At 57.3% G+C, this 115,343-nt stretch carries 94 protein-coding genes, 2 tRNA genes and 1 pseudogene (1 of these 97 running past the window's edge); 65 read left to right on the forward strand and 32 right to left on the reverse strand.

All coding sequences use genetic code 11. The annotated features are described in order from the left end of the window. Positions 1 to 7 precede the first annotated feature (7 nt). Positions 8 to 83: transfer RNA gene (locus tag ACQUTD_RS19795), tRNA-Trp, on the forward strand. Positions 84 to 191: 108 nt separating this feature from the next. Here ACQUTD_RS19795 and hdfR read toward each other — a convergent pair. After that, positions 192 to 1,025: an HTH-type transcriptional regulator HdfR gene (hdfR, locus tag ACQUTD_RS19800; protein WP_318364601.1), complete on the reverse strand. Its 834-nt coding sequence runs from the start codon at positions 1,023 to 1,025 to the stop codon at positions 192 to 194. 106 nt (positions 1,026 to 1,131) lie between these two features. Between hdfR and ACQUTD_RS19805 the strand changes: the two genes are divergently transcribed. Then, complete coding sequence (locus tag ACQUTD_RS19805) at positions 1,132 to 1,470, forward strand: MaoP family protein (RefSeq protein WP_072571423.1); 339 nt, start codon at positions 1,132 to 1,134, stop codon at positions 1,468 to 1,470. A 37-nt stretch (positions 1,471 to 1,507) separates the two neighbouring features. Here ACQUTD_RS19805 and ACQUTD_RS19810 read toward each other — a convergent pair whose 3' ends face one another. Further along, positions 1,508 to 3,028 carry a YifB family Mg chelatase-like AAA ATPase gene (locus ACQUTD_RS19810; RefSeq protein ID WP_473277273.1) on the reverse strand — a complete coding sequence of 507 codons (1,521 nt, stop codon included), beginning with the start codon at positions 3,026 to 3,028 and terminating at the stop codon, positions 1,508 to 1,510. Between the two features lie 341 nt (positions 3,029 to 3,369). On the opposite strand from ACQUTD_RS19810, the gene ilvL reads away from it, so the two are divergent. From ilvL to ilvA, 7 genes are all read left to right on the forward strand, one after another. Then, the gene (ilvL, locus tag ACQUTD_RS19815) at positions 3,370 to 3,468 is read left to right on the forward strand and encodes an ilv operon leader peptide (RefSeq protein WP_001311244.1); all 99 of its coding nucleotides are present in this window, start codon (positions 3,370 to 3,372) and stop codon (positions 3,466 to 3,468) included. Between the two features lie 87 nt (positions 3,469 to 3,555). Continuing rightward, on the forward strand, positions 3,556 to 3,606 hold the full coding sequence (gene ilvX / locus ACQUTD_RS19820) for a peptide IlvX (RefSeq protein WP_207630130.1): 51 nt from the start codon (positions 3,556 to 3,558) through the stop codon (positions 3,604 to 3,606). Between the two features lie 2 nt (positions 3,607 to 3,608). Beyond that, the gene (gene ilvG, locus ACQUTD_RS19825; protein WP_473277272.1) at positions 3,609 to 5,255 is read left to right on the forward strand and encodes an acetolactate synthase 2 catalytic subunit; all 1,647 of its coding nucleotides are present in this window, start codon (positions 3,609 to 3,611) and stop codon (positions 5,253 to 5,255) included. Then, the gene (gene ilvM, locus ACQUTD_RS19830; protein ID WP_318364598.1) at positions 5,252 to 5,515 is read left to right on the forward strand and encodes an acetolactate synthase 2 small subunit; all 264 of its coding nucleotides are present in this window, start codon (positions 5,252 to 5,254) and stop codon (positions 5,513 to 5,515) included. The genes ilvG and ilvM overlap by 4 nt, the downstream gene beginning before the upstream one ends. A gap of 17 nt (positions 5,516 to 5,532) precedes the next feature. Next, complete coding sequence (locus tag ACQUTD_RS19835; RefSeq protein ID WP_072571427.1) at positions 5,533 to 6,462, forward strand: branched-chain amino acid transaminase; 930 nt, start codon at positions 5,533 to 5,535, stop codon at positions 6,460 to 6,462. Positions 6,463 to 6,522: 60 nt separating this feature from the next. Further along, a complete protein-coding gene (gene ilvD / locus ACQUTD_RS19840) occupies positions 6,523 to 8,373 on the forward strand; it encodes a dihydroxy-acid dehydratase (RefSeq protein ID WP_321988369.1) in 1,851 nt (616 codons plus the stop codon). A 2-nt stretch (positions 8,374 to 8,375) separates the two neighbouring features. Continuing rightward, the gene (ilvA, locus tag ACQUTD_RS19845; RefSeq protein WP_072571429.1) at positions 8,376 to 9,920 is read left to right on the forward strand and encodes a threonine ammonia-lyase, biosynthetic; all 1,545 of its coding nucleotides are present in this window, start codon (positions 8,376 to 8,378) and stop codon (positions 9,918 to 9,920) included. A 173-nt stretch (positions 9,921 to 10,093) separates the two neighbouring features. Here ilvA and ilvY read toward each other — a convergent pair whose 3' ends face one another. Further along, positions 10,094 to 10,984 carry an HTH-type transcriptional activator IlvY gene (gene ilvY / locus ACQUTD_RS19850; RefSeq protein ID WP_473277271.1) on the reverse strand — a complete coding sequence of 297 codons (891 nt, stop codon included), beginning with the start codon at positions 10,982 to 10,984 and terminating at the stop codon, positions 10,094 to 10,096. A 153-nt stretch (positions 10,985 to 11,137) separates the two neighbouring features. Between ilvY and ilvC the strand changes: the two genes are divergently transcribed. Beyond that, positions 11,138 to 12,613, forward strand: a complete 1,476-nt coding sequence (ilvC, locus tag ACQUTD_RS19855) for a ketol-acid reductoisomerase (RefSeq protein WP_072571431.1) — start codon at positions 11,138 to 11,140, stop codon at positions 12,611 to 12,613. A 105-nt stretch (positions 12,614 to 12,718) separates the two neighbouring features. Here ilvC and ppiC read toward each other — a convergent pair whose 3' ends face one another. Continuing rightward, positions 12,719 to 13,000: a peptidylprolyl isomerase PpiC gene (gene ppiC, locus ACQUTD_RS19860; RefSeq protein ID WP_473277270.1), complete on the reverse strand. Its 282-nt coding sequence runs from the start codon at positions 12,998 to 13,000 to the stop codon at positions 12,719 to 12,721. A gap of 85 nt (positions 13,001 to 13,085) precedes the next feature. Here ppiC and rep point away from each other — a divergent pair, with 85 nt between their 5' ends. Then, positions 13,086 to 15,107, forward strand: a complete 2,022-nt coding sequence (rep, locus tag ACQUTD_RS19865; RefSeq protein ID WP_473277269.1) for a DNA helicase Rep — start codon at positions 13,086 to 13,088, stop codon at positions 15,105 to 15,107. A gap of 34 nt (positions 15,108 to 15,141) precedes the next feature. On the opposite strand, the gene ACQUTD_RS19870 is transcribed toward rep, so the two are convergent. Further along, positions 15,142 to 17,172, reverse strand: coding sequence for an alpha-amylase (locus ACQUTD_RS19870; protein WP_473277268.1), 2,031 nt, complete (start codon positions 17,170 to 17,172; stop codon positions 15,142 to 15,144). A gap of 315 nt (positions 17,173 to 17,487) precedes the next feature. Here ACQUTD_RS19870 and ACQUTD_RS19875 point away from each other — a divergent pair, with 315 nt between their 5' ends. Beyond that, the gene (locus ACQUTD_RS19875; protein WP_072571434.1) at positions 17,488 to 18,315 is read left to right on the forward strand and encodes a protein bax; all 828 of its coding nucleotides are present in this window, start codon (positions 17,488 to 17,490) and stop codon (positions 18,313 to 18,315) included. Between the two features lie 50 nt (positions 18,316 to 18,365). Here the strand turns inward: ACQUTD_RS19875 and xylR are convergent, their stop codons facing one another. The 4 genes from xylR to xylF form a co-directional block, all read right to left on the reverse strand. Further along, positions 18,366 to 19,544 (reverse strand): D-xylose utilization transcriptional activator XylR, encoded by a 1,179-nt coding sequence (xylR, locus tag ACQUTD_RS19880; RefSeq protein WP_072571435.1) that lies wholly within the window; start codon positions 19,542 to 19,544, stop codon positions 18,366 to 18,368. Between the two features lie 103 nt (positions 19,545 to 19,647). After that, positions 19,648 to 20,829, reverse strand: a complete 1,182-nt coding sequence (xylH, locus tag ACQUTD_RS19885; RefSeq protein ID WP_473277267.1) for a xylose ABC transporter permease XylH — start codon at positions 20,827 to 20,829, stop codon at positions 19,648 to 19,650. Beyond that, positions 20,807 to 22,348 (reverse strand): xylose ABC transporter ATP-binding protein, encoded by a 1,542-nt coding sequence (locus ACQUTD_RS19890; protein ID WP_318375003.1) that lies wholly within the window; start codon positions 22,346 to 22,348, stop codon positions 20,807 to 20,809. Before ACQUTD_RS19890 ends, xylH begins: the two co-directional genes overlap by 23 nt. Positions 22,349 to 22,423: 75 nt before the next feature. Then, positions 22,424 to 23,416: a D-xylose ABC transporter substrate-binding protein gene (xylF, locus tag ACQUTD_RS19895; RefSeq protein ID WP_318364591.1), complete on the reverse strand. Its 993-nt coding sequence runs from the start codon at positions 23,414 to 23,416 to the stop codon at positions 22,424 to 22,426. A gap of 369 nt (positions 23,417 to 23,785) precedes the next feature. Between xylF and xylA the strand changes: the two genes are divergently transcribed. From xylA to ACQUTD_RS19915, 4 genes and pseudogenes are all read left to right on the forward strand, one after another. After that, on the forward strand, positions 23,786 to 25,105 hold the full coding sequence (gene xylA, locus ACQUTD_RS19900) for a xylose isomerase (protein WP_099458832.1): 1,320 nt from the start codon (positions 23,786 to 23,788) through the stop codon (positions 25,103 to 25,105). A 62-nt stretch (positions 25,106 to 25,167) separates the two neighbouring features. Further along, complete coding sequence (gene xylB, locus ACQUTD_RS19905; RefSeq protein ID WP_473277266.1) at positions 25,168 to 26,622, forward strand: xylulokinase; 1,455 nt, start codon at positions 25,168 to 25,170, stop codon at positions 26,620 to 26,622. A 216-nt stretch (positions 26,623 to 26,838) separates the two neighbouring features. Beyond that, a pseudogene (locus ACQUTD_RS19910) lies at positions 26,839 to 27,018 on the forward strand (hydrolase); the annotation flags it as partial. Then, the gene (locus ACQUTD_RS19915) at positions 27,015 to 27,935 is read left to right on the forward strand and encodes a helix-turn-helix domain-containing protein (RefSeq protein ID WP_473277265.1); all 921 of its coding nucleotides are present in this window, start codon (positions 27,015 to 27,017) and stop codon (positions 27,933 to 27,935) included. The pseudogene ACQUTD_RS19910 and the gene ACQUTD_RS19915, both read left to right, overlap by 4 nt. Here the strand turns inward: ACQUTD_RS19915 and ACQUTD_RS19920 are convergent. Next, complete coding sequence (locus ACQUTD_RS19920; RefSeq protein WP_473277264.1) at positions 27,928 to 28,923, reverse strand: acyltransferase family protein; 996 nt, start codon at positions 28,921 to 28,923, stop codon at positions 27,928 to 27,930. The genes ACQUTD_RS19915 and ACQUTD_RS19920 overlap by 8 nt on opposite strands. Positions 28,924 to 29,109: 186 nt before the next feature. On the opposite strand from ACQUTD_RS19920, the gene ACQUTD_RS19925 reads away from it, so the two are divergent. The 3 genes from ACQUTD_RS19925 (at position 29,110) to glyS (ending at position 32,517) form a co-directional block, all read left to right on the forward strand. Beyond that, positions 29,110 to 29,412, forward strand: a complete 303-nt coding sequence (locus ACQUTD_RS19925; RefSeq protein WP_318364587.1) for a YsaB family lipoprotein — start codon at positions 29,110 to 29,112, stop codon at positions 29,410 to 29,412. A gap of 114 nt (positions 29,413 to 29,526) precedes the next feature. Beyond that, positions 29,527 to 30,438, forward strand: coding sequence for a glycine--tRNA ligase subunit alpha (gene glyQ, locus ACQUTD_RS19930; protein ID WP_072571444.1), 912 nt, complete (start codon positions 29,527 to 29,529; stop codon positions 30,436 to 30,438). A gap of 9 nt (positions 30,439 to 30,447) precedes the next feature. Further along, positions 30,448 to 32,517 (forward strand): glycine--tRNA ligase subunit beta, encoded by a 2,070-nt coding sequence (gene glyS / locus ACQUTD_RS19935; RefSeq protein WP_318375604.1) that lies wholly within the window; start codon positions 30,448 to 30,450, stop codon positions 32,515 to 32,517. 66 nt (positions 32,518 to 32,583) lie between these two features. Here glyS and ACQUTD_RS19940 read toward each other — a convergent pair whose 3' ends face one another. Both ACQUTD_RS19940 and ACQUTD_RS19945 read right to left on the reverse strand, forming a co-directional pair. After that, the gene (locus ACQUTD_RS19940; RefSeq protein ID WP_473277263.1) at positions 32,584 to 33,459 is read right to left on the reverse strand and encodes an alpha/beta fold hydrolase; all 876 of its coding nucleotides are present in this window, start codon (positions 33,457 to 33,459) and stop codon (positions 32,584 to 32,586) included. 124 nt (positions 33,460 to 33,583) lie between these two features. Beyond that, positions 33,584 to 33,880, reverse strand: a complete 297-nt coding sequence (locus ACQUTD_RS19945; protein ID WP_072571446.1) for an HTH-type transcriptional regulator — start codon at positions 33,878 to 33,880, stop codon at positions 33,584 to 33,586. Between the two features lie 403 nt (positions 33,881 to 34,283). Here ACQUTD_RS19945 and ACQUTD_RS19950 point away from each other — a divergent pair, with 403 nt between their 5' ends. Both ACQUTD_RS19950 and cspE read left to right on the forward strand, forming a co-directional pair. Beyond that, positions 34,284 to 34,994 carry a DUF3053 domain-containing protein gene (locus tag ACQUTD_RS19950; RefSeq protein WP_072571447.1) on the forward strand — a complete coding sequence of 237 codons (711 nt, stop codon included), beginning with the start codon at positions 34,284 to 34,286 and terminating at the stop codon, positions 34,992 to 34,994. A gap of 267 nt (positions 34,995 to 35,261) precedes the next feature. Further along, complete coding sequence (cspE, locus tag ACQUTD_RS19955; RefSeq protein ID WP_072571448.1) at positions 35,262 to 35,474, forward strand: transcription antiterminator/RNA stability regulator CspE; 213 nt, start codon at positions 35,262 to 35,264, stop codon at positions 35,472 to 35,474. A 71-nt stretch (positions 35,475 to 35,545) separates the two neighbouring features. On the opposite strand, the gene ghrB is transcribed toward cspE, so the two are convergent. The 6 genes from ghrB to ACQUTD_RS19985 form a co-directional block, all read right to left on the reverse strand. Further along, positions 35,546 to 36,520, reverse strand: a complete 975-nt coding sequence (gene ghrB, locus ACQUTD_RS19960; RefSeq protein WP_473277262.1) for a glyoxylate/hydroxypyruvate reductase GhrB — start codon at positions 36,518 to 36,520, stop codon at positions 35,546 to 35,548. Between the two features lie 40 nt (positions 36,521 to 36,560). Continuing rightward, on the reverse strand, positions 36,561 to 37,841 hold the full coding sequence (locus tag ACQUTD_RS19965; RefSeq protein WP_318375601.1) for an MFS transporter: 1,281 nt from the start codon (positions 37,839 to 37,841) through the stop codon (positions 36,561 to 36,563). A 57-nt stretch (positions 37,842 to 37,898) separates the two neighbouring features. Further along, positions 37,899 to 38,840: a PfkB family carbohydrate kinase gene (locus ACQUTD_RS19970; RefSeq protein ID WP_473277261.1), complete on the reverse strand. Its 942-nt coding sequence runs from the start codon at positions 38,838 to 38,840 to the stop codon at positions 37,899 to 37,901. A gap of 4 nt (positions 38,841 to 38,844) precedes the next feature. Further along, entirely contained in the window at positions 38,845 to 39,594 is a 750-nt protein-coding gene (locus ACQUTD_RS19975) for a sugar phosphate isomerase/epimerase family protein (RefSeq protein ID WP_318375600.1), read from the reverse strand. Positions 39,595 to 39,702: 108 nt separating this feature from the next. Then, on the reverse strand, positions 39,703 to 40,722 hold the full coding sequence (locus ACQUTD_RS19980) for a LacI family DNA-binding transcriptional regulator (protein ID WP_318364580.1): 1,020 nt from the start codon (positions 40,720 to 40,722) through the stop codon (positions 39,703 to 39,705). 86 nt (positions 40,723 to 40,808) lie between these two features. Next, positions 40,809 to 41,471: an OmpA family lipoprotein gene (locus ACQUTD_RS19985; RefSeq protein WP_072571454.1), complete on the reverse strand. Its 663-nt coding sequence runs from the start codon at positions 41,469 to 41,471 to the stop codon at positions 40,809 to 40,811. 119 nt (positions 41,472 to 41,590) lie between these two features. Between ACQUTD_RS19985 and ACQUTD_RS19990 the strand changes: the two genes are divergently transcribed. After that, a complete protein-coding gene (locus ACQUTD_RS19990) occupies positions 41,591 to 43,966 on the forward strand; it encodes a molybdopterin guanine dinucleotide-containing S/N-oxide reductase (RefSeq protein ID WP_473277260.1) in 2,376 nt (791 codons plus the stop codon). On the opposite strand, the gene ACQUTD_RS19995 is transcribed toward ACQUTD_RS19990, so the two are convergent. Both ACQUTD_RS19995 and tag read right to left on the reverse strand, forming a co-directional pair. Further along, positions 43,929 to 44,375 (reverse strand): N-acetyltransferase, encoded by a 447-nt coding sequence (locus tag ACQUTD_RS19995; protein ID WP_473277259.1) that lies wholly within the window; start codon positions 44,373 to 44,375, stop codon positions 43,929 to 43,931. The genes ACQUTD_RS19990 and ACQUTD_RS19995 overlap by 38 nt on opposite strands. Continuing rightward, positions 44,356 to 44,934: a DNA-3-methyladenine glycosylase I gene (tag, locus tag ACQUTD_RS20000; protein ID WP_318364577.1), complete on the reverse strand. Its 579-nt coding sequence runs from the start codon at positions 44,932 to 44,934 to the stop codon at positions 44,356 to 44,358. Before tag ends, ACQUTD_RS19995 begins: the two co-directional genes overlap by 20 nt. Positions 44,935 to 45,088: 154 nt before the next feature. On the opposite strand from tag, the gene ACQUTD_RS20005 reads away from it, so the two are divergent. The 16 genes from ACQUTD_RS20005 (at position 45,089) to ACQUTD_RS20080 (ending at position 67,580) form a co-directional block, all read left to right on the forward strand. Next, positions 45,089 to 45,781 (forward strand): autotransporter domain-containing protein, encoded by a 693-nt coding sequence (locus ACQUTD_RS20005; protein WP_072571458.1) that lies wholly within the window; start codon positions 45,089 to 45,091, stop codon positions 45,779 to 45,781. 243 nt (positions 45,782 to 46,024) lie between these two features. Beyond that, a complete protein-coding gene (locus ACQUTD_RS20010) occupies positions 46,025 to 47,239 on the forward strand; it encodes an L-lactate MFS transporter (protein WP_473277258.1) in 1,215 nt (404 codons plus the stop codon). Between the two features lie 276 nt (positions 47,240 to 47,515). Then, the gene (gene eptB, locus ACQUTD_RS20015) at positions 47,516 to 49,207 is read left to right on the forward strand and encodes a kdo(2)-lipid A phosphoethanolamine 7''-transferase (RefSeq protein ID WP_473277257.1); all 1,692 of its coding nucleotides are present in this window, start codon (positions 47,516 to 47,518) and stop codon (positions 49,205 to 49,207) included. A 91-nt stretch (positions 49,208 to 49,298) separates the two neighbouring features. Continuing rightward, positions 49,299 to 49,375, forward strand: a tRNA-Pro gene (locus ACQUTD_RS20020). A 772-nt stretch (positions 49,376 to 50,147) separates the two neighbouring features. Next, on the forward strand, positions 50,148 to 51,755 hold the full coding sequence (gene dppA, locus ACQUTD_RS20025) for a dipeptide ABC transporter periplasmic-binding protein DppA (RefSeq protein ID WP_072571461.1): 1,608 nt from the start codon (positions 50,148 to 50,150) through the stop codon (positions 51,753 to 51,755). 187 nt (positions 51,756 to 51,942) lie between these two features. Further along, positions 51,943 to 52,962, forward strand: coding sequence for a dipeptide ABC transporter permease DppB (dppB, locus tag ACQUTD_RS20030; RefSeq protein ID WP_072571462.1), 1,020 nt, complete (start codon positions 51,943 to 51,945; stop codon positions 52,960 to 52,962). Positions 52,963 to 52,971: 9 nt separating this feature from the next. Continuing rightward, entirely contained in the window at positions 52,972 to 53,874 is a 903-nt protein-coding gene (dppC, locus tag ACQUTD_RS20035; protein ID WP_473277256.1) for a dipeptide ABC transporter permease DppC, read from the forward strand. An 11-nt stretch (positions 53,875 to 53,885) separates the two neighbouring features. Further along, positions 53,886 to 54,878, forward strand: coding sequence for a dipeptide ABC transporter ATP-binding protein (dppD, locus tag ACQUTD_RS20040; RefSeq protein WP_072571464.1), 993 nt, complete (start codon positions 53,886 to 53,888; stop codon positions 54,876 to 54,878). Beyond that, positions 54,865 to 55,884: a dipeptide ABC transporter ATP-binding subunit DppF gene (dppF, locus tag ACQUTD_RS20045; RefSeq protein ID WP_473277255.1), complete on the forward strand. Its 1,020-nt coding sequence runs from the start codon at positions 54,865 to 54,867 to the stop codon at positions 55,882 to 55,884. The genes dppD and dppF overlap by 14 nt, the downstream gene beginning before the upstream one ends. Positions 55,885 to 56,335: 451 nt before the next feature. Continuing rightward, complete coding sequence (bcsO, locus tag ACQUTD_RS20050) at positions 56,336 to 56,887, forward strand: cellulose biosynthesis protein BcsO (protein ID WP_473277254.1); 552 nt, start codon at positions 56,336 to 56,338, stop codon at positions 56,885 to 56,887. Continuing rightward, positions 56,878 to 57,681 carry a cellulose biosynthesis protein BcsQ gene (gene bcsQ / locus ACQUTD_RS20055; RefSeq protein WP_072571467.1) on the forward strand — a complete coding sequence of 268 codons (804 nt, stop codon included), beginning with the start codon at positions 56,878 to 56,880 and terminating at the stop codon, positions 57,679 to 57,681. Before bcsO ends, bcsQ (ACQUTD_RS20055) begins: the two co-directional genes overlap by 10 nt. Positions 57,682 to 57,699: 18 nt before the next feature. Then, on the forward strand, positions 57,700 to 59,811 hold the full coding sequence (gene bcsA / locus ACQUTD_RS20060; protein WP_473277253.1) for a UDP-forming cellulose synthase catalytic subunit: 2,112 nt from the start codon (positions 57,700 to 57,702) through the stop codon (positions 59,809 to 59,811). After that, entirely contained in the window at positions 59,808 to 62,102 is a 2,295-nt protein-coding gene (bcsB, locus tag ACQUTD_RS20065) for a cellulose biosynthesis cyclic di-GMP-binding regulatory protein BcsB (RefSeq protein WP_473277252.1), read from the forward strand. The genes bcsA (ACQUTD_RS20060) and bcsB (ACQUTD_RS20065) overlap by 4 nt, the downstream gene beginning before the upstream one ends. Before the next feature lie 5 nt (positions 62,103 to 62,107). Next, complete coding sequence (locus ACQUTD_RS20070; RefSeq protein WP_473277251.1) at positions 62,108 to 66,094, forward strand: cellulose synthase subunit BcsC-related outer membrane protein; 3,987 nt, start codon at positions 62,108 to 62,110, stop codon at positions 66,092 to 66,094. 2 nt (positions 66,095 to 66,096) lie between these two features. Next, positions 66,097 to 66,576 carry a cellulose biosynthesis protein BcsD gene (gene bcsD, locus ACQUTD_RS20075; protein WP_072571470.1) on the forward strand — a complete coding sequence of 160 codons (480 nt, stop codon included), beginning with the start codon at positions 66,097 to 66,099 and terminating at the stop codon, positions 66,574 to 66,576. Positions 66,577 to 66,584: 8 nt separating this feature from the next. Next, positions 66,585 to 67,580, forward strand: a complete 996-nt coding sequence (locus tag ACQUTD_RS20080) for a glycosyl hydrolase family 8 (protein ID WP_473277250.1) — start codon at positions 66,585 to 66,587, stop codon at positions 67,578 to 67,580. 54 nt (positions 67,581 to 67,634) lie between these two features. Here ACQUTD_RS20080 and bcsG read toward each other — a convergent pair whose 3' ends face one another. Genes bcsG through bcsE form a run of 3 tightly spaced genes read right to left on the reverse strand, consistent with a single transcriptional unit; the run spans position 67,635 to position 71,060 of the window. Next, complete coding sequence (gene bcsG, locus ACQUTD_RS20085; protein WP_072571472.1) at positions 67,635 to 69,314, reverse strand: cellulose biosynthesis protein BcsG; 1,680 nt, start codon at positions 69,312 to 69,314, stop codon at positions 67,635 to 67,637. Further along, positions 69,307 to 69,504 carry a cellulose biosynthesis protein BcsF gene (bcsF, locus tag ACQUTD_RS20090; protein ID WP_072571473.1) on the reverse strand — a complete coding sequence of 66 codons (198 nt, stop codon included), beginning with the start codon at positions 69,502 to 69,504 and terminating at the stop codon, positions 69,307 to 69,309. Before bcsF ends, bcsG begins: the two co-directional genes overlap by 8 nt. Further along, entirely contained in the window at positions 69,501 to 71,060 is a 1,560-nt protein-coding gene (bcsE, locus tag ACQUTD_RS20095; RefSeq protein ID WP_473277249.1) for a cellulose biosynthesis c-di-GMP-binding protein BcsE, read from the reverse strand. Before bcsE ends, bcsF begins: the two co-directional genes overlap by 4 nt. A gap of 174 nt (positions 71,061 to 71,234) precedes the next feature. Here bcsE and bcsR point away from each other — a divergent pair, with 174 nt between their 5' ends. The 8 genes from bcsR to ACQUTD_RS20135 all read left to right on the forward strand — a co-directional run bounded on the left by bcsR (position 71,235) and on the right by ACQUTD_RS20135 (position 85,519). Then, the gene (gene bcsR / locus ACQUTD_RS20100; RefSeq protein WP_072571475.1) at positions 71,235 to 71,423 is read left to right on the forward strand and encodes a cellulose biosynthesis protein BcsR; all 189 of its coding nucleotides are present in this window, start codon (positions 71,235 to 71,237) and stop codon (positions 71,421 to 71,423) included. 10 nt (positions 71,424 to 71,433) lie between these two features. Then, entirely contained in the window at positions 71,434 to 72,180 is a 747-nt protein-coding gene (gene bcsQ, locus ACQUTD_RS20105) for a cellulose biosynthesis protein BcsQ (protein WP_473277248.1), read from the forward strand. Next, complete coding sequence (bcsA, locus tag ACQUTD_RS20110) at positions 72,177 to 74,780, forward strand: UDP-forming cellulose synthase catalytic subunit (RefSeq protein WP_318364753.1); 2,604 nt, start codon at positions 72,177 to 72,179, stop codon at positions 74,778 to 74,780. Before bcsQ (ACQUTD_RS20105) ends, bcsA (ACQUTD_RS20110) begins: the two co-directional genes overlap by 4 nt. A 25-nt stretch (positions 74,781 to 74,805) precedes the next feature. After that, positions 74,806 to 77,214 (forward strand): cellulose biosynthesis cyclic di-GMP-binding regulatory protein BcsB, encoded by a 2,409-nt coding sequence (gene bcsB / locus ACQUTD_RS20115; protein WP_473277247.1) that lies wholly within the window; start codon positions 74,806 to 74,808, stop codon positions 77,212 to 77,214. A gap of 21 nt (positions 77,215 to 77,235) precedes the next feature. After that, positions 77,236 to 80,760, forward strand: a complete 3,525-nt coding sequence (gene bcsC, locus ACQUTD_RS20120; RefSeq protein WP_473277246.1) for a cellulose synthase complex outer membrane protein BcsC — start codon at positions 77,236 to 77,238, stop codon at positions 80,758 to 80,760. 126 nt (positions 80,761 to 80,886) lie between these two features. After that, a complete protein-coding gene (locus ACQUTD_RS20125; RefSeq protein ID WP_083580995.1) occupies positions 80,887 to 82,395 on the forward strand; it encodes an EAL domain-containing protein in 1,509 nt (502 codons plus the stop codon). 157 nt (positions 82,396 to 82,552) lie between these two features. Beyond that, entirely contained in the window at positions 82,553 to 83,839 is a 1,287-nt protein-coding gene (locus tag ACQUTD_RS20130; RefSeq protein ID WP_473277245.1) for a C4-dicarboxylate transporter DctA, read from the forward strand. A gap of 186 nt (positions 83,840 to 84,025) precedes the next feature. Next, positions 84,026 to 85,519 (forward strand): insulinase family protein, encoded by a 1,494-nt coding sequence (locus tag ACQUTD_RS20135; RefSeq protein WP_473277244.1) that lies wholly within the window; start codon positions 84,026 to 84,028, stop codon positions 85,517 to 85,519. A gap of 36 nt (positions 85,520 to 85,555) precedes the next feature. Here the strand turns inward: ACQUTD_RS20135 and kdgK are convergent, their stop codons facing one another. Further along, positions 85,556 to 86,485, reverse strand: coding sequence for a 2-dehydro-3-deoxygluconokinase (kdgK, locus tag ACQUTD_RS20140; RefSeq protein WP_318373365.1), 930 nt, complete (start codon positions 86,483 to 86,485; stop codon positions 85,556 to 85,558). A 235-nt stretch (positions 86,486 to 86,720) separates the two neighbouring features. On the opposite strand from kdgK, the gene pdeH reads away from it, so the two are divergent. Both pdeH and ACQUTD_RS20150 read left to right on the forward strand, forming a co-directional pair. After that, on the forward strand, positions 86,721 to 87,491 hold the full coding sequence (gene pdeH / locus ACQUTD_RS20145) for a cyclic-guanylate-specific phosphodiesterase (protein ID WP_072571483.1): 771 nt from the start codon (positions 86,721 to 86,723) through the stop codon (positions 87,489 to 87,491). Positions 87,492 to 87,591: 100 nt separating this feature from the next. Further along, a complete protein-coding gene (locus ACQUTD_RS20150) occupies positions 87,592 to 89,652 on the forward strand; it encodes an AsmA family protein (RefSeq protein ID WP_473277243.1) in 2,061 nt (686 codons plus the stop codon). Positions 89,653 to 89,682: 30 nt separating this feature from the next. Here the strand turns inward: ACQUTD_RS20150 and ACQUTD_RS20155 are convergent, their stop codons facing one another. Continuing rightward, positions 89,683 to 90,441: a DeoR/GlpR family DNA-binding transcription regulator gene (locus ACQUTD_RS20155; protein ID WP_318364760.1), complete on the reverse strand. Its 759-nt coding sequence runs from the start codon at positions 90,439 to 90,441 to the stop codon at positions 89,683 to 89,685. 134 nt (positions 90,442 to 90,575) lie between these two features. On the opposite strand from ACQUTD_RS20155, the gene ACQUTD_RS20160 reads away from it, so the two are divergent. Genes ACQUTD_RS20160 through ACQUTD_RS20185 form a run of 6 tightly spaced genes read left to right on the forward strand, consistent with a single transcriptional unit; the run spans position 90,576 to position 96,339 of the window. Continuing rightward, positions 90,576 to 91,553 carry an ABC transporter substrate-binding protein gene (locus tag ACQUTD_RS20160; RefSeq protein WP_318364761.1) on the forward strand — a complete coding sequence of 326 codons (978 nt, stop codon included), beginning with the start codon at positions 90,576 to 90,578 and terminating at the stop codon, positions 91,551 to 91,553. Positions 91,554 to 91,565: 12 nt separating this feature from the next. Beyond that, complete coding sequence (locus ACQUTD_RS20165) at positions 91,566 to 93,269, forward strand: ABC transporter permease (RefSeq protein WP_072571515.1); 1,704 nt, start codon at positions 91,566 to 91,568, stop codon at positions 93,267 to 93,269. Further along, positions 93,257 to 94,285, forward strand: coding sequence for an ATP-binding cassette domain-containing protein (locus tag ACQUTD_RS20170; RefSeq protein WP_473277242.1), 1,029 nt, complete (start codon positions 93,257 to 93,259; stop codon positions 94,283 to 94,285). The genes ACQUTD_RS20165 and ACQUTD_RS20170 overlap by 13 nt, the downstream gene beginning before the upstream one ends. After that, entirely contained in the window at positions 94,282 to 95,346 is a 1,065-nt protein-coding gene (locus ACQUTD_RS20175; protein ID WP_473277241.1) for an MBL fold metallo-hydrolase, read from the forward strand. The genes ACQUTD_RS20170 and ACQUTD_RS20175 overlap by 4 nt, the downstream gene beginning before the upstream one ends. Further along, positions 95,337 to 95,894: a histidine phosphatase family protein gene (locus ACQUTD_RS20180; protein ID WP_473277240.1), complete on the forward strand. Its 558-nt coding sequence runs from the start codon at positions 95,337 to 95,339 to the stop codon at positions 95,892 to 95,894. The genes ACQUTD_RS20175 and ACQUTD_RS20180 overlap by 10 nt, the downstream gene beginning before the upstream one ends. Continuing rightward, entirely contained in the window at positions 95,884 to 96,339 is a 456-nt protein-coding gene (locus ACQUTD_RS20185; RefSeq protein WP_072571490.1) for a phosphatase domain-containing protein, read from the forward strand. Before ACQUTD_RS20180 ends, ACQUTD_RS20185 begins: the two co-directional genes overlap by 11 nt. Positions 96,340 to 96,342: 3 nt before the next feature. On the opposite strand, the gene ACQUTD_RS20190 is transcribed toward ACQUTD_RS20185, so the two are convergent. The 4 genes from ACQUTD_RS20190 to ACQUTD_RS20205 form a co-directional block, all read right to left on the reverse strand. Beyond that, positions 96,343 to 97,176 (reverse strand): PRD domain-containing protein, encoded by an 834-nt coding sequence (locus tag ACQUTD_RS20190; RefSeq protein ID WP_072571491.1) that lies wholly within the window; start codon positions 97,174 to 97,176, stop codon positions 96,343 to 96,345. Between the two features lie 26 nt (positions 97,177 to 97,202). Next, positions 97,203 to 98,666 carry a family 1 glycosylhydrolase gene (locus ACQUTD_RS20195; RefSeq protein ID WP_473277239.1) on the reverse strand — a complete coding sequence of 488 codons (1,464 nt, stop codon included), beginning with the start codon at positions 98,664 to 98,666 and terminating at the stop codon, positions 97,203 to 97,205. Beyond that, a complete protein-coding gene (locus ACQUTD_RS20200) occupies positions 98,666 to 100,480 on the reverse strand; it encodes a beta-glucoside-specific PTS transporter subunit IIABC (RefSeq protein ID WP_318364768.1) in 1,815 nt (604 codons plus the stop codon). Before ACQUTD_RS20200 ends, ACQUTD_RS20195 begins: the two co-directional genes overlap by 1 nt. Positions 100,481 to 100,703: 223 nt before the next feature. After that, complete coding sequence (locus ACQUTD_RS20205; protein ID WP_072571494.1) at positions 100,704 to 101,516, reverse strand: dienelactone hydrolase family protein; 813 nt, start codon at positions 101,514 to 101,516, stop codon at positions 100,704 to 100,706. A gap of 268 nt (positions 101,517 to 101,784) precedes the next feature. On the opposite strand from ACQUTD_RS20205, the gene udp reads away from it, so the two are divergent. From udp to tatD, 9 genes are all read left to right on the forward strand, one after another. Beyond that, positions 101,785 to 102,546: a uridine phosphorylase gene (udp, locus tag ACQUTD_RS20210; protein WP_072571495.1), complete on the forward strand. Its 762-nt coding sequence runs from the start codon at positions 101,785 to 101,787 to the stop codon at positions 102,544 to 102,546. A gap of 145 nt (positions 102,547 to 102,691) precedes the next feature. Beyond that, a complete protein-coding gene (gene rmuC, locus ACQUTD_RS20215; RefSeq protein WP_072571496.1) occupies positions 102,692 to 104,152 on the forward strand; it encodes a DNA recombination protein RmuC in 1,461 nt (486 codons plus the stop codon). Positions 104,153 to 104,218: 66 nt separating this feature from the next. Further along, positions 104,219 to 104,986, forward strand: coding sequence for a bifunctional demethylmenaquinone methyltransferase/2-methoxy-6-polyprenyl-1,4-benzoquinol methylase UbiE (gene ubiE, locus ACQUTD_RS20220; protein WP_072571497.1), 768 nt, complete (start codon positions 104,219 to 104,221; stop codon positions 104,984 to 104,986). A gap of 12 nt (positions 104,987 to 104,998) precedes the next feature. Beyond that, positions 104,999 to 105,604 carry a ubiquinone biosynthesis protein UbiJ gene (gene ubiJ / locus ACQUTD_RS20225; RefSeq protein ID WP_072571498.1) on the forward strand — a complete coding sequence of 202 codons (606 nt, stop codon included), beginning with the start codon at positions 104,999 to 105,001 and terminating at the stop codon, positions 105,602 to 105,604. Then, the gene (gene ubiB / locus ACQUTD_RS20230; protein ID WP_321988408.1) at positions 105,601 to 107,247 is read left to right on the forward strand and encodes a ubiquinone biosynthesis regulatory protein kinase UbiB; all 1,647 of its coding nucleotides are present in this window, start codon (positions 105,601 to 105,603) and stop codon (positions 107,245 to 107,247) included. Before ubiJ ends, ubiB begins: the two co-directional genes overlap by 4 nt. Before the next feature lie 70 nt (positions 107,248 to 107,317). Next, positions 107,318 to 107,569 (forward strand): Sec-independent protein translocase subunit TatA, encoded by a 252-nt coding sequence (gene tatA, locus ACQUTD_RS20235; RefSeq protein WP_318364770.1) that lies wholly within the window; start codon positions 107,318 to 107,320, stop codon positions 107,567 to 107,569. Positions 107,570 to 107,572: 3 nt separating this feature from the next. Then, entirely contained in the window at positions 107,573 to 108,112 is a 540-nt protein-coding gene (gene tatB / locus ACQUTD_RS20240) for a Sec-independent protein translocase protein TatB (protein WP_072571501.1), read from the forward strand. A 2-nt stretch (positions 108,113 to 108,114) separates the two neighbouring features. Continuing rightward, positions 108,115 to 108,888: a Sec-independent protein translocase subunit TatC gene (tatC, locus tag ACQUTD_RS20245; protein WP_072571502.1), complete on the forward strand. Its 774-nt coding sequence runs from the start codon at positions 108,115 to 108,117 to the stop codon at positions 108,886 to 108,888. A 42-nt stretch (positions 108,889 to 108,930) separates the two neighbouring features. After that, the gene (gene tatD / locus ACQUTD_RS20250) at positions 108,931 to 109,713 is read left to right on the forward strand and encodes a 3'-5' ssDNA/RNA exonuclease TatD (protein ID WP_473277238.1); all 783 of its coding nucleotides are present in this window, start codon (positions 108,931 to 108,933) and stop codon (positions 109,711 to 109,713) included. Here the strand turns inward: tatD and rfaH are convergent. Then, positions 109,710 to 110,207: a transcription/translation regulatory transformer protein RfaH gene (gene rfaH / locus ACQUTD_RS20255; RefSeq protein ID WP_072571516.1), complete on the reverse strand. Its 498-nt coding sequence runs from the start codon at positions 110,205 to 110,207 to the stop codon at positions 109,710 to 109,712. The two genes, tatD and rfaH, sit on opposite strands and share 4 nt — an antisense overlap. A gap of 171 nt (positions 110,208 to 110,378) precedes the next feature. Between rfaH and ubiD the strand changes: the two genes are divergently transcribed. Beyond that, positions 110,379 to 111,878 (forward strand): 4-hydroxy-3-polyprenylbenzoate decarboxylase, encoded by a 1,500-nt coding sequence (gene ubiD, locus ACQUTD_RS20260; protein ID WP_473277237.1) that lies wholly within the window; start codon positions 110,379 to 110,381, stop codon positions 111,876 to 111,878. Next, the gene (gene fre, locus ACQUTD_RS20265; RefSeq protein WP_072571505.1) at positions 111,875 to 112,576 is read left to right on the forward strand and encodes an NAD(P)H-flavin reductase; all 702 of its coding nucleotides are present in this window, start codon (positions 111,875 to 111,877) and stop codon (positions 112,574 to 112,576) included. Before ubiD ends, fre begins: the two co-directional genes overlap by 4 nt. A gap of 119 nt (positions 112,577 to 112,695) precedes the next feature. Here the strand turns inward: fre and fadA are convergent, their stop codons facing one another. Both fadA and fadB read right to left on the reverse strand, forming a co-directional pair. Then, on the reverse strand, positions 112,696 to 113,859 hold the full coding sequence (fadA, locus tag ACQUTD_RS20270; protein ID WP_072571506.1) for an acetyl-CoA C-acyltransferase FadA: 1,164 nt from the start codon (positions 113,857 to 113,859) through the stop codon (positions 112,696 to 112,698). Between the two features lie 9 nt (positions 113,860 to 113,868). Further along, positions 113,869 to 115,343 carry the 3' portion of a fatty acid oxidation complex subunit alpha FadB gene (gene fadB / locus ACQUTD_RS20275; RefSeq protein ID WP_473277236.1) on the reverse strand. Its footprint extends 715 nt past the window's final position, so the window shows 1,475 of its 2,190 coding nt (coding positions 716–2,190); its start codon lies beyond the right edge, outside the window; it ends in the stop codon at positions 113,869 to 113,871.

Below are 115,343 nucleotides of genomic sequence, written 5' to 3' on the forward strand. Positions count from 1 at the left end.
CCTAATTAGGGGCGTAGTTCAATTGGTAGAGCACCGGTCTCCAAAACCGGGTGTTGGGAGTTCGAGTCTCTCCGCCCCTGCCAGAAAATTATCCTTTGCTTCGGCAAAGGATTTTTTTTGTCTGCAATTTATCCCATCTTTGATTTTTTCCCTGCTGACGATAAAAACATGGCGTCCCTGCGCATGTTTTCTTACTCCAGTACGTTGATTTTAAGCAGATCCTTGATATGACTCTGCTTATCACTGTTCTGTAGCCAGATGGCATACAGCGGTCGTGAAAGCGTCAGACTATCAGTGACGGTATGCAGATCCGCCTGGTTATTGGCCCACGACACCGGCAGCCAGGTGTATCCCTCAAGCGCGGCCAGTTGCTGACGGGCGATCTCAGCGGAGCTGGTCGTTAACAGCGGAATATCATCGCTGTTAATAAGCCCTGCCTCATGCTGCTGAAAATCAGGCCCCCATTCCAGGCGCAGATAATTCAGACTGGATTTCGTCTTACCCGCCGCTGCACAGTAGAGCGCAAGCGTGAAGTGTCCCAGCAACTGACTGCTGAATTCATCCATCTTGGGCGCTTCTGTGGTGATGAGCAGATCCAGTTGTCTTTCGTGTAACTGTTTCACCAGCGACTGCCGTTGCGCGATCCGCGCTTCAAACTGCAAATTCTTCTGTGACTGATACAGACGGCTTAACCAGCCGTTGAGCATACACTCCCATAACGACGCACTGGCGCCGATGGAAAGCTCATTGTGACGTGAGGTATGCGCTACCTCCTTGCGTGCCGCCTGCCACGTACTCATTAACGTTTCTGCATAAGGCAACAGCTTTTCCCCGGCTGGCGTCAGCCGTATGTTGTTGCGATGACGGGTGAAAAGATTCACACCGAGCTGGTTCTCTAACTGACGGATCCGAAAACTGACCGCCGATTGCGTCAAGTACAGCGCTTCCGCAGCGCGACCAAAGTGGCGAGTCCTGCTGACTTCCAGGAAAGTTTTTAACAATTCCGTATCCACAGCTTTCTCCACAAATTTATTTGTCGTTATGATTTAAATGTTTTGTTTTACACTCTGTCAAGCGTAACTAATACTCCGCGCCATAAATAGCTCGGCCAAAGAATTAGGAGCGTGCAGGATGGCGGAAAGCTTTACGACGACGAATCGTTTTTTCGACAATAAATACTATCCACGTGGGTTCTCGCGTCATGGTGACTTCACCATCAAAGAAGCCCAGTTGCTGGAGCGCCACGGATACGCCTTCAATGAACTGGATCTCGGCAAGCGTGAGCCTGCAACTGAAGAAGAAGTTCAGTTTGTTGCCGTATGCCGCGGTCAGCGTGAGCCGGTAACGGAAGCAGAACGTGTCTGGAGTAAATACATGACACGTATTAAGCGTCCCAAGCGTTTCCATACGCTCTCCGGCGGTAAACCGCAGGTTGAAGGCACAGAAGACTACACTGAGTCTGAAGATTAAAGAAAAGGGGCGTAAAGCCCCTTTTTTATTGCCATCGCTAACCCAGCATCTTCTGTAAATGGATAAGTAACCGATCAACGGCGCGATAGCTTAGCGCTTCCTGTAAATGCCGCCGCTGAATACTTTTCTGCTCCTCAAGATCCGCGAGCGTACGCGCTACCTTTAACAGGCGCTGCCATGCCCGTACCGACAGCCCCAGCAGTGTAAGCGTCTCTTCCAGCCAGTGCGCATCCCCGGCGCTCAACTGGCAGTATTCCCGCATTTCACCGCTTTCCAGGCGACTGTTCAGCTTTTGCTGGCGAGCGTACTGACGTTCACGCGCGCTCACCACTCTGGCACGCACGCTTTCGCTGCGTTCGCCCTGACCGCTTGCCTGGCTCAGCACACCGGGCGGCGGTAGCGGGATCTCCAGCGACAGGTCAAAACGATCAAGAAAAGGCCCCGACAGCTTGCCCAAATAGCGCAGCGTCTGCTCCGGCGTTGAGCGGTTATGGTTCCCCTGATAATGGCCCGTCGGGCTGGGATTCATCGCAGCTATGAGTTGAAAGCTGGCGGGATAGGTCACTTTGGCCCGCGTGCGCGAAATATGAATCTGACCGGATTCAACCGGCTCCCGCAGTGCATCCAGTACCCGCCGCTCAAACTCCGGTAATTCATCGAGAAATAAAATACCGTTATGAGCAAGTGAGATCTCACCAGGAGCAGGGATCGTCCCGCCGCCCACCATCGCCGTTAATGACGCGCTGTGATGGGGGGAGCGGAAAGGCCTGCGCCGCCAGTGTTTTTTAAGGACCGCAGCATTGACCAGGCTCAGAATAGCCGCGCTTTCCAGCGCTTCATGATTATTGAGCGCCGGCAGGATCCCGGTAAGGCGGCTGGCGAGCATGGTTTTTCCTGTACCAGGCGGGCCAATCAGCAGCAAATTATGACCGCCCGCAGCTGTCACTTCCAGCGCACGCTTCCCCTGATCCTGACCGATGACGTCGCTGAGATCGCTCTCTGTCGGGAACTCGTCATTAATGGTCTGTTCAGGATGGCGGAGAGTAGTTTTCCCTTCCAGAAAAGCACAAACCTCCAGTAAATGTCCGGCAACCAGGCAATCTGATGAGCCGAGTAAGCTCACTTCAGCTTCGTTATCAGCAGCGACAATAATCTTCCTGCCCGCTTTGATAGCCTCCATCGCGGCGGAAATTGCGCCGGGAACGCCACGCAGCGCGCCTGTAAGCGCCACTTCTCCTACAAACTCATACTGGCTCAGCTTAGTGGTCGTAAGCTGCTCAGAAGCCGCCAGAAGCGCGACAGCGATAGGTAAATCATATCGCCCGCCTTCCTTGGGCAGATCGGCGGGCGCGAGGTTAATAGTGATCTTCCGTGCGGGGAACTGATAACCACTGTTAATGATTGCGCTGCGTACCCGATCGCGCGCCTCCTCCACCGTGGTTTCCGGCAGCCCTACCATCGTCAGGCCGGGAAGCCCATTGCTGAGATGCACTTCCACCGTAATCAGCGGTGCCGTCACCCCTAATGCTGCGCGTGTGTAGATAACTGACAATGACATGATCCCTCCTTGAAAGGTGATTATGTCCGGAGCAATTTGTTGCGGCACCTGGCAAAACCATATCCTGCGCGGCGCATTCAGCACGTTTTTATTCGTTACCGTTTTTGCACTTTCACGCTGGAACGCGCCTCGCATATATCGCTATGCGAGCCAGAAGGGAAGATGATGACGCGACAAATTGAATTATTCTCACATGATGATTTCGCTATATAAAACAATGGCTTTTTTTAAAATCTTCGGCAGGCTGAAAAATTAGCATATAAATAAATCTTGTCTTTTACGCGCTGTCTGTGATAACTCTTTAGGTATTCCTTCGAACAAGAAGCCAGAAAGTATATAAAATGACAGCCCTTCTACGAGTGATTAGCCTGGTCGTGATTAGCGTGGTGGTGATTATTATCCCACCGTGCGGGGCTGCACTTGGACGAGGAAAGGCTTAGAAATCAAGCCTTAACGAACTAAGACCCCCGCACCGAAAGGTCCGGGGGTTTTTTTTATGACTTTAAAACATCCACGAGGAGCAAAGAATGAGTAGTAGCATAAAATTCTGTTTCTCACGATTTACGACGGGGAAGTAACTATGAATGGAGCACAGTGGGTAGTACATGCTTTGCGGGCACAAGGAGTTGAAACCGTATTCGGTTATCCGGGTGGCGCAATTATGCCGGTTTACGATGCATTGTATGACGGCGGCGTGGAACACCTGTTGTGCCGTCACGAGCAGGGCGCGGCGATGGCGGCCATCGGTTATGCGCGCGCCACCGGTAAAACCGGCGTCTGTATCGCCACCTCCGGCCCTGGCGCGACTAACCTGATCACCGGCCTCGCCGATGCCTTACTCGATTCCGTTCCCGTTGTCGCCATCACCGGCCAGGTTGCTGCCCCGTTTATTGGTACCGATGCGTTTCAGGAAGTGGATGTGATTGGCTTATCGCTGGCCTGCACCAAACACAGCTTTCTGGTGCAGTCGCTGGATGAGCTGCCGCGCGTAATGGCAGAAGCTTTCCAGGTTGCCAGTTCGGGTCGTCCCGGCCCGGTATTGATCGACATCCCTAAAGACATCCAGCTGGCTTCTGGTCATCTTGAGCCGCATTTCTCTACCGTTGAAGCAGAAGAAACCTTCCCGCAGGACGACGTGGAGCAGGCGCGGCAGATGCTGGCGCAGGCAAAAAAACCAATGCTCTACGTCGGTGGTGGCGTGGGTATGGCGCAGGCGGTTCCTGCGCTGCGTGACTTTGCTACGGCTACGCAAATTCCGGTTGCCTGCACGCTGAAAGGCCTGGGCGCGGTTGAGGCGGATTATCCGTGGTATCTCGGCATGCTGGGAATGCACGGCACCAAAGCGGCGAACCTGGCGGTGCAGGAGTGCGATCTGCTGATCGCCGTGGGCGCGCGCTTTGATGATCGCGTGACCGGCAAGCTGAACACCTTTGCCCCACACGCCAGCGTCATTCATATAGACATCGATCCGGCGGAAATGAACAAGCTGCGTCAGGCGCATGTTGCCCTGCAGGGGGATTTAACCGCCTTGCTGAACGCCTTACAGCAGCCTCTGAATATCACCGAATGGCGTGAGTACACCGCTGATCTGCGCCGCGAACACGCCTGGCGTTACGACCATCCTGGCGAGGCGATTTACGCGCCGCTGCTGTTAAAGCAGTTGTCCGATCGTAAGCCAAAAGAGAGCGTGGTGACCACGGATGTGGGCCAGCACCAGATGTGGTCGGCGCAACATATGACCTACAGCCGCCCGGAGAACTTTATTACCTCCAGCGGGCTGGGAACCATGGGCTTTGGCCTGCCGGCGGCGGTCGGGGCGCAAATCGCCCGTCCGGATGATACGGTGATCTGTATCTCCGGTGACGGCTCCTTCATGATGAATGTTCAGGAGCTGGGCACCGTAAAACGCAAACAGTTGCCGCTGAAAATTGTCTTACTCGATAACCAGCGCTTAGGCATGGTTCGCCAGTGGCAGCAGCTGTTTTTCCAGGAGCGTTACAGCGAAACGACCCTGACCGATAACCCCGATTTCCTCATGCTGGCCCGCGCCTTTGGCATCCCCGGCCAGCACATCACCTGTAAAGACCAGGTTGAAGCGGCAATCGACACCCTGCTCGCAAGCGAAGGGCCTTATCTGCTTCATGTCTCAATCGACGAACTGGAAAACGTCTGGCCTCTGGTGCCGCCCGGCGCCAGTAACTCACAAATGCTGGAGAAATTATCATGATGCAACATCAACTCGCCGTGCAGGCTCGCTTTAATCCGGAAACATTAGAGCGCGTGTTACGCGTAGTACGTCATCGTGGCTTCCAGATTTGTGCGATGAACATGGAAACCGCCGCCGATCCGCAGAACATAAATATTGAATTGACCGTTGCCAGCCCGAGGTCTGTCGAATTACTGTTTAGCCAGCTAAGCAAACTGGTGGACGTAGCTCGCGTCGAGATCCAGCAACGTACAACGACATCACAACAAATAAGCGCCTGAGCGCAATAGGAAAGAAAATGACGACAAAAAAAGCTGATTACATTTGGTCCAATGGCGAGATGATTCGTTGGGAGGACGCGAAAGTTCACGTCATGTCCCACGCGTTGCACTACGGTACTTCCGTCTTCGAAGGCATCCGTTGCTACGACTCGCACAAAGGGCCAGTGGTGTTCCGCCATCGCGAACACATGCAGCGTCTGCGTGATTCAGCCAAAATTTATCGTTTCCCGGTCTCTCAAAGCGTTGATGAACTGATGGAAGCTTGCCGCGCAGTGATCCGCAAAAACAACCTGACCAGCGCCTATATCCGTCCGCTGGTCTTTGTTGGCGATGTCGGCATGGGCGTTAACCCGCCGGAAGGTTACAGCACCGATGTGATCATCGCGGCCTTCCCGTGGGGCGCATACCTTGGCGCAGAAGCGCTGGAGCAGGGCATTGACGCGATGGTCTCTTCCTGGAACCGCGTAGCGCCGAACACCATCCCGACTGCCGCAAAAGCGGGTGGTAACTATCTTTCTTCCCTGCTGGTGGGCAGCGAAGCCCGTCGTCACGGTTATCAGGAAGGGATCGCGCTGGATGTGAACGGCTATATCTCCGAAGGCGCTGGCGAAAACCTGTTTGAAGTGAAGGATGGCATTCTGTTTACCCCGCCATTCACCTCTTCCGCGCTGCCGGGCATTACCCGCGATGCGATCATCAAACTGGCGCTGGATCTGGGTATCGAAGTGCGCGAGCAGGTGCTGTCCCGCGAATCCCTCTACCTGGCTGACGAAGTGTTTATGTCCGGCACCGCCGCCGAGATCACGCCAGTACGCAGCGTCGACAAAATCCAGGTGGGCGAAGGCCGTCGCGGTCCGGTCACCACCCGTATTCAGCAAGCATTCTTTGGCCTCTTTACCGGTGAAACCGAAGATAAATGGGGCTGGCTGGATCAAGTTAATTCATAAGCATAATGACAGGGCGGCACGTACCGCCCTGAATACCTGACAGACGGGAGTAAATAAAGCATGCCTAAGTACCGTTCCGCCACCACCACCCATGGCCGTAATATGGCCGGCGCCCGCGCATTATGGCGCGCGACCGGCATGACCGATGACGATTTCGGTAAGCCGATTATTGCCGTGGTCAACTCGTTTACGCAGTTCGTGCCGGGCCACGTTCATCTGCGCGACCTGGGTAAACTGGTTGCAGAGCAGATTGAGGCCTCAGGCGGCGTCGCCAAAGAGTTCAATACCATCGCGGTAGATGATGGTATCGCCATGGGCCACGGGGGCATGCTTTATTCACTGCCATCACGTGAACTGATCGCCGACTCCGTGGAATATATGGTCAACGCCCACTGCGCTGACGCCATGGTCTGTATTTCCAACTGCGACAAAATCACCCCCGGCATGCTGATGGCGGCATTACGTCTGAACATTCCGGTGATTTTTGTTTCCGGCGGCCCGATGGAAGCCGGTAAAACCAAACTCTCCAATCAGATCATCAAACTGGATCTGGTGGATGCCATGATCCAGGGCGCAGACCCGAAAGTTTCCGACGAGCAGAGCGAGCAGGTCGAGCGCTCCGCCTGTCCGACCTGCGGCTCCTGTTCCGGCATGTTTACCGCCAACTCCATGAACTGCCTGACCGAAGCGCTCGGTCTGTCGCAGCCGGGTAACGGTTCCCTGCTGGCGACCCATGCCGATCGCGAACAGCTGTTCCTCAACGCCGGTAAACGCATTGTTGAACTGACCAAACGCTATTATGAGCAGGACGATGAAACCGCGCTGCCGCGCAATATCGCCAGCAAAGCCGCGTTCGAAAACGCCATGACGCTGGATATCGCTATGGGCGGCTCTACCAATACCGTTCTGCACCTGCTGGCGGCGGCGCAGGAAGCGGAAATTGACTTCACCATGACCGACATCGACAAACTGTCGCGTCATGTACCGCAACTGTGCAAGGTTGCCCCCAGCACGCAGAAATACCATATGGAAGACGTGCACCGCGCGGGCGGCGTGATCGGTATTCTGGGCGAACTGGATCGCGCCGGGCTGATGCAGCGCGACGTGAAAAACGTCCTCGGTCTGACGCTGTCGCAAACCATTGAGCAGTACGACGTGATGGTCACCCAGGATGACTCGGTGAAAGAGATGTTCCGCGCCGGTCCGGCAGGCATCCGCACCACCAAAGCCTTCTCGCAGAATTGCCGCTGGGACACCCTGGACAACGATCGCGCCAACGGCTGTATTCGTTCTATTGAACACGCCTACAGCCTGGAAGGTGGCCTGGCGGTGCTGTACGGCAACTTCGCGGAAAACGGCTGTATCGTGAAAACCGCCGGGGTGGACGACAGCAACCTGACCTTTACCGGCCCGGCCAAAGTCTACGAAAGCCAGGACGATGCGGTAGAAGCTATTCTTGGCGGTAAAGTGGTGGCGGGTGATGTGGTCGTGATCCGCTACGAAGGGCCGAAAGGCGGGCCGGGTATGCAGGAAATGCTCTATCCGACCAGCTTCCTGAAATCCATGGGTCTGGGCAAAGCCTGCGCGCTGCTCACCGATGGCCGTTTCTCCGGCGGCACCTCCGGTCTTTCCATCGGCCACGTCTCCCCGGAAGCGGCCAGCGGCGGCAATATTGCGCTGATCGAAGATGGCGACATCATCGCCATTGATATTCCGAACCGTGGTATCCAGTTGCAGGTGAGCGATCAGGAACTGGCGGCCCGTCGTGAAGCACAAGAAGCGCGCGGTGCTGCTGCCTGGACGCCAAAAGCCCGTGAGCGTCAGGTTTCTTTCGCGCTGCGTGCCTACGCCAGCCTCGCGACCAGTGCAGATAAAGGCGCAGTGCGCGATAAATCGAAACTGGGAGGCTGATAATGGCCGAAGCCCAACCGCTGTCTGCCGCCCCTGACGGGGCGGAGTATCTCCGTGCGGTGCTGCGCGCACCTGTCTATGAAGCGGCGCAGGTCACGCCGCTGCAAAAAATGGAAAAGCTCTCTTCGCGGCTGGATAACGTCATTCTGGTGAAGCGCGAAGATCGCCAGCCGGTGCACAGCTTCAAGCTGCGCGGCGCATACGCCATGATGGCGGGCCTGACGGAAGCACAAAAAGCGCAGGGCGTGATCACGGCGTCTGCGGGCAATCACGCCCAGGGCGTGGCCTTTTCGTCTTCGCGCCTCGGCGTGAAAGCGCTGATTGTCATGCCCGTTGCGACGGCCGATATCAAAGTCGACGCAGTACGGGCGTTCGGCGGCGAAGTGTTGCTGCACGGCGCGAATTTTGACGAGGCGAAAGCCCGGGCTATCGAACTGTCACAGCAGCAGGGCTTTACCTGGGTGCCGCCGTTTGATCACCCCATGGTCATCGCCGGTCAGGGCACGCTGGCGCTGGAGCTGCTACAGCAGGACGCGCATATCGACCGCGTCTTTGTGCCGGTCGGCGGCGGTGGACTGGCTGCTGGTGTGGCGGTGCTGATCAAGCAACTGATGCCGCAAATCAAGGTGATTGCCGTTGAAGCGGAAGATTCCGCCTGTCTGAAGGCCGCGCTGGACGCCGGGCATCCGGTTGATTTACCGCGCGTCGGGCTGTTCGCCGAAGGCGTCGCGGTCAAACGTATCGGCGATGAAACTTTCCGGCTGTGCCAGGAATATCTGGACGACATCATCACCGTCGACAGCGATGCCATTTGCGCGGCGATGAAAGATCTGTTCGAAGATGTACGTGCGGTGGCTGAGCCATCCGGCGCGCTGGCGCTGGCGGGCATGAAAAAATACATCGCGCAGCACCATATTCGCGGTGAACGTCTGGCGCATGTGTTGTCCGGCGCGAACGTTAATTTCCACGGTCTGCGTTACGTTTCCGAACGTTGCGAATTAGGTGAACAGCGTGAAGCCCTGCTGGCGGTGACCATCCCGGAAACCAAGGGCAGCTTCCTGAAATTCTGCCAGCTGCTGGGCGGACGTGCGGTAACGGAGTTCAACTACCGTTTTGCCGATGCCAAAGACGCCTGCATTTTTGTCGGTGTGCGCTTAAGCCGTGGCCTGGAGGAGCGCAAAGAAATTCTCGCGCTGCTGAATGACGGCGGTTACAGCGTGGTGGATCTGTCTGACGATGAGATGGCGAAACTGCACGTGCGCTATATGGTCGGCGGTCGCCCGTCGAAACCGCTTAAGGAACGGCTTTACAGCTTTGAGTTCCCGGAATCCCCCGGCGCGCTGCTGAAATTCCTGCACACGCTGGGGACGTACTGGAACATCTCGCTGTTCCACTACCGCAGCCACGGCACCGACTATGGCCGCGTGCTGGCGGCCTTTGAGCTGGGCGAGCATGAACCCGATTTCGAAACGCGCCTGAACGAACTGGGTTACGAGTGTCACGACGAAACCCACAACCCGGCGTTTCGGTTTTTCCTCGCGGGCTAATGTGTCGAGGTGCCTGATGGCGCTGCGCTTATCAGGCCTACAGGGGTGTAAAACGGTAAATCGCAGAACACGTAGGCCGGATAAGGCGCTTGCGCCGCCATCCGGCGAAACCCACGCGCCAGACAGTAAAACATAGGCCGGATAAGGCGCTTGCGCCGCCATCCGGCATAAATTTATGCGCCCGGCAAAATAGACCAGAACGCATTCACCAGCGGCTCATGCAGCCGCTTTTTTTGTGCGCACACGCCCAGCTCGAACGGCGTTTTCTCATCGCTGCGCTCCAGGATCATCACGCGGTTACGCACCGGCTCCGGGCTGTTTTCCAGCACCACCTCCGGGATCAGCGCCACGCCGCAGCCCAGCGCCACCATCGATACCATCGCCTCATGCCCGCCCACCGTGGCGTAAATCGACGGATTACTGATTCTCTGCCGGCGGAACCACAGCTCAATACGGCGACGCACCGGTCCCTGATCGGGCATGATAAAGGGCACCGTCGACCAGTCCGGCTCGGCAACGGACACCTGATTGCGCACCGGGCAGGGCAGCGCCGGGGCGATCAGCACCACCGCCAGATTTTCCAGCATCGAAAAGGCCACCGCGCCGGGCAGCGTTTCAGGTTTGCCCGCAATCGCCAGATCCGCCTCGCCGGTGACCACTTTATCCATCGCGTCAGCGGCATCGCCGGTGGTCAGCTTAATTTCCACGGACGGGTGTTCGGCGCGAAAACGGTCGAGGATCGGCGGCAGATGGCTGTAGGCCGCCGTCACCGAACAAAACAGCTTAAGCTCGCCGGACAGCGACGGCCCTTGCTGATCGATGGTGTGGCGCAACTGCTGATACTGCAACAGCGTCTGCTGCGCGAAGGTACGCAGCTCTTCCCCCGCTTCGGTCAGCGTCACGGTGCGGTTATCGCGTACAAACAGCGGCTGCCCCAGGTCTTCCTCCAGACGCTGGATCTGCCGGGAAAGGGTGGAAGGGCTGACATGCATGGCGCGCGCGCTACGGCCAAAATGGCGGCTTTCCGCCAGGTGCAGGAAGATTTTCAGATCGCGTAAATCCATCGGGTCAGCTCCAGATTTTTACGTTGCGAATTATGCAACGTGACGTTGTTAATATATCAATTTCAGCAACGCATTTCCTGTCATATAGTGGGTTCATTCTCGCAATAACGCGAACCGAATAATAAGTACGACACAACATCACGAGGATCGACCATGGCTAACTACTTCAATACACTGAACCTGCGCCAGCAGCTGGCGCAACTGGGCAAATGTCGCTTTATGGGCCGCGATGAATTCGCTGACGGCGCAAGCTTCCTCCAGGGTAAAAAAGTGGTCATCGTCGGTTGTGGCGCGCAGGGTCTGAACCAGGGCCTGAACATGCGTGACTCCGGTCTGGATATCTCCTACGCGCTGCGTGCCGAAGCCATTGCTGAAAAACGCGCCTCGTGGCGTAAAGCGACCGAAAACGGCTTTAAAGTCGGTACTTACGAAGAGCTGATACCGCAGGCGGATCTGGTGGTTAACCTGACGCCGGACAAACAGCACTCCGACGTGGTGCGTTCCGTACAGCCGCTGATGAAAGACGGCGCTGCGCTGGGCTATTCCCACGGCTTCAACATCGTGGAAGTGGGCGAGCAGATCCGTAAAGACATCACCGTGGTGATGGTGGCGCCAAAATGTCCGGGTACGGAAGTGCGCGAAGAGTACAAACGTGGTTTCGGCGTACCGACGCTGATCGCCGTGCACCCGGAAAACGATCCGAAAGGCGAAGGTATGGCAATTGCCAAAGCCTGGGCCGCAGCAACCGGCGGCCACCGTGCGGGCGTGCTGGAATCCTCTTTCGTGGCGGAAGTGAAATCTGACCTGATGGGCGAGCAGACCATTCTGTGCGGTATGTTGCAGGCCGGCTCTCTGCTGTGCTTCGACAAGCTGGTGGAAGAAGGCACCGACCCGGCGTATGCGGAAAAACTGATCCAGTTCGGCTGGGAAACCATCACCGAAGCGCTGAAGCAGGGCGGTATCACCCTGATGATGGATCGCCTGTCCAACCCGGCGAAAGTGCGTGCGTATGCGCTGTCTGAACAGCTGAAAACCATTATGGCGCCGCTGTTCAAAAAACATATGGATGACATCATTTCCGGCGAATTCTCCTCCGGCATGATGGCTGACTGGGCCGAAGACGATAAGAAACTGCTGACCTGGCGCGAAGAGACCGGTAAAACCGCCTTTGAAACCGCGCCGCAGTTTGAAGGCAAAATCGCCGAGCAAGAATACTTCGACAAAGGCGTACTGATGATCGCGATGGTGAAAGCGGGCGTTGAGCTGGCGTTCGAAACCATGGTGGATTCCGGCATCATCGAAGAATCCGCGTACTACGAATCGCTGCACGAGTTGCCGCTGATCGCTAACACCATCGCCCGTAAGCGTCTGTATGAAATGAACGTGGTGATCTCCGATACCGCCGAGTACGGTAACTACCTGTTCTCTTATGCCTGCGTGCCGCTGCTGAAAGAGTTTATGACCACGCTGCAACCGGGCGATCTGGGCAAAGCGATTGAAGGTACTGCGGTGGATAACGCCCAGTTACGCGATGTGAACGAAGCGATCCGCAGCCACGCTATCGAGGCGGTCGGTAAGAAACTGCGCGGTTATATGACGGATATGAAGCGTATTGCCGTCGCCGGTTAATAACACCCTGTAGCGTTACTGTAGGCCCGGTAAGCGCCAGCGCCACCGGGCTTTTTTGAGCACTAAATGTAGGCCCGGTAAGCGTCAGCGCCACCGGGCTTTTTATCAGTTGCGGTACAGCACTTTAATGATGTGGTAGCCGAACTGGGTGTGCAGCGGGCCGGTTGGCTCCAGCACCGGGCAGGAGAACACCACTTTATCGAAGGCCGGAACCATCTGGCCCTGACGGAATTCACCCAAATGACCGCCTTTTTTACCTGACGGGCAGGTAGAGTGTTTTTTCGCCAGCTTCTCGAAATCGCCGCCGTTTTTGATCTGTTCCAGAAGATCTAACGCCAGTTTATCTTCTTTAACAAGGATATGCATTGCTGCCGCTGTTTTTGCCATGATCGTGCCTTGAGTCAGATAGTTTACGCTCGCTATACTACCACGCGTTTTTATCCCCTCCCGCCTTTCATTGAGTGATTTTCTTATGCGTTTGAACCCCGGACAACAACAAGCCGTCGAATTTGTCACCGGACCCTGTCTGGTGCTGGCGGGGGCCGGCTCCGGCAAAACCCGTGTGATCACCAATAAGATCGCGCACCTGATACGTGGCTGCGGTTATCAGGCGCGACACATCGCGGCGGTAACCTTTACCAATAAAGCCGCGCGGGAAATGAAAGAGCGTGTCGGGCAGACGCTGGGACGTAAAGAGGCGCGCGGCCTGATGATCTCCACCTTCCATACGCTGGGGCTGGACATCATCAAGCGGGAATTCGCGGCGCTCGGCATGAAGTCCAACTTTTCCCTGTTTGACGACACCGACCAGGTGGCGCTGCTCAAAGATCTGACCGAGGGGCTGATCGATGACGACAAAGTGGTGCTGCAACAGCTGATCTCGACGATCTCTAACTGGAAAAACGATCTTTGCACGCCCGCGCAGGCAGCGGCGCAGGCGAAAGGCGAGCGGGATCGCATCTTCGCCCACTGCTACGGCCTGTACGACGCGCACATGAAAGCCTGTAACGTGCTCGATTTTGACGATCTGATCCTGCTGCCGACGCTGCTGCTGCAGCGCAATGAAGAGGTTCGCGAGCGCTGGCAGAACAAGATCCGCTATCTGCTGGTGGATGAATATCAGGACACCAACACCAGCCAGTACGAGCTGGTAAAACTACTGGTAGGCAGCCGCGCGCGCTTTACCGTGGTGGGGGATGATGACCAGTCGATCTACTCCTGGCGCGGGGCGCGGCCGCAAAACCTGGTGCTGTTAAGCCAGGATTTCCCCGCTTTACAGGTGATCAAGCTGGAGCAGAATTACCGCTCATCCGGACGCATTCTGAAAGCGGCGAACATCCTTATCGCCAATAACCCGCACGTGTTTGAAAAGCGGCTGTTCTCCGAACTGGGCTACGGCACCGAGCTGAAAGTGCTGACGGCCAATAATGAAGATCACGAAGCGGAGCGCGTCACCGGCGAGCTGATTGCACATCACTTCATCCAGAAAACGCAGTACAAAGATTACGCCATTCTCTATCGCGGTAATCATCAGTCCCGCGTGTTCGAAAAATTCCTTATGCAGAACCGCATTCCGTACCGCATCTCCGGCGGCACGTCGTTTTTCTCACGTCCGGAAATCAAAGATCTGCTCGCTTATCTGCGCGTGCTGACTAATACCGACGACGACAGCGCTTTCCTGCGCATTGTGAACACGCCGAAGCGGGAAATTGGCTCTGCTACCCTCCAGAAGCTTGGCGAGTGGGCCAATACGCGTAACAAAAGCCTGTTTGCCGCCAGTTTTGATATGGGGCTGACCCAGACGCTGACCGGGCGCGGGTATGAATCGCTGACCCGCTTTACTCACTGGCTGGGTGAAGTGCAGCGCCTGTCCGAGCGCGATCCCATCGCGGCGGTGCGCGATCTGATCCACGGCATCAACTATGAATCCTGGCTGTATGAAACCTCACCCAGCCCGAAAGCCGCTGAAATGCGCATGAAAAACGTCAACACGCTGTTCAGCTGGATGACGGAAATGCTCGAAGGCAACGACATCGATGAGCCGATGACCCTGACGCAGGTGGTCACGCGCTTTACCCTGCGCGACATGATGGAGCGTGGCGAAAGCGATGAAGAGTCCGACCAGGTGCAGCTGATGACGCTGCACGCCTCGAAAGGGCTGGAGTTTCCGTACGTGTTTATGGTCGGGATGGAGGAAGGCTTCCTGCCGCACCAGAGCAGCATTGATGAAGACAATATCGAAGAAGAGCGCCGCCTGGCCTATGTTGGCATCACCCGCGCGCAAAAAGAGCTGACCTTCACGCTGTGCAAAGAGCGCCGTCAGTATGGTGAGCTGGTGCGCCCGGAGCCCAGCCGTTTTCTGCTCGAACTGCCGCAGGACGATGTGATCTGGGAGCAGGAGCGCAAAGTGGTCAGCGCTGAAGAGCGGATGCATAAAGGCCAGGCGAACGTAGCGAATATCAAAGCGATGCTGGCGAAGGCGAAAGCAAAATAATCCCTCTGCCTGCGCAGAGGGAGCAATCACGCGGTTATTGCTGCCCCGCCCACACCACCATCACTTTATCGTCGCCCGCTTCACGGGTAAAACCATAGCCCTGCGGCATGGAAAGCGTGGTTTGCTTACCCATGCCGATGGCCGGATGGCGGGCGCGGAACTGCCCCAGCCGCTGCCAGTGGGCGACACGCGGCGCAGCGCTGCCGGTCACATCCTGCCAGTTCATATCCGAACGCGTGCCCTGGAGCGGATCCGAGCCGGTGGGTCCGAACGGTCGTCCGGACTCGTCGCCGTAAAAAATCTGCACCGCGCCGGGCGTCAGCAACAGCAGTTCAGCCGCCCGCTGCTCCGCTTCGCGGAACAGCCGCGTATCGTGGGATGACAAATAACTCAGCACGTTAAAACGCTGTAGCTTGTCGGCCATCTGCTGCCACGTCAGATCGATGCTGGCGAAGCAATCCGCCGCTTTCGCCGCCTGCTCCTGATAATCAAAATTGATCATCGCATCGAATCCATGACGGTAATAGCTGCTCTCCATGACGCCGTGGCCCCAGGCTTCGCCGGTCATCCAGAAGGGCGCGTCATCGCGTTTTTTCTGCGGGTTGGCCTGTTTCCACTCTGCCAGCGCTTGAGTTGCCTGGGTTTTCAATTGCTGTAAGGTCGCCATATCCACATGCTTGGCGGTATCGACGCGGAAACCGTCAATGCCATACTCCCGCACCCAGTCGCTCAGCCAGTGGGTGAGGTAATCACGCGGCGTGAAGCCGTCGATGGCTTTCGCTCTGGTATCCGGTTTGTGCTGATAAAACACCGGCAGGCCGGAGGGGGTGGTCGACTCGGTTTTCAGATCCGGTAAAAACGCCAGCGACATGGTGAGATCGTCGAAGCCGGGATTATCGTAATCGCCAATATCGGTGCGCACCCAGGCTTTGCCCCACCAGTTTTGCCAGGCGTTTTTATCGCTGAAGTTGATGTAATCATTAAAGCTGTGCCAGTTCTGCCCGGCGGCAGGCTTCCAGTCCGTCCAGCGCTCGCCGAGCACTTTTTTACGCTCCTTGCCCTGCACATAGAGCGCGCCGAACTGATACTGCTGCATATCCGCCAGGGTCGCGTAACCGGTATGGTTTACCACCACGTCAAACAGGATGCGGATGCCGCGCTGGTGCGCTTCATCCACCAGCGTGCGCAGATCCGCTTCGCTGCCCATGTTGGCATCAAGCATCGTCCAGTCCTGGATGTAATAGCCGTGATAGGCGTAATGCGGGAAATCGCCTTTGGTGCCGCCGCCCACCCAGCCGTGGATCTGCTCGAAGGGCGCGCTGATCCACAGCGCATTGACGCCGAGCTGCGAGAGGTAATCCAGCTTTTGCGTCAGCCCTTTCAGATCGCCGCCATGAAAAGTGCCGATCTCTTCCATGCCGTCTTTGTGGCGGCCATAGCTGTTGTCATTAGCCGGATCGCCGTTTACGAAACGATCGGTCAGCACAAAATAGACGGTGGCGTTATGCCAGTCGAAGGGCGCGGCGGCAGAGGTTTCCGCGCGCTCAAGCAGCAGCAGGCCGTCACTGTTCGCATCGGGCAGCAGGGTGATTTTTCCCTGTTTGACCGTGGCGGTTTGCTGACTGTAGAAATCGCGCACCACGCTGCCTTCGGCAAAGGTTTTACTGACGTCCAGGGTAAGGGGTTTGCCGTCCCATTTCGGACACTGGCGCGTTACCGCTGCGGCGCTGGTCTGCGGCGCGCTTTTCACCGTGAGCATTAATGTTGGCGTGCCGGAACGGGTATCCAGTTGCAGCTGATAATCGCCATCGCGGAACACGCGCCACTGCGGCGGCGTACCGGAACAGGGCTGCAAAGAGAGCATCTGGTTGAGTCTTGGCGTGTCGGTCGGTTGCCAGCACTGTTGATCAAGCTTCAGGGTTAAAGGATAAGCGCCTTTTTTCAGCGGCGCGTCGCTGCGATAAATGCCCGATCCGGCATCGCTAAAGGCGGGGAAACCGGGGGATGTCCAGTCTGACCAGGCCACCGTGGGCAGCAGCAATAATAGGAGGGCTGAACGTTTCATTCGGGGTTCCTGTCGGATGATTTTTGCCCAGTGTGCCAGCAGAGGCTGGCGGGTAACTCATCCCGATGAGCGCTTACGCAGGGGTGAGGCGAAAGGGTGAGTGATCTGCTTCAAAAAACGGCAACAATTTGCGATAGACGCTCCATTTCGTGCATAATTTATACGCTGAAACGGATTAGCTGATGACACGCATTCGGAAATCGCTTATTCATTGTGTGTCAATAAAAGGGTATTTTTGATATGATTTGAGATTCCGCTCTCAAAATTGTGAATCAAATAAGGTGTTGGAATGCAACAATCCGACCTGGAGACCTGATGATAACGACTCCCATACGACGATATGGGGTAACGATTCTAATGTTTCTCACCCTGGTATTTTCCGGTGAGGTGCTTGCCAAGACGCACGAAAAAACAGCGAGTCATAAAACCCCGATAACCAAACAGATAAGTAAGAAGCAGGCTAGCAGTAAACAAGAGTATTCTCGCAATAGTGCAAAGAGTAGTTCACTTCCTGATTTGCGAAAATACCCTTCCGGGACACCAAGAAAAAAAGCGTTTCTCCGGACGGTCATGCCTTATATTACGAGTCAAAACGCAACGATCGCTGCTGAGCGTAACTGGTTGATGTCCAAACAGTACGAAAGCCAGTGGTCGTCGGCCGAGCGCGCGCGCCTGAAGGATATTGCCAAACGCTACAAAGTGAACTGGTCGGGCAATACCCGCCGTATTCCGTGGAATACGCTGCTGGATCGCGTCGACATCATTCCGGACAGCATGGTGGCGACCATGGCCGCAGCAGAAAGCGGCTGGGGAACCTCTAAGCTGGCGCGTAGCAACAATAACCTGTTCGGCATGAAGTGCATGAAAGGTCACTGTACGAACGCGCCCGGCAAGGTGAAAGGCTACTCCCAGTTTGCTTCGGTGAAAGAGTCAGTGAACGCCTACGTGGTTAACCTGAATACGCACCCGGCGTATAAGTCGTTCCGTAAGTCCCGCGCGCAGCTGCGCAAAGCGGACCAGGAAGTGACGGCGAGCAATATGATCCATAAGCTCAAAGGCTATTCCACGCAGGGCAAGCGCTACAACAACTATCTGTTTGCCATGTATCAGGACAATCAGCGACTGATTGCCGCCCACATGTAAACGAAAACGCCTTCCAGCCGGAAGGCGTTTTTTTCGTCAGGCAATAACGGCTACATCATCACTTCACTGTACCGGTCACGGTAATCCTTCGGCGTGGTGTCGTACTCCTTCCTGAATACCGAATAGAAATACTGCAACGACGGATAACCGCACATCTGCGAGATCTCGTTAATGGACAGCGAGGTGGAAATCAGCAGGCTGCGGGCTTTCTCCAGTTTTTCAGCGTGGATCACCGCGTGAATGGTTTCGCCCACTTCCTCCTTAAAGCGCTTTTCCAGGTTCGATCGCGAAATGCCTACCGCATCCAGCACCTGATCCACCTTGATCCCTTTGCAGGCGTGATTGCGGATATAGTGCATGGCCTGGATCACCGCGGGATCGCTCAGCGATCGGTAATCCGTCGAACGCCGCTCCACCACGCGCACCGGCGGCACCAGCAATCGCTGTAACGGCAATGGCTCATTATCCAGCAGACGGTGCAGTAGTTTCGCTGCCTGATAGCCCATTTGCCGTGTTCCCTGCGCCACTGACGAGAGTGCCACGCGCGACAGATAACGCGTCAGCTCTTCGTTATCAATACCGATCACGCACAGTTTTTCCGGCACAGGAATATGCAGATGCTCGCACACCTGCAGGACATGGCGGGCGCGGGCATCGGTGACGGCGATAATACCGGTCTGCGGCGGCAGGGTTTGCAGCCAGTCGGCCAGTCGGTTTTGCGCGTGCTGCCAGTTCTCCGGCGCGGTTTCCAGCCCCTGATACACCACGCCGCGATATTTCTCCTGCGCCACCAGCTGGCAGAACGCATACTCCCGCTCCACCGCCCAGCGCTTGCCGCTGGAAGCGGGCAGGCCGTAAAAGGCGAAACGCTGTACGCCTTTCTCTTTTAAATGCAAAAAGGCGCTTTCAACCAGCGCATGATTATCGGTCGCGATGTAATGCACCGGCGGATAGTTATCCGCGCGATGGTACGAACCGCCCACGCCGACGATGGGCACATTAACCCCGGCCAGCAACCTCTGGATCTCGTCGTCATCGTAGTCAGCGATAACGCCATCCCCCAGCCATTCGCGGATATTGTCGATACGGGTGCGAAAATCTTCCTCAATAAAAATATCCCACTCGGACTGCGACGCCTGCAAATATTCACCCACGCCTTCGACAACCTGGCGGTCATAGGCTTTATTGGCATTGAATAACAACGTAATGCGGTGGCGCTTTTCAAACATGTTGGTCTCTTATTCAGTAGAACACTACGTCTGCTTACCACATTCAGCACACTGCCGGAAAAATTTCCTCCGGCAGTGTGATCATCCCTGAGATTTCATTACCTTATGCGCGACGTTTGGTGGCCGAATCCATCCATACCGCCAGCAACAAAATGGCTCCTTTGACGATGTATTGCCAGAACGTCGGCACGTCCATCATGCTCATACCATTATCCAGTGACGCCATAATGAATGCCCCCATTACCGCGCCCGCCACGCTGCCTATGCCCCCGGCGAGGCTGGTGCCGCCAATTACGCAGGCGGCGATGGCATCAAGCTCTGCGATGTTCCCCGCGGAAGGTGAACCGGCGCCCAGTCGTGAGCTGAGGATCAAACCGGCGATAGCCACCATCAGGCCGTTGATGGCGAAGACCGCCAGCTTAGTGCGCTCCACGTTAATACCGGAAAGGCGCGCCGCCTCGATGTTGCCGCCGATGGCATAGATGCGACGGCCAAAGGCGGTGCGCGTCGCCATAAACATCCCGGCGAGCAACAGGAAGGTGAGGATCAGCACCGGCGTCGGCACGCCACGGTAATCGTTCAGCAGCCAGATGGCCCCCAGCACGATCACTGCAATCAGCGCCTGGCGGCCCACGACTGAAGACGACGCGCCAGCGCTAAGTCCCAGCGCCTGGCGGCGCATCCGCCCGCGCCACTGCCACAACGTGAAAGCAATCAGCCCCAGCGCGCCGACGCCAAAGCCGACGACGTCCGGCAGATAGCTTTGACCAATCTGCGACATGGCAGCGCTGGTGGGCGACACGGTGGTACCGTTGGTGATGCCGATCAGCACGCCGCGAAAGGCGAGCATCCCGGCGAGCGTGACGATAAACGACGGCACTTTACGGTACGCCACCCACCAGCCGTTCCAGGTGCCGAGCAGCAGGCCCAGCACCAGCGTTACCACGATGGTCAGCGGCAGCGGCCAGCCCAGCCAGACGTCGAAAATCGCCGCCACGCCGCCCAGCAGCCCCATCATCGAGCCGACCGAGAGATCGATCTCTGCGGAAATAATCACAAACACCATGCCCACCGCCAGAATGCCGGTGATCGCCGTCTGGCGCAGCAGGTTGGAGACATTACGCGCGCTCAGGTACGAGCCGTCAGTCATCCAGGTGAAAAACAGCATGATCACCACTATCGCGGCAATCATCACGAATACCTGCAAATTCAGTGATTTCAGTCCGCCAAAGGTAACAGGCTGCGGCGCGGACACCTTGAGTTCAGATGGGTTGGTTTTCGACATGATGTTCGCTCCTCAGCGCCGCTTCCATAACCTGTTCCTGGGTCAGATGATTATTGATGAGATTGGCCTTAAGCCTGCCTTCGTGCATGACCAGCACCCGATCGCTGAGGCCCAGCACTTCCGGAAGCTCCGATGAAATGACAATGACGGCGATGCCCTGTTGCACAAGCTGATTGATAAGTTTGTAGATCTCGTATTTCGCGCCAATATCAATGCCGCGCGTGGGTTCATCGAGGATCAAAATGCGCGGGTTGAGCAGCAGACAGCGCGCCAGAATCGCCTTCTGCTGATTGCCGCCGCTCAGGCGGCCAATCGCCAGCTCCGGCGAGGAGGTTTTCACCTTCAGCCGCGCCAGCGACTGCAAAATACATTGCTGCTCGGCGGCATCGTCGAGGCTGGTGAGCGGGCCGGAAAACTGATCCAGCGCGGCGAGGGTGATATTTTTACCCACCGCCATCACCGGCACGATGCCGTCTTTTTTGCGGTCTTCCGGCACCATCGCAATGCCGTGGCGGATGGCTTCCTGACAGTTACGGATCTGTACCGGCTGGCCATCAATAAATACCCGTCCTTCATGACGCCCCGGCCAGACGCCAAACAGGCACTGGACCGCTTCGGTACGCCCGGCGCCGACCAGCCCGGCGATGCCTAAAATCTCGCCGCGCTTAAGGGAAAAGGAGACGTCGTTGACGCGCTTAATATGCCGGTTGACCGGATGCCAGGCGGTCAGATGCTCCACGCGCAGGATCTCGTCGCCGGTAGTATGGGGTTCATTCGGGTAAAGGGCGGTCAGTTCGCGGCCGACCATCATGGTGATAATGTCATCCTCACTCATTCCGGCGGCCTCGCGGGTGCCGATATGCTGTCCGTCGCGGATCACGCAGATAACGTCTGAAATGGCTTTCACTTCATTCAGCTTGTGCGAGATATAGATGCAGGCGATGCCGTGGTGTTGCAGATCGCGAATAATATCCAGCAGCACCGCGGTTTCCTGTTCCGTCAGCGAGGCAGTAGGCTCATCGAGGATCAACAGGCGCACCTGCTTGTTCAGCGCCTTGGCGATCTCCACCAGTTGCTGCTGCCCGAGACCCAGGTCGCCCACACGGGTATCGGGAGAAATGGCGAGGCTGACCTGCGCCAGTAATTTCTGGCAGCGCAGCGTCATAGTGTCGTAATCCATCACCCCGTGATGGGTGATTTCGGCACCGAGGAAGATATTTTCCAGCACGGTGAGGTGTTTCACCAGCGCCAGTTCCTGATGAATAATGGCGATGCCTTTGCGCTCTGTGTCGCGAATATGGCTGGCCTCGATCGTTTCGCCCGCAAAAACGATGTCGCCGTCATAGCTGCCAAAGGGATAAATCCCGCACAGCACTTTCATCAGGGTGGATTTACCGGAACCATTCTCGCCGCACAGGGACAATACTTCTCCGGCGTTCAGTTGCAGGCTGACATTATCCACGGCTTTGACTGCGCCAAAGGCCTTGGTAATGTTTTTCATCTCAAGTAAATAAGGCATACCCGCTCCGCATAAGGCCAGGGAATAACAGTATTTGAAACGCTTCCCCGTACCGGACGGGGAAGCGCACAAAGATTACAGCTGGCTCTTTTGATGGAATCCGTCTTTGATGACGGTGGCGTCGATATTGTCTTTATTCACTTCGATTGGCGTCAGCAGGCGGGCGGGCACATCTTTCAGTCCGTTGTTCAGCGTGGCATCGGACTTAGGCTCTTTACCGTTACCCAGTTCGACAGCGATCTCCGCAGCGGTGTTCGCCAGTTGGGTGATCGGCTTATAGACGGTCATCGTCTGGCTGCCGTTGATAATGCGTTTGACCCCGGCGAGGTCCGCATCCTGGCCTGAAATCGCCACTTTACCCGCCAGACCCTGCGCACTCAGCGCCTGGATCGCGCCGCCCGCCGTGGCGTCGTTCGAGGCGACTACCGCATCAATTTTGTTATTGTTGGCGGTCAGCGCGTTTTCCATGATTTTCAGCGCGTTTTCCGGCAGCCAGCCGTCAGCCCACTGATCGCCGACAATTTTAATTTTTCCGCTGTCGATATAGGGTTTTAATACTTTCATCTGACCGGCGCGGAAGAGCTTGGCGTTATTATCCACCGGTGAGCCGCCCATCAGGAAATAATTGCCCTGGGGCACTTTTTCTACCAGACTTTGCGCCTGAAGTTCGCCCACTTTTTCATTATCAAAGGAAATATAGAAATCGATGTCAGCATTATTAATCATGCGATCGTAGGCTAATACTTTTATGCCTTCCTGCTTCGCTTCTTTTACGACATTACTTAATACCTGACCGTTGTAAGGAATAATAACCAGCACATCAACGCCGCGGTTGATCATATTTTCAATCTGCGACATCTGGGTTTCTTCGTTGCCATTCGCAGACTGCACAAATACTTCGGCACCTAAGGATTCGGCTTTTTTAACAAAAATATCGCGATCTTTCTGCCAGCGCTCCAGACGCAGGTCATCAATGGCCATACCGATTTTGATCTCTTTCGCCTGCCCGGCAAAGGTGGCGAGCAGCAGGGAAGCGCAGACTGTAAGGCAAAGGTTCTTTATCTTCATAATAGTAATACCTTTTTGTAGGGTTATAGGGCCTGAGATAAAAGAAACATGCAGGATCCAGACGCAGCAAATTCTTAACGCGGAATCAAAACCTGGCAATTACTGATTTTTATCCTGGCGTTACGATATTTGGTTTATTTGCTAATTTATGACCGCGATCTGATTTTAATCTTCCCGGGTATTAGATTTTGCAGAAAATTGGAAGGCGCGCCGCAAGGTAACCTGTAGACATTTATTTTGGGAGCCAGCGCACGTTTGTGCATTATCTCAATAGCAGTGTGAAATAACGTAATTGAGCCAGGCGCTGAGAGGATCCAGTATTAACGCAGCAACGAACACTCGCCGCATACATTGATTATGGAGCTGATTATGCAAGCCTATTTCGACCAACTTGAACGTGTACGCTACGAAGGTACCCAATCCACCAATCCGTTAGCCTTCCGCCACTACAATCCGGACGAGCTGGTTCTGGGCAAGCGCATGGAAGATCATCTGCGTTTCGCCGCCTGTTACTGGCACACCTTCTGCTGGAACGGCTCCGATATGTTTGGCGTGGGGGCCTTTGAACGCCCATGGCAGCAGGCGGGCGATGCGCTTGAGCTGGCAAAACGTAAAGCCGATGTGGCCTTTGAGTTTTTCCACAAACTGAACGTGCCTTACTACTGCTTCCATGATGTCGACGTCTCGCCGGAAGGCGCATCGCTGAAAGAGTATCTGAACAATTTTGCGAAAATGACCGACGTGCTGGCGCAAAAACAGCAGGAGAGCGGCGTGAAGCTGCTGTGGGGCACGGCAAACTGCTTTACTAATCCTCGTTACGGCGCGGGCGCGGCCACCAACCCGGATCCGGAAGTGTTCAGCTGGGCGGCCACGCAGGTGGTGACGGCAATGAACGCCACCCATCAACTGGGCGGTGAAAACTATGTGCTGTGGGGTGGTCGCGAAGGCTACGAAACCCTGCTGAATACCGATCTGCGTCAGGAGCGCGAGCAAATTGGCCGCTTCATGCAGATGGTGGTGGAGCACAAACACAAAATCGGCTTCCAGGGCACTCTGCTGATCGAGCCAAAACCGCAGGAGCCAACCAAGCACCAGTACGATTACGACGTCGCCACGGTCTACGGTTTCCTCAAGCAGTTCGGTCTGGAAAAAGAGATCAAAGTGAATATCGAAGCCAACCACGCGACCCTGGCGGGGCACACCTTCCACCACGAGATCGCCTCCGCCATCGCGCTGGGCATCTTTGGCTCTGTGGATGCTAACCGTGGCGATCCACAGCTGGGCTGGGATACCGACCAGTTCCCGAACAGCGTTGAAGAGAACGCGCTGGTGATGTATGAAATCGTCAAAGCGGGCGGTTTTACCACCGGTGGTCTGAACTTTGACGCCAAAATCCGCCGCCAGAGCACCGACAAATACGATCTGTTCTACGGTCATATTGGCGCGATGGACACCATGGCGCTGGCGCTGAAAGTGGCGGCGCGCATGATTGAAAGCGGCGAACTGGATAAGCGCGTGGCGAAGCGTTACGCAGGCTGGAACGGTGAGCTGGGTCAACAGATCCTGAAAGGACAGCTGTCGCTGGCGGAACTGGCGAAGCACGCTGAGCAACAAAACCTGGCGCCGCAGCACCAGAGCGGCCATCAGGAACTGCTGGAAAATCTCGTTAACCGTTATCTGTTTGGTTAGAAAACCCTGAGCGCCACGTTCGTCGTGGCGCTCCGATCACAGCCTGTACAGGAGCAGTCATTATGTACATCGGTATCGACCTCGGCACCTCGGGCGTAAAAGCGATCCTGCTGGGCGAGCAGGGTAACGTGCTTGCCTCTTACACCGAGTCGCTGACGGTTTCACGCCCGCATCCACTCTGGTCCGAGCAGGATCCCGAACAGTGGTGGCTGGCGACGGATCGCGCAATCAAAGGCCTCGGCGCACAGCATCCGCTGGCCCAGGTAAAAGCCGTGGGGATCGCCGGGCAGATGCACGGCGCCACCCTGCTTGATAAACAGGACGTTATCCTGCGTCCGGCGATTTTATGGAACGATGGCCGCTGCGGTGAAGAGTGCGCGCTGCTTGAAGCCCAGGTGCCGGACTCGCGCGCCATTACCGGCAATCTGATGATGCCCGGTTTTACCGCGCCAAAACTGCTGTGGGTGAAGCGTCACGAACCGGACGTGTTCGCCCGCGTGGCGAAAGTATTACTGCCTAAAGATTACCTGCGTCTGCGCATGACCGGCGAGTACGCCAGCGATATGTCCGATGCGGCAGGCACCCTGTGGCTGGACGTCGCGAAGCGTGACTGGAGCGATACCCTGCTGGCAGCCTGCGGACTGACCCGCGACCAGATGCCCGCGCTGTTTGAAGGCAGCGCCATTACCGGCAGTCTGTTGCCTGAGGTGGCGCAGGCCTGGGGATTACCCGCCGTGCCGGTGGTGGCTGGCGGAGGCGATAACGCCGCCGGTGCCGTGGGCGTTGGCATGATCGATGCGGGCCAGGCGATGCTCTCCCTCGGCACCTCCGGCGTCTATTTTGCCGTCAGCGATGGCTTTCTGAGTAAACCGGAAAGCGCCGTGCACAGTTTCTGCCACGCGCTGCCGGAACGCTGGCATTTAATGTCCGTGATGCTGAGCGCCGCCTCCTGTCTCGACTGGGCGGCGAAGCTGACCGGCCTGTCCTCGGTGGCGGAACTGATTAACGCCGCGCAGCAGGCGGATAAGAACGCCGGTGACCTCTGGTTTCTGCCGTATCTCTCCGGCGAGCGCACGCCGCATAACAACCCGCAGGCGAAAGGCGTCTTTTTTGGTCTGACCCATCAGCACGGGCAGAACGAACTGGCGCGCGCTGTGCTGGAAGGCGTCGGCTACGCGCTGGCGGATGGTATGGACGTGGTGCATGCCTGTGGTATCACGCCGAAAAGCGTCACGCTGATTGGCGGCGGGGCGCGCAGCCCTTACTGGCGGCAAATGCTGGCGGATATCAGCGGTCAGCAGCTGGATTACCGCACCGGCGGCGATGTCGGTCCTGCGCTCGGCGCGGCAAGGCTGGCGCAGATCGCCCTTAACCCGGATCGGGCGCTGTCCGATCTGCTGCCGCCGTTGCCGCTGGAGCAGGCGCATCTGCCGGATGCCGCGCGCCACGCGTATTATGCGCCGCGCCGGGAAACCTTCCGCCGCATCTACCAGCAGCTTCTGCCGTTGATGTCGTGAAAGCAGGCCGTCCGCGAACGGCCTGATGATGTCCTTTTCTGGTATTAGCAAACGCAGGACGCCTTGTCAGAATGGCAGTACACCCACTGCACAAGGCGTCCTGAAATGACCCGTACCGCGCTTATCAATATCGATACCCAACAATCCTTCCCGCAAAAAGATTTCTGGCAGGAGGAGGAGTAGTTGCCTGCATTTCAGGAGGCAATGCTCCGTCTGGTGGCGGCGGATCTGGGCTACCGCGTGACCTTTGTCAGCGAAGCGACGTTAACCTTCCCGATGACGCATAATGGCATTACGCTGGACAGCGCAACGCTGCGCCACCGCACGGAAACCGTGCTGGTGGATCGCTTTGCCGCCATTAAAACCGTAACCCAAACGCTGGAGTCGCTTGCATGAGTGTGGATGTCTGGTTCGTGATGCTGCCGGGGGTGCTGGCGCTGGATATGACCGGCCCGGCAGAAACCTTTGCGCTGGCGGGCAATGCGTTCCGCCTGCATTTCATCGGGCCGGACGCCGAGGTGCCGACCTCTGTCGGCGTGACCATGGGCAATATCGCGCCGCTGCCCGATACGCTGCCGGACGGCAGTCTGCTGGTGCTTCCCGGCGTGTCAGACTCCTCACGCTATTTCGCCACACCGCAGGCCGACCGTATTTGTCACTGGTTGATGCGCCAGCAGCCGCTGATCCACAGCCAGAAAATCACACTGATGTGCGTCTGTTCCGGCTCCCTGCTGGCGGCGAAAGCCGGGCTGATGCAGGGGATCACCTGCACCACGCATCACGACGTGATCGCCCGGCTGAAGGCCGCCGCGCCGACCGCGCAGGTGAAAGAGAACCGCATTTTTATTGAAGATCGCGGCATCTGGACCAGCGCCGGTATCACCTCGGGGATTGATTTAACCCTGCACCTGATTAACCGCCTGTGCGGGCCGGAAGCGGCGCTGGCCGTAGCGCGGGAGATGGTGGTGTGGTTCCGCCGCTCCGGGGACGATCCACAGCTGTCGCCCTGGCTGCGCTATCGTAATCATCTGCATCCGGCGATCCACCGGGCGCAGGATGCGTTAACGAATGCACCTGAAAAAGCCTGGTCGCTGGCGGACATTGCCACCTGTGCGCACGTCAGCCCGCGTCACCTGACGCGGCTGTTCCAGCAACATCTGGGCATCAGCGTGCGCGACTACCTGGAACAGCTGCGGCTGGCGGTGGCGGAGCAGTGGCTGGTGCAGGGGCGCGGTGTCGAACACGCATCGCAGGCCGCGGGATTTTCCTCTCCGCGGCAGCTGCACCGTGCCCGCCAGCGGGCCATCAGCTGACGAAGCGACGGCTATCGAGGCGCTGCAACAGCATCGACAGCGCTAAACTGCATGCCAGCGCGGCGGCGAAGATCCACAGCATATCCAGCAGCGGCGAGCTTTTTATCTCCACCCCGCGCGTGCGTAACGCATGAATAATCAGCGCGTGAAAGCCGTAAATGCCTAATGAATGCCGCGAGATCAGCCCCAGACCCGGCAGAACGCGGGTATTGAGCGTGTTTTTCACCAGCGTAAGCAGGCTGATGGCGCAGATAAACACCATCGGGCCGCAATAGAGATACCAGGTATCGGCGAAATTACCGCGCCAGCGCAGTTCATGCAGCGTACCGCGTGAAATGACAAACACTGCGGCAATAAACAGCGCCGCGCACAGCCCGCTCACATATTTGCGCTGCGTATCCATCATGCCGAGGGCGCGCCCGAGAATGCCGTACAGCGCGTAGTAAAAGGTATCGCCATTGATGTACAGATTCACCGGCAGCCATTCCACGCCGCCGGTTTTCAGCGACAGGGTATTAGGGTTGGCGACCACGCCAATCACCACGGTGAGCGCCAGCAGCATTTTGCCGCTCACGCTTTTCACCTGGATCAGCGGCGACAGCAGGTAAATCACAATGATGGCGAAGAAAAACCACAGGTGATAAAACACCGGCTTTTGCAGCAGGTTTCTCAGCGACAGCTCGCCGTTTATCGAGGTAAAAAACGTAATATAGAGAAACGCCACCAGACTGTAGAACAGCAGGCAGAGGCCGATACGCAAAAAATGACGCGGCTGCGCGCTGCGTTCACCAAAGAACAGATAGCCTGAAATCATAAAAAACAGCGGTACGCTGACCCGCGACGCGGAATTGAGGATATTTGCCATATCCCAGTACAGTGGGCTGACGCTCTGCGCGTTAGTGATATACCAGCTGGTGGTGTGGATCATCACGACCATCAGGCAGGCGATGCCCCGCAGATTGTCTATCCAGTTAATTTTTGACTGCATTCGTTCCCCGATTTCCGTCTTAAACAGGCTCTGACTCGCAATTGCCAGCGTGTTCTCACTGGATAATTCCGAGTTTCCCGGCTTGCGCTTGTACCTGCCATGCTGTGTTTGCAATATATTTAACAGCGCAATCAGCCTGCTCCCTCTAATTAAAAATAATAGCCAGATAACATGGCGGCGATAAAAATGATGATGAAGTGTGTATTTCCAGCATTATTACTCTTACTGACCGGCTGTAGCAGCCCTGACGGGCAGAGCGTACAAAAAGCGCAGCAGGCGAAGGTCAGCCCGGCCCGCTCGTTGTCCATGGAGCAACTGTGCAAAGAGAACGCCGCTCACCGCTATAATACCGGGGCGCAGAATATTGCAGTCACCGGCTTTGTACAATTTCAGGCGAGTTATGAAGTGCGCGGCTATACGCCCCGTGAAGAACGTTTTGTTTGCGCTTTCGATCCCGACGGTCAGTTTTTGCACCTTTCCATGCGCTAAGGCCACGCCACAAACCCAATTTTCCCTAAACAACCCCGTTTCGTACTGTATATCTTGCGGTCAACGGGTATACTGGCGACTTCCTTAAATCCACCGTATCCAGCACGAAATATTATGCAAAAGTTTGATACCAGGACCTTCCAGGGCCTGATCCTGACCTTACAGGATTACTGGGCTCGCCAGGGCTGCACCATTGTTCAACCATTGGACATGGAAGTGGGCGCCGGCACCTCACACCCGATGACCTGCCTGCGCGCGCTGGGGCCAGAGCCTATGGCGACCGCCTATGTGCAGCCTTCCCGCCGTCCGACCGATGGTCGCTATGGCGAAAACCCGAACCGCTTACAGCATTACTACCAGTTTCAGGTGGTCATTAAGCCGTCTCCGGACAATATCCAGGAGCTGTACCTCGGTTCCCTGAAAGAACTGGGTATGGATCCGACCATCCATGACATTCGCTTCGTCGAAGATAACTGGGAAAACCCGACGCTGGGCGCCTGGGGTCTGGGCTGGGAAGTGTGGCTGAACGGCATGGAAGTGACGCAGTTCACTTACTTCCAGCAGGTGGGCGGTCTGGAATGCAAACCGGTTACCGGTGAGATCACCTACGGCCTGGAACGTCTGGCCATGTACATTCAGGGCGTGGACAGCGTTTACGACCTGGTCTGGAGCGACGGCCCGCTGGGTAAAACCACCTACGGCGACGTGTTCCATCAGAACGAAGTGGAACAGTCCACTTATAACTTCGAATACGCTGACGTCGATTTCCTTTTCACCTGCTTCGAGCAGTATGAAAAAGAAGCGCAGCAGCTGCTGGCGCTGGAAACCCCGCTGCCGCTGCCTGCTTACGAGCGCATTCTGAAGGCCGCCCACAGCTTTAACTTGCTGGATGCGCGCAAAGCCATCTCCGTGACTGAACGTCAGCGTTACATTTTGCGTATTCGCACGCTGACCAAAGCCGTTGCAGAGGCTTACTACGCGTCCCGTGAAGCCCTTGGCTTCCCGATGTGCAACCGAAATAAATAAGAGGCGGCCATGTCTGAAAAAACTTTTCTGGTGGAACTCGGCACTGAAGAGCTGCCACCAAAAGCCCTGCGCAGCCTGGCGGAGTCCTTTGCTGCGAATGTGACGGCGGAACTGGATGCCGCGGGCATCGCCCACGGTAACGTGGAGTGGTTCGCCGCCCCGCGCCGTCTGGCGCTGAAAATCGCCAGCCTCGCGGCCGCGCAGCCGGATCGTGAAGTTGAAAAACGTGGCCCGGCGATTGCTCAGGCCTTTGACGCGGAAGGTAAACCAAGCAAAGCGGCTGAAGGCTGGGCGCGCGGCTGCGGTATCACCGTTGACCAGGCGGAGCGTCTGACCACCGATAAAGGCGAATGGCTGCTTTATCGTGCCCATGTGAAAGGCGAAAGCGTGCAGACGCTGCTGCCGAACATGATTGCGACCTCCCTTGCTAAACTGCCGATCCCGAAACTGATGCGCTGGGGCGCAAGCGACGTACACTTCGTGCGTCCGGTTCATACCCTGACGCTGCTGCTGGGGGATGAAGTGATCCCGGCGACGATCCTCGGTATCACCTCCGATCGCGTGATCCGCGGCCACCGCTTTATGGGCGAGCCGGAATTCACCATCGACAATGCCGATCAGTATCCGCAGATCCTGCTGGAGCGCGGCAAAGTGATGGCGGATTACGAAGCCCGTAAAGCCAAAATTAAAGCGGACGCTGAAGAAGCGGCGCGTAAGATTGGCGGCAATGCCGATCTGAGCGAAAGCCTGCTGGAAGAAGTGGCCTCGCTGGTGGAATGGCCGGTGGTGCTGACCGCGAAATTTGAAGAGAAATTCCTCGCCGTACCGTCCGAAGCGCTGGTGTACACCATGAAGGGTGACCAGAAATACTTCCCGGTTTATGCGGCGGACGGCAAACTGCTGCCGAACTTCATCTTTGTGGCGAACATCGAGTCCAGCGATCCGCAGCAAATTATTTCCGGTAACGAGAAAGTGGTGCGCCCGCGTCTGGCGGATGCAGAATTCTTCTTTAATACCGACCGTAAAAAGCGTCTGGAAGATAACCTGCCGCGTCTGCAAACCGTACTGTTCCAGCAACAGCTCGGCACGCTGCGCGACAAAACTGACCGCATCACCGCGCTGGCGGGCTGGATCGCCGGTCAGATTGGCGCGGATGTCAGCCATGCTGAACGTGCGGGCCTGCTCTCCAAGTGCGACCTGATGACCAACATGGTGTTCGAGTTCACCGACACCCAGGGCGTGATGGGCATGCACTACGCACGTTTCGATGGCGAAGCGGAAGACGTTGCCGTGGCCCTGAACGAGCAGTATCAGCCGCGCTTTGCCGGTGATGCGCTGCCGTCCAACCCGGTGGCCTGCGCCGTCGCGATTGCCGATAAAATGGACACCCTGGCGGGTATCTTTGGTATCGGTCAGCACCCGAAAGGCGACAAAGATCCGTTTGCGCTGCGTCGTGCCGCGCTGGGCGTGCTGCGTATTATCGTCGAGAAAAACCTTTCTCTCGATCTGCAAACCCTCACCGAAGAAGCCGTGCGTCTGTATGGCGATAAGCTGACCAACGCCAGGGTCACTGATGACGTCATCGACTTTATGCTGGGCCGTTTCCGCGCCTGGTATCAGGACGAAGGCTACAGCGTGGATACCATTCAGGCGGTGCTGGCGCGTCGTCCGACCCGTCCGGCTGATTTCGATGCGCGTATGAAGGCGGTGTCCCACTTCCGTACGCTCTCCGAAGCGGCGGCGCTGGCGGCAGCCAACAAACGTGTCTCCAACATCCTGGCGAAATCCAGCGAGCCGCTGAACGATAACGTTCACGCCTCGGTGCTGAAAGACGATGCGGAAATCCGCCTTGCCATGCAGGTGGCGGTGATGCGCGATAAGCTGCAGCCGGTCTTCGCTGAAGGCCGTTATCAGGACGCGTTGATCGAGCTGGCCTCGCTGCGCGAGCCGGTGGATGAGTTCTTTGAAAGCGTGATGGTGAATGCCGAAGACGCCGAGGTACGCATCAACCGCCTGACGCTGCTGGCGAAGCTGCGTGAGCTGTTCCTGCAGGTCGCGGATATTTCGCTGTTGCAGTAGGCCGGGTAAGCGCAGCGCCACCCGGCACAAAAATACCAACGGCTTCCTGAAAAGGAGGCCGTTTTTTTATGCAAGAAATCGCCGTAACCGCTCTGCCACGCCAAACACGCAATCCAGATGCCCGCAGCCGGGTAACGTCTCACACTGCACCTGCGGGTTATTCTGCTGACGTACTAAGGTTGTTATCGCCTCCGCACTGAATAATTCATCCTGCTCTGCTGCCAGAATCAGCGTGGGCAGGGTCAGCGCCGCCAGCTGTTTTGCCGGTGCCTGCGGCGTTAAGGCGTTCGCCATATTTACGGTGTAATGGCGCACAACGCGCGGATCGCTTTCCAGCACCTGCGCCGGAAAGTGCAGGTTTACCGCCGGATACTGCCCGCACAAGCGGCCTCCGCTAAGCGCATTGAGAATAAAAGGCCAGTTTTTCACCGTGGCGAACTTATCCGCCTCAGGTAGCGGGCGCGCGGTTCCGGAGAACGGCCCCAGCTCCGGGGCGAGCAGCGTCAGGCTGCGCGCTAACGGATTTCGCGGCAGACGCGTTGCGTAGTTGAGCAGCATACCGCCGCCGCTGGAATGGCCCAGCAAATGGCAGCCAGCCTGCGGGTAAGTCTTATGCAGGACCGAAAGCAGGGTATCGACATCCTGCCAGATCTGGCGGGGATGCATTAGCTTGCCTGACGCCGACTGACCATGCCCGCGCATATCCACCAGACAGACCGCGATGCCTGGCGTGGCGCTGAGCTGACGGGCAAGGATCTGATAACCCGCCTGGCTGTGAACGCCGCCGCCGTGATAGACCACGAAAATATGCCTGATGGCCGACGCAGGCAGATAGAGCCAGTAATGCAGACCAGCACTATTTCCGCTATGGGGAGGAAGGGCGGGGGGCAGTTGCAGCGTCAGTTGCTGCACGGAAAGAATATAGTTATTGAAATTGATCAAGAGCGTTCCAGGCTTAAAAGGCGAATACGGCAGGGGATAACATAGCAGCGCCTTAAAAAACATAAAACCCGCCATTTGGCGGGTTTAAACTTTCAGGAACACCTCAGGTACAAAGTACAAAAAATTATTCCATCAATTGCTTACTTAATCTTGGGTTGGCCTGGAGCAGGCGCAGCAACTTCAGTTCAGTCGGGGAGGGTTTTACCCTTTTAGACTCCCATTCATGAACCATCGCCACGCTCACACCCATTACCCGGGCAAAATCATCGTTTTTCAGACCGGTACCTTTACGCAGCTGCTCAAACTCACTGAAAGGATTAGGTTTTTGATTCAACGTGATAGTTTGTTGCGATACATCGTGTTTAAAGACAATTTGTTCCAGACTGCTAAGCAGTTCAAACATAGGATCTTTATATTCCATTGAGAACTCCTCATAAATCACAAGGCGTGATCGTAAACGACAACGAGCCATTTAAGAGTAGTCGGTAAATATTATTCTGGATGGTTGCGAGAGTGATTAATTGTCAGGTAATGGACCTTTATATACTAAAAATACCTTTTTTCTTGCCCAGGCTCTCTTTAATGCCTTGATCATTAAGCCCTAGTTTTCAGCTGTAGACTTTTGTAAATGATCAGCAAAAAAAATACTAAGCATTGCCGGTACGCACTAAGCGTAGCGGGGGCCGCAGAGCAATTCCGATGCGGGGCTTTCCCTGACAAGAATGTCAGGAAAGGGTATCTTGCAAAGCCGACCTGGACTATCCTTGTCAGCGTCGGGCACGTGTGTGCCGGTGTGCGCTTTTTTGGGTGAAAGGAGTAATAAAATGGCGACAGGAAAGTCCTGCTCTCGCTGGTTTGCGCCTCTTGCGGCGTTATTAATGGTGGTTAGCCTGAGTGGGTGTTTTGATAAAGAAGGCGATCAGCGCAAGGCGTTTATCGATTTTCTGCAAAATACAGTGATGCGCAGCGGTGAGCGTTTGCCTACCCTGACCGCGGATCAGAAAAAACAGTTTGGTCCCTTTGTATCGGATTACGCCATTCTTTATGGTTATTCCCAGCAGGTGAATCAGGCGATGGACGCGGGTCTGCGTCCGGTTGTAGACAGCGTGAATGCCATTCGCGTGCCGCAGGATTACATGACCCAGCGCGAACCGCTGCGTCAGGCAAACGGGTCGTTAGGCGTGCTGAGCCAGCAGTTGCAGAATGCAAAAATGCAGGCGGATTCTTCGCGTGCCGCGCTGAAACAGGCCGATGATTTGAAGCCGGTTTATGACCAGGCTTATCAAAAAGTAGTTACCGCGCCGTCAAACGCGCTGCAACCGCTGATCCCGGCTGCACAAATCTTTACGCAGCAACTGGTTCAGGTGGGTGATTTTATTGCCCAGCAGGATACGCAGGTGAGCTTTGTCGCCAACGGGATCCAGTTCCCGACTTCCCAGCAGGCCAGCCAGTATAACTCGCTGATTGGGCCGCTGGCGTCGCAGCATCAGGCGTTTACGCAAGCCTGGACCGCTGCCGTTAACGCGACGCAATAAGCGTTTCGTCCCCCCGCCAAAAAGCGGGGGGATCCGCCGCTTCGCTGAGGCCCTGGCCTTTTGGACGGCTGAAATAAGTCTTGCTAAGCCTCCGGGATAATGCGTTAATGCTCCCCGGTTTGACGTACAGACCTAAAGCACTTTATAAAGCAGTCCCTCCAGGAGTTATCCATAGATACCCTTCGTTGAGAGCTTTCCTTTATCGCTTAAAATCTGTAAAGCACGCCGTAGCGCCGGAAGGCAAACTTAATTAAAAAGGTAATCTCTATGTCTGGTAAAATGACTGGTCTGGTAAAATGGTTCAACTCTGACAAAGGCTTCGGCTTCATCACTCCTGACGATGGCTCTAAAGATGTGTTCGTACACTTCTCTGCTATCCAGAACGATGGCTACAAATCCCTTGATGAAGGCCAGAAAGTGTCCTTCACCATCGAAAGCGGCGCTAAAGGCCCGTCTGCTGGTAACGTTGTAAGCCTGTAATCGCTTCCGTTTAAAGCACGCTTTCTAAAAAAAACCCCGCCATGCGGGGTTTTTTCTTTTCTGGTTTCCGGCTATTTCGCAATCTGCGGATTCACACAGTTTTTTTCCACCTTGCCATTGAGCGCGTCGATCAGATTATCCACCGCGCAGGCGGCCATGTTGTAACGCGTTTCATGGGTGGCGGAACCGATATGCGGCAGGGCGACCACGTTCGGCAGCGACAGCAGTTCCGAATCTGCCGGCAGCGGCTCCTGTTCGAAAACGTCCAGACCCGCAGCATGGATCTCGCCGTTCTTCAGCGCTGCGATCAGCGCTTTCTCGTCCACCACCGGGCCACGACCGGCGTTGATAAAGATCGCCGAGGATTTCATGCGGGCAAACTGATCCGCGCCGATCATATGGTGCGTCTCATCCGTTAGCGGCAACACCAGGCAGACAAAATCGGCTTCTTCCAGCAGGGCATCCAGTTCACAGTAACGCGCGCCAAAACGCTCTTCCGCTTCCATATGATGACGACGGGCGTTATAGAGGATCGGCATGCCGAAGCCAAAGTGCGCGCGCTGCGCCAGCGCCAGACCGATGCGGCCCATGCCGACGATGCCCAGCGTTTTATGGTGCACGTCGATGCCAAACCAGTCCGGCCCGATGTTTTTCGTCCATTCGCCTGCTTTTACGCGCTCCGCCACTTCCACCACCCGACGGGCAGTGCTCAGCACCAGCGCCATCATGGTATCGGCCACGGTTTCGGTCAGCACGGTGGGCGTATGCATCAGCAGGATCTTACGATCGTTTAACGCATCCACATCGAAATTGTCATAGCCTACCGAGATGGTCGAAGTTGCGCGCAGCTTCGGCATTTTCTCCAGCAGCGCGGCATCGACTTTCTCGCTTGAACCCAGCAAACCTTCCGCACTGGCAAATGCCTCTGCATGCTGTTGCACCGTCTCAGGATGCAGATTCGGCACCCTGGTCACGATGAAATGGTCTTCCAGACGTTTTTGCAGATCATCAGGCATGGCTTTGTACAGAATAATGGACGGCTTCATGCGGTTCTCCCAAATCAGTAATAGCGGGTCGTCAGGCGCATCATGCGTGGCGCGCGCCCGCCGGAATCTGTTGATTATTAGCAGGCTTAACAATCAGAGTAAGCCATACCGAGACAAAAAGCGCCACCCCCATAAAGATGTACGATGCCGCCGGGCTGCCTGTCGATCCGTTGAGATAACCCACGAACCAGGAGCCAAAGAAAGAGCCAAGCGCGCCCATACTGTTGATCAGCGCCATTGCGCCGCCCGCGACATTACGCGGCAACATTTCCGGGATGATGGCGAAGAAGGGACCATAAGGGGCATACATCGCCGCACCGGCAATCACCAGCAGCGTATAGGAAACCCAGAAATGGTTCGCCCCTACGGCCCAGGAGCCGATAAAGGCAAAAGCGGCGATCAACAGCAGCGGCCAGACAAAGAGTTTACGGTTTTGCATTTTATCCGACGCCCATGAAGCGAGGATCATCGCAATGGTCGCCGCCAGATAAGGCACTGACGAGAGCCAGCCGACCGCCACCATACCGAGATTTTCACCGCCGCTGTGAATAATCGACGGCAGCCACAGCACAAAGCCGTACACGCCGATACTCCAGGCAAAATACTGCATACACAGCAGGATCACGTTGCGCGAACGGAAGGCTTCGCCGTAATTACGCACCGCTTTAATACCCTGTTGTTCCTGCTCCAGCTGCGCCTGCAACGCGGCTTTTTCCTCTGCCGCCAGCCATGACACCTGCGACGGTTTATCCCTGACCAGCACCCACCAGCAGAATGCCCAGATCACTGCCGGTACGCCTTCAATAATGAACATTTCCCGCCAGCCGAAAGACTGGATCAGGTAGCCGGACACTACCGACATCCACAGCACCGTGACCGGGTTACCCAGAATAAGGAAGGTATTGGCGCGCGAGCGTTCTGATTTAGTAAACCAGTTGCTGATATAAATCAGCATTGCGGGCATCACCGCCGCTTCCACCACGCCAAGAATAAAGCGGATCGCCGCCAGCGCCGGAATATTATTTACCACGCCGGTGAGCGAGGCGCAGGCGCCCCATAAGATCAGGCAAATAAAGATCAATTTCCGCACGCTGCGGCGTTCAGCGTACATTGCGCCGGGGATCTGGAAGAAGAAGTAGCCGAGGAAAAACAGCGCGCCCAGCAGCGATGAGACGCCTTTAGTGATGCCCAGATCGTCATTGATGCCTGCCGCGGAGGCGAAGCTAAAGTTGGCGCGATCCAGATAAGCCAGGCTGTATGTGATAAACACAATCGGCATAATGTACAGCCAGCGTTTTGTTGCATTAGTCGGACTTTTCATAGGGTTGCCTCTGGCATTGTAGGGTACTGAGGTTCAAATATGATAAAGAGGGGCGCTTTACCCCTCGTTAAGCTGTGCCCGCGTTGGCAATCCTTCGCTGTCTCCCTGCACCTGAATGGCCAGTGAGCCGATTTTATTTCCCCGATCGATAGCCTGTTTAAGTGAACGGCCTTCCAGCAGCGCGCTGACCAGGCCGACCGCAAAGCCATCGCCTGCGCCCACGGTATCCACCACGTTATCCACTTTAATCGCCGCCACCGCCCCCTGCTCGCCGTCGGCGGTTTTGAACCACGCGCCGTCGGAGCCGGTTTTGATCACCACCATTTTCACACCCCGTGAGAGATAGAAATCGGCGATGCCTTCCGGGTGTTGCTGGCCGGTAAGGATGACACCCTCCTTGAGCCCCGGCAGCACCCAGTCGGCCTGGAACGCGAGGTGATTAAGTTTTTCTACCATTTCGGCTTCGCTCTTCCACAGCACCGGCCGCAGATTAGGATCGAAAGAGATCGTTTTGCCGCGCGCTTTCATCACGCCCGCCGCATGATCCAGCAGGGCATACGCATCAGACGACAAGGCCGCCGCCACGCCGCTCAGATGCAGATGGCGCGCGCTGGTGAACATGGCTTCGTCGAAATCTGCCAGTGACAAATGGCTGGCGGCGGAATTCTTGCGGAAATATTCCACAATGGGATCGGTTCCATTTTCAACCTTAGATTTCAGCTGAAAACCCGTTGCGTACCGCCCGTCAATAGTGACGCCGCCGGTGCCGATGCCCTCTTTTTCCAGCGAATTAAGCACGAACTGCCCGAAGCTGTCATCGCCGACGCGGCTGACCCAGGCGACTTTCATGCCGAGGCGCGCAAGGCCGGTGGCGACGTTCAGCTCAGCGCCCGCGATGCGTTTAAAAAAGTGCTCCGCCCGGGCCAGGTCGCCGGTTTCGGTGGCGACAAACATGGCCATGGCTTCGCCGATGGTGATGACATCAAGCGCATGATGCATGGCGTTACTCCTCACGTAATAAATTGACATAGCGGCGCGTGACGGCGGTCAGATCGCGGCCTTCCAGTGGAAACTCAATGCCGCGCGGCACGTCGGCGGGAAGCTGATTCAGCAGTTCCGCCCAGCGGCCATCGGCCTGATCCGGCGCAATGGCGCGATAATGGTAATGATGCGCGATAGCGGCTTTCACATGGATATAGCTGACGGCGGGGGCCAGCTGGCGGGCCGCTTCTTCCGGCGATTCGCCGACCCACAGCCAGTTCGCCATATCGAAGGTCAGGGTGACCGGCAGATCCAGCACCCGGCAGGCGGCTTTAAAACGCTGCATTGGCGCAAGCTGGCCGCAATCGGTCTGATCGTTTTCCACCACCAGCGCCATGCCGCTGTCCGCCAGCCAGCCGCGCAGCAACTCCAGCGCGGATTTATGCTGGAAATGCCCGAGAGAGACTTTCAGCCACAGGGCGTTTAAGGTGCGCGCTTCCTGAAGCAGAGCGGGCAGTTCGGGGTTCAGCGTGCCATCAAACAGACACAGTGGCTCCGGCGCGGAGTAGCAGGCCAGCAGGTTATGGGATTCGATGTCGGCGGCCAGGGCAGGCAGGGCGTTCAGTTCATCAGGCGTGAACAATTCGCGGCGGATCTCCACGCCGTCTGCGCCTGCCGCCGCAATAAACGGCAGCACGGCAGCCTGACCGCCCAGCGACTGAATACGGTCGTGGCCGTAAGCGGCAGTGACGACGATAATTTTTCTTTTCATTTCCCGGCTCCCGAACAAATGCCTGTTGGCTTCTGTTTAAGCTAGATGGAACCGGTTCCAAATGAAAGATCAGGATCGCCAAAGCATGATCGTCATCACGAAGGGGAATCAGCGGGCGGTGGAGCCGCGAACGATAAGTTCGCCGGAGAATACCTGTTCATGCACGGTATTGTCGGTGCCGTCGATGCGGCGCACTACCTGCTCGACGGCGGCGTAGCCAATCTGCCAGGTAGGCTGTTTGAGGGTGGTGATGCCGACGCCCGCAAGCTCTGCCCACTCCAGTTCGTCAAAACCGAGCAGACCGATGTCGCTGCCCCAGTGCAGGCCAATGCGCTTCAGCGAGCGGGCAACCTGGAGCGTTAACGCGCCGTTGGCCGAGATCACCGCTTTGCGCATGCCCCGGTGACGGGTATGAAACTGGCGCAGCCTGTTGTCGATTTGCCCGGCTTCATGCAGCACAACTTCAGCATCTTCCGCAATGACGCCGGGATAGCGGGCGAGGGTGGCATGAAAGGCGTTCAGACGCTCACGGCGGGTATTTACCGTCCCGAGAGGTTCACTAAGAAACAGCAGCGCTTCAAATCCCTGCTCCACCAGATGCTCGGTGGCGGTGGTGGCGGCCTGGGTGTTATCCAGCCCGACCACATCGCAGGCGAAGTCCGGAATTTTACGGTCAATAAGCACCATGGGCAGCGACGATTGTTGCAGGCGGTTCAGCCCCTCTTCGCGCATTCCCACGGCATTCACCACGATCCCCTCCACCTGATAACTGCGCAGCAGATCCAGATAGTGCAGCTCCTGATCGAGGGCGTTATTGGTATTACACACCAGCGGCGTAAAGCCTTTCTCACGGCAGGCGGCTTCGATACCGCTCAGCACGTTCACGGAATAGGGATTGGTAATATCGGCGATGATGAGGCCAATCAGCCGCGTACGGCCGCGTTTCAGGCCGCGGGCCATCAGGCTGGGACGATAATTAAGTTCGGCAATGGCGTTTTCGATGCGGGCCAGCAAAGCCTCTGAAAGCAGATGCTTTTCACCGTTCAGATAACGTGAAATGCTGGTTTTACCCGTTTTTGCCGCTTTCGCGACGTCGCTGATTGTCGGGCGCGCTGCCTTTGCGTTCATGTCCGTCTCCTGGGGTAACTTTGCGGAGATTAACATATTTTACGCGGAATACCCCTCGCCTGCAGGCGAGGGGGTAAACAGAGGAATTACTGCAACGGACTCAGGGTAATTTCCACGCGACGGTTCTGCGCTTTGCCTTCTTCCGTGCTGTTACTGGCGATCGGGTTCGCCGGGCCTGCGCCGGTAGTACGCAGACGGTTCGCTTCCACGCCCTGGGTGATCAGCGCGCTGGCAACCGCATCGGCACGCTGCTGCGACAGACGCATGTTCAGATCCTTGCCGCCGGTGCTGTCGGTGTAACCCACCACGTTAACCGCAGTTTTTGGATACTCTTTCAGTACCATTGCCACGCCGGTCAGGGTGTTGGCACCTGCCGGTTTCAGGGTTGCGCTGCTGCTGTCGAAGGTCACGTTGTTCGGCATGTTCAGCACGATGTTATCGCCATTTCGCGTCACGCTAACGCCCGTTCCCTGCATTTTGTCCCGCAGTTTCGCTTCCTGCACGTCCATGTAATAGCCCGCGCCGCCGCCGAGGGCTGCACCAGCGGCGGCACCAATCAGCGCCCCTTTGCCGCGGTCTTTTTTCGAGGAGGAGAGTACGCCGACGCCTGCGCCGACCAGCGATCCAATACCTGCGCCAATGCCTGATTTACCGGCTTCGCGCTCACCGGTGTAAGGGTTGGTGGTGCAGCCTGAAACAGCCAGTGCGCCGCAAACCGCAGCCACAATGAGAAGGACATTTTTCTTCATCGAATTTCCTTAATAATTTTTAATTCTATGCACAGCGATAATCGCGGTTGATTATGACCTGATGATCGTTAGAAACTTCCGGAAAGATTCTGAATTTTGTAAATAACATTGAGCGGCGCATGAGCGACCGACACACCTGCATCAGACATCAGGGAGCATACGTTTTGGCACACTCATCCACAAAAACCATTCTCACGGCAGCCCACTGGGGGCCGATGCTGGTAGAAACCGACGGCGAAAACGTCCTGTCATCGCGCGGTGCCCTGCCGACCGCCCATCCCAATTCGTTACAAACCGCCGTGCGCGATCAGGTGCACAGCAACAGCCGCGTGCGTTTCCCGATGGTGCGCAAAGGCTTCCTTACGTCACCGGAAAAACCGACCGGCGTGCGCGGTCAGGATGAGTTTGTCCGCGTCAGCTGGGATGAAGCCCTGGATCTGATCCACGCCCAGCACGCCCGTATTCGTGAAAGCTACGGCCCGTCGTCGATATTTGCCGGATCTTACGGCTGGCGCTCCAACGGCGTGCTGCACAAAGCGGCGACGCTGTTGCAGCGTTATATGAGCCTGGCGGGGGGCTATACCGGCCATCTGGGGGATTATTCCACCGGCGCGGCGCAGGCGATCATGCCCTACGTGGTGGGCGGCAATGAGGTTTATCAGCAGCAGACCAGCTGGCCGCTGGTGCTGGAGCATTCTGATGTGGTGGTGCTGTGGAGCGCCAACCCGCTTAACACCCTGAAAATTGCCTGGAACGCCTCGGATGAGCAGGGGATCCCTTATTTCGATCAGCTGCGCCAGAGCGGCAAGCGGGTGATCTGCATCGATCCGATGCGATCGGAAACCGTCGACTTCCTCGGCGACAGTGCCGAATGGCTGGCGCCGCATATGGGCACCGATGTGGCGTTGATGCTCGGCATCGCCCACACGCTGGTGGAAAACGGCTGGCAGGATGATGAATTCCTTGCCCGCTGCACCACCGGTTACGACATCTTCCGCGATTATTTAACCGGCGCCAGCGATGGCGTGGCGAAAACCGCAGAATGGGCCGCGGAAATTTGCGGTATTGATGCGCCTAAAATCCGCGAACTGGCGGAAGTGTTCCATAAAAATACCACTATGCTGATGTCCGGCTGGGGCATGCAGCGCCAGCAATATGGCGAGCAGAAACACTGGATGCTGGTGACGCTTGCCGCCATGCTGGGGCAGATCGGTCTGCCGGGCGGCGGCTTTGGTTTGTCCTATCACTTTGCCAACGGCGGCAATCCGACGCGCCGCGCGGCGGTGCTCGGCTCCATGCAGGGCAGCGTCCAGGGCGGCGTGGACGCGGTGGATAAAATCCCGGTGGCGCGCATTGTGGAAGCGCTGGAAAACCCCGGCGGCGCGTACCAGCACAACGGCATGGATCGTCACTTCCCGGATATTAAATTTGTCTGGTGGGCGGGCGGCGCAAACTTTACTCATCATCAGGACACCAACCGGCTGATCCGCGCCTGGCAAAAACCGGAGCTGGTGGTGATCTCTGAATGCTACTGGACGGCGGCGGCGAAGCATGCCGATATCGTTCTGCCAGCCACCACCTCTTTTGAACGTAACGATCTGACCATGACCGGCGATTACAGCAATCAGCATCTGGTGCCGATGAAGCAGGTGGTCGCCCCACGTGATGAAGCGCGGGATGATTTTGAGGTGTTTGCCGATCTCAGCGAGCGCTGGGAGCAGGGCGGGCGGGCGCGGTTTACCGAAGGCAAAAGCGATCTGCAATGGCTGGAAACCTTCTATGACATCGCCAGCGCGCGCGGCGCCAGTCAGGGCGTGACGTTACCGCCGTTCGCAGAATTCTGGCAGGCCAATCAGCTTATTGAGATGCCGGAAAGCGAGGAGAACGCGAAGTTTGTGCGTTTTGCGGCCTTCCGTGCCGATCCGGCGGCGAACCCGCTGAAAACCGACAGCGGCAAAATTGAAATCTATTCGCAGCGTATCGCGTCATTTAACTATGCCGACTGTCCGGGGCACGCGACCTGGCTGGCGCCTGACGAATGGCACGGCAATGCGGAGCCGCAGCAGTTGCAGGTGCTGTCCGCGCATCCGGCGCACCGTCTGCACAGCCAGTTAAGCTATTCCGCGCTGCGCGAGCAGTACGCGGTGGCGGGGCGTGAACCCATCACGCTGCATCCGCAGGATGCGCAGGCGCGGGGGATCCGTGATGGCGACGTGGTGCGCGTGTGGAACGGTCGCGGGCAGGTGCTGGCGGGCGCAGTGGTGACCGAGGGGATCCGTCCGGGGGTGATCTGCATTCATGAGGGCGGCTGGCCGGATCTGGATCCGGCGGCCGGGGGGATCTGCAAAAACGGCGCGGTTAACGTGCTGACCAAAGATCTCCCCAGCTCGCGGCTGGGCAACGGCTGCGCCGGGAACACGGCGCTGGCATGGGTGGAAAAATACACCGGCCCTGAGCTCAGGCTGACGGCGTTTGAGCCGCCTGCCAGCGCATGATCCACGTCGGGTGGTGAGTCTCCTCCTGCCAGGCGCTGTCTTCGATACGAAAGCCCAGCGCATGGTAGAAATTCACTGCCCGCTCATTCTTCTGATACACCTCAAGACTGAGATCGGCATAGCGCTGTTTGACATGCTCAAGCAGCGCGCGTCCGATCCCCTTGCCGATCGCGTCAGGACGCACAAAGAGCGCACCGACAAAGCGGCTGTCCATCACGCTGACGAATCCCTCAAGGCGGCCCTGTTCTTCCCACACCCAGGTTCTGGCGGCGGGTAAATAGGCATCGCGCACCAGGCTTTTACTCTCCTGCCAGTAACGCGCGTCGATAAAAGGATGGGCAAAGGTGGTGCTTTCCAGCCACAGCGCCAGCAGCGCTGACGGGTCATTATCATGCCATTCGTGGATCATCGCTGCCTCCGGGATGACAAAAGCACTGGGTAACATGGTCATTCACCAGACCGCAGGCCTGCATAAAGGAGTAACAGATGGTGGTGCCGACAAACTTGAAGCCGCGTTTTTTCAGCGCTTTTGACAGGGCATCCGATTCCGGTGTCGACGTGGGGATCTCCGCAAGGGTGGCGGCCTGGGTCATCCTGACCTGATGATCAACAAAGGACCAGACAAAATCTGCAAAGTCTTCGCCCTGTTGCTGCATCGCCAGATACGCCCTGGCGTTACCAATAATCGCCTGAATTTTCCCCCGATGGCGAATAATACCAGTGTCCTGCAACAGCCTTTCCACGTCGTCATCCTGCATCGCCGCCACGCGCACAGGATCGAAGTTATAAAAACAGCGGCGATAATTTTCCCGTTTCTTCAGCACCGTGATCCAGGATAAACCCGCCTGCTGGCCTTCGAGACAGATCATCTCAAACAGCTTCTGGTTACTGGACTGCGCCACGCCCCATTCTTTGTCGTGGTAGTCGATATACAGCGGATCCTGACTGACCCAACCACATCGTTGCATGTCTTTCTCCTTTCCATTGTTGCGGTAGATCCCAAAAGAAAATTATCCCGCTGGCTTGACGTGTCTCTTAAAGAGACAATAGTTAATACAGGGTTTTATCCGCACAAAATGATAACGATACTGCCGGTTTTGGCTCTTTTCTGGAGTCGCATTGATGAAGATAAAAAATAACAGTGGCTGCCGCCTGGCGCTCGTGCCTGTGTGCCTGTTTTTTTGTCAGACGGCGCAGGCGTGGCAACAAGAATATATCGTTAGCGACCCGCAAAGTAATATGGCGGATCGCTATACATGGGACAGCGATCACCAACCGCGTTATGACGATATTCTCGAAGGGCGGATCCGCTCGACGCAAAATACGCCTGGCCTGTCCTGGAATTTGCCGGATGATACGCCGCTGGACGCCACCAGCACCATGAGCCTCGGCTGGAATATTCCGCTGGTGAATAATGTCACCACCGGCCCGGTGGCCGTCTGGCATTACGACAGCTCTGCCTCATCAATGCATAATGAATTTGGCGATGGCCCGGCAAACCTGCAATTCACCGATCCGCTGTGGCACGCCAGCGTCAGCTCGGTGGGCTGGCGCGTGGACAGTCGTCACGGGGATCTCCGCCCGTGGGCGCAAATCAGCTACAACCAGCAGTTTGGCGAAAATATCTGGAAAACCCAGTCCGGCCTCAATCGTTTATCGGCCTCCAGCCAGGACGGTAACTGGATGGACGTGACCCTCGGCGCGGATATGCTGCTCAATCCCCATTTTGCAGCCTATGCTTCACTGTCGCAGTCTGAAAATACGGATATCGGTCAAAACTATCTTTACAGCATGGGCGTCAGCGCGCGCTTTTAATTAGCATTTAAAACAAATTAATTACATTTTTTATACAACAATCATCAGCTTCGCAGAGATAGTGTGTACTAACTTACACTGTATTTTTTGCTGATGAGACTTTTCCCGCTGTCATTCATTCCCGTTACAAGGCATTTCATTCCGTCCTCACTGCATTTCATGCCGTTTTCGATCCGGCATCAACGGCGCTTCGTTATGGTTAACGGCAGAGAATTTCCCTTTTGCTTACGCAGGAAGACTGCCATGAATACATCCTCATTGAATCGGACCCGCTGGCTGACGCTGGTCGGTACCATCATTACGCAATTTGCCCTTGGATCGGTTTATACCTGGAGTCTGTTTAACAGCGCGCTGGCGGAAAAACTGGATGAGCCAGTAAGCCAGGTGGCGTTCTCCTTCGGCCTGCTCAGCCTCGGACTGGCGCTCTCTTCCTCGGTAGCCGGGAAATTACAGGAACGTTTCGGCGTTAAACGTGTGACTATCGCATCCGGTATTCTGCTGGGCCTCGGCTTTTTCCTGACGGCGCACGCCAACAGCCTGCTGATGCTGTGGCTGAGCGCGGGCGTGCTGGTCGGCCTTGCCGATGGCGCGGGCTACCTGCTGACGCTCTCCAACTGCGTGAAGTTCTTCCCGGAGCGTAAAGGGCTGATTTCCGCTTTCTCCATCGGCTCTTATGGCCTGGGCAGCCTCGGCTTTAAATTTATCGACAGCCATCTGCTGGCCACCGTCGGCCTGGAAAAGACCTTTATGATCTGGGGCGCGATGGTGCTGGTGATGATCGTTTCCGGCGCGATGCTGATGAAAGACGCGCCGCAGCAGAAAGCGACCATGGTCAATGGCGTGGTGGAGAATGATTTCACCCTGGCGCAGTCGATGCGTAAACCGCAATACTGGATGCTGGCCGTGATGTTCCTCACTGCCTGTATGAGCGGTCTGTATGTTATCGGCGTGGCGAAAGACATCGCTCAGGGCATGGTGCATCTGGATGTGGCGACCGCCGCCAATGCGGTGACCGTGATTTCCATCGCTAACCTGACGGGTCGTCTGGTGCTCGGTATCCTCTCCGATAAAATGTCCCGCATCCGCGTTATTACGCTCGGTCAGGTGGTGTCGCTGATTGGTATGGCGGGCCTGCTGTTCGCCCCGCTTGACGAAGTGAGCTTCTTCGCGGCTATCGCCTGTGTGGCCTTTAACTTCGGCGGCACCATCACCGTCTTCCCGTCGCTGGTCAGCGAGTTCTTTGGCCTGAACAATCTGGCGAAAAACTACGGCGTCATTTATCTGGGCTTTGGTATCGGCAGCATCTGCGGCTCGATTATCGCCTCGCTGTTCGGCGGCTTCTATGTGACCTTCTGTGTCATCTTCGCCCTGCTGATCCTCTCCCTGGCGCTTTCCACCACCATTCGCCAGCCGCAGCGTGAGTACTTCACCAACTCACAGCTGCTGACTCACCATTAAATGACCTGCGCCACGCTCTGCGTGGCGCTTCGCAATCTTCAACCTTCTCCCTTCCTGAATCAGGGGTAATACGGTAAGCTCTGCCGCATTACCTATTATTTTTGTAAATGTTTAGTCAGATCACATTCCCGGTGACACTTTTTTCCACCCCTGTGGTCTACTACCCCGCGCTTCAAGAAGTTCTCGAATCAACTTCCTATGCGTTTGATAAGCCTTTATGCAGATATATCGTCTGCGCACGGGTGCTCTCTATTCCCTTCTCCCAGGGTGCTTTGAATGAAATATATCAAAACGATGACGCAACAACGGCTGAGTTTTCTGCTGGCGTTGTACATCGGTCTGTTTATGAACGCCGCTGTTTTTATTCGTCGCTTTGATGGATATGCGCAAGAATTTACCATCTGGAAAGGCCTCGCTGCGATTGTTGAAGTGGCGGGCACGGTATTAGTCACGTTCTTTTTACTTCGACTTCTCTCTCTGTTTGGACGGCGTGCCTGGCGCGTGCTGTCGACGCTGGTGGTGCTGTTTTCCGCAGGCGCCAGCTATTACATGACTTTCCTGAACGTGGTCATCGGCTACGGCATTGTTGCCTCGGTGATGACGACGGACATTGACCTGTCGAAAGAAGTGGTGGGCATGCAGTTTGTGATCTGGCTGGTATGCGTGAGCACGCTGCCGCTGATCTTTATCTGGAGCAACAGCAGCCGCCTCACGCTGCTGCGACAGCTGCGTACGCCGGGCCTGCGCATCCGTAGCGCGGCCATCGTCGTGCTGGCCGGACTGATGGTCTGGGGGCCGATCCGTCTGCTGGAAGTGCAGCAAAAGAGCGTAGAGCGCGCGACCGGCGTTGATATGCCAAGCTATGGCGGCGTGGTGGCTAACTCTTATCTGCCGTCTAACTGGCTGTCCGCGTTAGGGCTGTACGCCTGGGCGCAGGTGGATGAATCTTCGGATAACAAATCGCTGATCAACCCGGCGACCAAATACACTTACGTTGCGCCGAAAGATCTCGATGACACTTATGTGGTCTTTATCATTGGTGAAACGACCCGCTGGGATCATATGGGCCTGCTCGGCTATGAGCGCAACACCACGCCGAAGCTGGCGGCGGAGAAAAATCTTGTCGCCTTCCGGGGTTACTCCTGCGATACCGCCACTAAGCTGTCGCTGCGCTGCATGTTTGTGCGCGAGGGCGGGGCGGATGAAAACCCACAGCGTACGCTGAAAGAGCAGAACGTCTTTGCGGTGCTGAAACAGCTCGGCTTCTCCAGCGACCTGTACGCCATGCAGAGCGAAATGTGGTTCTACAGCAATACCATGGCGGATAACATCTCCTACCGTGAGCAGATTGGCGCTGAGCCGCGTAACCGCGGTAAGAACGTCGATGACGCGTTGTTGCTGGATGAAATGAAAGCGTCGCTGAAAAATAGCCCTGACGGCAAGCATTTGATGATCTTCCACACTAAAGGCTCGCACTTTAACTACACCCAGCGTTATCCGCGCAGCTTTGCCCAGTGGACGCCGGAGTGTCAGAGCGTGGACGACAAGTGCACCAAAGCGGAGATGATCAACTCCTTTGATAACTCCGTGACCTATGTCGATTACTTTATTGATAGCGTCATCGATCAGCTGCGCGATAAGAAAGCGATTGTGTTCTATGCCGCCGACCATGGCGAGTCGATTAACGAGCAGGAGCATCTGCACGGGACGCCGCGTAAAATGGCCCCGCCTGAGCAGTTCCGCGTGCCGATGATGGTGTGGATGTCTGATAAGTATCTGGAGAATCCGGAGAAAGCCAAAATGTTCGCGCACCTCAAGCAGCAGGCCGATATGAAAGTGCCGCGCCGCCATGTTGAGCTGTATGACACCATCATGGGCTGCCTGGGTTATACCTCGCCAAATGGTGGTATCAACGAGAACAATAACTGGTGCCACATCCCGGATACAAAGGCATCGGCGGGTAAGTAAACTGACTGGCGAGTTTATCGCCAGTCGAAAGGCTTTTTTACGTTAAGGGATTGACGGTTGCGGTGCCCGGCAGTAAGATGCGCCCCGCATTCGGTGATTGGCGCAGCCTGGTAGCGCACTTCGTTCGGGACGAAGGGGTCGGAGGTTCGAATCCTCTATCACCGACCAAATTTAAAAAGCCCAACCTTCTGGTTGGGCTTTTTGCTATCTGTAACCCGCCGCTCCTGTAGGCCGGGTAAGCGCAGCGCCGCCCGGCGGAAACAGCGGGAAGTGTGCCACATATTATGCCCGGCGGCGCAGGCTTGCCGGGCCTACGTGTCTACTCAGAGCCTGTAGCCCGTAGGCCGGGTAAGCGGAGCGCCACCCGGCGGAAATAACACTTTTAAATCACGCGTCGATATCGCTCATAATTCTCTGCATTTGCCAGATATTCCATCGTATTTTTTTATATATGTTTGAATCTTTTTTCGCGTTGCTTATGGATAAGCTCAGCATTTTCACCTGTGCGTTTTAACGTTCGCGGTATTAATCGCTCAGATATTCATCATTCCGTCAGAAATTTTTCATAAACTGGGTAAATGTTAATCACTGATGTGAGACTTAAAAGCAGCGGTTTATTCTGGCATCCGACCAGTAGCACAATTTTCCCTGCTGAAAACAGGGGCGTGCACTTTTTTTAATCTTTGTTTGCCAATTCTCACCGTCGTTGTAAATCCCGGTTACCTGTATTGACGTTTTGACATTCTGTTGACAGATTGTAGGGCATGAGGGGCATTTCACGGAGAATCTGCACTGCAACTCAGTCAACCTTGTGAAAGGATTCCCCATCTCTCATATAGCCTCCGGGCACAACCGACCAGACCGGTAAAAAATAAATAAAGGCCTGTCGGATATACCCTTTGCAACGGGTAAACAACACATATCACATTGGAGCAGAATAATGAGTATTTCCTTGAAGAAGTCAGGGATGCTGAAGCTTGGTCTTAGCCTGGTGGCCATGACCGTCGCAGCAAGCGTACAGGCCAAGACCCTGGTTTATTGTTCAGAAGGCTCGCCGGAAGGCTTTAACCCACAGCTCTTTACCTCTGGTACCACTTACGACGCAAGCTCAGTGCCAATCTACAACCGTCTGGTTGAATTCAAAATTGGTACCACCGAAGTGATCCCGGGCCTCGCTGAAAAGTGGGAAGTCAGCGAAGACGGTAAAGTTTATACCTTCCACCTGCGTAGCGGTGTGAAGTGGCAGGACAACAAAGATTTCAAACCGACGCGTGAATTCAACGCCGACGACGTGGTGTTCTCTTTTGATCGCCAGAAAAACGCTGAAAACCCGTACCATAAAGTGTCCGGCGGCAGCTATGAATACTTCGAAGGTATGGGCCTGCCAGACCTGATTAGCGAAGTGAAAAAAGTGGACGACAAAACCGTACAGTTCGTACTGGCGCGTCCGGAAGCCCCGTTCCTGGCTGACCTTGCCATGGACTTCGCTTCTATCCTGTCTAAAGAGTACGCTGACAACATGCTGAAAGCCGGTACGCCGGAGAAAATTGACCTGAACCCAATCGGTACCGGTCCGTTCCAGCTGCAGCAGTACCAGAAAGACTCCCGCATTCTGTACAAAGCCTTCGAAGGCTTCTGGGGTACTAAACCGCAGATCGACCGTCTGGTGTTCTCTATCACCCCGGACGCGTCTGTACGTTATGCAAAACTGCAGAAAAATGAGTGTCAGGTTATGCCGTTCCCGAACCCGGCTGACATTGCACGCATGAAGAAAGACACCAAAATCAACCTGATGGAGCAGGCCGGTCTGAACGTGGGCTACCTCTCTTTCAACACCGAGAAAAAGCCGTTTGATGACGTGAAAGTTCGCCAGGCGCTGACCTATGCAGTGAACAAAGAAGCGATCATCAAAGCCGTTTATCAGGGCGCCGGTACTGCCGCGAAAAACCTGATCCCGCCAACCATGTGGGGTTATAACGACGACGTTAAGGATTACACCTACGACGTTGAGAAAGCGAAAGCGCTGCTGAAAGAAGCCGGTCAGGATAAAGGTTTCACCGTTGAACTGTGGGCGATGCCGGTACAGCGTCCTTACAACCCGAACGCACGCCGTATGGCTGAGATGATCCAGTCTGACTGGGCGAAAATCGGCGTTCAGGCCAAAATCGTGACCTACGAGTGGGGCGAGTACCTGAAGCGTGCGAAGGCGGGCGAACACCAGGCGGTGATGATGGGCTGGACCGGGGACAATGGGGATCCGGACAACTTCTTCGCCACCCTGTTCAGCTGCGACGCGGCGAAACAAGGTTCCAACTACTCTCGCTGGTGCTACAAGCCGTTTGAAGATCTGATCCAGCCGGCACGTGCGACTGACGATCACAACAAACGTATTGAACTGTACAAACAGGCTCAGGTAGTGATGCACGACCAGGCTCCGGCGCTGATCATCGCGCACTCCACCGTGTACGAGCCAGTGCGTAAAGAAGTGAAAGGCTATGTGGTTGATCCACTGGGCAAACACCACTTCGAAAACGTGTCAGTTGAATAATTAAAACCCAGGGGTGCTCACGCACCCCATGCCCGGCGGCGCTACGCTTGACCAGGCCTACACCCGTAGGCCGGATAAGCGCAGCGCCATCCGGCATAATGCTTTACCTGAGCGGTATCCGCGCAGGATAAGATTTGTGAGCAATACAGACACGTCTTTGACGCTGTCACTACAGAGAATCCGGGTTATGTTGCAGTTCATCCTCCGACGTCTGGGGCTTGTCATCCCTACGTTTATCGGTATCACCCTTCTCACCTTTGCCTTTGTCCATATGATCCCGGGCGACCCGGTCATGATCATGGCGGGTGAGCGTGGTATCTCCCCTGAGCGTCACGCGCAGTTGCTGGCCGAGCTTGGCCTGAACAAGCCGCTGTGGCAGCAGTACGTCAACTATGTGTGGGGCGTGTTGCATGGAGATTTAGGGGTTTCGCTTAAGAGCCGTCTCCCGGTGTGGGACGAGTTCGTGCCGCGTTTTAAAGCGACGCTGGAACTCGGTGTCTGCGCCATGATATTTGCTGTTGCCGTGGGTATTCCGGTGGGCGTTCTCGCCGCCGTTAAACGCGGTTCTATCTTTGACCACACCGCCGTCAGCGTCGCGCTGGCCGGTTACTCCATGCCAATCTTCTGGTGGGGCATGATGCTGATCATGCTGGTGTCGGTGCAACTCAACCTGACGCCGGTATCCGGGCGCGTCAGTGACATGGTTTTCCTTGATGATACTAACCCGCTGACCGGCTTTATGCTGATCGACACCGCCATCTGGGGTGAAGAGGGCAACTTCATTGATGCGCTGGCGCATATGATCCTGCCTGCGGTGGTGCTCGGCACTATCCCGCTGGCGGTGATCGTGCGTATGACCCGCTCATCAATGCTGGAAGTGCTGGGTGAAGACTACATCCGTACCGCCCGCGCGAAAGGCCTGACCCGGATGCGCGTGATCGTGGTGCATGCCCTGCGTAATGCGATGCTGCCGGTGGTCACGGTGATTGGCTTACAGGTGGGCACCATGCTGGCGGGCGCTATCCTGACGGAGACGATATTCTCCTGGCCGGGACTGGGACGCTGGTTGATCGACGCGCTGCAACGCCGCGATTACCCGGTGGTGCAGGGCGGCGTGCTGCTGGTGGCGACGATGATTATCCTCGTCAACCTGCTGGTCGATCTGCTTTACGGCGTGGTGAACCCGCGTATTCGTCATAAGAAGTAAGGGGCCATCATGTCACAAGTAACTGAAAATAAAACGGTGTCCGCACCGGTGCCGATGACCCCGATGCAGGAGTTCTGGCACTATTTTAAACGCAACAAAGGGGCGGTAGTCGGCCTGGTGTATATCATCGTGGTGCTGATTATTGCCATCTTCGCCAACTGGATCGCGCCTTATAATCCGGCCGACCAGTTCCGTGACTCGCTGCTCGCGCCGCCGGTCTGGCAGGAAGGCGGTAGCTGGGCGCATCTGCTCGGCACCGATGACGTAGGCCGCGACGTGATGTCGCGTCTGATGTACGGCGCGCGCCTGTCGCTGCTGGTCGGCTGCCTGGTGGTGGTGCTGTCGCTGGTGTCCGGGATTATCCTCGGGCTTATCGCCGGGTATTTCGGCGGCCTGGTGGATAACATCATCATGCGCGTGGTGGACATCATGCTGGCGCTGCCGAGCCTGCTGCTCGCGCTGGTGCTGGTGGCGGTCTTTGGCCCGTCCATCGTCAACGCCTCGCTGGCGCTCACCTTCGTGGCGCTGCCCCATTACGTGCGCTTAACCCGCGCCGCGGTAATGGTGGAAGTGAACCGCGATTATGTCACCGCCTCCCGCGTGGCCGGTGCCGGTGCGATGCGCCAGATGTTCGTCAATATTTTCCCTAACTGCCTTGCGCCGCTGATCGTTCAGGCGTCGCTCGGCTTCTCTAACGCCATTCTTGATATGGCCGCCCTTGGCTTCCTTGGCATGGGTGCGCAACCGCCAACACCGGAGTGGGGCACCATGCTCTCTGACGTGTTGCAGTTCGCACAAAGCGCCTGGTGGGTCGTGACCTTCCCGGGTCTGGCGATCCTGCTGACGGTGCTGGCATTTAACCTGATGGGTGACGGCTTGCGTGATGCGCTCGACCCCAAACTCAAGCAGTAAAGGGCTACGAAATGGCGTTATTAAATATAGATAAATTATCGGTGCACTTCGGCGACGAAGGGACACCGTTCCGTGCCGTAGACCGCGTAAGCTACAGCGTTGAGCAGGGTGAAGTGGTTGGCATCGTCGGTGAATCCGGCTCCGGTAAATCCGTCAGCTCGCTGGCGATCATGGGACTGATTGATTTCCCGGGCCGCGTGATGGCCGACAAGCTGGAATTCAACGGCCAGGACTTAAAGCGCATCTCTGAAAAAGAGCGCCGCAGTCTGGTGGGCGCGGAAGTGGCGATGATTTTCCAGGATCCGATGACCAGCCTTAACCCGTGCTACACGGTGGGTTTCCAGATTATGGAAGCCATTAAGGTGCATCAGGGCGGCAACAAGAAAACCCGCCGCCAGCGTGCCATCGACCTGTTAAACCAGGTGGGTATTCCCGATCCGGCCTCGCGGCTGGACGTTTACCCGCACCAGCTCTCCGGCGGGATGAGCCAGCGCGTGATGATTGCGATGGCCATCGCCTGTCGTCCGAAGCTGCTGATCGCCGATGAACCGACCACCGCGCTGGATGTCACTATCCAGGCGCAGATCATCGAACTTTTGCTGGAGCTTCAGCAAAGGGAGAACATGGCGCTGATCCTCATCACCCACGATCTGGCGCTGGTGGCGGAAGCGGCCCATAAAATTATTGTGATGTATGCCGGTCAGGTGGTGGAAACCGGCAAAGCCACGGATATCTTCCGCGCGCCGCGTCATCCGTACACCCAGGCGTTGCTGCGCGCGCTGCCTGAGTTTGCGCAGGACAAAGCGCGTCTGGCCTCGCTGCCGGGCGTGGTGCCGGGCAAGTATGACCGTCCAAACGGCTGTCTGCTGAACCCGCGCTGCCCCTATGCCACCGATCGCTGCCGCGTGGACGAGCCTGCGCTGAATACGCTGAGCGATGGCCGTCAGTCTAAATGTCACTACCCACTCGATGATGCCGGGAGGCCGAATTATGAGTACGCATGAGGCCACCCTGCAACAGCCACTGTTGCAGGCTATCGACCTGAAAAAACACTACCCGGTGAAGAAAGGGCTGTTTGCCCCGGAACGCCTGGTGAAAGCGCTGGACGGCGTCTCTTTTTCGCTGGAGCGCGGTAAAACGCTGGCGGTGGTGGGCGAATCCGGCTGTGGAAAATCCACGCTCGGTCGTCTGCTGACCATGATCGAAGTGCCGACCGGCGGCGAGCTTTACTATCAGGGGCAGGATCTGCTCAAGCCTGATATGAGCGCCGAAAAGCTGCGTCGCCAGAAGATCCAGATCGTCTTCCAGAACCCGTACGGTTCCCTGAACCCACGTAAAAAAGTGGGCCAGATCCTGGAAGAGCCGCTGCAAATCAACACCACGCTGAGCAAGGCGGAGCGCCGTGAAAAAGCGCTGGCGATGATGGCGAAAGTCGGCCTGAAAACCGAACACTACGACCGCTACCCGCATATGTTTTCCGGCGGCCAGCGTCAGCGTATCGCCATTGCCCGCGGGCTGATGCTCGATCCGGATGTGGTGATCGCCGATGAACCGGTGTCGGCGCTCGACGTGTCCGTGCGTGCGCAGGTGCTGAACCTGATGATGGATTTGCAGCAGGATCTGGGGCTGTCTTACGTGTTTATCTCTCACGACCTGTCCGTGGTGGAACACATCGCCGATGAAGTGATGGTGATGTACCTCGGTCGCTGCGTGGAGAAAGGCACCAAAGAGCAGATTTTCTCCAACCCGCGTCATCCGTACACGCAGGCGCTGCTCTCTGCCACGCCGCGCCTGAATCCGGACGACCGCCGCGAACGTATCAAGCTGACCGGCGAGCTGCCAAGCCCGCTGAATCCGCCGCCGGGCTGTGCCTTTAACGCCCGTTGTGTCCGTCGCTTCGGCCCCTGCACCCAGTTGCAGCCGCAGCTGAAAGAGTACGGCGGCCAGCTGGTTGCCTGCTTCGCGGTGGACCAGGACGAGAACGGCGAAAAGCCGATTGTTCACGGTTGATTAACCCTGCCCGGCGGCCCATGCCCGCCGGGACCGGGGCAGCACCGATTTTGCAGGCCGGGTCAGGCGTAACCGCCGCCCGGCAATTTATATACCCGCACTGGCTGCTTAAAATCCTCTTTTGAACCACCTGACTAATGCAAAAGACTGACTATTTAGGATAAGATAATACTTTGCACTAATAATGTGGTTATTCATGAACGTATAAGACTTTACTTATTCCGACATCAAAAAAAGATAGCATCCTGGCGGGCAAAATTTATATATTTGCTGCCGTTAAGTGGTGGGTTAAAAACGCCCTATAAAATCACCCACTAAATTAGCTTAACGCTTCACCCTGTTATTATACCTGCACGTTATTATTAATTACGCCACCTTATCAGTGAAATGCTTTTAAGAAGCATTAAAGGTTGATTGTAATATTTTTTATTTGTAAATCATGAGTATAACTATGAACCATTATGATGATTTGCAGAGGTTTAAGGATAAGACTCGCACTCAGCATCTCGATTTTAAGGATTTGTCTTCCCAGAATCAGGGTAGCGAGCAGGGGAACTGGGCGATTATTAATCAGCTGTCGCCCGCTACTGAAGAATCGACGCTGGCGATGGGTGGACACGTTTCTGCTGCTATTCCCCAGGCGGTTAATCCTGAAATCTTCGCAGTAAACCCAACCACGCCGCCTGCTGACGCTATGACTCACGCGTCACCTGAGTCAGCGCTCGTGACGACCTCCCTTTTCCAGGACGTGGCCTCACAGCTGTCTGTCCCGCCGCAACCCGAGGCCGCGCCTGCGCCAGCCATCACGCCTGCGGCTCCGCCGCCTGCGCCCGAGCCTGTCGCCATCGCGCCTGCGCCGCAGCGGTCAGTTACCCCTGCGCCTGCCGCCGCATCGGTGAATTTTGCGCAGCTGTTTGCGCCAAAGGTCACAGAGACGAAACCGGCCGCAGAAAAGAACCAGCCCCTGAAATCGCTGTTAGAAAGGATCGCTTCATGCCGTTGATCTGTGTCTGTTCGCCCAAGGGCGGTGTCGGAAAAACAACCATGACCGCGAACCTTGCTTACGCGCTGGCACGGGCGGGAAGCAAAGTGCTGGCGCTGGATTTTGACGTGCAGAACGCGCTGCGCCTGCATTTTGGCGTGCCCCTTGCCGATGGCCGCGGTTTTGTTGCCCGCGCGGCAGAGTTGCCTGACTGGAGCCAGTTTGTATTATCGGCAGGCAGCAACATGTTCGTGCTGCCTTACGGCGACGCCACCGAAGCCCAGCGCGAAGCCTTTGAAGATCGCCTGACGCACGACGAGCATTTTCTGACCCGCGGGCTGAACACCCTGCTTAATTATCCGGGTCTGATCATTATCGCCGATTTCCCGCCCGGCCCCTCACCGGCATTAAAAGCGCTGTCACGCCTTGCGGATCTGCATCTGGTGACCCTGCTGGCGGACACTGCGTCTCTCTCGTTATTACCGCAGGTGGAAAACCACCGTCTTACCGGCGATGTGCTGAACCGCAAAGCGGGGCATTACATTCTGCTGAACCAGAGCGACAACCGTCGGCAAATCAGCCGCGACGTGACGGCCTTTATGGAGCAGCGGCTGGGTGAGCGTCTGATTGGTATCGTGCACCGTGATGAGAGCGTCGGGGAAGCGAATGCCTCGCAACAGTCCGTCTTCGATTTTAGTCCGGCCTCTGCCGCGGCCTTTGATATTGAGCTGATTGCCAAAAAGATCGCCAATATCCTTGATGTGAAAGTTGGCGATGGCACCGTTCATAACCTTCCGAAGATGTCTGGTTTCTAATTCTCCACAGAGCGATTTATGAAAAAGTTCCTGTTTTATTTGCTGGTGCTGGCACTGGCGCCTGCTGCCGTGCTGGTCGTCATTACGCCCATGGACAGCCAGAAACAGTATATTTTTGGATTGATCAGCATCGGGATTTTATTCCTGATGGGCTTTTCTAAAAAACGTAGCATTTCGGTGATCATGGTGGTGATGTCGATATTAATGTCGACCCGCTATATGTATTTCCGCGTCACGCAAACCCTCCATTTTAATTCCGAGATTGAGACGATCCTCGGCATGGGATTATTTCTGGCGGAAGTCTATATCTGGATCATGCTGCTGCTGAACTATTTGCAGACCATCTGGCCGCTGAAGCGCGAAATTGTGCCCTTGCCGGAGGATATGAACCAGTGGCCGACCGTTGACGTCTATATCCCGACCTATAACGAATCCCTCGACGTGGTACGCGACACCGTGCTGGCGGCGCAGTGTATTGATTATCCAAAAGATAAAATGAAAATTTATATTCTGGATGATGGCAAGCGCCGTGAATTCGCGGTCTTTGCCGCCGATGTCGGCGTCGGCTATATCACGCGTAACGAGCACTCGCACGCAAAAGCGGGCAACCTCAATCACGCCATGAAACTGACCCACGGCGAGCTGATCACCGTCTTCGACTGCGACCACGTGGCAACGCGTATTTTCCTGCAGGCGACGGTGGGCGGTTTTCTCACGGATCCGAAACTGGCGCTGGTACAGACGCCGCACTATTTCTATTCGCCGGATCCCTTCGAGCGTAACCTTTCCGTCGGCCGCAATATTCCTAACGAAGGCCAGCTGTTCTACGGCCCGATCCAGCAGGGTAACGATAACTGGAACGCCACCTTTTTCTGCGGCTCCTGTGCGGTGATCCGCCGTAGCGCGCTGGAAGAGATCGGCGGCTTCGCCGTGGAAACCGTCACCGAGGATGCGCATACCGCGCTGAAAATGCAGCGTCTGGGCTGGAAATCCGCTTTTCTGGATATTCCGCTGGCGGCGGGGCTGGCGACCGAGCGTCTGGTGCTGCACGTTATCCAGCGCACCCGCTGGGCGCGTGGCATGACGCAGATCTTCCGTGTCGATAACCCGCTGTTCGGCCGCGGCCTGACCATCCAGCAACGTCTGTGTTATCTCAGCGCAATGATGTATTACCAGTTCGCCCTGCCGCGCATTGCGTTTCTGACCGCGCCGCTGGCGTATCTGCTGTTTAACCTCAACATCATTTACTCCTCCGCAAGCCTGGTTTTTGCCTACGCGCTGCCGCACCTGTTCCTCGCGGTTTATCTCAATTCGCGTATGAACGGACGTCACCGCTACAGCTTCTGGGGCGAAATTTATGACCTGGTGCTGGCCTTCCATCTGGTACTGCCAACGGCGGTCACCATGCTGTTTCCGAAACGCGGCAAGTTTAACGTTACCGATAAAGGCGCGCTGCTGAACGTCGGCTACTTTGATTTCCGGGTCGTGCGCCCGCATCTGGTGGTGGCGATCCTGCTCGCCATTGCGGTGATCTGGGGCCTGGTGCGCGCTTTCGCCCATGACCATTTTGGCGTCGATCCTAAGGTTATCGCTCTCAACGTGTTCTGGGGACTCTACAGCCTGATCTTCCTGCTGGCGGCTATTGCCGTGGCGCGGGAAACCCGGCAGACGCGGAAAACCATCCGTATCGACGTGAAGATCCCGGTATTGATCCATTACGCCAGCGGTATCTCGTCGCGCAGCGAAACCCTCGATCTGTCGATGGGCGGCTGCCGTATCGTCGCGCCGGATGAGCGCCATTTAAATGATGAAATCGAAGAAGTGGAGCTGTTATTACAGTCCGGCGCCATCAGCATTCCGGTGACCACCATGGGCGTGGACGGTGAATTTATCCGCCTGAAGTTTGCGGAAGATATTCCGCTTTCACGTCGCCGTGAACTGGTACGGGTGGTGCTGTCCCGCGCTGATGCGTGGATCAACCCGCCGAAGCCGCAGGACAATCCGTTCCGCTCGATGCTCACCATCATGCGCTGTGTGTTCGACCTGTTCTGGCTGACGTGGAAAACGCGCCGTGAAAACCGGCGTCAGCGTGCTCTCCTCAACGCCTCACCGGAGGACGGCAGCCTATGAAACGTTTAACCCGGCTGGCGATTATCGTCAGCGCACTCTTTATCACGCCGCTTTACGCGGAAGAAACGCTGCCGGACACTCTGCTGCCGTCGGATTTCCCCGCGCCTGTGGTGGACACTGCCCCGGCTGCGCCCCCGGCCTTTGTGCCGACGGTGGTGACTTCCCTTTCCGTGGCGCAAATGGGCCAGCCGCAGGGCATCGTCCTGAGCGGCGGCCAGTTGCAGGGCGGGGTGAACTTCACCCTGCCGGTCGGTCAGGTAATGACTAACGCCCAGCTGTCGCTGAACCTGAAAGTCTCGCCCGCCATGGCGACCCGCAACGCCACCATGCAGCTGATGCTTAACGGTCAGCCGCTGGGCACGGTGCCGCTGGGCGCGGCGGAATCCGATGTCTCGCGCTTCCAGCTGGATGTGCCGGCGGCGCTGATGGTCTCCAGCAATACCATCAGCTTCAAAATCAACGATGGCGACGCCATGATGTGCCAGCGGGATCTGACGGATAAATACCGCGTCACCATCCTGCCGGATTCGGCGTTTAACCTCGAAGGGCAGCCGCTGGATATTGGATCGGATCTGAGCCACTTCCCGCGCCCGTTCTTCGACAACATGCAGATGACGCCCGCCACTATCACTTTTGCGTTCCCGGCGAAGCTGACGGCAGATACCATCAGCGCGGCGGCGCTGGTGTCATCGTGGATGGGTATTCAGGCGGACTATCGCGGCGTCTCTTTTGCCGCGCAACGCGATCGCCTGCCGGAACAGAACGGCATTCTGATAGGGCATCCCGGTGAGCAGATCGGCGGCGTTTCGCTGCCGCAGTCGGCTCAGCCGACCCTGATCATTATCGATAATCCGGCGAATCCGACCTACAAGCTGCTGCTGGTGGTGGGGAAAGACGACGCCGCGCTGCGTGCGGCGGCCTGGCGTCTGACGCGCGGCAATTTTGATCTGCAAACCGCCAGCCTGCCGGTGGAACCCCAGACGATCCCGCAGAGCAAAGCTTACGACGCGCCGCGCTGGATCCCTACCGATCGTCCGGTGAAGCTGTCAGAGCTGATCCGTAAAGATCAGAGTCTGACCGTTAACGGTATCTGGCATGACGCCCTGCGCGTCGCCTTCCGCGCCGCGCCGGATCTGTTCCTGTGGGATGGCGAAACCATTCCGCTGCGCATCGGCTACCGTTTCCCGTCGGAAAACTGGATTGATGAAGAGCGCTCGTGGCTGAGTATGACGCTGAACGACACTTTCCTGCACAACCTGCCGGTTAACAAGCAGGGCGCGCTGGAAACCCTGTGGCATAAGATTGGCGGCGATGCGCGTCAGGAACAGTTCGACATGCCGCTGGAGCCGTACATGATTTATGGCGATAACCAGCTGTCGCTCTATTTCAATATCGTACCGAAGGCCAGCGCGCCGTGCAGCGTGCTGCTGAACAACAACATCAAGAGCCGCATCGACGATGACTCCTGGATCGATTTGAGCCACACGCGCCACTTCGCGCTGTTGCCGAATCTCTCCTACTTCGTCGGCGCATCTTTCCCGTTCACGCGACTGGCGGACTATGCCGAGACGGTGCTGCTGCTGCCGGAAAATCCGACCGAAACCCAGGTGGCGACGTTGCTGGACATGGCCGCCCGTTCCGGTAACGCCACCGGTACGGCGCTGAGCCAGAACCGCGTGGTACTGGGGATGCCGACGGCGGGTACTAATCTGCAACTGCTGCGCGATCGCGACGTGCTGGCGGTGACCGGCCTTAGTCAGCATGACTTCAATGCTGAACTGCTGAAGTCCTCGCCCTTTGTCGCCCATGACAATCAGCTCAGCGTCCGCGAGCCGACGCAGTGGGAAAAAATCCAGCGCTGGATGGCGGGCGACTGGAACGCCGAGATCGTGGAAGCCGATCGTTACTTCTCCTCGAACGAATCCTGGCGCGGCTTTGTCAGCTTCCGTTCGCCGTGGAACAGCGAACGCACCGTAGTAACGGCACTGGGCAGCAATGACGAGCAGCTTGCCCGTCTGCACGGCGATCTGGCCTCCGCCCGCATCAACGCCGGCATCCGCGGCGATGCCGCGATCATCACCAATGAAAACGGCGTGCGCAGTTTCCGCGTTGGCCCGCAGTATCCGCGCGGTGAAATGCCGCTGCACCTGCTGGTGATCTGGTATGCCAACCAGCACTCCGGCCTGCTGGCGGTGCTTGGCCTGTGCTTTAGCGTGGTGATCGGCCTCGCGCTGTACGCGCTGCTAAAAAGACGCGCGCGTAAACGTCTGAATCCTGGGGACAACGAGTGAAAATAATGACCATAAAAACCGCCCGCACGTTATCCACTCTCTGTGTTTCGGGCGTGCTGGCGCTGGCAACAGCGGGGATGGCGCAGGCCGCGCCCAATGACGCGGTGCTGAAGGCCTTATTCGACCAGGCCAATTACTGGCATGAAAAGTCTCACGACGATCTGGCGAACGAATCGCTGAAGAAAGTGTTGATGGTGGATGCCAATAACACCCAGGCGCTGTACCTGATGGCGCTGTGGGCGCAGCAGGGCGGCGATCTGAAAGCGGCCGCGCAGTGGCGCGCCCGGCTGGCGGCCGTATCGCCGGACGACGGCGGGCTACAGGCGCTGGATAATGCCAAACAGCTGGCGCAGGTGCCGCAGGGACAACTGACGCTGGCCCGCCAGCAGGCGCGCAGCGGCAATATTCCCGCCGCGCTCGCCACCTGGCGCAGCCTGTTTAACGGCGATACGCCGCCGCCCAGTCTCGCCCCGGAATACTATCTGACCATGGGAAGCGACAAAGCCATGTATCCGCAGGCGCTCAGTGAGATCCAGCGATTCGTGGCGCAAAACCCGCAGGATAACGCCGCCCGCGTGGCGCTGGGCAAAATGCTGACGTGGCGCGAAGAGACGCGCCGCGACGGCATCATGCAGCTTGAGCAGATGGCGAGCGGCAACAAAGAGGCGGACGATGGCCTGCGTCAGGCGCTGCTGTGGCTGGGGCCGCAGGCAGGGGATGAACAGTTTTACGATAACTACCTGCAACGCCATCCGAAGGACAGCGACGTACAGGCGTATTACCGCAAAAGCATCGGCGGCGCGGCGAAAGGCGAGGGCTATAACGCGCTGAACAGCGGCAACACCAGCGATGCCCGCCGCCAGTTTGAGCAGGTGCTGCAAACCAACCCGGAAGACGCGGATGCGCTGGCGGGGCTGGGGTATATCGCCCAGCGTTCCGGCGACTATCAGGCCGCGGCGCAATATCTTAGCCGCGCGGCCAGCCAGGGGGGCGAGGCCTCTGCCGAACGTAAAGCTCAGGCTGAAGATGCCGCCTTCTACGGTCAACTGGCCCAGGCGCAGCAGGCGCTGAAAGAGGGCAACGTCAGCCAGGCGCTGGCGTTATCCGCGCCGCTGGCGCAGCAAAGCGGCGAGCGCGGCACGGCGGCGAAGCTGTTCCGCGCCGATGTGCTGCGTCACAACAAAGATTATCCGCAGGCGGAGCAGACGCTGCGCGAGGTGCTGAACGATCAGCCTCAGAATGCCGCCGCGCGGGAAAACCTCTATTACGTGCTGCGCGATCAGAATAAAGCCGAAGAAGCGCAGACCGTATTACGCACGCTGCCCGCCGGTTTACAGGCGAAGCTGCAACCGCGCGTGGTCACCGGCTTGCCGGGCGATCCGATCCGTCGTCAGGCGCAACAGCTGGCGGCGAGCGGTAACACCAGCCAGGCGATTGCCGTGCTGCAACAGGGCGTCGCCCGTCTGCCGGACGACCCCTGGCTGCGTCTCGATTTATCGCGCCTGCTGCAAAAAAACGGCAATGACAGCGAAGCCAGCTCGGTCATCGCCCCGGCCTCGCGTCCTGGCGCGGGAGCCAGTTCGCTGTATGCGGCGGCGCTGTTTGCCAGTGAAAACGGTGCCTGGCAACAGGCGCAAACGCTGCTGTCGCGTATTTCTCCGGCCAGTCAAAACGGGCAGATGCGCGATCTGGCGAAACGGGTGAACTACAATCTGCAAATGGCGACCGCCGGGCGCTATCTGGCGCAGGGTAATACTCTTGCCGCCGCCAACACGCTGAAAACCCTGACCGCCACGCCGCCTGAAAGCCCGGTGGATGCGGGCAAACTTGCGCGTCTGCTGGCGCAAAGCGGCGACCTGACTGGCGCGGTAGCGCTGGTGCGGGAAAATATGCGCGCAGGCGTGCAGGGCAACGCCGGGGATTATGCCGATCAGATCGCCGTGCTGAACAAGGCGGGCCTGAACAGCGAAGCCCAGAGTTTCCTGGCCCGTCCGGAGATTCAGGCGCGCAGCACGCCGACGCAACTGGCAGGCTTACGCACCGGTTATGTCATCAATGAAGCCGATGCGCTGCGCGAGCAGGGTAACTATGCGGCGGCCTATGACAAGCTGATGCGCGCCCTGCAAAGCGATCCGCAGAATACCGATCTGATGTTCGCCATGGGCCGTCTCTATCAGACCGGCAAAATGAACAAAGAGGCCGGGGTGGTCTATGACTACCTGATGACCCGCGACACCGACAGCCAGGATGCGCGCGTCGGTGCGATTGACGTGGCGCTGGCGGAAAATAATGTCGAAAAAGCCGACTCGCTGGCCCGCGGTCTGCGGGCGGATAACTCTGCCGACCGGATGTTGCTGCTGGCCCGTCTGGAAGAGGCGAAGGGCAACCATCAGCAGGCCATGACTTATCTGCGCAGCGCGCGCGGCAAGCTGGTGGGCCTGGATGCGTCAAACGGCGCGGCGACGCCGACCATTGGCGGCGTGCTGGTGGCGGATAACCCCTTCGTGCGCACCAGTACCTCCGCGGGGCAGACGGCGTCCGCATCGGTTTACGGCCAGACGCTGCCGTGGCAGGTGGCGCAGGTGGCAGGTGAACCTGGCAGTACGCTGCCGGGCACCACCCGCACCGATCTGCCTGTGGAAACCGCCCAGGCGCGTACGCTGCGTCAGGTGGATGACATGATGCAGAGCATGGAGCAGAAAACCGGCATGTGGATGCAGGGCGGCGTGGAAGTGCGTGGACGCGATGGCGAATCCGGCACCAGCAAGCTGACCGAAGCCAAAGCGCCGTTAACCTGGTCCAGCTCGCCCTTTGGCGAGTCGCGCTTTGAGTTCACTGCCACACCAATCACGCTCAGCGCAGGCAGCGCCTCGGGCGACACCTGGCGGCGCTATGGCACTAACCCTATTGATAATGCCATCAGCAATATCTCCTCATCCATTGAGAATGCGCAGAACTCCGTCGATCCGACGGCGGCGGCCTTCGCCGATTTGCAGGGCTACAATGCGGAAAATCTCTCCCCGCTGACCGACACTGGCCTTGCCAATCTGAACAGCCTTAATGAATCCGGTCGCCTGAAGGCGCTCAGCGTATCGAACTTCAAATCCAGCCTGGATAACAAGATCACCTCCTCTACCGACTCGCAGAAAGCGAGCGGCGTCGAGCTGGCGATGGCGCTGAGCGGCGAAAGTTACCGACTGGATATTGGCACCACGCCGCTGGGCCAGGATCTCAGTACGCTGGTGGGCGGCGTGCAGTGGTCGCCGAAGCTGACCGATTATCTGACGCTGATCATCAAAGGCGAACGCCGCGCGGTCACCGACAGCCTGCTCTCTTATGTCGGCATGAAAGACGCCTATTCGGGTAAAACCTGGGGGCGGGTGACGAAAAACGGCGGTAACGTGCAGCTTGGCTATGATGACGGCGACGCGGGCTTTTATGTCGGCGGCGGCGGTTACAGCTATCTCGGCGAAAACGTGGCCAGCAACACCAGCATGAACGCCAGCGCCGGGGTGTATCTGCGTCCGTTCCATGACGATTACCGCCAGCTGCAAACCGGCCTGAACGTCAGCTGGATGGATTTCTCGAAAAACCTCAGCTACTACACCTACGGGCAGGGCGGCTATTTCAGCCCGCAGAACTACGTCAGCGTCTCTTTACCGGTTGATTTTAGCCAGAAAATTAACAACTGGAAGCTTAGCCTTGGCGGTTCCGTGGGCTATCAGTCCTATACCCAGGACAGCAGCGACTACTTCCCGACCGATGCCGGGGCGCAGGGGCTGATGAAAGAGCTTTATGACCTGGGCTACGCGCGTGATTATCGCTATAAAGGCGGATCGGAAAGCGGCATCGGCTACACCATGCGCGCGGGCGTGGATTACAACGTGAATAAAAGCATGACCGTCGGCGGGAAAGTCGGCTATGACACCTTCGGCAACTATAACGAAAGCACCGCCGGACTCTATTTCCGCTATTTGTTAGGAGACAAATAACTATGACAGTGAACAGTCAACACGCGCCGCTGATCGGCTGGTTTCAGCAGCAACAAACGCCGCCGGGCTGGTTTGATCTGCTGACCATTATGATCGACGGTATGGTGCGTAATGTCGGGCAGGTGGAGAGCCAGCCGTTCCTGCGGCAGATGGGCGAAACCCTGGCGGCGCAGTTCCCGTTGCCGCCCGCTGAAACCGTCGGCGAACTGGAGGCGCATATCAATGCGCAGCTGCGCCATTTTGGTTGGGGATTTATCGATATTGAGGCCAGCGACACCGGCCTGACGCTGCGCCATCAGGCGATGCCGATCTCCCGCCACGAGGAGCAGCAAACGCGCTGGTGCCATGCTTTTTGTGCAATACTTGAAGGTCTTTACGCCAGCTGGCTTCAGGGCCAGGGCGGCGAGGCGCATGTTGCGTTGCAACGCGAACGACTGAATTCACTGTCAGACGTTCTGTTCCGTTATCACAACCCACAATGAGTTGAACTATGGTCAAGCGCGTATCTACCGCGATAGTCATGACGGTGAGTCTGTTATTTACCGTATGCGCCCAGGCAGGCCCTGCCTGGGACACCTATAAATCCCGGTTTCTGATGCCGGACGGACGTATTGTCGATACCGGCAATAACAACGTTTCTCATACCGAAGGCCAGGGCTACGCGATGCTGATGGCGGTCGCCAGCAATGACCGCGCCAGCTTTGACAAGATCTGGGCCTGGACGAACAAGACGCTGAAGAACAAGGAAAACGGCCTGTTTTACTGGCGCTATAACCCGGTAGAGCCTGATCCCCTTGCGGATAAAAACAACGCCTCTGATGGCGATGCCTTGATCGCCTGGGCGCTGCTGAAGGCTGACGCGCGCTGGCACGATGCGCGCTATACCGCCGCGTCGGATGCCATCACTAAGGCCATAGTCGCGCATACGGTGATTAATTTCGCGGGCTATCGCGTGATGCTGCCGGGTGCGCAGGGCTTTAACCACAATAGCGATGTGACCCTGAATCCGTCCTATTTTATTTTCCCGGCATGGCAGGCGTTCGCTGAGCGTAGCCATCTCGTCGTCTGGCGTGAGCTGATCCGCGATGCGAACACGCTGACCGCGAAAATGGCCTGGGGGGAGTCGAAGCTGCCGGTTGACTGGGTCACACTGCATGCCGACGGCAAAATGCAGCCTGCCAGCAAATGGCCGCCGCGCATGAGCTACGATGCGATCCGCATTCCGCTGTATGTGGCCTGGCAGAACCCGCAAAGCCCGCTGCTGACGCCGTGGCGCAACTGGTTCGGACAGTTCAGCGGCGATAAAAACCCGGCCTGGGTGAACGTCATGACCAACGAAACCGCGCCCTATAATATGAGCGGCGGCTTACTGGCCGTGCGGGATTTAGCGCTTGGGGTGAAGCACGGCGAACCGCAGATCGACGCGCAGGAAGATTACTATTCGGCAAGCCTGAAAATGCTGGTGTGGCTGGCAGAGCAGGGGTGATTTCTCCCCTCACCCCGTCCGGTTTTCACCGGCACGGGGTGAAGGGAATTCTTATCACTGCGGATACGGTACCCAGTCCCCGCCGTTCAGCCGTACGTACGGCTTATCCTGATACTGGATCACAATCGCGTTCGAGTTTTCCGATACCGGCGCTGTCTGCGGCAGGTTGCTGGTCAGTTGATCCCAGTTCACGCTGTCTTCCACGAACAGTTTGCCGTCCACCGCACGAACGACCAGTTCAGATATCGCGAGGAAGCTGCTCGGCTGATCGATGATCAACGGAGCGCCCTGATGCGGGGCTTTCATACCGAAGAACTTAATGCCGACCGGCACGTTGGTGATCGACGGGCTCGGGATGTCGCGCAGACCGGAGACCTGCATTTTATCCCCCTGCAATGCGCCGCCGTGTTCCGGGGCCATCACCACCATCACTTTACGACCTGATTTTTCCAGCTGGGTGAAAAACGCATCCAGTTCATCAAAGAGTTTCTGGGCGCGCACTTTATAGTCAGCGGTTTTACTGACGCCAGGGAAGTGGTTGCCATCATGCAGCGGCAGCAGGTTGAAGTAAGTGGCGGTGCGCTGATTGTTTTTACCTTCTTCAGACTCCATCCAGCGGTTAAGCACTGCCGTATCGTCATATACCGGCGAACCGTCGAACGACAGCAGCGCGGTCGGCAGTCCGGCCTGATTCATCAGCGGCGCCTGCATGCCGCCGTTTTCGCGCACTTCTTTCAGGAAGCCGCCAAACACGCCGTTATGATCGAGCATAAACTGCGATGAGAAGCCCAGTTTCGCCAGGTTATCGAACAGATAGCACTCGTTACCCGCCTGCTGATAAAGATTTTTATGCGACGGCTGACCACAGCTGGCGCGCAGCAAACGGATGGCCGCCGGGCCGCTGTAAGAGGTGGCGGAGTTAAAGTGCTTAAACTGAATATCGAAGTGCGACCACAGCGGATGCGACATCAGTCCGGCGGCTTCCACATCCGCCCAGGAGAGGGAACAGATGTTGATCACCAGCAGCTCAAACGGCTGGGCATCGGCGGGCAGCGAGGCGGGGAACGGCGTTTTACGCTTCTCCTCAGCCTGATAAAAACTGTTCAGCCAGGCATCAAGATTCGCTGTAGTCGGTGGCGCCGTCTGGGCGGGCATACCGTCGACGACCGGCTTGTTGCCTGCGTTGGCGACCGTCGCCGCCGCATTGCCGCCGGTGGTGGTCACCGTGGTGGTCGGCTGACCCGCAGGCCACAGGGAAAACGCCGGGCCGGTAAGGGTGATCAGGTTCAGCCAGATCATGATGGCCACCACAAATACCGTCACGCGGATCCACTGCGCCAGGAACAACCATGCCACCAGCAGTACAAAGATCGCGCCAAGCATCTGCCAGTTGATGAAACGCGTGACCAGGTCCAGCAGATAATCGGCGCTGAATCCCGCCACCTGGCTGCCCTGGCTCATCATACTTTGCGGACCCGGCAGCCAGGTATCGTGCCAGAACAGCGCAAAGCCGATGGGAATGGCGATCCAGTGGCGCAGACGATGCAGTTTGCGTTTTGGCAGCGGCATCAGCAAAAACGCCATAAACACCAGATTTTGCAGCGCATGGAAATTGAGATAGCCCGCCCATAACAGGCCGAACTTCACTAAAAAATAGAAGTTCCAGCCAGAAAGCCCGCGCCAGTATTGCCACAGCGGCGACGGCGCAGAGGGAGTATAAGATTGATTAGTCATGTTTTCGGTCTGCTTTGACGGTGGATGCCCGGCGTAACGTTCCGGCGGGTTTGACATATTTCGGCTTAACAAACATTAGCCGGAGTACGGTTCTGATGCGGCGCGACGAATGCCGCGCGGCGTAACCCAGCGGAAAGAAAATCAGCGCGCACAGCACCACTAACTGAATAATATCGCTGAGAGTCATCATGATGAGCGCTCCGTCGTTTCACTGAGCAGGCGGAGAGGTTGAGGAATACGCCGCCAGCTGCGGCCGTCGTGCTCCGCATTCAGGATCGGATTCGGGCCGTCGGTCACCGGCAGCGGGCGTGACCACTTCTCCGGTTGCAGCGTGCGCATGTTCACCAGTTCCGCGGAAATCTGGTTATCCTCAAACCACACCATGCGGTTAGAAAAAATATCGGCGATGGGCAGCGGGAAAATATGGTTGAGCGCGGTATCGAGATCGTTGACCCGGCAGAAGGATAAAAACAGCACCAGCCGGTTATCGCCGATGGTCATAATGTCCCCGACGCGGTTCGGGCGGCATAGCGTCAACGCCTGCTCGACGCGGATCCCCGGCACCGGGCGCAGCGCCACCAGCACGCCTTTGCCATCCGGCGGCAGTAATGTGTTCTGCATCATATTGCCGACGGCATCGCAGAAAATGTCCCACGTCTGGAAACCGCGCAGCTTCAGCGGCTGCGTCATGGTCAGGAGCGTGGCGATCTCCTCCGGCACGTGGCGGTTAAATTGCTGGCCCTGCACGCTTTCAATCAGCGTCAGACAGCGCGACAGAGGCGCATTCCACGGGATCACCATATTCGCGCCGCAGCCTAATAACAGGCGTTCATCGGTGGCGCGCAGGCTGGCGGTATTTTCACGTACGATGATTTTCAACGCGCTGCCGCGCTGGCGGCGCAGCGAGTGGATCTGCCGCGCGAGGTTTTCAATCTGATTATTTTGCGTGAGCGAGAAAATGACCGTCGCGGCCTGGGTGGTACGCGCTTCTTCAAACAGCGCTTCGTTATTATCGAACAGCGTCCAGTATTCCGAGAGCGGCGGCGCGCCTTCCAGCAGGGCGACATTACTTAAAATGCGTTTTTCGTCGCTGCGCGGCTGTACGGTGGTTTCTTCCTGGCGGGCTAATTGCCAGCCGTCGCCGCGTGGCTCCAGAATAAGCTGCTGGCGCGCGCTGACGCCTTTTTCGTTACACCAGAAGGCAACGTCATACAGATGAATATCCTGCTGGCTGCGCAAACTGGCGAGGCCATATAATGAGCGATATTCCGTCGTCAGAAAGGAGAACAGTTTATCATTATTGTTCCCGGGGTTAACGATCAGCAGCGTACAATTGTGGTATTTCGTCCACCTATGAATATTCTCAAGCCATACACGTAATTTATCATTGGATATATTCTGCCAGGCATTACTGGCACACAGCAGGATAAATAAATGGTGATGAGGATCGACCGAACAGAGTAAATCAGGGGCAAGCGAGTATAGACTATTTTCTTTATCCGGCATGAAAAACAGCCTAATTTTTTCCGGACCGTGATGCTCGTCCAGTTTGATGATATTCTTCGGCTCCTTGCCCATGCTGATCACCGCAACCTTGCTGGCACCGGGCTGCGCGGCAACGGTCTGATTAACCAGCCTTACCGCATCGTCGTCGCGGTCAGCGTTGATCCACCAGACCCCTCCGGCAGGCATATGGCGCAATTCGTCCCACAAGGAGTGAATGCCAATAGAAAATATGGGGTCCATCGCGTCCCTCTTGTTGCAGATCGTCAGTTATCTCAGTTTACTAGCGAAAGCAAAGAAATAAACCTAACATTGAAATTAAAGAGCATCAGATTTAGCATGTAAACACATTTTTTTCGCCGGGCAAGCGGATAAATTCTTTCCAGCAGTTTTTTATTCAAAACGATAGGATAAAAAATGAATAATAATGAAACCGCTAATTCGAAAGATTCAAGCCTGAACTATACCTGGCAGAATGATTTTCTGGCACTCAGTCGGGTGTTTTCATTGCCTGAAATAGATTACACCGACATTTCTCAACGGGAACAATTGGCGGCAGCGATTAAACGCTGGCCATTGCTCGCTGAATTCTCCCAACTGCCATAAGGAAGCCGGAATGGCCATTCTGGGATTACAGGGCATACGCGGCGGCGTGGGTACGACCTCCGTCACCGCTGCGCTGGGCTGGTCACTGCACATGCTTGGCGAAGCGGTGCTGATCGTTGATGCCTGCCCGGATAATCTGCTGCGCCTGTCATTTAACGTCGACTTTACCCAGCCCGCAGGCTGGGCGCGCGCGTTGCTGGACGGGCAGGACTGGCGCGACGCCGGGCAACGTTACACCTCGCAACTGGATCTGCTGCCCTTCGGCCAGCTCACCGCAGGCGAGGCGGAAAACGCGCACCTGCTGCATGACGCGTTAAGCGGCATCGGGCCGATCCTGCAAAGCCTGAAAGCGCAAAGCCATTATCAGTGGATCCTCGTGGATTTGCCCCATGGCCAGACGCCGCTGACGCGCCTGATCCTCGAACAGTGCGATCAGGTGCTGACCCTCGTCAGGCCGGATACCAATTGCCACGTGCGCTTACATCAGCAGGCGTTGCCGGCGGGGACGCACATTCTGCTTAACGATTTGCGTATCGGCAGCCAGTTGCAGGACGATCTGTATCAGGTATGGCTGCAAACCCAGCGCCACCTGTTGCCGACAGTTATTCACCGCGACGAAGCGATGGCCGAATGTCTGGCGGCGAAACAGCCGCTGGGAGAGTACCGCAGCGACTCGCTGGCCGCCGAAGAGATCATGACGCTGGCGAACTGGTGTCTGCTGCACGCCGCGCAACCTGTTAGCGGGAGTGACGCATGAGCCGTCTGTCCGCCTGGTTTTTGATCCCCCCGGTTAGCGAACGCCTCGGCGCGCGCTACCAGCTTTATCGCAGCCACGGCGCGCCGGCGTTCAGCGCCGCCCTGGGCTGCCTGTGGGCGATCCTGGCCTGGCTTTTCCTGCCGCTGGAAAATCCGCGCTGGCAGTCGATCCGCGAACGCCACCGTGAGCTTTACCCGCATATTCGCGCCGAACGGCCGCGCCCGCTCGATCCGGCGCGTTACCTGCTGCAAACCCTGTGGCTGATGGTTACGCCCGAACAGGCAACGGCAGGCGCGCCGCGCAAACGCCGTCGCGCAGGCTTCTCGCAATTAATGGCCCGCTACCATGCGTGGCTCGACGCGCTGCCGCAGCGCTTCAGCGCCCGGACCAGCCATCTGGATAATCAGAAAGAACTGGCGCACCTGCATCCGCGTCTGCGGCGCATTATTCTTGGCGTGATCGTGGCCTTTTCCGCCATTCTGGCGCTGCTGTGCATCACCCAGCCGTTTAACCCGATGTCGCAGTTCATCTTCCTGGTTCTGCTGTGGGCCGTGGCAATGATGGTGCGGCGTATCCCCGGACGCTTCTCGGCGCTGATGCTTATCGTATTGTCGCTGACCGTTTCCTGTCGCTACATCTGGTGGCGTTATACCTCCACGCTCAACTGGAACGATCCGGTCAGCCTGGTCTGCGGCCTGATCCTACTGATTGCCGAAACCTACGCCTGGGTGGTGCTGGTGCTCGGCTATTTCCAGGTGGTGTGGCCGCTCAATCGTCAGCCGGTGCCGCTGCCGAAGGATATGTCTCTGTGGCCGACCGTTGATATTTTCGTCCCGACCTACAACGAAGATTTGAACGTGGTGAAAAACACCATTTATGCCTCGCTGGGCATCGACTGGCCGAAGGATAAGCTGACTATCTGGATCCTCGATGACGGCGGGCGTGAAACCTTCCGCCAGTTTGCCGAGACCGTAGGGGTGAAATACATCGCCCGTACCACCCATGAGCACGCCAAAGCCGGGAACATCAACAACGCCCTGAAATATGCGAAGGGCGAGTTTGTATCGATTTTCGACTGCGACCACGTGCCCACGCGCTCGTTTTTGCAGATGACCATGGGCTGGTTCCTGAAAGAGAAAGAGCTGGCGATGATGCAGACGCCGCACCACTTTTTCTCGCCGGATCCCTTTGAGCGCAACCTTGGCCGCTTCCGTAAAACCCCTAACGAAGGCACGCTGTTTTACGGTCTGGTGCAGGACGGCAACGACATGTGGGACGCGACCTTTTTCTGCGGTTCCTGTGCGGTGATCCGTCGCGGGCCGCTCGATCAGATTGGCGGTATTGCAGTGGAAACGGTGACGGAAGATGCGCACACTTCTCTGCGTTTACACCGTCTCGGCTACAGCTCGGCCTATATGCGTATTCCGCAGGCGGCGGGCTTGGCGACGGAAAGCCTCTCGGCGCATATCGGACAGCGCATCCGCTGGGCGCGCGGCATGGTGCAGATCTTCCGCCTCGATAACCCGCTGTTGGGCAAGGGGCTGAAGCTCCCGCAGCGGCTCTGTTATGTGAACGCCATGTTCCACTTCTTATCCGGTATTCCGCGGCTGGTGTTCCTCACCGCGCCGCTGGCGTTCCTGTTGCTCCACGCCTATATCATTTACGCCCCGGCGCTGATGATCGCGCTCTTTGTGGTGCCGCATATGATCCACGCCAGCCTGACCAACTCCAAAATCCAGGGCAAATATCGCCACTCGTTCTGGAGTGAAATTTACGAAACGGTGCTGGCCTGGTATATCGCCCCGCCGACCATGGTGGCGCTGTTTGCGCCGCATAAAGGTAAATTTAACGTCACCGCCAAAGGTGGGCTGGTGGAGGAGGAGTACGTCGACTGGGTCATTTCCCGGCCCTACATTTTCCTCGTGCTGCTGAATATCCTCGGTATCCTGGTGGGCGTCTGGCGCTATTTCTATGGGCCGGAGAATGAAATTCTTACCGTATTCGTCAGTATCGCCTGGGTGTTCTACAACCTGATCGTGCTCGGCGGCGCGGTGGCGGTGTCGGTGGAAAGTAAACAGTTACGCCGCGCTCATCGCGTGGAAATCTCGATGCCAGCGGCCATCGCCCGTGAAGATGGCCATATGTTCTCCTGTACCGTTCACGACTTCTCTGACGGCGGGCTGGGCATCAAAATTAACGGCCAGGCGCAGGTGCTGGAAGGGCAGAAGGTGAACCTGCTGCTCAAACGCGGCCAGCAGGAGTATGTCTTCCCGGCGCAGGTGGCGCGCGTTTCCGGTAATGAAATCGGTCTGCAACTGATGCCGTTGACCACCCGTCAACATATTGATTTTGTACAGTGTACCTTTGCCCGCGCCGATACCTGGGCACTCTGGCAGGACAGCTTCCCGGAAGATAAACCGCTGGAAAGTTTGATGGATATTCTCAAGCTGGGTTTCCGTGGCTATCGCCACCTTGCAGAATTTGCACCTTCGTCCGTAAAAATGATTTTCCGGTCCCTCACTTCACTGGTTTCCTGGCTTGTGTCGTTCGTTCCGCGCCGCCCCGAGCGGGACGTGGTAGTACAGCAACCGGGTTCGTGACTGGCTCAACAATGATGATAATGCGATGAAAAGAAAACTTTCCTGGATGTGCGCAGTGGTAATGGGATTAAGTGCATACCCCTATGCAATGACGATGGCGGCGCCTGCCAGTCCGGCGGCTACGGCTGCGCCCGTGGTGCCGACGGTAACGCCTGCAACACAAGGGACCGCCACGCCGGCACCGACGCAGCCGGAATCCATGATGCCCGTGACGCCGGTCGAAGCACAGACCACGCCGGTGGGTCAGGTCATGCCGGGCGTAAACGGGGCAAATGCGCCGATTGTCGCCGATAATGCGCCTACGCGCGACGTTACCCTGACTTTTGCGCAGATCGCGCCGCCGCCGGGCAGCATGATCCTGCGCGGCGTCAATCCGGACGGCGGCATTGAATTCGGAATGCGCAGCGACGAAGTGGTGTCGAAAGCGGTGCTGAATCTGGAATACACGCCATCGCCGTCATTGCTGCCCGTGCAGTCGCAGCTGAAGGTCTATCTGAATGATGAGCTGATGGGCGTTTTGCCGGTCACCAAAGAACAGCTGGGTAAAAAGACGCAGGCGCAGGTCGCCGTCGATCCGCTCTATATCACCGATTTTAACCGTGTGCGCCTGGAGTTTGTCGGCCATTACCGCGATGTGTGTGAAAACCCGGCCAGCAGCACCCTGTGGATGGATATCGGCCGCAACAGTTCACTGGCGATGACCTATCAGAAGCTGACGCTGAAAAATGACTTGTCCTCTTTCCCGGTGCCCTTCTTCGATCCGCGCGACAACCGTCCGCTGAACCTGCCGATGGTCTTCGCTGGCGTCCCGGCGCTGGCGCAGCAACAGGCGGCGAGTATTGTCGCCTCATGGTTCGGTACCCGCACCGGCTGGCGCGGCCAGCAGTTCCCGGTCTCTTATGACGCGCTGCCGGACAGCAATGCCATTGTCTTCGCCACCAACGACAAACGTCCGGCATTCCTGCGTGATGTGCCGCCGGTGACCGCGCCGACCGTGATGATGATGAACCACCCGACTAACCCGTTCATGAAAGTGCTGGTGGTGTTCGGGCGCGATGACAAAGACATCCTGCAGGCGGCGAAGGGCATTGCCCAGGGCAACCTGCTGTTCCGTGGCGACCGCGTGGTGGTGGACGAGGTGAAACCGCTGCTGGCGCGTAAACCTTACGATGCGCCTAACTGGGTGCGTACCGACCGGGCAATCACCTTTAGCGAGCTGAAAACCTATGAGGAGCAGTTGCAGGCCACCGGCTTACAGCCCGCCTCCATCAACGTGGCGATGAATCTGCCGCCGGATCTTTATCTGTTGCGCAGCAGCGGCATTGATATGAACCTCAATTACCGTTACACCGCGCCGCCGACGAAAGATAACTCGCGCATGGATATCAGCCTGAACAACCAGTTCCTGCAATCCTTCAGTCTGACCAGCAGCCAGGATACTAACCGTCTGCTGCTGCGGCTGCCGGTGCTACAGGGTCTGCTGGATGGTAAAACTGAAGTGTCTATTCCGGCGCTGAAACTGGGGGCGCTGAACCAGCTGCGCTTCGACTTCCAGTACATGAACCCGATGCCGGGCGGTACGATCGAAAACTGTATCACCTTCCAGCCGGTGCAAAACCGTGTGGTGATCGGCGACGACTCCACCATTGATTTCTCGAAGTATTATCACTTTATCGCCATGCCGGATCTGCGCGCCTTTGCCAATGCGGGCTTCCCGTTCAGCCGGATGGCGGATCTCTCTGATACTCTGGTGGTGCTGCCCGCGCAGCCAACGGCGGCTCAGCTCACCACGCTGCTGGATTCCATGGGCGGCATCGGAGCGCAAACCGGTTTCCCGGCGGTGAACGTCACCCTGACCAACGATGGTAATCAGCTGGCGAATAAAGATGCCGATATCCTGATCATCGGCACCTTACCGGAAAAACTGAAAAACGATGAACGTATCGACTTGCTGGTGCAGGCCACGCAAAGCTGGGTGAAAACGCCGCAGCGCCAGACAGACTTCCCGGCCATTGTGCCGGACGTCAATGACCGCCAGGCCGACACGCAGACTGCCGTCAGCTCCAGCGGCCCGATGGCGGCGATCGTCGGCTTCCAGTCGCCCTATAACGATCAGCGCAGCGTGGTGGCCCTGCTGGCGGACAGCCCGCGCGGCTACAGCCTGCTGAACGAGGCGATGAACGACAGCGGCAAGCGCGCCGCCATGTACGGTTCGGTGACGGTGATCCGCGAATCGGGCGTTAACGGTCTGCGGGTGGGTGATATCTATTATGTGGGTCATCTGCCGTGGTTTGAACGCATCTGGTATGCGCTCTCAAACCATCCGATCCTGCTGGCGGTGCTGGCGGCAGTGAGCGTCGTGTTGCTGGCCTGGGTGCTGTGGCGTCTGCTGCGCATCATCAGCCGTCGTCGTCTTGATGGCGACCATGAATAAATTGCGATACCGGGGTCCGTCATGCGCAGGTTAACGCTACGTTTTATCGCCTTATCGCTCGGCCTCTCGGCGATGCCGCTTGTGCATGCCGCGCCGGATGCGCAACAGCAACTGCTGGAACAGGTGCAACTGGGGGAGGCGACAAAACGGGAAGATCTGGTGCGCCAGTCGCTCTACCGGCTGGAGCTGATCGATCCGGCAAACCCGGACGTTATCGCCGCGCGCTTCCGTTATTTGCTGCGCCAGGGCGACACCGCGGGCGCGCAAAAACAGCTCGACAGGCTACAGGAACTGGCGCCGGACTCCGGCGCGCTGCGCGATTCCCGCAATATCATGACGCTCTCCAGCCCGGAAGGGCGACAGGCGTTGCAGGAAGCGCGTTTGCAGGGCACCACCGGCCATACCCAGGAGGCGCTGGCTGCTTACGATAAGCTGTTTAACGGCCATCCGCCCACCGGCGATATTGCGCGGGAATACTGGGTGTTGGTAGCGAAAGTCCCCGCCCGGCGCAATGAAGCCATCAATCAGTTAAAAGCGCTTAACGCGCGGCGTCCGGGAGATGGCGAGCTGCAAAACGCCCTCGCGCAATTGCTGTTTGCCAGCAATCGCCCGGATGAAGGCTATGCGGTACTTCAGCAAATGGCGAAATCCGGCACCAGCCGCAATGCCGCCGCCGCTATCTGGTATCAGCAAATCAAAGATCTGCCCGTCAGCGACGCCAGCGTACAGGCGCTGCAACGTTTTCTGGCGCAGTTCAGCGAGGGCGATAACGTCGATATGGCGCGTCAACAGCTGGCCGAACAGCAGCAGAAGCTGGCGGATCCGGCATTTCGCGCCCGTGCTCAGGGGCTGGCGGCGGTGGATGCCGGGCAGGGCGGCAACGCCATTGCCGCTCTGCAACAGGCGGTCAGCGCCGACGCGAGCGACGGCGAAGCCACTGGCGCGCTGGGTCAGGCATACTCCCAGAAAGGCGATCGTGCCCGCGCGGTAGAGCAGCTGGAAAAAGCCATTGCGCTGGCGCCGCAAAGCAGCAACCGCAGTAAATGGGACAGTCTGTTGCAGACCAACCGCTACTGGCTGCTGATCCAGCAGGGGGACGCGGCGCTGAAAGCGAATAATCCGGCCCAGGCGACGCGCTTTTATCAGCAGGCGCAGCAGGTGGATAACACCGACAGCTACGCGGTGCTGGGGCTGGGCGATGCTGCGCTGGCAAGAAAAGAGACTGACAGCGCCGAGCGCTACTATCAGCAGGCGCTGCGGATGGACAGCGAGAACAGTAACGCGGTACGCGGGCTGGCGAACCTTTACCGGGCACAGTCGCCCGAGCGCGCTGAGGCCTTTATTCAGACGCTGAATGCCCGCCAGCGGCGCAGCATTGACGACATTGAACGCAGCATGACGGGCGACCGTCTGGCGCAGCAGGCCGAAGCGCTGGAAAACCGCAGCGACTGGGCGCAGGCCGCTGAGGTGCAGCGTCAGCGCCTGGCGCTGGATCCGGGCAGCGTGTGGATCACCTACCGGCTGGCGAGCGATTTGCGTAACGCCGGGCAGCGCGCCCAGGGCGATGCGCAGATGCGCGATCTGGCGGCGAAAAAACCGAACGACGCCGAACAGGTTTACGCTTATGGCCTGTATCTCTCCGGCAATGAAGATCAGGGCATGGCGGCGCTGGCGCACCTCAACACGCTGCCGAAAAGCCAGTGGACGCCCAATATTCAGGAGCTGGCGGATCGCTTGCAACGCAATCAACTGCTGGCCCGCGCTAATCAACTGCGCGACAGCGGCAATGAACCGGCGGCGATAGATCTGCTGAAGGCGCAGCCCGCTTCCACGCCCATTGATTTAACCCTGGCCGACTGGGCGCAGCAGCGCGGCGATTACCCTGCCGCCAGCGCCTTGTATAATGCAGTGCTGGCAAAAGAGCCGGATAATCTGGATGCCCGTCTGAGCCTGGCGGAAGTGGCCGTGGCGCAGCAAAACCCGATGGAAGCCCGCGCGCAGCTGGCGAAAATTTCCCCGTCAGCCACGCAGCCATTATCCATGAATACCGAGCGGCGTCTGGCGCTGGTTGAGGCTCGACTGGGGAATACCCGTGAGGCGCAGCAGACCTTCGCCAGACTGGTGCCCCAGGCAAAATCCCAGCCGCCGTCGCAGGACAGCGCGCTGGTACTACGTGATGCCGCCCGGCTTTCGCAGGCGACGGGTGAACCGCAGCAGGCGCTGGAAGGTTATAAAGATGCGATGGTCGCCGCCGGGATCGCCGCGGCACGTCCGCAGGATAACGACACCTTTACCCGTCTGACGCGCAGCGATGAAAAAGATGACTGGCTTAAGCGCGGGGTGCGCAGCGATGCGGCAGAGCTGTATCGCCAGCAGGACGTGAACGTCACCCTGGATCATGATTATGGCCGCTCAGACGGGACGGGCGGTTATTCCGATCTGAAAATGCACACCACTATGTTGCAGGCCGACGCGCCGTTAGCCGACGGACGCATGTTCTTCCGCACCGATGTCATCGATATGGATGCCGGTTCTTTCAGCAAGAACAGCGACGGCCTGTATGATCCTAACTGGGGTACCTGCGGCGAGTTGGGCTGTGACAATATCGATAAAAAACAGAGCGACAGGGGCGTAAGCGTCGCGGTTGGCTGGCGTAATGACACCTGGGACATGGACATCGGCACCACGCCGATGGGGTTTAATGTCGTTGATGTGGTGGGCGGGCTGAGTTACAGCAGCGATTTGGGGCCAGTCGGTTATACCCTGAACCTGCATCGCCGCCCGATCTCCAGCTCATTGCTGGCCTTTGGCGGACAGAAGGACGCCAGAGGTTATCAATACGATCCGGACGATGAAGATAATAACCGGGGCGGCACCGGGAAAACCTGGGGCGGCGTGCGGGCCAGCGGCGGTGGCGTCAGTATGAGTTACGATCGCGGCGAAGCCCACGGCGTGTGGGCAAGTCTGAATGCGGACACTCTGAACGGCAAAAACGTCGAGGATAACTGGCGCGTGCGCTGGATGACGGGCTATTACTACAAGCTTATCAATAAAGACAATGAGCGCATGACCGTCGGCCTGAACAATATGATCTGGCATTACGACAAAGATCTGAGCGGTTATACGCTGGGTCAGGGCGGTTATTACAGCCCGCAGGAGTACGTCTCTTTTGCGGTGCCGGTGACCTGGCGCAAACGCACGGAAAACTGGTCATGGGAGCTGGGCGGATCGGGTTCCTGGTCCCACTCACGCACCAAAGCGCAGGCCAGTTATCCGCGCTTAAATCTCATCCCGGCAGAATTCCGGCAGGATGCCCGCGATGAGGGTAGCGAAGGCGGCAGCAGCCAGGGCTTCGGGTATACGGCCCATGCGCTGGTGGAACGCCGTATTTCATCGAAATGGTCAATAGGCGCAGGTATTGATATTCAGCAGGCGAAAGATTATACCCCCAGTCATGGGATGATCTTTGTTCGCTACTCCGATGCGGGCTGGCAGGGCGATATGGATATGCCGCCGCAACCGCTGATGCCTTACGCTGACTGGTAACGGGAATCTAGAATTATCTTATATCCCCCGGACAGTCTCTTAATGATGCCGCTATAGGGTATACTCTGGCGGCGGTAAGGTAACAGCAGGTTACTTTTCGTGTTAAGGGTATTCCGGAGAAACAATTTGCGCGTCAGCCGTTCATTAACCATAAAACAAATGGCGATGGTGTCAGCCGTCTCTATGCTGTTTGTGTTCATTTTTTGCGTCATTTTGCTCTTTCATTTTGTACAGCAAAACCGCTACAACACCGCGACGCAGCTTGAAAGCATTGCCCGTTCGGTGCGCGAGCCACTCTCATCCGCCATTCTGAAAGGCGATATTGTTGACGCGGAAACCATCCTGAAAGGCATTCAGCCTGCGGGCGTGGTCAGCCGTGCCGACGTGGTGCTGCCCAACCAGTTCCAGGCGCTGCGCATGCGCTTTATTCCTGAACGCCCGGTGCCGGTGACCATTACCCGTTTGTTTGAACTGCCGGTACAGATTTCCCTGCCTATTTATTCCCTGCAACGTCCGGCGAATCCGCAGCCGCTGGCATATCTGGTGCTACAGGCGGATTCGTACCGCATGTATAAATTCGTAATGAGCGCGCTGTCGACGTTTGTGACGGCTTACTTACTGCTGACGCTGATGATCACCGTGGCTATCACCTGGTGTATTAACCGTCTGATCGTTCATCCGCTGCGCCGTATCGCCCGCGAACTTAACGATCTGCCCCAGCACGAGCTGCCGGGGCATCAACTGGCGCTGCCGCGTCATCACCATGATGATGAAATCGGCATGCTGGTGCGCAGCTATAACCGCCACCAGCAGCTGGCCTTGCCGCATCACGACGACGCGCGCTATCCGGTCGCCGGATCGGCGCATAAAGCGATTCTTACCGCACTGGATAATCACCAGTACACCATCTGGCTGCAACCGCAGGTAAATCTGGCGACCGGTACCCTGCTGGGGGCGGAAGCGCTGCTGCGCGTGCGCCAGCCGGACGGCAGCTGGACGCTGCCGGAAGGGCTTATCGAGCATATCGAAAATACCGGTCTGATGGTGACTGTCGGTTACCGGGTGCTGGAAGCGGCCTGTCGCCAGCTGGCGGCCTGGCAGGGGCGCGGTATTATGCTTCCGCTGTCGGTGAACCTGTCGGCGCTGCAACTGATGCATCACGCGATGGTGCCGGATCTGCTGGCGCTGTTAAGCCGCTATCGTATTGCGCCGGGTACGCTCATCCTGGAAGTGACCGAAAGCCGCCGTATCGACGATCCGCAGACGGCGGTGGGGATTTTACGCCCGCTGCGTAACGCCGGAGTGCGTATCGCGCTGGATGATTTTGGGATGGGCTACGCGGGCCTGCGTCAGCTGCACCATATGAAATCGCTGCCGGTGGATCTGCTGAAGGTGGATAAAACCTTTGTGGAAGGGCTGCCGGACGATAACAGTATGGTGTCGGCGATTATCCATATGGCGAACAGCCTGGATCTGGAGATCATTGCCGAAGGCGTGGAAACCGACGCTCAGCGCGAGTGGCTTGCCGCCGCTGGCGTGACCATGGCGCAGGGATTTTTATTCGCCCGCGCTATGCCGCCGGACGCCTTTGAGGCGCGCTATTTTTCCGCCTCGCCGGAAGATGAAAAAGAATAGTCTGTTTTACACTTGTGCGAGTCAGCTCAAATTTCTTAACATTATTGTTTCAAATTTGAAGTAAGTTTATTTCTGTCATGTTTATCGGGTGTTATTTTAAAGCCGCAGGCAAACCTAAACCCTACAAGGCCTGTGGTTTTTACTTCAAGGACACCCTATGAAAACCTCACTGTTTAAAAGCCTCTATTTTCAGGTCCTGACCGCCATCGCCATCGGTATTTTGCTCGGCCATTTTTATCCGGAAATCGGCGCGCAAATGAAGCCCTTTGGCGATGCCTTCGTAAAACTGATTAAAATGATCATCGCTCCCGTCATCTTCTGTACGGTGGTCACCGGCATCGCTGGCATGGAAAGCATGAAGGCGGTTGGCCGTACCGGCGCGGTGGCGCTGCTGTACTTCGAAATCGTCAGCACAGTGGCGCTGATTATTGGCCTGATTATCGTTAACGTGGTACAGCCTGGCGCGGGCATGAACGTCGATCCGGCGTCCCTTGATGCTAAAGCGGTGGCGGTCTATGCCGAACAGGCGCAGCAGCAGGGCATCATCCCCTTCCTTCTTGATATTATTCCCGGCAGCGTTATAGGCGCGTTCGCCAGCGGCAATATCCTCCAGGTGCTGCTGTTCGCAGTGCTGTTTGGTTTTGCGCTGCACCGTCTGGGCCACAAAGGTCAGCTGATTTTCAACGTGATCGAAAGCTTCTCGCAGGTCATTTTCGGCATCATCAATATGATCATGCGTCTGGCACCCATTGGGGCTTTTGGCGCGATGGCCTTTACCATCGGTAAATACGGGGTCGGTACGCTGGTGCAGCTGGGCCAGCTTATCGCCTGCTTCTATATCACCTGTATCCTGTTTGTGGTGTTGGTGCTCGGCTCTATTGCCCGCGCCACGGGCTTCAGCATTTTCAAGTTTATCCGCTATATCCGCGAAGAATTGCTGATCGTGCTCGGCACCTCGTCGTCAGAATCGGTGCTGCCGCGTATGCTGGATAAAATGGAAAAGCTGGGCTGCAAAAAGTCGGTGGTGGGGCTGGTTATCCCGACGGGCTATTCCTTTAACCTCGACGGCACCTCTATTTATCTGACCATGGCGGCGGTATTTATCGCCCAGGCGACGAACAGCCATATGGATATTTTCCATCAGATCACCCTGCTGGTGGTGCTGCTGCTGTCGTCGAAAGGCGCGGCGGGAGTCACGGGCAGCGGCTTTATCGTGCTGGCGGCAACCATTTCGGCGGTCGGGCATTTACCGGTAGCCGGGCTGGCGTTGATCCTCGGCATCGACCGCTTTATGTCTGAAGCCCGTGCGCTGACCAACCTGGTGGGTAACGGCGTGGCCACTGTGGTGGTGGCAAAATGGGTTAAACAGCTTGATGAAAAACAGCTGACGGATGTGCTCAATAAGCGTGCGCCGGACGGCAAATCGCAAGAAATCTCCTCATAATTTCGCCACTTAGACCTGTCGTCCCTTGTGGGGCGGCGGGCTCCTGCGCATAATTACCCAAAATTTCACTTCCCGGCGTGACGTTTCGCTTTTTACGCTGTCTAACACGAAGTGTTTAGTCGTCATCTCTTAGACTGCCCGGCAATGAGGCGGTCATTTAACCAGGAATGTTGATCAGGGGTTCACATGCAGGGCACAAAAATTCGACTCTTCACTGGCGGCTTGCTGATGATGGTTGCCGCCAGTCATGTGCAGGCAGATGCGCTCCAGCCCGACCCGGCCTGGCAACAGGGAACGCTGGCAAACGGTTTTCAGTGGCAGGTGTTGTCCACGCCCCAGCGCCCCAGCGATCGTATCGAAATTCGCCTGTTAATTAATACCGGCTCCCTTACTGAAAGCACCCAGCAGAGCGGCTTCAGCCATTTTATTCCCCGTATTGCGCTGACGCACAGCGGCGGCCTTGAGCCTGCCCAGGCGCGTTCCCTGTGGCAGCAGGGCATCGATCCCAAACGCCCGCTACCGCCCGCGATAGTTTCTTACGAATACACGATGTTTAACCTGAGCCTGCCGAATAACCGTAACGATCTGCTGAAAGAGTCGCTGGCTTATCTGGCGGATACCGCAGGCAAACTCACCATCACCCCGGAAACCGTTAACCACGCTCTCGCCAGCCAGGACATGGTGGCGACCTGGCCGCAGGATACGAAAGACAGCTGGTGGCGCTACCGTCTGAAGGGCTCGCCTTTGCTGGGCCACGATCCCGCCGACCCGCTCAGGCAGCCGGTGGATACCGAACAGGTGAAATCGTTCTACCAGAAGTGGTATACCCCGGACGCCATGACGCTGATCGTGGTGGGCAATATCGACAGCCGCGCCGTTTCCGAACAAATCAATAAAACTTTCGGCGAGCTGAAGGGCAAGCGCAGTACCCCGGCGCCGGTACCGACCTTATCGCCGTTACCGCGTGAATCCGTAAGCATTATGAGCGACGCGGTGCGCCAGGATCGACTCTCCATTATGTGGGACACCGCCTGGCAGCCAATCCGCGAATCCGCCGTGCTGTTGCGCTACTGGCGCGCCGATTTAGCCCGCGAAGCCTTGTTCTGGCATGTGCAGCAGACGCTCAGCAAAAACAACGCCAAAGACATTGGCCTCGGCTTTGACTGCCGGGTACTGTTCCAGCGCGCCCAGTGCGCGATCAACGTCGAATCCCCGAATGACAAGCTGAACAGCAATCTTGGCGCTATCGCCCGGGAGCTGGCGAAAGTGCGCGATAACGGTCTGGCGCAGGAAGAGTTCAACGCGCTGGTGGCGCAGAAGAATCTGGAGCTGCAAAAACTGTTCGCGACCTATGCCCGCACCGATACCGATGTGCTGATCAGCCAGCGTATGCGTTCGCTGCAAAATCAGGTGGTGGATATCGCGCCGGAACAGTATCAGAAGCTGCGTCAGGATTTCCTGAACAGCCTGACGCTGGAAATGCTGAATCAGGATCTGCGCCAGCAGTTATCACAGGAAATGGCATTGATACTGCTGCAACCTAAGGGTGAGCAGGAGGTCAATATGAAGGATTTGCAGGCCACCTGGGAAAACATTATGTCTCCCGCCACCCATGCGCCTGTCCCGGTGAATGACGATACGCATCAGGACGTGTCGGATATTCCACCGGCCCAGCGCTAGAAATAACCCTCTCCCCAGGGGAGAGGGGATTTATTTTTACTGCGGCATCGCCTCGCGCGGAATAATCGCGCCGCGATACTGGATCACCGTACTGGCCGTCAGATGCCCGCGTCTGGCGGCAGCTTCCGCATCGCCGCCCGTCAGACGTACCGCCAGATAGCCTGCGCTGAACGAATCGCCCGCCGCGGTGGTATCAATCACTTTCTCTTTTGGCAGTTTCACCGCAGGTACGTCAATCACCGCTTCACCGGCGACCGACACCAGGCAGGACTCTGCACCTCGTTTCACCACCACTTCCGACACACCCGCCGCATGGGTACGGGCGATGACGTCCTCAACCGGCTGCTGTCCCCACAGGGCGTCTTCATCATCCAGCGTCAGGAAGGCGATGTCGGTGCACTCCAGCATCTGCTGGTACACCTGCTGCGTTTCTTCTTTGCTGGCCCACAGGCGCGGACGATAGTTGTTATCGAAAATCACTTTACCGCCGTTGGCGCGGCATTCACGCAGCAACGACAGCAGTTTGTCACGGCTGGCCGGGCTTAAGATGGCAAGGCTGATACCGCTCAGATACAGGTAATCAAAGGTTGCCAGCTCTTCGCAGATGGCGGCAGACTGTTCGCTTTCCAGCCAGAATTTTGCCGCCGCTTCGTTACGCCAGTAATAGAAGGTGCGTTCGCCGGTGCTGTCGGTTTCGATGTAATAAAGACCCGGCAGGCGGTTTTCCATGCGCTGCGTCAGATCCGTATCCACCTTTTCACTCTGCCAGGCGTCCAGCATCTGCTGGCTGAAATTGTCCGTGCCGAGGGCGGTAACGTAGTGCACCGTCAGCGCTTCCGGAGCGACCTGGCGGGCGATATAAACCGAAGTATTTAAGGTATCGCCACCAAAGCCACGGTTAACTTCGGAGCCTTTTTGTGACAGTTCAATCATGCATTCGCCAATGACGGCAATTTTCCTGGACATAGTCGTAACCTGAATCGGAGTGATGGACAGTAGTTTGCGTTGCGGGTGTTTCATGGTCAATCATATTAAAACAACGTTCCATAAATTTTTTGAGCTGGCGCGTATAACGTGCAGATTCTGCTGCCTGATTTTCCATATTGCCTTTTAAGTGAACATAAAGTTCTGTCCCTCCCCGCCGATAACTCAAGGACGAGTTCCGACAGGCCACTCACTCAATCAACAGGACAGACTGATAATGAAGTTAAAGCAGGTTATCCAGCGGCTAAACATTCCGGAGGCAAGCATTGAAAGCTTGCAGGAGCGACGGTACTGGTTGCAGTGCGAACGTGCTTATACTTATCAGCCGATCTACAAAACCGATGGCCATCTGATGGCGATTGAGGTCCTGACCATCGTCACGCATCCATCCGATCCCACACAACGCATTGCGCCGGATCGTTACTTCGCGGAAGTGGCGGTGCGTCAGCGTGTTGACGTGGTGGAGGAGCAGATCACGCTGCTTGCCCGTCAGCATGATTTTTTTATGCGGCACGGCATTCTGGCATCGGTGAACGTCGACGGGCCGACGCTGCTGGCGATGCGCCAGCATGAATCCTTGATCGATCTGATTAACACGCTGCCGTGGCTGCGTTTCGAGCTGGTGGAGCATATCCGCCTGCCGGACGACGTCTCCTTTGCGGCGATCTGTGAGATTTGCCCGCTGTGGCTGGATGATTTCGGCACCGGCATGGCGAACTTCTCGGCGCTGAGCGAAGTGCGTTACGACTACATTAAAGTCGCCCGCGATCTGTTCATCATGCTGCGTCAGACGCCGGAAGGCCGTAACCTGTTCACGCAGTTGCTGCAACTGATGAACCACTATTGTCAGGGCGTGATCGTGGAAGGTATTGAAACGCTGGAAGAGTGGCGCGACGTACAGGCCTCCCCTGCGGCAGCGGCGCAGGGCTATTTCCTCTCCCGTCCGGTTCCACTGGAAAATCTGCATCGTGTGATCCTGGCCCTGTGATGCTGGCGGTAATATCCCGCTGATTACGCAGTCATTCTGCCCTTTTTGTCAGCCTCAGCTATCTTTAAAAGAGGCAGGAAAAGACAGGAAGGAAGCAGGAATGACTAAAACAGGCAAAATTATAACCGCCGTCATTGGAACCCTCGTATTGTTGATCGTCATTGCGATCATCATTATTGCGACATTTGACTGGAACCGGCTCAAGCCCACCATTAACGAAAAAGTATCAACGGAGCTGAACCGTCCCTTTGCCATTCGCGGCGATCTTGGCGTGGTGTGGGAGCGCCAGAAACAGGAAACCGGCTGGCGCAGCTGGATCCCCTGGCCGCATGTGCACGCGGAAGACGTGGTACTCGGCAACCCCCCTGATATTCCTGCTGTCACCATGGTGCATTTGCCGCGCGTTGAAGCGACGCTCGCGCCGCTGGCGCTGCTCACCAAAACCGTTTACCTGCCGTGGATCAAATTCCAGCAGCCGGACGCGAGGCTGATCCGCCTTTCGGAAAAAAACAATAACTGGACCTTCAATCTTGCCAGCGACGACAAGCCAAAAGATGAAAACGCGCAGCCATCGTCGTGGTCATTCCAGCTGGACAACATTCTTTTCGATCGTGGCCGCATTGATATTGACGATAAGGTCAGTCGCGCGGACATTGAGATCCTTGTCGATCCGCTGGGCAAACCGCTGCCTTTCAGTGAAGTCACCGGATCGGATAAAGACAAAAACGCCAAAGTCGGCGACTACGTGTTCGGCCTGAAGGCCAAAGGACGCTACAACGGACAGCCGCTGACCGGCAACGGTAAGATCGGCGGTATGCTGGCGCTGAAAAGCGAAGGCACGCCGTTCCCGGTGCAGGCGGATTTCCGTTCCGGCAATACCCGCGTGGCTTTTGTCGGTACGGTGAGCGATCCGATGAAAATGGGCGGCGTCGATCTGAAACTGAAATTCGCCGGGGATTCCCTGGGCGAGCTGTACGATCTCACCGGCGTCCTGCTGCCGGACACCCCACCGTTTGAAACCGATGGTCGTCTGGTGGCAAAAATCGACGCTGAAAAAACCTCGGTTTACGATTATCGCAACTTTAATGGTCGCATCGGCGACAGCGACATTCACGGCTCGCTGACTTACACCACCGGCAAACCGCGTCCGAAACTGGAAGGCGATCTGGAATCCCGCCAGCTGCGTCTGGCGGATCTGGGGCCGCTGATCGGGGTGGATACCGGTAAAGGCGCAGAGCAGTCAAAACGCTCGGAAGAGAAAAAAGGCGAGAAAACTAACCAGCCGGCGGGCAAAGTGCTGCCCTATGACCGCTTCGAAACCGACAAGTGGGACGTGATGGACGCCGATGTGCGCTTCAAAGGGCGTCGCATTGAGCACGGCAGTTCGCTGCCATTGAGCGATCTTTCCACGCATATCATCCTTAAAAACGCCGATCTGCGTTTGCAGCCGCTGAAGTTCGGCATGGCGGGCGGCACCATCAATTCCAATATCCACCTGGAAGGCGATAAAAAGCCGATGCAGGGACGGGCGGATATTCAGGCGCGTCGTCTGAAGCTGAAAGAGCTGATGCCGGATGTGGAGCTGATGCAGAAAACCATTGGCGAGATGAACGGCGACGCGGAATTCCGCGGCACCGGCAACTCCATCGCCGCGCTGCTCGGCACCAGCAACGGTAATCTCAAGCTGCTGATGAACGACGGCGTCATCAGCCGCAACCTGATGGAAATTCTCGGGCTGAACGTCGGTAACTTTATTGTCGGGCAGATCTTTGGCGACGACGAAGTGCGGGTGAACTGTGCGGCGGCGAACATGGATCTGGTTAACGGCGTGGCGCGCCCGAGTATTTTCGCCTTCGATACGGAAAACGCCATTATCAACGTTACCGGCACCGCCAGCATGGCGTCTGAACAGCTGGATCTGACCATCAATCCGGAAAGTAAGGGCATACGTATCGTCACGCTGCGCTCGCCGCTGTACGTGCGTGGCTCGTTCAAGGATCCGCAGGCGGGCGTGAAGCCGGGCCCGCTGATCGCCCGTGGTGCGGTCGCCGCCGCGCTGGCCACGCTGGTGACGCCAGCCGCCGCGCTGCTGGCGCTGATCTCCCCGTCGGAAGGTCAGGAAAACCAGTGCAGTAATATTCTTTCGCAGATGAAACGCTAAGAAATTCCCCTTTCCCGCCAGGGAAAGGGGTTATTCCCGACACAGCCATTGCGTGGCTCCCCGGGTAATGAGGGCCGATTGCCGCGGCGTCGGCGGTCGGTCGCTGACCACAAAATCGAAGTCTGACAGGCTGCCGTTCTGGCAGACGGCGGTGCGGCCAAACTTACTGCTGTCCACCACCAGCACGGTTAACGCCGCGCTCGCCACCAGCGCATGACGCGCGGCCACCTCATCATCGTTAAAATCGAACAGCTCCCCCGCGTCACTGAGTCCGCCAACGGATACCACGCCCATATCCACCCGGTAGCGGCTAAAAAAGGCCAGCGCATCGCCGCCGATCACATCTAAATCACGCTTACGAATTCGCCCCCCGGCAATCGTCAGCGCGCAGTGTTCCCGCTGACTGAGCGGCAACGCGGCGTGCAGATTATTGGTGAACACCGCCAGACGGGAATCAGCGGGCAGCGCATGGGCCACCATTTCCACCGTCGTGCCGGTGCCGAGAAAACAGCTTTGCCAGCGACTCAGCAGTTGCGCAGTGCGCTCGCCGATCCAGCGCTTACCGCTGATATTCACAATCTCCCGCTGCTGATAACCAATATTTTCGCGCGCGAAAGGGGCGACCACACCGTGACGGCGCAGCAGCAAACCCTGCGAGGTGAGCGTGCGCAAATCGCTGCGTACCGTTTGCAGCGATACGCCAAAGTAGTGGGCCAGCTGTTCAATGCTGATTTCGCCGCGCCCGGTGACCAGTTCAACGATGGCAGTCCGGCGGATTTCTGGAGTCATCTCACTTTCCTTCAATACGATTTCCCACAAGGTTACCGCGCCAATATGAAAATATTACTACGAAAGGAGATGGTCATATTTTTGTCAGATTGGCCTGTTTTAATCATCACAACGAAAACCGAGGGGAAACGGAAATGAGTAAAAAATTAGCGCTGGCGGCCGTTGTACTGGCAACACTGAGCGGACAGGCACTGGCAAAAAGCACGCTCACGCTCTACACCAGCCAGCCGAGTGAAGACGCGCAAATGACGGTCAATGCGTTTGAGAAAGCGCACCCGGATATTGAAGTGAAATGGATCCGCGACGGAACCACCAAACTGACCGCGCGCTTACAGGCGGAGATGGCGGCAGGCGGCGACGCGCCGGATGTGCTGCTCATCGCTGACAGTGTAACCATGGAATCCCTAAAGCAGCAGGATTTGCTGGCGGCCTATCACTCCCCGGAAGCCAGTCGCTATGACGCGCAGCTGTATGATAAAGCGGGCTTTTACTACGGCACCAAACTCATCACTACCGGCATCGCTTATCACACCAAAGCGCCAGTCAAACCCTCATCCTGGCAGGATCTGCTGAAGCCGGAGCTGAAAAATATGACCACGCTGCCCAGCCCGCTTTACTCCGGCGCGGCGCAAATCCATATGGCCGCATTGATGAACACCCCGCAGCTGGGCTGGGCCTATTACGAAAAACTGAAAGCCAACGGCGCGATGCCGCAGAGCGGTAACGGGGCGGTGATGAGCGCCATCACCTCCGGCAACAAAGCCTATGGCGTGCTGGTGGATTACATGGCGATCCGCGAGAAAGCAAAAGGCGCGCCTATTGATTTCGTCTTCCCGTCGGAAGGCGTCAGCATGGTCACCGAGCCGGTGGCGGTGATGAAGAGCGCCAAAAACCCGCAGGCGGCGCACGCCTTTATTGATTTCGTTCTCTCCGACGCGGGGCAGCGGCTGGTACTGCAACAGGGCTATCTGCCTGCGGACGCCAGCCTGCCGGTACCCGCCGGTTTCCCGCCGCGCGACAGCATCAAACTGATGCCGTTCGATGCCGCCAGAGCGCTGGCCGACGCGGAGCCGAACAAAAAACGCTTCAGCGATCTGTTTGGCAGCAAATAACCGATGAGCATCATGACCCTTCGTCAACCGACCAGCAGCGGCCCGCCGAAAGGGCTGCTGTGGTTATTGTTATGCATTGTGGCGCTGCTGAGCCTGTTGCCCAGCCTGCGTCTGTTAATGGCCGCGCTGCTGGACTGGCAGCAGGGCAGCAACAGCAGTTTAGGCCGCGTGCTGAGCAATCCATCAACCTGGACGGCGCTGTATAACAGCCTCTATACCAGCGGGCTTGGCACGCTATTGTCGCTGCTGCTGGGCAGTCTGTTCGCCTTTTGTCTGGCGCTGACCAACATCCGCCTGAAACAGATGTGGGTGTTCCTGTTTATGCTGCCGATGATGATCCCGCCGCAGGTGACGGCGCTCAGCTGGCTGCAACTTTTTGGTCCCGGCAGCATTCTGCTGAACAGCATTGGCCTTGCGCCGTCGTTCGGCAGCCCGAATCCGCTCTATTCCGCCGAAGGTATTGCCCTGCTGCTGGGGATCCAGCATGCGCCGCTGGTCTTTCTGGCGCTGCGCACCCAGTTGCAGTGTCTGCCGAAAGAGCAGATCGAGGCCGCGCGGCTGAACGGCGCGTCGCTGTGGCGCGTATTCGTCGATATTGTGCTGCCGCTGTGCCGCACCGCGCTGTGGGCGGGGGCGGCGATTGCCTTTGTTTCCGCGCTCGGCAACTTCGGCATTCCGGCGATGCTCGGTATTCCCATCTCGTATTTCGTACTGCCGATCCAGATTTACCAGACGCTCTCCAGCTTCGGCCCGTCGATGCTCAGTGACGTGGCGGCGCTGTCGGTGCTGATGGGCGTGCTGGCGATTGGCATTGTGTCCTTGCAGGGCGTGATGCAGCGACGCCACGCGCTGCCGCTGATCGGCATGGCGGGGCGGTCGCTGGATTTCCAGCTGGGTAAATGGCGGCTGGCGACGGAATCGCTGCTGGCGGTGGTGCTGTTCGCCATTTTGCTGCTGCCGCTGCTGGCGCTGATCGCCACCTCACTGGTGCCGACTCTCGGCGTACCGCTCAATAGCCAAACCCTGACGTTCGCCGCCTGGCATGCGATGTTCGATAACCAGAGCGCCACCTGGCGCGCGCTCACCAACAGTATGGTGCTGTCGGTTTCCGCCGCGCTGCTGCTGATGCTGATCGCCCTGCCGCTGGCCTGGCTGCTGGTGCGCTACGCCAGTCGCCCGCTGCGCTGGCTGCAAAACGCTATCGATATTCCCTACACCCTGCCGGGCGTGGTGCTGGCGATCGCCATTATTCTGCTGTTCTCGCGCCCGCTGCCGCTGCTTAACGTCAGCCTCAGCGGTACGCTGATGATCATCTTTATCGCCTATCTGGCGCGCTTTCTCACCGTCTGCCTGAAACCGGTGCATAACAGCATGCTGCAACTGGATCCGGCGATGGAAGAGGCCGCCAGTCTCGCCGGCGCGAATTTTTCCCAGCGTCTGCGCCATATTGTGCTGCCGTTGCTGGCCCCGGCCGCCTTTGCCGGCGCGCTACTGGTTTTTCTCACCGCAGTGAATGAACTCACCGTTTCGGCGCTGCTGTGGAGCGCAGGCAAGGAGACCATCGGCGTGGTGATTTTCAACCTCGATGAGAGCGGCAATAAAGTGCTGGCGTCGGCGGTGTCGGTGCTGGTGGTGGCGCTGGTGACCTGTGTGATGTTGTTATTAAGCGGCCTGGGTCGCTATCTTCCCAAAGGAGTTATCCCGTGGCAGAACTGAAACTGGAGGGGCTTGGCAAAACCTTCGGCGAACAGAGCGTGGTTTGTGATCTGAACCTTACTATTCCGCAGGGCGCGTTTACGGCGTTGCTCGGGCCGAGCGGCTGTGGAAAAACCACGACGCTGCGTATTCTGGCCGGGCTTGAGCATCTGAGCCACGGGCGGTTATGGCTCGGCGATCGCCTGCTGGCGGATGAAAAAATCCATCTGCCGCCGGAGGTGCGCAACATGGGGATGGTGTTTCAGTCCTATGCCCTGTGGCCGCACATGACGGTGGCGGAAAACGTGGGCTATCCGTTAAAGCTGAAAAAAGTGCAGGGCGCGGCGCGACAGAAACAGGTGATGGCGGCGCTGGAAGTGGTGGAGCTGGGCGCGTACGCCGACCGTTCCCCGCAGGCGTTAAGCGGCGGGCAGCGGCAGCGGGTGGCGCTGGCGCGCTGTCTGGTGTCGGAGCCGCAGGTGGTGCTGCTTGATGAGCCACTGGCTAACCTCGACCGGCATCTGCGCGCCACCATGGAGCAGACGTTCCGTGAATTTCATCGCCGTACCGGCGCGACCTTTGTCTATGTGACGCACGATCAGGCCGAAGCGATGGCGCTGGCAAGCCATATCGCGGTGATGCATAAAGGGGAGCTGATGCAGTGGGGCACGCCGCAGGGGCTGTATCAGCATCCGCACAGCGCCTGGGTGGCGCGTTTTATCGGCAAAGGCAGCGTGCTGGACGTCAGGGCACAGGCTGATGACCGCCAGCTTAACGGCGGCGAATTACACCGGGCATTAAGCGCCGGGGCCGCGGGGCAGTGTCAGCAGGTGCTGGTGCGCCCCGAGCATGTCGAAGTGGCGCAGGATGGCCTGCATGCCGAAGTGGAGAGCTGCATTTATCAGGGCGAGCGTTATCTACTGGCGCTGCGTCTGGCGGACGGTCAGCAGCTGAGCGCGTTTCACCATTCGCCGCTGGATGTACAGCAGGCGGTGGCGGTGCGGCTGCATCAGGGCTGGCGTCTGGAGGCCGCGTGAACTTTCGCATCGAGATCATCAGCGGACTCAACCAGAAAGCGCCCGCCGCCATTTTACTCAGCACGCCGTCGCAGCGCATTTTGCTGGATGCGGGCGGGGCGCTTGATACAGAGAGCGACGACTGGGCGGTGCCGGATAATCTGGATGCGGTATTGCTGAGCCACGATCACATTGATCATATCGCCGGGCTATGCCGTCTGCCGCCGCACGTTCCGGTTTACTGTAGCGCGGTGACGGCCCGCTCGCTGCCCGCGCACCGCTCTGTTCAGGTGATTGCGGTACGTGGTCAGTTCCGGCTTGGCGATCTCACCGTGACTACCGGCAGTTGCGGCCATGCCTATGGCGGCGTCTGGTTTCATTTCGATGTGCCGGGCGGTCTGTTTTACAGCGGCGATATCAGTATGGAGTCGGCGCTGTTTCGCTTCGATCCCCCGCCGCGCGCAGAGATTGCGCTGGTGGATGCCTCTTACGGATTGTATGACACGCCGCAATCGCAGCAGCGCGCGCACATTGCCGCGTATCTGCGTCAGCCGACTTTATGCCCGGTGCCGCCGTCAGGTCGCGCGGTGGAAATCGCGCTGCTTGAAGCGCAGGCCGGACGGCTGGCAATGGCGCTGGACGACGACTGCCGGGCGATGCTGACGGCGATGGCAGAGTACGATGACGGTAGTTTACAGACCGGCGTGCAGGCAGGCTTACGCGCGCTGCGCCAGCAACTGCCGCCGTTTTCCGTGACCGCGCCGCTGATCCTCGCCGCCGATCCTGACGGACAAACCGGCATGGCCGGGGCATTACGCGCGCAGCCGGATTTTTATCATCGCACCCTTTTTACCGGCCACATGAACCCGCGCGCCCGCCAGCAGTGGCAGAGCGGCGAGGTGGACTTTTGCCGCTGGAACGTCCACCCGACGCGGCGCTGTCTGCAACGCCTGGTGATGATGCTCGGCTGTCATGCGCTGGCTCCGCTGTTTACGCCTCTGGACGATGTGCCGCGCTGGCAGCAGGCGCTGGGCTGCACCATCATCACCGACAGCACCATTGAGAGGGAAGTATGTCATTAATCTGTAAGCCGTTTGTGCTGGTGCGCCACGGCGAGACACCGCTTAATCTTGCACAGCGGATCGGGGGGCGCAGCGATGTGCCGCTGACCGCGCGCGGCGAAGAACAGGCGCGTGCCGCCTCGGCGCTGCTGATGCGCCAGCGCTGGAGTTGCATTGCCGTCAGCCCGTTGCTGCGCGCTCGTCGTACCGCTGAACTGGCGCTGCCGGGCCAGCCCCTGACCCTGGTCGACGATCTGCGGGAGCGGGACTGGGGTGACCTGGAAGGGATGCCCATTACCTCGCAACCGCCCTATGAACAGACGCCGCCGCACGGCGAATCCTGGCAGGCGTTTTGCGATCGCGTCACCAGCGCGCTGAACCTTCTGCTTACCGCCCACGATACGCCGTTGCTGGTGGCGCATTCCGGGATCTTCCGGGTCATTAATCTTTATGCCACCGGTACGCCGTACGGCGAACGGATGGGAAATGTTGTACCGATGTGGATCATGCCAGGCCTGCGGGCTGGCGAATGGGAAATCGTCCCGCTGGAGGAACGTTATGTCGTATGAAGAGTGCGTGATCGTCGATATTGACGGCACGCTCGCCGAATTTGATGCAGAAGCTGTGCGTCAGTGGGTACTGGGCGAAGAGAAGCAGTGGCTGCCGTTTTTTGAACATATGGCGCAGGCGCTGCCAGGGGTGGCGGTAGCCCGTCTTGTTGGCATCCTCAGCGCTCAGCAGCAAAAAATCGTTATTTGCAGCGGACGCCCGGCCAGTTATCAGCACTACACGCAGACATGGCTGGAGCAGCACAGTATCCCCTTTGATGCGCTCTATCTGCGGCCGGACGACGAAGATCATCTTGCTGATGAAGTGGTAAAAAAGCGCCTGTTGCAGCGCATCCGCGAGGATGGTTATCAGCCCTGGCTGGTGATCGACGACCGCCAGGCGGTGGTGGATTTCTGGCGGGCCGAAGGGCTGACCTGCCTGCAATGCGCGCCGGGGGATTTCTAGCTGTCAGGGGGCTTCCATTAACCGGCTGATGTGAATACTCAGCCAGGTCAGTTCATCCTTTGGCAGCGTGAGCTGATATTTTTCCTGCACATAGTCGCGGATCGCCCAGGCGACGTTCATGGCGTCCGGGCGATGGCGCAGCAGTTCCTGATAGAAATCGTCGGTGTCACTGGCAGTGACGTTGCCGGCGATCAGCCGCTCGGCAAAGTAGCGCAGGTGGGTAATAAAACGGTTGTAGTTTACCGAGTTGATGTCGAGATTTTTATTGAGCTTATAGCGCACGATCTCCGCGATGCGGTTGACCAGTTCCACCTGCTGGTGGGCGCTGGCCTGATCGCTACTGCCCGTCGCGTTGATAATATGAAAAGCGATATTCACCGCCTCATCATCCGGCAGCGTGACGGCAAAGCGGGCGTTCACCTGCTGCATCGCCTGCTGGCCTAACAGATACTCTTTCTGATAATACCGCTTCACTTCCCAGCTGAGCTTGTTAAAAAACGGCTGATCTTTACGGCAGCGTTCTACGGCAAACCACAGGTGCTCGGCGAGGGTAAAGAACAGCACGGCGTTGAGCTTTTCCACATACGCCTGCTGGATCTGCGTGATGATGTCGTGGGTCAGCTCAAAAAAAGCCGCAGGAATGGTGTCCGTCAGCGATAAAAAGTGCCGGGATTTCAGATCCGCCAGCGGCAGGAAGATCTTTTCCACCTGCGCAATGTCGATAAGCTCGCCGGGTTTGCTGCCAAATCCGATGCCCTTACCGAACAGGATCATCTCCTGCTGGTCATAGTCGACCAGCAGCATACTGTTATTCAGCGACTTTTTTACTGTTATCACGGTCAATTCCTGCGGCTTTATAGCCGTTAGTCGAGGTCGGCCCCGTTGCTGGCAATCACTTTCTTATACCACCAGAACGAGTCTTTACGCAGACGTTCCAGCGAGCCATTGCCTTCATCATCCTGATCGACATAGATAAAGCCATAGCGCTTGGACATTTGCGACGTCCCGGCGCTGATGATGTCAATCGGCCCCCAGGTGGTGAAGCCCATCACCTCCACGCCTTCGTTAATCGCCGCCAGCGTTTGCGCAAAGTGGGCGCGGAAATAGTCGATACGGTAGCTGTCATGGATTTCGCCATTTTCCACCACGTCTTTCGCGCCCAGGCCGTTTTCAACGATAAACAGCGGTTTTTTATAGCGGTCGTAAAGCTCCAGCAGCGAGATTTTCAGCCCCACGGGATCGATCTGCCAGCCCCAGTCGGACGCCGGAAGATGCGGGTTCTTCACGCCAAGAATGGTGTTGCCCGGCGTGCGCTCGACGTCTGGCTGAGTGCTTTCAGTAAGGGACATGTAATAGCTGAACGACACAAAATCCACGGTATGGGCTTTGAGGATCGCCTTATCCTCCGGCTGCATAGCGATGTGAATATCACGCCGTTCAAGGTCGCGCAAAATCAGCGGCGGGTATTCGCCAGACACCTGCACATCGGCATAGAAGTAGTTTTCGAGGTTTTTCTTCAGCGTCGCTTCCACATCCTCCGGGCGGCAGCTGTAGGGATACGTGGTCAGTTTGGTGAGCATACAACCCACCTGGCTGCCGGGGATTTTGGCATGGCAGTCGCGGGTCACCAGCGCCGAGGCGACAAACTGGTGATGCAGCCCCTGATAAATATCCTGCTTCGCCTTGCCCGGCGCGCTTTTATCTTCGCGGATCCCCGCAGTGGTAAACGGATGGCGATGGATGCTGTCGATTTCGTTAAACGTCAGCCAGTAGCGCACCTGATCTTTGTAGCGGTCGAAACAGACATTTGAGAAGCGCACAAAGGCGTCCAGCACGTTGCGGTGCACCCAGCCGTTATATTTTTCGCTCAGCGCCAGCGGCATTTCATAATGCGAAAGCGTCACCAGCGGTTCAATGTTGTAGTGGCGCAGCTCGCGGAACAGATCGTCGTAAAATTGCAGGCCCGCCTCGTTCGGCTCAGCGTCTTCACCGGTGGGGAAAATGCGCGACCAGGCAATGGACACGCGCAGCACCTTAAAGCCCATCTCGGCGAACAGCGCAATGTCGCCTTTATAGCGGTGGTAAAAGTCGATGCCGCGCCGTTTCGGGTAGAGCGCGTCGTTTTGGCCGGTTAAGGCATCGCTGACGTTTTCATCGCTCAGCGCCAGGTGACCATCATAGCTTTTCAGGGAAAGATTCGGTTTCCAGGTGATGGCGTCGGCCACGGATGGCCCTTTGCCGTCAACATTCCACGCGCCTTCCGCCTGATTCGCGGCAATGGCGCCGCCCCATAAAAACCCCTGCGGAAAGCCAGAATATTTATCCATTACACGGACTCCTTTAACGTCATGATGATGTGAGGATGAGTGGATTGCGCCCCGCGCGCGGCGGGGGCGATGGCAAAGCGTTCGCTGTTGGTGACGATCATCATCACCACCGGATCGAATCCGGCCGCCACGATGTCATCAAGATCAAAACGGACCAGAACATCGCCGGTGTTGACGTGCTGGCCTTCGCTCACCTGCGGGTGAAAGCCCTGACCGTTCAGTTTGATGGTGTCGATACCGATATGAAAAATCAGCTCCACGCCGTCATCGGTCAGCAGACTGACCGCATGGCCGGTGTCAAAAACGTTCATGATGGTGCCGCTGGCAGGCGCGCGCAGTATGCCCTGCGAGGGAATAATGGCGATGCCGTCGCCCATGATGCGCTTTGAGAACACATCGTCCGCCACGCGCTCCAGCGGGATGGTTTTCCCTTCCACCGGCGGCGCAAAATCCAGCTGACGCTCAGCGGCCTGCGGCGTTTTATCCCGCCACAGCAGCAGGGCGGCGAAAAAGGCAATGGCGAAGGACAGGCCGCCACCGGCAAAGGCCCAGAGAATATTCATGGGATTGGTTGGGGAGACGAACATTGAGATGCTGGCAAGGCCGGGGCCGACCAGCGCGAAGGCTTCAATCGCCATCCAGCCGATAAAGGCGCCGCCAATCACGCTACCGGCAATCACGCTGTAGAGCGCTTTTTTATGCAGCAGGGTGATGCCGTACAGCGCGGGTTCCGTAATGCCGAACAGGGCGGAGATCCCGGCGGAAATCGCCGTGGATTTCAGCGCCCTGTCTTTGCTTTTCAGGGCAATGGCAAAACAGGCGCCGGATTCGGCGATGTTATGCGCCAGCGACGCGGGCAGGTAGAGCATTTCGCGCCCGAACTGGCTCATCGACGCCACGGCGTAAGGCAGCATAGGTTTGTGCATTCCGGCGGCCACCATAAAGGGTAACGCCGCTGCCAGCAGGCCCGTCGCCACGAATCCCAGCTTGCCGTAGAGCCATAAGATCACCGTTGCCAGTCCGGCCCCCAGTTCGTAACCCAGCGGGCCTAAAATCAGCAGCGTAACGGGGACAGTGACCAGCAGCGACAGCATCGGCGAGAGAAAAATACGCAGCGCGCCGGGAGAGTAGCGGTTGAAGATTTTTTCCGTCTGCGCATAAAACAGCACGCATAAGATCGCCGGGAATACCTGCGAGGCATAGGCAACGTTCTGTAAATCAAGCGATAAAAAGGTCGCGCCCTCCGCCAGCTGCTTCGACATGGCGGGCAGCACCATCACCGACACCGCCGACACCGCCACCAGCACGTTTACTTTCAGCTTCATGGCGGTGGTGATGGCGACGAGAATGGGCAGGAAATAGAGCGGCGCGGAACCGATGTTATCCAGCACTTTATAGGTGGAAGAATCCCGCGTCAGCCAGCCCATCAGATCCAGCAACAGCAGCAGCGACTTGAGCACGCCGCCGCCCGCAATGGCCGGCACCAGCGGCTGAAAAACGCTGATCACAAAATCCACTATCTTTGCGCCACGGCTGACTTTATCGGTTGTGGACGGTGTGGTCTGTTGCGGCGTGCCCACCAGCGATCTTACCGCATCGTAAACCTGCACGACGTCGTGACCGATGATCACCTGACACTGTACGTTGACCCGTACGCCTAACACGCCGGGAATGCTTTCCAGCGCGGGCTGATCCACTTTGGCGTTATCGTGCAGGCTGAGCCGTAACCGTGTGGAGCAGTGCTCAATATGGGCAATGTTTTCTGCGCCCCCAATGTGGGCGATGATATCCAGAGCTGTCTGTAAGTGGTTCATATCAGGCCTCATTTATTTGGCGCAAAAAAAAACCTGAAGCCTTCCCCCACTGTGCAGAGAGGGAAGGCTTCAGGTCTTGCCTACGTAACGTAGTAACACGCCTTAGCCTTTTATATCGTCGCAGAACGTACTGAAAGTCAAACATCCACCGCGCGAACGATGCATAACTGTGAGCTGATTAACAACTCGCCGCCCTTTTGTGAACGGGCGACGAGGTGCAGTTTTAGCTTTTTTTTGCGCCGTAGCGTGCAAACCAGGTCAGCATGCGCTGCCAGCCATCCTGCGCGGATTCGGCGTGGTAGCTCGGGCGATAATCGGCGTTAAAGGCATGCCCGGCATCGGGATAAACTACGATTTCCGCCGTGGCGTTAGCCGCCCGCAGCGCCTGGCGCATGGTATCGACAGTGTCCTGCGGAATACTGGAATCCTGCGCGCCGTACAGACCAAGCACCGGGGCGGTGAGTTCGGTGGCAATATCCACCGGATGCGACGGCGAGTTCATGGTTTTATCCCCCACCAGTTTGCCGTACCACGCCACCGCCGCTTTCAACTGCGGATTGTGCGCGGCATACAGCCAGGCGATGCGGCCGCCCCAGCAAAAGCCGGTCGCCAGCAGGCGGTGCGGATCGCCGCCGTTGCGCGCAGCCCAGTTGGCGACGTGATCCAGATCCGCCAGCACCTGTGCGTCCGGCACCTTTGAAACCAGTTCGCTGAACAGGGTCGGAATATCGTCATACGCATTCGGATCCCCCTGACGGAAATAGAGCTCCGGCGCCACGGCAAGATAGCCTTCCTTCGCCAGGCGACGGCAGAGATCGCGGATGTGCTCATGCACGCCAAAAATTTCCTGGATGACAATCACCACCGGCAGCGCGCCGGCAGCCTCTGCCGGACGGGCGTGGTAGGCAGGCATATTGTCTCCCCGCGAGGGGATGGACGTCAGACCCGCGACAATACCGTCGTCAGCAGTCGTGATGGCGGTGGATGCATGGGGCGAAGCAGCAGGGGCAAAGCCGGGTTGTTTGTCAGTGGTCATGGCGATCTCCGTACCCTTGTAGTGGTGCAAAAAAGTAGCGCAATAAATAACTATAGTCAGCCGTCTAAAATACAGCGCTCACGAAAGCGGCTATCTTTTGAGAAGTGCCCGCCTGACGAACATGTTAATGTGATGTGTATCACTATTTTATGGAAAACCACTGCAAACAATTTTATTGGCGGTGATGGTTGTCACGAAATTTAACGTGCAGCTTCTGTAAAGTACCTTTTTGCTACTTCTGACAAACCGATCTACAGAGGAGTCACCTATGTCACAGTCTGATGTTTTTCACCTCGGCCTCACTAAAAACGATTTACAAGGGGCTACGCTTGCCATCGTCCCTGGCGACCCGGAGCGAGTGGAAAAGATCGCCGCGCTGATGGATAAGCCGGTTAAGCTGGCATCGCACCGCGAATTCACCTCCTGGCGTGCAGAGCTGGACGGCAAGCCGGTGATCGTGTGCTCCACCGGTATCGGCGGCCCGTCCACCTCTATCGCCGTGGAAGAGCTGGCGCAGCTGGGCATTCGTACTTTCCTGCGCGTCGGCACCACCGGGGCGATCCAGCCGCACATTAACGTCGGCGACGTACTGGTGACCACCGCCTCTGTACGCCTTGACGGCGCCAGCCTGCACTTTGCGCCAATGGAATACCCGGCCGTCGCTGATTTTGCCTGCACCACGGCGCTGGTCGAGGCAGCGAAATCCGTCGGCGCTACCACGCACATCGGCGTGACTGCTTCTTCCGACACTTTCTATCCGGGTCAGGAACGTTATGACACCTTCTCTGGCCGCGTGGTAAAACGCTACAAAGGCTCCATGGAAGAGTGGCAGTCCATGGGCGTAATGAACTACGAAATGGAATCCGCCACGCTGCTGACCATGTGCTCAAGCCAGGGTCTGCGCGCCGGTATGGTGGCGGGCGTGATCGTTAACCGCACCCAGCAGGAGATCCCGAACGCGGAAACCATGAAGCAGACCGAAAGCCACGCGGTGAAAATCGTGGTGGAAGCGGCGCGTCGCCTGCTGTAGTTCGCGTTTTTTACCTCCATTTCCAGGGCCGATCCACTCGGCCCTTTCTTTTTGCGTAGCGCCTCGCAGGAAATCCCTTCCCAGGTGGACATCTGTACAGCACAATCTTACTTTGCACCGGACAGTGATTTTTGCAGGGGAAGATGTGGATATTTCAATACTGTTAAGCGTGGCGGCAGCGCTGCTGGGCGGCGTCATGCTGGGATGGCTGGCCATGAAATCGCGCGCCGATCAGCTGCGGGCCGATCTGCTCGAAGATCGCCGGGAACTGGACATCGAATTAAGCGCGGCCAGACAACAGCTGGCGCAGAACCAGCACTGGCGCAACGAGTGCGAACTGCTGAATAACGAACTGCGCAGCCTGCGGGAAATTAATACCTCGCTGGAAGCCGATCTGCGCGAAGTCACCACCCGTCTTGAATCCACCCAACTGCATGCGGAAGACAAAATCCGCCAGATGATCAACAGTGAACAGCGCCTCAGCGAGCAGTTCGAAAACCTCGCCAACCGCATTTTTGAACAGAGCAACCGCCGGGTGGATGAGCAGAACCGCCAGAGCCTCGGCAGTTTACTGACGCCGCTGCGCGAACAGCTGGACGGTTTTCGTCGTCAGGTACAGGACAGCTTTGGGCAGGAGGCGCGCGAGCGGCACACGCTGGCGCACGAGATCCGCAATCTCCAGCAACTGAACGCGCAGATGGCGCAGGAAGCGGTGAACCTCACCCGCGCCCTCAAGGGCGATAACAAAACCCAGGGCAACTGGGGCGAAGTGGTGTTAACCCGTGTGCTGGAGGCGTCCGGCTTACGGCACGGTTATGAGTACGAAACCCAGGTCAGCATCGAGACCGACGCGCGGGCGCGTATGCAGCCGGATGTGATTGTCCGTCTGCCGCAGGGTAAAGACGTGGTGATTGACGCCAAAATGACGCTGGTGGCCTACGAGCGCTATTTTAACGCCGAAGAAGACTATACCCGCGAAACCGCGTTGCAGGAGCACCTCGCCTCGGTGCGCAGCCACATTCGTCTGCTGGGCCGCAAGGATTATCAGCAACTACCAGGGCTGCGTTCGCTGGATTACGTGCTGATGTTCATCCCCGTCGAACCCGCCTTTTTGCTGGCGCTCGATCGGCAGCCGGAGCTGATCAACGAAGCATTGAAAAACAATATCATGCTGGTCAGCCCTACCACCCTGCTGGTGGCGTTGCGCACCATTGCTAATCTGTGGCGCTACGAGCATCAAAGCCGCAACGCCCAGCAGATCGCCGACCGCGCCAGCCGCCTGTACGACAAAATGCGGCTGTTTGTGGATGATATGTCGTCCATCGGTCAGGGGCTGGATAAAGCGCAGGATAACTACCGCCAGGCAATGAAAAAACTCACCTCCGGACGCGGCAATCTGCTGGCGCAGGCCGAGGCGTTTCGCGGGCTGGGGGTGGAGGTCAAACGCGAGATTAATCCGGATTTGGTTGAACAGGCCACCGCTCAGGACGAGGAGTTTCGTTTGCGTGCCGGTGAGCCGGACGCTGAAGAATCTCAGGAAGACAATGAATTAGCCACGCGGGCCGCGGTGAATGACAGCCCGGAGCGCGTATCGCAAGGCGGTTGAAACATAGGGCAATTGCGCCCAATCTGTTACACTTCACGAACAATTTCTTGATAAGCAGGCACTGAGATGGCGGAAGATCGACAAGAAACTTCACAGGACACGACCCACTTTGGTTATCAGACCGTCGCCAAAACGCAGAAAGCTGACATGGTGGCGCACGTATTTCATTCCGTGGCGGCAAAATACGATGTCATGAACGATCTGATGTCCTTTGGCATCCATCGTTTATGGAAGCGTTTTACGATCGATTGCAGCGGCGTGCGCCGTGGGCAGAAAGTGCTCGATCTGGCAGGCGGCACCGGCGATCTGACGGCGAAATTCTCGCGTCTGGTGGGTGAAACCGGGCAAGTAGTGCTGGCGGATATTAACGACTCGATGCTGAAAGTTGGCCGCGACAAGCTGCGTAATATTGGCGTCATCGGCAACGTTGAATATGTGCAGGCGAATGCCGAAGCGCTGCCGTTCCCGGATAACACCTTTGACTGCATTACTATCTCCTTCGGTCTGCGTAATGTGACCGACAAAGAGAAAGCGCTGCGTTCAATGTTTCGCGTGCTGAAGCCGGGCGGCCGTCTGCTGGTGCTGGAATTCTCCAAACCGGTTATCGAGCCGCTGAGTAAAGCTTATGACGCCTACTCGTTCCATATTCTGCCGCGCATCGGCGAACTGGTCGCCAGCGACGCCGGTAGCTATCGTTATCTGGCGGAATCCATTCGTATGCATCCCAATCAGGATACGCTGAAGGCGATGATGCAGGACGCGGGCTTTGAAAATGTCGATTACTACAATCTGACCGCCGGTATTGTTGCCCTGCATCGTGGTTATAAGTTCTGACAGGAGTCTGCCATGCCCTTTAAGCCTTTAATGACCGCCGGGATAGAGCGTGTACTTAATACGTTTTTATACCGTCCTCAGGCCCTGAAACCTGCACGCCAGCGCTTACAGGGCAAGGTGCTGCGTATTGTCGTCAAAGAGCTTTCCACGCCGCTGGTGCTGGCGTTCAGCGAGCGTCAGCTTGATGTGCTGGGCGAGTGGGAGGGCGAAGCAGACTGTACGGTCATTACCCGACTGCGCGTCCTGCCGACCCTGCGCGATCGTAAACAGCTCACCTCGCTTATCCGTAGCGGCGAGCTGGAAGTGCAGGGCGATTTGCAGGTGGTGCAAAACTTCGGGGCATTAATGGATCTGGCCGAGTTTGACGCGGCGGAGCTGTTAGCGCCCTGGACCGGTGATATTGCCGCTGAAGGCATCAGCCAGGCGCTGCGCGGCGGCACCGCCTTTGTACGCAAAAATTTTCAGCGCCAGCAGCAGTATGTCGCTGAAACCCTGACCGAGGAGTGGCGTATGGCACCCGGCGCGCTGGAAGTGGCCTGGTTCGCAGAAGAAACCGCAGCTATCGCGCGTTCGGTTGACGCGTTAACCCACCGTCTGGAAAAACTGGAGGGCAAATGACGCCTGGTGAAATTCGGCGCCTTTACTTCATCATCCAAACTTTTTTGAGTTACGGGCTTGATGAGCTCATCCCCAGAATGCGTCTTACCATGCCGCTTCGCCTCTGGCGCCGCACGTTGTTCTGGATGCCAAATCGCCACAAAGACAAGGAATTAGGCCATCGCCTGCGTCTGGCATTACAGGAACTGGGCCCGGTATGGATTAAATTCGGACAGATGCTGTCCACCCGCCGCGACCTTTTCCCGCCGGTCATTGCCGACCAGCTTGCCATGTTGCAGGACCGCGTGGCGCCTTTCGACGGCGCGCTGGCTAAGCGACAAATCGAAAAAGCGATGGGCGGTATTCCTGTTGAAACCTGGTTTGATGATTTTGACATCAAGCCGCTGGCGTCTGCGTCTATTGCGCAGGTGCATACCGCCCGGCTGAAAGAGAATGGCAAAGAGGTGGTCATCAAAGTGATCCGCCCGGACATTTTGCCGGTTATCAAAGCCGATATGCGCCTTATCTACCGCCTTGCCCGCTGGGTGCCGCGCTTGCTGCCGGATGGTCGCCGTCTGCGCCCGCTGGAAGTGGTGCATGAATACGAAAAAACGCTGATCGACGAGCTGAATTTACTGCGCGAAGCCGCTAACGCCATCCAGCTGCGCCGTAATTTCGAAGACAGCCCGATGCTCTACGTGCCGGAAATTTACTCCGACTATTGCAGCCAGGACATGCTGGTGATGGAGCGTATTTACGGCATCCCCATCAACGACGTGGCGGCGCTGGAGAAAAACGGCACCAATCTGAAGCTGCTGGCAGAGCGTGGCGTACAGGTGTTCTTTACTCAGGTGTTCCGCGACAGCTTCTTCCATGCGGATATGCATCCGGGCAATATTTTTGTCAGCTATGAACATCCGGAAGATCCGCAGTATATCGGTATCGACTGCGGCATCGTGGGCTCGCTGAACAAAGAAGACAAGCGCTATCTGGCCGAGAACTTTATCGCCTTCTTTAACCGCGACTACCGTAAGGTGGCGGAATTGCATGTGGATTCAGGCTGGGTACCGCCGGACACCAACGTGGAAGAGTTCGAGTTCGCCATCCGCACCGTCTGCGAGCCTATCTTCGAGAAGCCGCTGGCGGAGATCTCCTTTGGTCACGTGCTTCTGAATCTGTTCAATACCGCGCGCCGCTTCAATATGGAAGTGCAGCCGCAGCTGGTGCTGCTGCAAAAGACGCTGCTGTATGTGGAAGGGGTTGGCCGTCAGCTCTATCCGCAGCTCGATTTATGGAAAACCGCGAAACCTTTCCTTGAATCCTGGATCAAAGATCAGGTCGGTATTCCGGCGCTGATCCGCTCGCTAAAAGAAAAAGCGCCGTTCTGGGTGGAAAAAATGCCGGAACTGCCGGAGCTGATTTACAACAATCTGCGCCAGAGCAAGCAGTTGCAGCACAGCGTGGAGCAAATCTCCCGTGATCTGCACGTTAACCATATGCGTCAGGGGCAATCGCGCTATTTGTTCGGCATTGGGGCAACGTTGATACTCAGTGGTACATTATTGCTGATTAACCGCCCTGAGTGGCAGTCGGCCCCGGCCTGGCTGATGGCGGGCGGGCTGGTCATCTGGCTGATTGGCTGGCGTAAGACGCGCGCAATTTGATCGTTCACAACGGGCCGCTTAACGTATACTGTGGCCCGGTTTATTCATCATTTATCACTGGGGATAAGGTATGGGTGGTATCAGTATTTGGCAGTTACTTATCATCGCCGTCATCGTTGTGCTGCTGTTCGGCACTAAAAAACTCGGTTCGATTGGTTCAGATTTAGGCGCATCGATCAAAGGCTTCAAAAAAGCCATGAGCGATGATGACAAGCATACAAAACCGGCAGAAGACGCGGATTTTACGGCGAAATCCATTGCTGAAAAGCCGGATGATGTGAAGAAAGAAGACGCGAAGCGTCACGATAAAGAGCAGGTGTAATTCGTGTTCGATATTGGCTTTGGTGAATTAGTTCTGGTTTTCGTTATCGGCCTCATTGTTCTGGGGCCGCAACGTCTGCCAGTGGCGGTTAAAACGGTGGCAGGCTGGGTACGCGCGCTGCGCTCCCTTGCCTCTACCGTACAAAATGAACTTGCCCAGGAGCTTAAGCTTCAGGAATTTCAGGACAGCCTGAAGAAAGTTGAAAAAGCCAGTCTGGATAATCTGACGCCGGAACTGAAAGCCTCCATGGATGAACTGCGTGAAGCGGCGGAATCGATGAAGCGCTCCTACAGCGCTAACGATCCGGAGAAAGAGAGCGATGTCGCGCATACCATCCATAATCCGCTGGTAAAAGATAACGAAGCGCAGCATGAAGGCATTACGCCAGCCACGGCAGAAAATCAGGCCAGCGCGCCGGAACAGAAGCCGTCGACGGAGCCTGAAGACAACGCTGTCCGGCCGAACGATGCCGCTGTCGTGAAAAGCCCCGTACAGGCAGCGCCTGCTTCCGATTCAACCCCTTCGACAAGTGGTAAATCTTAAACATGGCTGTAGAAGATACCCAACCGCTGATCTCGCATCTGATTGAACTGCGTAAGCGTCTGCTGAACAGCATTATAGCCGTTCTGTTGATTTTCCTGGCGTTGGTCTATTTTGCCAATGACATTTATCAACTGGTGTCAGCCCCGCTGATCAAGCAGATGCCGGAAGGCGCCACCATGATCGCCACCGATGTGGCATCGCCGTTCTTCACGCCGATCAAGCTGACCTTTATGGTGTCGCTGATCCTCTCTGCGCCGGTTATTCTCTACCAGGTGTGGGCATTTGTGGCGCCGGCGCTGTACCGGCATGAACGCCGTCTGGTGATCCCGCTGCTGGTTTCCAGTTCGCTGCTGTTTTACATCGGGATGGCGTTCGCCTATTTCGTGGTCTTCCCGCTGGCGTTTGGCTTCCTGACGCATACCGCGCCCGTTGGCGTGCAGGTTTCAACGGATATTGCCAGCTACCTTGATTTCGTCATGGCGCTGTTTATGGCCTTTGGCGTGTCCTTTGAAGTGCCGGTGGCTATTGTGCTTATCTGCTGGATGGGCGTGACCACGCCGGAAGAACTGCGCAAGAAACGCCCTTATGTATTAGTGGGGGCGTTTGTGGTTGGGATGCTACTGACGCCGCCGGATGTTTTCTCGCAGACGCTGCTGGCGATCCCGATGTATTGCCTGTTTGAAATCGGCGTATTCTTCTCGCGGTTCTACGTCGGCAAGCGGCGTTTCCGCAGCGACGAAAGCGACGAAGACGACAGCGAAAGCACAAAAGAGTAATCAATGGCCGCCCGAAAGGGCGGTTGTCATATGGAGGACGGCATGTTTGATATTGGGGTCAACCTGACCAGTTCGCAGTTCGCCACAGACAGCGATGAGGTGGTGGCGCGGGCTTTCGCCGCGGGCGTTAAAGGCATGCTGCTGACCGGCACCAGTCTGCATGACAGCGAGCAGGCGCAGCGGCTGGCTCAGCGTCATGCGCATTGCTGGTCTACGGCGGGCGTGCATCCCCATGACAGCAGCCAGTGGGATGCAAACACCGCAGACGCGATTTTCGCGCTGGCCCGTCAGCCGGAAGTGGTGGCGATTGGCGAATGCGGCCTGGATTTTAACCGCAATTTTTCCCCGGCAGCCGATCAGGAAGCGGCTTTTTCCGCACAGCTGGCGATTGCCGCAGAGCTGTCGATGCCGGTATTTTTACACTGTCGCGATGCTCATGAACGTTTTCTGGCGCTGCTGACGCCGTGGCTGGATAAGCTGCCGGGCGCGGTGCTGCACTGTTTTACCGGATCGCAGTCCGAGGCGGAGGAATGTCTGGCGAAAGGGTTATATCTGGGCATCACCGGTTGGGTATGTGATGAGCGTCGTGGCGCGGAGCTGTGCGCCGTGGTGCCGCAGATCCCGGCTGACCGGCTGCTGGTGGAGACGGACGCGCCTTATCTGCTGCCGCGCGATCTCAAACCCAAACCCGCCTCGCGACGCAATGAGCCTGCGTATCTGGGACATATAGTTGAGCGCATTGCGGCCCTGCGCGGTGAAACGGCAGAGGCGGTGAGCAACGCCACGGATGCGAACGTAAAGCAGCTGTTTGGCGTGACGTTTTAAGCCGGATCGGCTTTGCGGAACTCAGTGTTCTTCACGCTTTGCAGCACTTGCTTGTTGAGGAAGTTGAGCAGCAGCATCGAGCGCGCTTCGCCATCCGGCTCGGTAAAGATGGCCTGCAGGCCGGTAAAAGCGCCTTCGGTGATCACCACATTGTCGCCCGCGTATGGCGTATCGGGATCGGTGATCCCTTCCGGCTGACAGGTGGAGAGTTGTTCAATGACCGTGGGCGGCACCGTCGCCGGGCTGGCGCCAAAACGCACAAAATGGCTGACGCCGCGCGTGGCGCTGATGGTCGTGGTATGAATGATTTCCGGATCAAACTGGACGAACAGATAATTAGGGAAAAGCGGTTCATTGACGCGGGTACGTTTACCGCGCACCATTTTTTCCAGCTCGATCATCGGCGTCAGGCAGTTGACGGCCTGGCGTTCAAGGTGTTCCTGAGCGCGCTGAAGCTGTCCCCGTTTGCAATACAATAAATACCAGGCTTGCATCATCATCCTTCCCTTGTGTTCGGGCGCAAGGATACCACAATCGCGTTGTTGATTATATCGGGTGCGGGCGACGCGTTTGCAGTGAGTTTTACGCTTATTTAACAAAATTACAGCATCACGCGGGCGTTCGCCGTATAATAATCCGCTTACAGAGAGGCCATGATTAACTGCATGAAATACCACGACCTACGCGACTTTATGGCGCTGCTCGAACAGCAGGGCGAACTCAAACGCATCACGTTTCCGGTTGACCCCCATCTGGAGATTACCGAGATAGCCGACCGCACCCTGCGTGCCGGTGGCCCGGCGCTGTTATTCGAAAATCCCAAAGGTTACTCCATGCCCGTGCTGTGCAATTTATTTGGCACACCGCGCCGCGTGGCGTTAGGTATGGGGCAGGAAGATGTCACGGCGCTGCGTGAAGTGGGCAAGCTGCTGGCCTTTTTAAAAGAGCCGGAGCCGCCGAAAGGGTTTCGCGATCTGTTTGATAAGCTGCCGCAGTTTAAGCAGGTGCTCAACATGCCGACGAAACGTCTGCGTGGCGCGCCCTGCCAGCAAAAAGTGGTGCAGGGCGATGCCGTCGATCTGACGAAAATCCCTATCATGCAGTGCTGGCCGGATGACGCCGCGCCGCTGATCACCTGGGGGCTGACGGTCACCCGTGGTCCGCATAAAGAGCGGCAGAACCTCGGCATCTATCGCCAGCAGTTAATCGGCAAGAATAAACTCATCATGCGCTGGCTGTCGCATCGCGGCGGCGCGCTGGATTACCTGGAGTGGTGCAACGCCCGTCCCGGCGAGCGCTTCCCGGTGGCAGTTGCGTTGGGCGCTGACCCGGCGACGATTTTGGGTGCCGTAACTCCGGTGCCGGACACGCTGTCTGAATATGCCTTTGCGGGTCTGCTGCGCGGGACGAAAACGGAAGTGGTGAAGTGTATTTCCAGCGATCTGGAAGTGCCCGCCAGCGCGGAAATCGTCCTTGAAGGCTATATTGAAGCGGGCGAAATGGCGCCGGAAGGGCCGTATGGCGACCATACGGGCTATTATAACGAAGTGGATAATTTCCCGGTCTTCACGGTGACGCACATTACGCAGCGTGACGATGCGATTTATCATTCCACTTATACCGGCCGTCCGCCGGATGAACCGGCGGTGCTGGGCGTGGCGCTGAACGAAGTGTTCGTACCGATCCTGCAAAAGCAGTTCCCGGAGATCGTCGATTTTTATCTGCCGCCGGAAGGCTGTTCCTATCGCCTGGCGGTAGTAACGATTAAAAAGCAGTATGCCGGACATGCCAAGCGCGTGATGATGGGCGTGTGGTCATTCCTGCGCCAGTTTATGTACACCAAGTTTGTGATCGTGTGCGATGACGACGTCAATGCCCGCGACTGGAACGATGTGATTTGGGCGATCACCACCCGTATGGACCCGGCCAGGGATACGGTGCTGGTAGAGAACACGCCGATAGATTATCTGGACTTTGCCTCACCGGTTTCCGGTCTTGGTTCAAAAATGGGCCTGGATGCCACCAACAAATGGCCCGGCGAAACCCAGCGTGAATGGGGACGACCGATTGTTAAGGATCCTGCGGTGACGGCGCGTGTCGACGCCATCTGGGATGAACTGGCCATCTTTAATGACGAGAACAGACCCGACAGAGGGAGCGCATGACAACCTTAAGCTGTAAAGTGACCTCGGTAGATGCTATTACCGATACGGTATATCGCGTCCGTTTAGTGCCGGAAGCAGACTTTTCCTTCCGCGCGGGACAGTATCTGATGGTCGTGATGGACGAGCGCGACAAACGCCCCTTTTCGATGGCCTCCACGCCTGATGAGCGTGAGTTTATTGAACTGCACATCGGCGCATCTGAACTCAACCTCTATGCCATGGCGGTAATGGATCGGATCCTCAAAGAAAATGAGATCCTGATTGATATGCCTCACGGCGACGCCTGGCTGCGCGATGACGAAGAGCGCCCGCTGATTTTGATCGCCGGCGGCACCGGCTTCTCCTACGTGCGTTCCATTCTGCTGACGTCGCTTTCGCGCAACGCCAACCGCGATATCACCCTGTACTGGGGCGGGCGCGAAGAGAAGCACCTTTACGATCTGGCCGAGCTGGAAGCGTTATCGGTGAATCACCCGAATCTGCGTATTGAGGCGGTGGTTGAACAGCCGGAAGAGAACTGGCGCGGGCGTAGCGGCACGGTGTTAACGGCGGTGTTGCAGGATCACGGTACGCTGGCGGGACACGATATTTATATCGCCGGACGCTTCGAGATGGCGAAAATCGCCCGCGACCTGTTCTGTAACGAACGCGGCGCGCGTGAAGACCGTCTGTTTGGCGATGCGTTCGCGTTTATTTGATTTTTTTCCCTCACTCCGACCCTCTCCCCAGGGAGAGGGTGAAAGTAACGGGAAATTACCAATAAAAAACCCGCCCCTGACAGGCGGGAAAAACGGCAACTAAAACGTTTTTACTTTACTCAGACTCGCTCAAATACCGTCGCGATGCCCTGACCTAAACCGATACACATGGTGGCCAGGCCAAACTGCGCGTCTTTGCGTTCCATCAGATTCAGCAGCGTAGTGCTGATTCGCGCCCCGGAACAGCCCAGCGGATGCCCCAGCGCGATCGCGCCGCCGTTGAGGTTGATCTTCTCGTCGATCTGCTCCATCAGCCCCAGATCTTTAATGCACGGCAGGATCTGTGCGGCAAAGGCTTCGTTCATTTCAAACAGATCAATATCGCTGGCAGTCAGCCCGGCTTTTTTCAGCGCCAGTTTTGAGGCCGGAACCGGGCCGTAACCCATAATCGACGGATCGCAGCCAACCACTGCCATGGAACGGATACGGGCGCGGGGTTTCAGGCCCAGCTCGCGGGCGCGGCTTTCGCTCATCAGCAGCATGGCGGCAGCGCCGTCGGACAGGGCGGAAGAGGTGCCCGCCGTAACCGTACCGTTCGCCGGATCAAAAGCCGGTCGGAGAGTGGAAAGCGCCTCCACCGTGGTTTCCGGGCGGATCACTTCGTCGTAATTAAACTGTTTCAGCACGCCGTCCGCATCGTGGCCGCCGGTCGGGATGATTTCATTTTTAAATGCGCCGGACTGCGTGGCCGCCCAGGCACGGGCGTGAGAGCGGGCGGCAAACTGATCCTGCATTTCACGGCTGATGCCATGCATACGGGCCAGCATTTCAGCGGTTAAGCCCATCATGCCCGCTGCTTTCGCCACGTTACGGCTGAGGCCTGGGTGGAAATCGACGCCGTGATTCATCGGCACATGGCCCATGTGCTCAACGCCGCCAATCAGACAGGCCTGCGCATCGCCGGTCATGATCATACGCGCGGCGTCGTGCAGCGCCTGCATTGACGAACCGCACAGGCGGTTGACGGTGTTCGCCGGTACCGAATGCGGGATCTCCGCCAGCAGCGCGGCGTTACGGGCGATGTTAAAACCCTGCTCCAGCGTCTGCTGAACGCAGCCCCAGTAAATATCGTCAAGCGCGGCGGCTTCCAGCTGCGCATTACGCGACAGCAGGCTGCGCATCAAATGGGCGGAGAGATCTTCCGCCCGCACATGGCGGAATGCGCCCCCTTTTGAACGGCCCATCGGGGTACGGATCGCATCAACAATGACTACCTGTTCCATCGTCACTCCTTAAGCCGTCTGTGTTTCAATCACCGGGCGAGCAGGCTCAGCCAGGGGATAATAGGGTTCGTTATGGCGCGCTTTTTCATGCAGTCCTTCCGGCACCTGATAGAGCGGGCCGAGATGCTGATACTGCTGGGCCATATCGAGATATTTTGCGCTGCCCTGGGTGTCCAGCCAGCGGAATGCGCCGCCATGGAACGGCGGGAAGCCAAGGCCGTACACCAGCGCCATATCCGCTTCGGCGGGGCTGGCGATAATGCCTTCTTCCAGACAACGCACCACTTCGTTAACCATCGGTATCATCATGCGGGCGATAATTTCTTCATCGGAGAAATCACGCTTCGGCTGACTGACGCCCGCCAGCAGTTCATCCACTGCGCTGTCTTCTTCTTTCTTCGGCTTGCCTTTGCTGTCTTCTTTATAACGCCAGAAGCCCTGACCGTTTTTCTGCCCGAAACGACCGGCGTCAAACAGCGCGTCAATGGCATCACGGTAATCTTTCTGCATACGCTGCGGGAAGCCTTCTGCCATCACTGCCTGGGCGTGGTGGGCGGTATCAATACCTACGACATCCAGCAGGTACGCCGGGCCCATCGGCCAGCCGAACTGTTTTTCCATCACTTTGTCGATTTTGCGGAAGTCCGCGCCGTCGCGCAGTAACTGGCTGAAACCGGCAAAGTAGGGGAACAGCACGCGGTTGACGAAAAAGCCCGGGCAGTCGTTAACCACAATCGGGGTTTTGCCCATTTTGCTCGCCCAGGCCACCACTTTGGCGATGGTGCTGTCGGCGGTTTTCTCGCCGCGAATGATCTCCACCAGCGGCATACGGTGCACCGGGTTAAAGAAGTGCATCCCGCAGAAGTTTTCCGGGCGTTGCAGCACGCTGGCCAGTTCGCTAATCGGAATGGTGGAAGTGTTGGACGCCAGTACCGTATCCTGACGCACGCGGCTTTCCGTTTCGGTGAGCACCGCTTTTTTCACCTTCGGGTTTTCCACCACCGCTTCGACAACCACATCAACGCGCTCAAAACCGGCGTAATCCAGCGTCGGATGGATAGTCCCGATCACCCCGGCCAGCTTCAGGCCGTCAATTTTTCCGCGCTCAAGCTGTTTATTCAGCAGCTTCGCGGCTTCGTTCATGCCGAGGGTGAGAGATTTGTCGTTAATATCTTTCATGATCACCGGCACGCCTTTCCAGGCGGACTGGTAAGCGATACCGCCACCCATAATGCCTGCGCCCAGTACGGCAGCCTGTTGCGGGGCGTCCGTGTCTTTGGTGAGTTTTTTGGCCTGGCCTTTGACGTACTGGTCGTTAAGGAAGATGCCGACCAGCGCGCGGGCTTCGTTAGTGTGGGCCAGCGGTACGAAGCTCTGGTTTTCCAGCTTCAGCGCTTCTTCGCGGCCATATTTCGCCGCGGCCTCGATGGTTTTTACTGCCGTGAGGGGGGCCGGATAATGTTTTCCGGCGGTCTGCATCACCA

It is taken from the genome of Enterobacter sp. K510, assembly GCF_055804875.1.

What these genes read in the sequence shown, in the direction of transcription:
- ACQUTD_RS19805 (WP_072571423.1), top strand. Translation starts at nt 1,132, where the DNA reads ATGGCGGAAAGCTTTACGACGACGAATCGTTTTTTCGACAATAAATAC.
- ACQUTD_RS19810 (WP_473277273.1), bottom strand. Translation starts at nt 3,028, where the DNA reads ATGTCATTGTCAGTTATCTACACACGCGCAGCATTAGGGGTGACGGCA.
- ilvL (WP_001311244.1), top strand. Translation starts at nt 3,370, where the DNA reads ATGACAGCCCTTCTACGAGTGATTAGCCTGGTCGTGATTAGCGTGGTG.
- ilvG (WP_473277272.1), top strand. Translation starts at nt 3,609, where the DNA reads ATGAATGGAGCACAGTGGGTAGTACATGCTTTGCGGGCACAAGGAGTT.
- ilvM (WP_318364598.1), top strand. Translation starts at nt 5,252, where the DNA reads ATGATGCAACATCAACTCGCCGTGCAGGCTCGCTTTAATCCGGAAACA.
- ACQUTD_RS19835 (WP_072571427.1), top strand. Translation starts at nt 5,533, where the DNA reads ATGACGACAAAAAAAGCTGATTACATTTGGTCCAATGGCGAGATGATT.
- ilvD (WP_321988369.1), top strand. Translation starts at nt 6,523, where the DNA reads ATGCCTAAGTACCGTTCCGCCACCACCACCCATGGCCGTAATATGGCC.
- ilvA (WP_072571429.1), top strand. Translation starts at nt 8,376, where the DNA reads ATGGCCGAAGCCCAACCGCTGTCTGCCGCCCCTGACGGGGCGGAGTAT.
- ilvY (WP_473277271.1), bottom strand. Translation starts at nt 10,984, where the DNA reads ATGGATTTACGCGATCTGAAAATCTTCCTGCACCTGGCGGAAAGCCGC.
- ilvC (WP_072571431.1), top strand. Translation starts at nt 11,138, where the DNA reads ATGGCTAACTACTTCAATACACTGAACCTGCGCCAGCAGCTGGCGCAA.
- ppiC (WP_473277270.1), bottom strand. Translation starts at nt 13,000, where the DNA reads ATGGCAAAAACAGCGGCAGCAATGCATATCCTTGTTAAAGAAGATAAA.
- rep (WP_473277269.1), top strand. Translation starts at nt 13,086, where the DNA reads ATGCGTTTGAACCCCGGACAACAACAAGCCGTCGAATTTGTCACCGGA.
- ACQUTD_RS19870 (WP_473277268.1), bottom strand. Translation starts at nt 17,172, where the DNA reads ATGAAACGTTCAGCCCTCCTATTATTGCTGCTGCCCACGGTGGCCTGG.
- ACQUTD_RS19875 (WP_072571434.1), top strand. Translation starts at nt 17,488, where the DNA reads ATGATAACGACTCCCATACGACGATATGGGGTAACGATTCTAATGTTT.
- xylR (WP_072571435.1), bottom strand. Translation starts at nt 19,544, where the DNA reads ATGTTTGAAAAGCGCCACCGCATTACGTTGTTATTCAATGCCAATAAA.
- xylH (WP_473277267.1), bottom strand. Translation starts at nt 20,829, where the DNA reads ATGTCGAAAACCAACCCATCTGAACTCAAGGTGTCCGCGCCGCAGCCT.
- ACQUTD_RS19890 (WP_318375003.1), bottom strand. Translation starts at nt 22,348, where the DNA reads ATGCCTTATTTACTTGAGATGAAAAACATTACCAAGGCCTTTGGCGCA.
- xylF (WP_318364591.1), bottom strand. Translation starts at nt 23,416, where the DNA reads ATGAAGATAAAGAACCTTTGCCTTACAGTCTGCGCTTCCCTGCTGCTC.
- xylA (WP_099458832.1), top strand. Translation starts at nt 23,786, where the DNA reads ATGCAAGCCTATTTCGACCAACTTGAACGTGTACGCTACGAAGGTACC.
- xylB (WP_473277266.1), top strand. Translation starts at nt 25,168, where the DNA reads ATGTACATCGGTATCGACCTCGGCACCTCGGGCGTAAAAGCGATCCTG.
- ACQUTD_RS19915 (WP_473277265.1), top strand. Translation starts at nt 27,015, where the DNA reads ATGAGTGTGGATGTCTGGTTCGTGATGCTGCCGGGGGTGCTGGCGCTG.
- ACQUTD_RS19920 (WP_473277264.1), bottom strand. Translation starts at nt 28,923, where the DNA reads ATGCAGTCAAAAATTAACTGGATAGACAATCTGCGGGGCATCGCCTGC.
- ACQUTD_RS19925 (WP_318364587.1), top strand. Translation starts at nt 29,110, where the DNA reads ATGATGATGAAGTGTGTATTTCCAGCATTATTACTCTTACTGACCGGC.
- glyQ (WP_072571444.1), top strand. Translation starts at nt 29,527, where the DNA reads ATGCAAAAGTTTGATACCAGGACCTTCCAGGGCCTGATCCTGACCTTA.
- glyS (WP_318375604.1), top strand. Translation starts at nt 30,448, where the DNA reads ATGTCTGAAAAAACTTTTCTGGTGGAACTCGGCACTGAAGAGCTGCCA.
- ACQUTD_RS19945 (WP_072571446.1), bottom strand. Translation starts at nt 33,880, where the DNA reads ATGGAATATAAAGATCCTATGTTTGAACTGCTTAGCAGTCTGGAACAA.
- ACQUTD_RS19950 (WP_072571447.1), top strand. Translation starts at nt 34,284, where the DNA reads ATGGCGACAGGAAAGTCCTGCTCTCGCTGGTTTGCGCCTCTTGCGGCG.
- cspE (WP_072571448.1), top strand. Translation starts at nt 35,262, where the DNA reads ATGTCTGGTAAAATGACTGGTCTGGTAAAATGGTTCAACTCTGACAAA.
- ghrB (WP_473277262.1), bottom strand. Translation starts at nt 36,520, where the DNA reads ATGAAGCCGTCCATTATTCTGTACAAAGCCATGCCTGATGATCTGCAA.
- ACQUTD_RS19965 (WP_318375601.1), bottom strand. Translation starts at nt 37,841, where the DNA reads ATGAAAAGTCCGACTAATGCAACAAAACGCTGGCTGTACATTATGCCG.
- ACQUTD_RS19970 (WP_473277261.1), bottom strand. Translation starts at nt 38,840, where the DNA reads ATGCATCATGCGCTTGATGTCATCACCATCGGCGAAGCCATGGCCATG.
- ACQUTD_RS19975 (WP_318375600.1), bottom strand. Translation starts at nt 39,594, where the DNA reads ATGAAAAGAAAAATTATCGTCGTCACTGCCGCTTACGGCCACGACCGT.
- ACQUTD_RS19980 (WP_318364580.1), bottom strand. Translation starts at nt 40,722, where the DNA reads ATGAACGCAAAGGCAGCGCGCCCGACAATCAGCGACGTCGCGAAAGCG.
- ACQUTD_RS19985 (WP_072571454.1), bottom strand. Translation starts at nt 41,471, where the DNA reads ATGAAGAAAAATGTCCTTCTCATTGTGGCTGCGGTTTGCGGCGCACTG.
- ACQUTD_RS19990 (WP_473277260.1), top strand. Translation starts at nt 41,591, where the DNA reads ATGAGCGACCGACACACCTGCATCAGACATCAGGGAGCATACGTTTTG.
- ACQUTD_RS19995 (WP_473277259.1), bottom strand. Translation starts at nt 44,375, where the DNA reads ATGATCCACGAATGGCATGATAATGACCCGTCAGCGCTGCTGGCGCTG.
- tag (WP_318364577.1), bottom strand. Translation starts at nt 44,934, where the DNA reads ATGCAACGATGTGGTTGGGTCAGTCAGGATCCGCTGTATATCGACTAC.
- ACQUTD_RS20005 (WP_072571458.1), top strand. Translation starts at nt 45,089, where the DNA reads ATGAAGATAAAAAATAACAGTGGCTGCCGCCTGGCGCTCGTGCCTGTG.
- ACQUTD_RS20010 (WP_473277258.1), top strand. Translation starts at nt 46,025, where the DNA reads ATGAATACATCCTCATTGAATCGGACCCGCTGGCTGACGCTGGTCGGT.
- eptB (WP_473277257.1), top strand. Translation starts at nt 47,516, where the DNA reads ATGAAATATATCAAAACGATGACGCAACAACGGCTGAGTTTTCTGCTG.
- dppA (WP_072571461.1), top strand. Translation starts at nt 50,148, where the DNA reads ATGAGTATTTCCTTGAAGAAGTCAGGGATGCTGAAGCTTGGTCTTAGC.
- dppB (WP_072571462.1), top strand. Translation starts at nt 51,943, where the DNA reads ATGTTGCAGTTCATCCTCCGACGTCTGGGGCTTGTCATCCCTACGTTT.
- dppC (WP_473277256.1), top strand. Translation starts at nt 52,972, where the DNA reads ATGTCACAAGTAACTGAAAATAAAACGGTGTCCGCACCGGTGCCGATG.
- dppD (WP_072571464.1), top strand. Translation starts at nt 53,886, where the DNA reads ATGGCGTTATTAAATATAGATAAATTATCGGTGCACTTCGGCGACGAA.
- dppF (WP_473277255.1), top strand. Translation starts at nt 54,865, where the DNA reads ATGAGTACGCATGAGGCCACCCTGCAACAGCCACTGTTGCAGGCTATC.
- bcsO (WP_473277254.1), top strand. Translation starts at nt 56,336, where the DNA reads ATGAACCATTATGATGATTTGCAGAGGTTTAAGGATAAGACTCGCACT.
- bcsQ (WP_072571467.1), top strand. Translation starts at nt 56,878, where the DNA reads ATGCCGTTGATCTGTGTCTGTTCGCCCAAGGGCGGTGTCGGAAAAACA.
- bcsA (WP_473277253.1), top strand. Translation starts at nt 57,700, where the DNA reads ATGAAAAAGTTCCTGTTTTATTTGCTGGTGCTGGCACTGGCGCCTGCT.
- bcsB (WP_473277252.1), top strand. Translation starts at nt 59,808, where the DNA reads ATGAAACGTTTAACCCGGCTGGCGATTATCGTCAGCGCACTCTTTATC.
- ACQUTD_RS20070 (WP_473277251.1), top strand. Translation starts at nt 62,108, where the DNA reads ATGACCATAAAAACCGCCCGCACGTTATCCACTCTCTGTGTTTCGGGC.
- bcsD (WP_072571470.1), top strand. Translation starts at nt 66,097, where the DNA reads ATGACAGTGAACAGTCAACACGCGCCGCTGATCGGCTGGTTTCAGCAG.
- ACQUTD_RS20080 (WP_473277250.1), top strand. Translation starts at nt 66,585, where the DNA reads ATGGTCAAGCGCGTATCTACCGCGATAGTCATGACGGTGAGTCTGTTA.
- bcsG (WP_072571472.1), bottom strand. Translation starts at nt 69,314, where the DNA reads ATGACTAATCAATCTTATACTCCCTCTGCGCCGTCGCCGCTGTGGCAA.
- bcsF (WP_072571473.1), bottom strand. Translation starts at nt 69,504, where the DNA reads ATGATGACTCTCAGCGATATTATTCAGTTAGTGGTGCTGTGCGCGCTG.
- bcsE (WP_473277249.1), bottom strand. Translation starts at nt 71,060, where the DNA reads ATGGACCCCATATTTTCTATTGGCATTCACTCCTTGTGGGACGAATTG.
- bcsR (WP_072571475.1), top strand. Translation starts at nt 71,235, where the DNA reads ATGAATAATAATGAAACCGCTAATTCGAAAGATTCAAGCCTGAACTAT.
- bcsQ (WP_473277248.1), top strand. Translation starts at nt 71,434, where the DNA reads ATGGCCATTCTGGGATTACAGGGCATACGCGGCGGCGTGGGTACGACC.
- bcsA (WP_318364753.1), top strand. Translation starts at nt 72,177, where the DNA reads ATGAGCCGTCTGTCCGCCTGGTTTTTGATCCCCCCGGTTAGCGAACGC.
- bcsB (WP_473277247.1), top strand. Translation starts at nt 74,806, where the DNA reads ATGAAAAGAAAACTTTCCTGGATGTGCGCAGTGGTAATGGGATTAAGT.
- bcsC (WP_473277246.1), top strand. Translation starts at nt 77,236, where the DNA reads ATGCGCAGGTTAACGCTACGTTTTATCGCCTTATCGCTCGGCCTCTCG.
- ACQUTD_RS20130 (WP_473277245.1), top strand. Translation starts at nt 82,553, where the DNA reads ATGAAAACCTCACTGTTTAAAAGCCTCTATTTTCAGGTCCTGACCGCC.
- ACQUTD_RS20135 (WP_473277244.1), top strand. Translation starts at nt 84,026, where the DNA reads ATGCAGGGCACAAAAATTCGACTCTTCACTGGCGGCTTGCTGATGATG.
- kdgK (WP_318373365.1), bottom strand. Translation starts at nt 86,485, where the DNA reads ATGTCCAGGAAAATTGCCGTCATTGGCGAATGCATGATTGAACTGTCA.
- pdeH (WP_072571483.1), top strand. Translation starts at nt 86,721, where the DNA reads ATGAAGTTAAAGCAGGTTATCCAGCGGCTAAACATTCCGGAGGCAAGC.
- ACQUTD_RS20150 (WP_473277243.1), top strand. Translation starts at nt 87,592, where the DNA reads ATGACTAAAACAGGCAAAATTATAACCGCCGTCATTGGAACCCTCGTA.
- ACQUTD_RS20155 (WP_318364760.1), bottom strand. Translation starts at nt 90,441, where the DNA reads ATGACTCCAGAAATCCGCCGGACTGCCATCGTTGAACTGGTCACCGGG.
- ACQUTD_RS20160 (WP_318364761.1), top strand. Translation starts at nt 90,576, where the DNA reads ATGAGTAAAAAATTAGCGCTGGCGGCCGTTGTACTGGCAACACTGAGC.
- ACQUTD_RS20165 (WP_072571515.1), top strand. Translation starts at nt 91,566, where the DNA reads ATGACCCTTCGTCAACCGACCAGCAGCGGCCCGCCGAAAGGGCTGCTG.
- ACQUTD_RS20180 (WP_473277240.1), top strand. Translation starts at nt 95,337, where the DNA reads ATGTCATTAATCTGTAAGCCGTTTGTGCTGGTGCGCCACGGCGAGACA.
- ACQUTD_RS20185 (WP_072571490.1), top strand. Translation starts at nt 95,884, where the DNA reads ATGTCGTATGAAGAGTGCGTGATCGTCGATATTGACGGCACGCTCGCC.
- ACQUTD_RS20195 (WP_473277239.1), bottom strand. Translation starts at nt 98,666, where the DNA reads ATGGATAAATATTCTGGCTTTCCGCAGGGGTTTTTATGGGGCGGCGCC.
- ACQUTD_RS20200 (WP_318364768.1), bottom strand. Translation starts at nt 100,480, where the DNA reads ATGAACCACTTACAGACAGCTCTGGATATCATCGCCCACATTGGGGGC.
- ACQUTD_RS20205 (WP_072571494.1), bottom strand. Translation starts at nt 101,516, where the DNA reads ATGACCACTGACAAACAACCCGGCTTTGCCCCTGCTGCTTCGCCCCAT.
- udp (WP_072571495.1), top strand. Translation starts at nt 101,785, where the DNA reads ATGTCACAGTCTGATGTTTTTCACCTCGGCCTCACTAAAAACGATTTA.
- ubiE (WP_072571497.1), top strand. Translation starts at nt 104,219, where the DNA reads ATGGCGGAAGATCGACAAGAAACTTCACAGGACACGACCCACTTTGGT.
- ubiJ (WP_072571498.1), top strand. Translation starts at nt 104,999, where the DNA reads ATGCCCTTTAAGCCTTTAATGACCGCCGGGATAGAGCGTGTACTTAAT.
- ubiB (WP_321988408.1), top strand. Translation starts at nt 105,601, where the DNA reads ATGACGCCTGGTGAAATTCGGCGCCTTTACTTCATCATCCAAACTTTT.
- tatA (WP_318364770.1), top strand. Translation starts at nt 107,318, where the DNA reads ATGGGTGGTATCAGTATTTGGCAGTTACTTATCATCGCCGTCATCGTT.
- tatC (WP_072571502.1), top strand. Translation starts at nt 108,115, where the DNA reads ATGGCTGTAGAAGATACCCAACCGCTGATCTCGCATCTGATTGAACTG.
- tatD (WP_473277238.1), top strand. Translation starts at nt 108,931, where the DNA reads ATGTTTGATATTGGGGTCAACCTGACCAGTTCGCAGTTCGCCACAGAC.
- rfaH (WP_072571516.1), bottom strand. Translation starts at nt 110,207, where the DNA reads ATGCAAGCCTGGTATTTATTGTATTGCAAACGGGGACAGCTTCAGCGC.
- ubiD (WP_473277237.1), top strand. Translation starts at nt 110,379, where the DNA reads ATGAAATACCACGACCTACGCGACTTTATGGCGCTGCTCGAACAGCAG.
- fre (WP_072571505.1), top strand. Translation starts at nt 111,875, where the DNA reads ATGACAACCTTAAGCTGTAAAGTGACCTCGGTAGATGCTATTACCGAT.
- fadA (WP_072571506.1), bottom strand. Translation starts at nt 113,859, where the DNA reads ATGGAACAGGTAGTCATTGTTGATGCGATCCGTACCCCGATGGGCCGT.